At 65.6% G+C, this 114,342-nt stretch carries 104 protein-coding genes and 1 tRNA gene (2 of these 105 only partly in view); 55 read left to right on the top strand and 50 right to left on the bottom strand.

The features are described from left to right. Positions 1–3,794 carry the 5' portion of a sister chromatid cohesion protein PDS5 gene (locus FEJ81_RS13220; RefSeq protein WP_138245730.1) on the bottom strand. It extends 415 nt beyond the left edge of the window, so only the first 3,794 of its 4,209 coding nucleotides appear in the window; its start codon is at positions 3,792–3,794; its stop codon lies beyond the left edge, outside the window. 291 nt (positions 3,795–4,085) lie between these two features. Between FEJ81_RS13220 and FEJ81_RS13215 the strand changes: the two genes are divergently transcribed. Beyond that, positions 4,086–5,366 carry an RNA-guided endonuclease InsQ/TnpB family protein gene (locus tag FEJ81_RS13215; RefSeq protein ID WP_138245729.1) on the top strand — a complete coding sequence of 427 codons (1,281 nt, stop codon included), beginning with the start codon at positions 4,086–4,088 and terminating at the stop codon, positions 5,364–5,366. Between the two features lie 55 nt (positions 5,367–5,421). Here FEJ81_RS13215 and FEJ81_RS13210 read toward each other — a convergent pair whose 3' ends face one another. Then, positions 5,422–7,953 (bottom strand): DNA topoisomerase I, encoded by a 2,532-nt coding sequence (locus tag FEJ81_RS13210; protein ID WP_138245728.1) that lies wholly within the window; start codon positions 7,951–7,953, stop codon positions 5,422–5,424. Positions 7,954–8,323: 370 nt separating this feature from the next. Between FEJ81_RS13210 and FEJ81_RS13205 the strand changes: the two genes are divergently transcribed. The 3 genes from FEJ81_RS13205 to FEJ81_RS13195 are packed head-to-tail and all read left to right on the top strand — an operon-like array spanning position 8,324 to position 10,498. Further along, on the top strand, positions 8,324–9,253 hold the full coding sequence (locus tag FEJ81_RS13205) for a sulfide-dependent adenosine diphosphate thiazole synthase (protein WP_138245727.1): 930 nt from the start codon (positions 8,324–8,326) through the stop codon (positions 9,251–9,253). Between the two features lie 18 nt (positions 9,254–9,271). Beyond that, complete coding sequence (locus tag FEJ81_RS13200; protein WP_138245726.1) at positions 9,272–10,036, top strand: DUF7001 family protein; 765 nt, start codon at positions 9,272–9,274, stop codon at positions 10,034–10,036. Between the two features lie 51 nt (positions 10,037–10,087). Continuing rightward, positions 10,088–10,498 carry an acyl-CoA thioesterase gene (locus FEJ81_RS13195; protein WP_138245725.1) on the top strand — a complete coding sequence of 137 codons (411 nt, stop codon included), beginning with the start codon at positions 10,088–10,090 and terminating at the stop codon, positions 10,496–10,498. Between the two features lie 39 nt (positions 10,499–10,537). Here FEJ81_RS13195 and FEJ81_RS13190 read toward each other — a convergent pair whose 3' ends face one another. The 6 genes from FEJ81_RS13190 to leuS all read right to left on the bottom strand — a co-directional run bounded on the left by FEJ81_RS13190 (position 10,538) and on the right by leuS (position 17,127). Beyond that, positions 10,538–11,242 (bottom strand): class I SAM-dependent methyltransferase, encoded by a 705-nt coding sequence (locus FEJ81_RS13190; RefSeq protein ID WP_138245724.1) that lies wholly within the window; start codon positions 11,240–11,242, stop codon positions 10,538–10,540. 20 nt (positions 11,243–11,262) lie between these two features. Next, positions 11,263–12,162 carry a thiamine-phosphate synthase family protein gene (locus FEJ81_RS13185; protein WP_138245723.1) on the bottom strand — a complete coding sequence of 300 codons (900 nt, stop codon included), beginning with the start codon at positions 12,160–12,162 and terminating at the stop codon, positions 11,263–11,265. A gap of 103 nt (positions 12,163–12,265) precedes the next feature. Further along, on the bottom strand, positions 12,266–12,871 hold the full coding sequence (locus FEJ81_RS13180; protein WP_138245722.1) for a DUF420 domain-containing protein: 606 nt from the start codon (positions 12,869–12,871) through the stop codon (positions 12,266–12,268). Positions 12,872–12,955: 84 nt separating this feature from the next. Next, positions 12,956–13,726 (bottom strand): J domain-containing protein, encoded by a 771-nt coding sequence (locus tag FEJ81_RS13175; RefSeq protein ID WP_138245721.1) that lies wholly within the window; start codon positions 13,724–13,726, stop codon positions 12,956–12,958. Positions 13,727–13,848: 122 nt separating this feature from the next. Beyond that, positions 13,849–14,142, bottom strand: coding sequence for a HalOD1 output domain-containing protein (locus FEJ81_RS13170; protein WP_138245720.1), 294 nt, complete (start codon positions 14,140–14,142; stop codon positions 13,849–13,851). A gap of 222 nt (positions 14,143–14,364) precedes the next feature. Then, positions 14,365–17,127, bottom strand: a complete 2,763-nt coding sequence (gene leuS / locus FEJ81_RS13165; protein ID WP_138245719.1) for a leucine--tRNA ligase — start codon at positions 17,125–17,127, stop codon at positions 14,365–14,367. Between the two features lie 215 nt (positions 17,128–17,342). Here leuS and FEJ81_RS13160 point away from each other — a divergent pair, with 215 nt between their 5' ends. The 3 genes from FEJ81_RS13160 to FEJ81_RS13150 all read left to right on the top strand — a co-directional run bounded on the left by FEJ81_RS13160 (position 17,343) and on the right by FEJ81_RS13150 (position 20,390). After that, complete coding sequence (locus tag FEJ81_RS13160; RefSeq protein ID WP_138245718.1) at positions 17,343–17,963, top strand: cell surface protein; 621 nt, start codon at positions 17,343–17,345, stop codon at positions 17,961–17,963. Between the two features lie 99 nt (positions 17,964–18,062). Beyond that, complete coding sequence (locus tag FEJ81_RS13155; protein WP_138245717.1) at positions 18,063–19,046, top strand: SDR family oxidoreductase; 984 nt, start codon at positions 18,063–18,065, stop codon at positions 19,044–19,046. Positions 19,047–19,439: 393 nt separating this feature from the next. Beyond that, positions 19,440–20,390, top strand: a complete 951-nt coding sequence (locus FEJ81_RS13150; protein ID WP_138245716.1) for a peptidase associated/transthyretin-like domain-containing protein — start codon at positions 19,440–19,442, stop codon at positions 20,388–20,390. Positions 20,391–21,302: 912 nt separating this feature from the next. On the opposite strand, the gene glmS is transcribed toward FEJ81_RS13150, so the two are convergent. From glmS to FEJ81_RS13140, 3 genes are all read right to left on the bottom strand, one after another. Then, positions 21,303–23,111 carry a glutamine--fructose-6-phosphate transaminase (isomerizing) gene (gene glmS, locus FEJ81_RS13145; protein ID WP_138245715.1) on the bottom strand — a complete coding sequence of 603 codons (1,809 nt, stop codon included), beginning with the start codon at positions 23,109–23,111 and terminating at the stop codon, positions 21,303–21,305. After that, the gene (locus FEJ81_RS23230) at positions 23,111–23,266 is read right to left on the bottom strand and encodes a hypothetical protein (protein ID WP_175416418.1); all 156 of its coding nucleotides are present in this window, start codon (positions 23,264–23,266) and stop codon (positions 23,111–23,113) included. Before FEJ81_RS23230 ends, glmS begins: the two co-directional genes overlap by 1 nt. A 529-nt stretch (positions 23,267–23,795) precedes the next feature. Further along, positions 23,796–24,443 carry a helix-turn-helix transcriptional regulator gene (locus tag FEJ81_RS13140; protein ID WP_138245714.1) on the bottom strand — a complete coding sequence of 216 codons (648 nt, stop codon included), beginning with the start codon at positions 24,441–24,443 and terminating at the stop codon, positions 23,796–23,798. A gap of 347 nt (positions 24,444–24,790) precedes the next feature. Here FEJ81_RS13140 and FEJ81_RS13135 point away from each other — a divergent pair, with 347 nt between their 5' ends. From FEJ81_RS13135 to FEJ81_RS13120, 4 genes are all read left to right on the top strand, one after another. Then, complete coding sequence (locus FEJ81_RS13135; RefSeq protein ID WP_138245713.1) at positions 24,791–26,188, top strand: nucleotide sugar dehydrogenase; 1,398 nt, start codon at positions 24,791–24,793, stop codon at positions 26,186–26,188. Between the two features lie 177 nt (positions 26,189–26,365). Next, positions 26,366–27,433, top strand: a complete 1,068-nt coding sequence (locus FEJ81_RS13130; RefSeq protein ID WP_138245712.1) for a DUF354 domain-containing protein — start codon at positions 26,366–26,368, stop codon at positions 27,431–27,433. Positions 27,434–27,435: 2 nt separating this feature from the next. Continuing rightward, positions 27,436–28,398, top strand: a complete 963-nt coding sequence (locus FEJ81_RS13125) for a glycosyltransferase (RefSeq protein ID WP_138245711.1) — start codon at positions 27,436–27,438, stop codon at positions 28,396–28,398. Further along, the gene (locus FEJ81_RS13120) at positions 28,388–30,364 is read left to right on the top strand and encodes a glycosyltransferase family 39 protein (RefSeq protein WP_138245710.1); all 1,977 of its coding nucleotides are present in this window, start codon (positions 28,388–28,390) and stop codon (positions 30,362–30,364) included. Before FEJ81_RS13125 ends, FEJ81_RS13120 begins: the two co-directional genes overlap by 11 nt. Before the next feature lie 369 nt (positions 30,365–30,733). Here the strand turns inward: FEJ81_RS13120 and FEJ81_RS13115 are convergent, their stop codons facing one another. Together FEJ81_RS13115 and FEJ81_RS13110 are read right to left on the bottom strand one after the other, a co-directional pair. Continuing rightward, positions 30,734–31,312, bottom strand: coding sequence for a metal-dependent hydrolase (locus FEJ81_RS13115; protein ID WP_138245709.1), 579 nt, complete (start codon positions 31,310–31,312; stop codon positions 30,734–30,736). Beyond that, on the bottom strand, positions 31,313–32,302 hold the full coding sequence (locus FEJ81_RS13110) for a DUF1616 domain-containing protein (protein WP_138245708.1): 990 nt from the start codon (positions 32,300–32,302) through the stop codon (positions 31,313–31,315). It abuts the gene before it with no gap. Between the two features lie 389 nt (positions 32,303–32,691). On the opposite strand from FEJ81_RS13110, the gene FEJ81_RS13105 reads away from it, so the two are divergent. Continuing rightward, complete coding sequence (locus tag FEJ81_RS13105) at positions 32,692–33,303, top strand: DUF7344 domain-containing protein (protein WP_138245707.1); 612 nt, start codon at positions 32,692–32,694, stop codon at positions 33,301–33,303. Positions 33,304–33,365: 62 nt separating this feature from the next. Here FEJ81_RS13105 and FEJ81_RS13100 read toward each other — a convergent pair whose 3' ends face one another. Further along, positions 33,366–33,761, bottom strand: coding sequence for a hypothetical protein (locus FEJ81_RS13100; RefSeq protein ID WP_175416417.1), 396 nt, complete (start codon positions 33,759–33,761; stop codon positions 33,366–33,368). Between the two features lie 240 nt (positions 33,762–34,001). Then, positions 34,002–35,705: an asparagine synthetase B family protein gene (locus tag FEJ81_RS13095; RefSeq protein ID WP_138245705.1), complete on the bottom strand. Its 1,704-nt coding sequence runs from the start codon at positions 35,703–35,705 to the stop codon at positions 34,002–34,004. Between the two features lie 220 nt (positions 35,706–35,925). On the opposite strand from FEJ81_RS13095, the gene FEJ81_RS13090 reads away from it, so the two are divergent. Then, positions 35,926–37,257 carry a polysaccharide deacetylase family protein gene (locus FEJ81_RS13090; protein ID WP_138245704.1) on the top strand — a complete coding sequence of 444 codons (1,332 nt, stop codon included), beginning with the start codon at positions 35,926–35,928 and terminating at the stop codon, positions 37,255–37,257. 158 nt (positions 37,258–37,415) lie between these two features. Here the strand turns inward: FEJ81_RS13090 and FEJ81_RS13085 are convergent, their stop codons facing one another. Further along, entirely contained in the window at positions 37,416–38,636 is a 1,221-nt protein-coding gene (locus FEJ81_RS13085) for a PKD domain-containing protein (RefSeq protein ID WP_175416416.1), read from the bottom strand. 149 nt (positions 38,637–38,785) lie between these two features. Continuing rightward, the gene (locus FEJ81_RS13080; RefSeq protein ID WP_138245702.1) at positions 38,786–39,760 is read right to left on the bottom strand and encodes a glycosyltransferase family 2 protein; all 975 of its coding nucleotides are present in this window, start codon (positions 39,758–39,760) and stop codon (positions 38,786–38,788) included. A gap of 182 nt (positions 39,761–39,942) precedes the next feature. On the opposite strand from FEJ81_RS13080, the gene FEJ81_RS13075 reads away from it, so the two are divergent. Next, positions 39,943–41,220: a polysaccharide deacetylase family protein gene (locus FEJ81_RS13075; protein WP_138245701.1), complete on the top strand. Its 1,278-nt coding sequence runs from the start codon at positions 39,943–39,945 to the stop codon at positions 41,218–41,220. A 106-nt stretch (positions 41,221–41,326) separates the two neighbouring features. Then, positions 41,327–42,388, top strand: a complete 1,062-nt coding sequence (locus FEJ81_RS13070) for a glycosyltransferase family 2 protein (RefSeq protein WP_138245700.1) — start codon at positions 41,327–41,329, stop codon at positions 42,386–42,388. A 9-nt stretch (positions 42,389–42,397) separates the two neighbouring features. On the opposite strand, the gene FEJ81_RS24215 is transcribed toward FEJ81_RS13070, so the two are convergent. The 13 genes from FEJ81_RS24215 to ribH all read right to left on the bottom strand — a co-directional run bounded on the left by FEJ81_RS24215 (position 42,398) and on the right by ribH (position 55,198). Beyond that, positions 42,398–42,790 (bottom strand): methyltransferase domain-containing protein, encoded by a 393-nt coding sequence (locus FEJ81_RS24215; protein WP_267877911.1) that lies wholly within the window; start codon positions 42,788–42,790, stop codon positions 42,398–42,400. Continuing rightward, complete coding sequence (locus FEJ81_RS24210) at positions 42,732–43,286, bottom strand: methyltransferase domain-containing protein (RefSeq protein WP_267877910.1); 555 nt, start codon at positions 43,284–43,286, stop codon at positions 42,732–42,734. The genes FEJ81_RS24215 and FEJ81_RS24210 overlap by 59 nt, the downstream gene beginning before the upstream one ends. Positions 43,287–43,397: 111 nt before the next feature. After that, positions 43,398–44,354, bottom strand: a complete 957-nt coding sequence (locus FEJ81_RS13060) for a permease (protein WP_138245699.1) — start codon at positions 44,352–44,354, stop codon at positions 43,398–43,400. Positions 44,355–44,369: 15 nt separating this feature from the next. After that, a complete protein-coding gene (locus tag FEJ81_RS13055; protein ID WP_138245698.1) occupies positions 44,370–44,753 on the bottom strand; it encodes an ArsR/SmtB family transcription factor in 384 nt (127 codons plus the stop codon). Positions 44,754–45,185: 432 nt separating this feature from the next. Beyond that, a complete protein-coding gene (locus tag FEJ81_RS13050; protein WP_138245697.1) occupies positions 45,186–46,814 on the bottom strand; it encodes an oligosaccharide flippase family protein in 1,629 nt (542 codons plus the stop codon). A 237-nt stretch (positions 46,815–47,051) separates the two neighbouring features. Continuing rightward, positions 47,052–48,683 carry a right-handed parallel beta-helix repeat-containing protein gene (locus FEJ81_RS13045; protein ID WP_229504708.1) on the bottom strand — a complete coding sequence of 544 codons (1,632 nt, stop codon included), beginning with the start codon at positions 48,681–48,683 and terminating at the stop codon, positions 47,052–47,054. 190 nt (positions 48,684–48,873) lie between these two features. Further along, positions 48,874–49,551 carry a helix-turn-helix domain-containing protein gene (locus FEJ81_RS13040; protein ID WP_138245696.1) on the bottom strand — a complete coding sequence of 226 codons (678 nt, stop codon included), beginning with the start codon at positions 49,549–49,551 and terminating at the stop codon, positions 48,874–48,876. A 97-nt stretch (positions 49,552–49,648) separates the two neighbouring features. Further along, on the bottom strand, positions 49,649–51,334 hold the full coding sequence (locus tag FEJ81_RS13035) for an alkaline phosphatase family protein (protein ID WP_138245695.1): 1,686 nt from the start codon (positions 51,332–51,334) through the stop codon (positions 49,649–49,651). Between the two features lie 487 nt (positions 51,335–51,821). After that, complete coding sequence (locus tag FEJ81_RS13030; RefSeq protein ID WP_138245694.1) at positions 51,822–52,322, bottom strand: GNAT family N-acetyltransferase; 501 nt, start codon at positions 52,320–52,322, stop codon at positions 51,822–51,824. Positions 52,323–52,571: 249 nt separating this feature from the next. Next, positions 52,572–52,644, bottom strand: a tRNA-Gln gene (locus FEJ81_RS13025). Between the two features lie 43 nt (positions 52,645–52,687). Then, positions 52,688–53,425: an HNH endonuclease gene (locus FEJ81_RS13020; protein WP_138245693.1), complete on the bottom strand. Its 738-nt coding sequence runs from the start codon at positions 53,423–53,425 to the stop codon at positions 52,688–52,690. A 137-nt stretch (positions 53,426–53,562) separates the two neighbouring features. Next, complete coding sequence (locus tag FEJ81_RS13015; protein WP_138245692.1) at positions 53,563–54,759, bottom strand: pyridoxal phosphate-dependent aminotransferase; 1,197 nt, start codon at positions 54,757–54,759, stop codon at positions 53,563–53,565. Positions 54,760–54,766: 7 nt separating this feature from the next. Next, positions 54,767–55,198, bottom strand: a complete 432-nt coding sequence (gene ribH / locus FEJ81_RS13010; protein ID WP_138245691.1) for a 6,7-dimethyl-8-ribityllumazine synthase — start codon at positions 55,196–55,198, stop codon at positions 54,767–54,769. Between the two features lie 122 nt (positions 55,199–55,320). Here ribH and FEJ81_RS13005 point away from each other — a divergent pair, with 122 nt between their 5' ends. The 17 genes from FEJ81_RS13005 to FEJ81_RS12925 all read left to right on the top strand — a co-directional run bounded on the left by FEJ81_RS13005 (position 55,321) and on the right by FEJ81_RS12925 (position 73,245). Beyond that, on the top strand, positions 55,321–56,547 hold the full coding sequence (locus FEJ81_RS13005; RefSeq protein WP_138245690.1) for a 5-(carboxyamino)imidazole ribonucleotide synthase: 1,227 nt from the start codon (positions 55,321–55,323) through the stop codon (positions 56,545–56,547). 62 nt (positions 56,548–56,609) lie between these two features. Continuing rightward, positions 56,610–57,248, top strand: coding sequence for an AIR carboxylase family protein (locus FEJ81_RS13000; RefSeq protein WP_138245689.1), 639 nt, complete (start codon positions 56,610–56,612; stop codon positions 57,246–57,248). Between the two features lie 304 nt (positions 57,249–57,552). After that, a complete protein-coding gene (locus tag FEJ81_RS12995; RefSeq protein WP_138245688.1) occupies positions 57,553–57,960 on the top strand; it encodes an NADH-quinone oxidoreductase subunit A in 408 nt (135 codons plus the stop codon). Further along, positions 57,957–58,664: an NADH-quinone oxidoreductase subunit B gene (locus FEJ81_RS12990; protein WP_006429625.1), complete on the top strand. Its 708-nt coding sequence runs from the start codon at positions 57,957–57,959 to the stop codon at positions 58,662–58,664. Before FEJ81_RS12995 ends, FEJ81_RS12990 begins: the two co-directional genes overlap by 4 nt. After that, the gene (locus tag FEJ81_RS12985; RefSeq protein WP_138245687.1) at positions 58,661–60,322 is read left to right on the top strand and encodes an NADH-quinone oxidoreductase subunit D; all 1,662 of its coding nucleotides are present in this window, start codon (positions 58,661–58,663) and stop codon (positions 60,320–60,322) included. Before FEJ81_RS12990 ends, FEJ81_RS12985 begins: the two co-directional genes overlap by 4 nt. Before the next feature lies 1 nt (position 60,323). Next, entirely contained in the window at positions 60,324–61,439 is a 1,116-nt protein-coding gene (locus FEJ81_RS12980) for a complex I subunit 1/NuoH family protein (protein ID WP_138245686.1), read from the top strand. Beyond that, on the top strand, positions 61,436–61,897 hold the full coding sequence (locus FEJ81_RS12975) for a NuoI/complex I 23 kDa subunit family protein (protein ID WP_006429628.1): 462 nt from the start codon (positions 61,436–61,438) through the stop codon (positions 61,895–61,897). Before FEJ81_RS12980 ends, FEJ81_RS12975 begins: the two co-directional genes overlap by 4 nt. 40 nt (positions 61,898–61,937) lie before the next feature. Next, entirely contained in the window at positions 61,938–62,216 is a 279-nt protein-coding gene (locus tag FEJ81_RS12970) for an NADH-quinone oxidoreductase subunit J (RefSeq protein ID WP_138245685.1), read from the top strand. Continuing rightward, positions 62,213–62,653, top strand: coding sequence for a hypothetical protein (locus FEJ81_RS12965; RefSeq protein ID WP_138245684.1), 441 nt, complete (start codon positions 62,213–62,215; stop codon positions 62,651–62,653). Before FEJ81_RS12970 ends, FEJ81_RS12965 begins: the two co-directional genes overlap by 4 nt. Further along, on the top strand, positions 62,650–62,955 hold the full coding sequence (nuoK, locus tag FEJ81_RS12960; RefSeq protein ID WP_006181260.1) for an NADH-quinone oxidoreductase subunit NuoK: 306 nt from the start codon (positions 62,650–62,652) through the stop codon (positions 62,953–62,955). The genes FEJ81_RS12965 and nuoK overlap by 4 nt, the downstream gene beginning before the upstream one ends. Before the next feature lie 3 nt (positions 62,956–62,958). Further along, complete coding sequence (gene nuoL, locus FEJ81_RS12955) at positions 62,959–65,007, top strand: NADH-quinone oxidoreductase subunit L (protein ID WP_138245683.1); 2,049 nt, start codon at positions 62,959–62,961, stop codon at positions 65,005–65,007. Continuing rightward, on the top strand, positions 65,004–66,533 hold the full coding sequence (locus FEJ81_RS12950; protein WP_138245682.1) for a complex I subunit 4 family protein: 1,530 nt from the start codon (positions 65,004–65,006) through the stop codon (positions 66,531–66,533). Before nuoL ends, FEJ81_RS12950 begins: the two co-directional genes overlap by 4 nt. Beyond that, complete coding sequence (locus FEJ81_RS12945) at positions 66,533–68,071, top strand: NADH-quinone oxidoreductase subunit N (RefSeq protein ID WP_138245681.1); 1,539 nt, start codon at positions 66,533–66,535, stop codon at positions 68,069–68,071. The genes FEJ81_RS12950 and FEJ81_RS12945 overlap by 1 nt, the downstream gene beginning before the upstream one ends. 135 nt (positions 68,072–68,206) lie before the next feature. After that, positions 68,207–69,706 (top strand): DHH family phosphoesterase, encoded by a 1,500-nt coding sequence (locus FEJ81_RS12940; RefSeq protein WP_138245680.1) that lies wholly within the window; start codon positions 68,207–68,209, stop codon positions 69,704–69,706. Positions 69,707–69,781: 75 nt separating this feature from the next. Continuing rightward, a complete protein-coding gene (locus FEJ81_RS12935; protein WP_138245679.1) occupies positions 69,782–70,615 on the top strand; it encodes a CBS domain-containing protein in 834 nt (277 codons plus the stop codon). 103 nt (positions 70,616–70,718) lie between these two features. After that, entirely contained in the window at positions 70,719–71,459 is a 741-nt protein-coding gene (locus tag FEJ81_RS12930; protein WP_138245678.1) for an NAD(P)-binding oxidoreductase, read from the top strand. Positions 71,460–71,544: 85 nt separating this feature from the next. After that, the gene (locus FEJ81_RS12925) at positions 71,545–73,245 is read left to right on the top strand and encodes an acyl-CoA mutase large subunit family protein (protein WP_138245677.1); all 1,701 of its coding nucleotides are present in this window, start codon (positions 71,545–71,547) and stop codon (positions 73,243–73,245) included. 177 nt (positions 73,246–73,422) lie between these two features. Here FEJ81_RS12925 and FEJ81_RS12920 read toward each other — a convergent pair whose 3' ends face one another. The 3 genes from FEJ81_RS12920 to rpl12p form a co-directional block, all read right to left on the bottom strand. After that, positions 73,423–73,890: a hypothetical protein gene (locus FEJ81_RS12920; protein ID WP_229504707.1), complete on the bottom strand. Its 468-nt coding sequence runs from the start codon at positions 73,888–73,890 to the stop codon at positions 73,423–73,425. Between the two features lie 160 nt (positions 73,891–74,050). After that, complete coding sequence (locus FEJ81_RS12915) at positions 74,051–74,314, bottom strand: DUF7520 family protein (RefSeq protein ID WP_138245676.1); 264 nt, start codon at positions 74,312–74,314, stop codon at positions 74,051–74,053. Positions 74,315–74,452: 138 nt separating this feature from the next. Beyond that, entirely contained in the window at positions 74,453–74,797 is a 345-nt protein-coding gene (gene rpl12p, locus FEJ81_RS12910; protein WP_138245675.1) for a 50S ribosomal protein P1, read from the bottom strand. 262 nt (positions 74,798–75,059) lie between these two features. Between rpl12p and FEJ81_RS24205 the strand changes: the two genes are divergently transcribed. Continuing rightward, a complete protein-coding gene (locus tag FEJ81_RS24205; protein WP_267877909.1) occupies positions 75,060–75,194 on the top strand; it encodes a hypothetical protein in 135 nt (44 codons plus the stop codon). A gap of 25 nt (positions 75,195–75,219) precedes the next feature. Here the strand turns inward: FEJ81_RS24205 and FEJ81_RS12905 are convergent, their stop codons facing one another. From FEJ81_RS12905 to FEJ81_RS12895, 3 genes are all read right to left on the bottom strand, one after another. Then, positions 75,220–75,468, bottom strand: coding sequence for a DUF6684 family protein (locus tag FEJ81_RS12905; protein ID WP_138245674.1), 249 nt, complete (start codon positions 75,466–75,468; stop codon positions 75,220–75,222). Between the two features lie 113 nt (positions 75,469–75,581). Then, positions 75,582–75,977, bottom strand: coding sequence for a DUF7541 family protein (locus FEJ81_RS12900; protein WP_138245673.1), 396 nt, complete (start codon positions 75,975–75,977; stop codon positions 75,582–75,584). Between the two features lie 104 nt (positions 75,978–76,081). Next, the gene (locus FEJ81_RS12895; protein ID WP_138245672.1) at positions 76,082–77,146 is read right to left on the bottom strand and encodes a polyprenyl synthetase family protein; all 1,065 of its coding nucleotides are present in this window, start codon (positions 77,144–77,146) and stop codon (positions 76,082–76,084) included. Positions 77,147–77,284: 138 nt separating this feature from the next. Between FEJ81_RS12895 and FEJ81_RS12890 the strand changes: the two genes are divergently transcribed. Then, positions 77,285–78,595: a M28 family peptidase gene (locus FEJ81_RS12890; RefSeq protein ID WP_138245671.1), complete on the top strand. Its 1,311-nt coding sequence runs from the start codon at positions 77,285–77,287 to the stop codon at positions 78,593–78,595. A 108-nt stretch (positions 78,596–78,703) separates the two neighbouring features. Next, positions 78,704–79,501, top strand: coding sequence for an NAD(+)/NADH kinase (locus FEJ81_RS12885; protein WP_138245670.1), 798 nt, complete (start codon positions 78,704–78,706; stop codon positions 79,499–79,501). A gap of 108 nt (positions 79,502–79,609) precedes the next feature. Here FEJ81_RS12885 and FEJ81_RS12880 read toward each other — a convergent pair whose 3' ends face one another. Both FEJ81_RS12880 and nth read right to left on the bottom strand, forming a co-directional pair. Continuing rightward, on the bottom strand, positions 79,610–79,870 hold the full coding sequence (locus FEJ81_RS12880; protein ID WP_138245669.1) for a hypothetical protein: 261 nt from the start codon (positions 79,868–79,870) through the stop codon (positions 79,610–79,612). 101 nt (positions 79,871–79,971) lie between these two features. Next, a complete protein-coding gene (nth, locus tag FEJ81_RS12875; RefSeq protein ID WP_138245668.1) occupies positions 79,972–80,655 on the bottom strand; it encodes an endonuclease III in 684 nt (227 codons plus the stop codon). Between the two features lie 203 nt (positions 80,656–80,858). On the opposite strand from nth, the gene FEJ81_RS12870 reads away from it, so the two are divergent. The 3 genes from FEJ81_RS12870 (at position 80,859) to FEJ81_RS12860 (ending at position 83,380) form a co-directional block, all read left to right on the top strand. Further along, positions 80,859–81,482, top strand: coding sequence for a hypothetical protein (locus FEJ81_RS12870; protein ID WP_138245667.1), 624 nt, complete (start codon positions 80,859–80,861; stop codon positions 81,480–81,482). Positions 81,483–81,671: 189 nt separating this feature from the next. Further along, entirely contained in the window at positions 81,672–82,655 is a 984-nt protein-coding gene (gene mvaD, locus FEJ81_RS12865) for a phosphomevalonate decarboxylase MvaD (protein WP_138245666.1), read from the top strand. Between the two features lie 323 nt (positions 82,656–82,978). Then, positions 82,979–83,380 carry a DUF5684 domain-containing protein gene (locus FEJ81_RS12860; protein WP_138245665.1) on the top strand — a complete coding sequence of 134 codons (402 nt, stop codon included), beginning with the start codon at positions 82,979–82,981 and terminating at the stop codon, positions 83,378–83,380. Between the two features lie 144 nt (positions 83,381–83,524). Here FEJ81_RS12860 and pan1 read toward each other — a convergent pair whose 3' ends face one another. Then, positions 83,525–84,742 (bottom strand): proteasome-activating nucleotidase Pan1, encoded by a 1,218-nt coding sequence (gene pan1, locus FEJ81_RS12855; protein WP_138245664.1) that lies wholly within the window; start codon positions 84,740–84,742, stop codon positions 83,525–83,527. A 126-nt stretch (positions 84,743–84,868) separates the two neighbouring features. Here pan1 and FEJ81_RS12850 point away from each other — a divergent pair, with 126 nt between their 5' ends. From FEJ81_RS12850 to rad50, 3 genes are all read left to right on the top strand, one after another. Then, positions 84,869–85,138 carry a MarR family transcriptional regulator gene (locus FEJ81_RS12850; protein ID WP_138245663.1) on the top strand — a complete coding sequence of 90 codons (270 nt, stop codon included), beginning with the start codon at positions 84,869–84,871 and terminating at the stop codon, positions 85,136–85,138. 156 nt (positions 85,139–85,294) lie between these two features. Continuing rightward, the gene (gene mre11, locus FEJ81_RS12845) at positions 85,295–86,719 is read left to right on the top strand and encodes a DNA double-strand break repair protein Mre11 (RefSeq protein WP_138245662.1); all 1,425 of its coding nucleotides are present in this window, start codon (positions 85,295–85,297) and stop codon (positions 86,717–86,719) included. Beyond that, positions 86,716–89,400, top strand: a complete 2,685-nt coding sequence (gene rad50 / locus FEJ81_RS12840; RefSeq protein WP_138245661.1) for a DNA double-strand break repair ATPase Rad50 — start codon at positions 86,716–86,718, stop codon at positions 89,398–89,400. Before mre11 ends, rad50 begins: the two co-directional genes overlap by 4 nt. Before the next feature lie 38 nt (positions 89,401–89,438). Here rad50 and FEJ81_RS12835 read toward each other — a convergent pair whose 3' ends face one another. From FEJ81_RS12835 to FEJ81_RS12825, 3 genes are read right to left on the bottom strand one after another with little or no spacing between them, the layout of a single operon-like run. Continuing rightward, positions 89,439–89,903 (bottom strand): DUF7346 family protein, encoded by a 465-nt coding sequence (locus tag FEJ81_RS12835; RefSeq protein WP_138245660.1) that lies wholly within the window; start codon positions 89,901–89,903, stop codon positions 89,439–89,441. Then, on the bottom strand, positions 89,900–90,406 hold the full coding sequence (locus FEJ81_RS12830) for a DUF7322 domain-containing protein (protein WP_138245659.1): 507 nt from the start codon (positions 90,404–90,406) through the stop codon (positions 89,900–89,902). Before FEJ81_RS12830 ends, FEJ81_RS12835 begins: the two co-directional genes overlap by 4 nt. 51 nt (positions 90,407–90,457) lie before the next feature. Beyond that, positions 90,458–90,643, bottom strand: a complete 186-nt coding sequence (locus FEJ81_RS12825) for a DUF7331 family protein (RefSeq protein WP_175416415.1) — start codon at positions 90,641–90,643, stop codon at positions 90,458–90,460. A gap of 205 nt (positions 90,644–90,848) precedes the next feature. On the opposite strand from FEJ81_RS12825, the gene FEJ81_RS12820 reads away from it, so the two are divergent. From FEJ81_RS12820 to FEJ81_RS12795, 7 genes are all read left to right on the top strand, one after another. Beyond that, positions 90,849–94,823: a DNA polymerase domain-containing protein gene (locus FEJ81_RS12820; RefSeq protein WP_138245658.1), complete on the top strand. Its 3,975-nt coding sequence runs from the start codon at positions 90,849–90,851 to the stop codon at positions 94,821–94,823. Between the two features lie 271 nt (positions 94,824–95,094). Further along, positions 95,095–96,000 (top strand): ABC transporter ATP-binding protein, encoded by a 906-nt coding sequence (locus tag FEJ81_RS12815; protein ID WP_138245657.1) that lies wholly within the window; start codon positions 95,095–95,097, stop codon positions 95,998–96,000. Between the two features lie 59 nt (positions 96,001–96,059). Continuing rightward, entirely contained in the window at positions 96,060–97,490 is a 1,431-nt protein-coding gene (gene sufB, locus FEJ81_RS12810) for a Fe-S cluster assembly protein SufB (protein ID WP_138245656.1), read from the top strand. Between the two features lies 1 nt (position 97,491). Further along, complete coding sequence (gene sufD, locus FEJ81_RS12805) at positions 97,492–98,712, top strand: Fe-S cluster assembly protein SufD (protein WP_138245655.1); 1,221 nt, start codon at positions 97,492–97,494, stop codon at positions 98,710–98,712. A gap of 108 nt (positions 98,713–98,820) precedes the next feature. Beyond that, entirely contained in the window at positions 98,821–99,315 is a 495-nt protein-coding gene (locus tag FEJ81_RS12800; RefSeq protein WP_138245654.1) for an enoyl-CoA hydratase/isomerase family protein, read from the top strand. Continuing rightward, positions 99,312–99,449, top strand: a complete 138-nt coding sequence (locus FEJ81_RS23225) for a hypothetical protein (RefSeq protein ID WP_175416414.1) — start codon at positions 99,312–99,314, stop codon at positions 99,447–99,449. Before FEJ81_RS12800 ends, FEJ81_RS23225 begins: the two co-directional genes overlap by 4 nt. Next, positions 99,446–99,880, top strand: a complete 435-nt coding sequence (locus tag FEJ81_RS12795; protein WP_138245653.1) for a metal-dependent transcriptional regulator — start codon at positions 99,446–99,448, stop codon at positions 99,878–99,880. Before FEJ81_RS23225 ends, FEJ81_RS12795 begins: the two co-directional genes overlap by 4 nt. 3 nt (positions 99,881–99,883) lie before the next feature. On the opposite strand, the gene FEJ81_RS12790 is transcribed toward FEJ81_RS12795, so the two are convergent. From FEJ81_RS12790 to FEJ81_RS12780, 3 genes are all read right to left on the bottom strand, one after another. Continuing rightward, a complete protein-coding gene (locus FEJ81_RS12790) occupies positions 99,884–101,710 on the bottom strand; it encodes a phospholipase D-like domain-containing protein (RefSeq protein WP_138245652.1) in 1,827 nt (608 codons plus the stop codon). A gap of 90 nt (positions 101,711–101,800) precedes the next feature. Next, entirely contained in the window at positions 101,801–103,156 is a 1,356-nt protein-coding gene (locus FEJ81_RS12785; RefSeq protein ID WP_138245651.1) for a HEAT repeat domain-containing protein, read from the bottom strand. Positions 103,157–103,222: 66 nt separating this feature from the next. Continuing rightward, a complete protein-coding gene (locus FEJ81_RS12780) occupies positions 103,223–103,948 on the bottom strand; it encodes a protein sorting system archaetidylserine synthase (RefSeq protein WP_138245650.1) in 726 nt (241 codons plus the stop codon). 109 nt (positions 103,949–104,057) lie between these two features. Here FEJ81_RS12780 and FEJ81_RS12775 point away from each other — a divergent pair, with 109 nt between their 5' ends. Continuing rightward, a complete protein-coding gene (locus FEJ81_RS12775) occupies positions 104,058–104,495 on the top strand; it encodes a cupredoxin domain-containing protein (RefSeq protein ID WP_138245649.1) in 438 nt (145 codons plus the stop codon). Positions 104,496–104,609: 114 nt separating this feature from the next. After that, a complete protein-coding gene (locus tag FEJ81_RS12770; RefSeq protein WP_138245648.1) occupies positions 104,610–104,915 on the top strand; it encodes a putative quinol monooxygenase in 306 nt (101 codons plus the stop codon). Positions 104,916–105,061: 146 nt separating this feature from the next. On the opposite strand, the gene FEJ81_RS12765 is transcribed toward FEJ81_RS12770, so the two are convergent. From FEJ81_RS12765 to FEJ81_RS12750, 4 genes are read right to left on the bottom strand one after another with little or no spacing between them, the layout of a single operon-like run. Then, on the bottom strand, positions 105,062–105,703 hold the full coding sequence (locus FEJ81_RS12765) for a 30S ribosomal protein S3ae (protein WP_138245647.1): 642 nt from the start codon (positions 105,701–105,703) through the stop codon (positions 105,062–105,064). Then, positions 105,700–106,041 (bottom strand): KEOPS complex subunit Pcc1, encoded by a 342-nt coding sequence (locus FEJ81_RS12760; protein ID WP_138245646.1) that lies wholly within the window; start codon positions 106,039–106,041, stop codon positions 105,700–105,702. Before FEJ81_RS12760 ends, FEJ81_RS12765 begins: the two co-directional genes overlap by 4 nt. Next, on the bottom strand, positions 106,038–107,270 hold the full coding sequence (locus FEJ81_RS12755) for an exonuclease (RefSeq protein ID WP_138245645.1): 1,233 nt from the start codon (positions 107,268–107,270) through the stop codon (positions 106,038–106,040). The genes FEJ81_RS12760 and FEJ81_RS12755 overlap by 4 nt, the downstream gene beginning before the upstream one ends. A 4-nt stretch (positions 107,271–107,274) precedes the next feature. Then, positions 107,275–107,748 carry a 30S ribosomal protein S15 gene (locus FEJ81_RS12750; protein ID WP_138245644.1) on the bottom strand — a complete coding sequence of 158 codons (474 nt, stop codon included), beginning with the start codon at positions 107,746–107,748 and terminating at the stop codon, positions 107,275–107,277. Positions 107,749–108,117: 369 nt separating this feature from the next. Here FEJ81_RS12750 and FEJ81_RS12745 point away from each other — a divergent pair, with 369 nt between their 5' ends. From FEJ81_RS12745 to FEJ81_RS12725, 5 genes are all read left to right on the top strand, one after another. Beyond that, positions 108,118–108,585, top strand: a complete 468-nt coding sequence (locus FEJ81_RS12745; RefSeq protein ID WP_138245643.1) for a DUF5793 family protein — start codon at positions 108,118–108,120, stop codon at positions 108,583–108,585. Positions 108,586–108,680: 95 nt separating this feature from the next. Continuing rightward, complete coding sequence (locus FEJ81_RS12740) at positions 108,681–109,868, top strand: ABC transporter ATP-binding protein (protein ID WP_138245642.1); 1,188 nt, start codon at positions 108,681–108,683, stop codon at positions 109,866–109,868. 128 nt (positions 109,869–109,996) lie between these two features. Continuing rightward, a complete protein-coding gene (locus tag FEJ81_RS12735; RefSeq protein ID WP_138245641.1) occupies positions 109,997–110,638 on the top strand; it encodes a DUF998 domain-containing protein in 642 nt (213 codons plus the stop codon). Between the two features lie 69 nt (positions 110,639–110,707). Further along, a complete protein-coding gene (locus FEJ81_RS12730) occupies positions 110,708–110,986 on the top strand; it encodes a UPF0058 family protein (RefSeq protein ID WP_006181940.1) in 279 nt (92 codons plus the stop codon). Between the two features lie 48 nt (positions 110,987–111,034). Next, complete coding sequence (locus tag FEJ81_RS12725) at positions 111,035–113,791, top strand: DUF7527 domain-containing protein (RefSeq protein WP_138245640.1); 2,757 nt, start codon at positions 111,035–111,037, stop codon at positions 113,789–113,791. Positions 113,792–114,044: 253 nt separating this feature from the next. Here FEJ81_RS12725 and FEJ81_RS12720 read toward each other — a convergent pair whose 3' ends face one another. After that, positions 114,045–114,342: the 3' portion of a hypothetical protein gene (locus tag FEJ81_RS12720; protein WP_006181938.1), read on the bottom strand. Its footprint extends 8 nt past the window's final position; only the last 298 of its 306 coding nucleotides appear in the window; its start codon lies beyond the right edge, outside the window; it ends in the stop codon at positions 114,045–114,047.

Here is a 114,342-nt window from a genome sequence, read left to right as displayed (position 1 = left end):
CCGTCGGCGGCCGACAGCGCGCACAGCGTCCCCCCGCAGCCGACGTAGACGCTCCCGTCCGCGACCGCCGGTGGCGTCCGTACCGTTCCCGCGACCTCGAGGTCCGTCTCCCAGCGCCGGCTCCCGTCGGCGGCCGCGAGCGCGATCACGCGCTCGGCACAGGTGGCGTAGGCGACGCCATCGTCGACGGCGACGCCGACGAGCGAATCCGTGAGCGGGGCCGTCCAGCGCGGGTGGCCAGTGTCGGCGTCGATCGCGTGGAGGGTGTCGCTGCCGACGTAGACCGTTCCGTTTGCGACGACCGGGGACGTGCGGACCGTGGCGTCCATCCGATACCGCCACCGCCGCTCGCCGGTCTCGATATCGAGCGCGTAGACCGCGGCGTCGCCGCCGACGTAGACGGTGTCGCCGACCACGGCGGGCGTCGTCCCGATCGGCGCGTCGGTCTCGAACCGCCAGCGCTCGTCGCCGTCTCCGAGGGCCAGTGCGATGACGGAGCCGGCGTCGCTCGTGGCGAAGACGGTGTCGCCGACCAGCGCCGGCGGGGCGTCGACGGTCCCGGCGGTCTCGACGCGCCACTGCTTGGTCGGCCGCCCGCCGAGCGCGTCGCCGCGGCCGACGAAGCCGGTGCTCGCCGGCCCCGCACGGGCCATCGGCCAGTCGAACTCGTCGTTCCCGTCGTCGCCGTCCTCGAGACGGTCCGTCGCGGTCGACGCCGCGCTCGAGACCGCCGGGACCGGGTCGTCGACCAGTGGCCGAATCGCGGAAAGCGAGTCGACGGCTTCGAGGGCAGTCAGCGCCCGGATCGCACGGGCTCGAACGCGCCCGTCGGGATCGGCGAGGCGCGGTCGGAGTTCGGCCGCGAGACTATCCGCCTCGGCCTCGAGTTCGTCGGTCGACTCGGCGACGTCGGCGAGCGTGCCGGCAGCGGCGGCCCGAACGTCGGCGTCCGGATCCGAGAGCGCCGCAGACAGCTCGTCGGTCGCCGCCTCGAGCCCCTGCGGATCGTCCGCGGCCATCGTCGCGAGCGTGCGCCCGGCGGTGGCCCGAACGATCGGATTCTCGACGGCGATCCCGGCCGCGACCTTCGAGACGCCGGTCGGCCGCAGGCTGTCCGACTCGTCGGCGAGCACCCCGAGCGCGAGCACGGCGAGCCCGGCCGCCCACGGGTCGTCCTCGAGCCGGTTCCCGAGCCCGGAGAGCTGGTTGTTGATCCCGTCGGTGTGACTCGGCGTCTCGCCTCCGCTGACGAGCGAGGCGGCGTCGAGCAGCCGATCGTCGACGCTGTCGAGATTGTCCCCCAACGCGGAGCCGTCGTCGGCGTCTGCAAGCGCGAGCGTTCCGAGCGCCAGCGCCGCGTATCCGCGGACCGCCTCGGTATCGTCGTCGAGCACGGCGACCAGTCGCTCCCGGCTCTCCGCGGCGTCGTCCGGAGACGCGGCCGCCAGTCGGGCGATCTCGCCCGCGATCGACGCCCGATCGGTCTCGGCCTCGGCCGACTCGAGGTCGTCGAGCAACAGCGCCGTGACCGGTCTGCGGTCGGTTTTCGCGACGACCGCGGTCAGGACGCGGCCGAGCGCCCGCCGCCGGTCGCCCGTCGCCGCCCGAAACCGCTCGACCAGCGGAGTCGCCGCCTCGGCGAGCAGGTCCGCGTCCGTCCGTGCGATGTCGGCCAGCGCTGTCGCCGCCGCGGTCGCGCGCTCGTCGCCGGCCGAGATGATCTCGGTGAGGGCCTCCATCGCCGTCGGCTCGGTCTCGCTCTCCGCAGCGAGGAGCGACTCGAGCGTCTCCAGCGCCGCCGTGTGCACCCTCGGCGTCGGCTCGACGAGCAGGTCGCAGACGGCCCCGACGGCGGCCTCCGTTTCGGCCCCCGTCTCGAGGCCGAGGGCGGCAAGCGCCTCGCAGGCGGCGATGCGGATCGGTTCCTCGTCGGCGTCGGTCTCCGCGACGGCGAGCGCGACCGGTGGCCGGCGGTCGCTGCGAGAGACGGGCGCGACCGCGGCGAGGGTCTCGCGGACCGTGGCGCGAACGCTGCGGTCGGGATCGTCGACCGCGCCGAAGAGCCCGATCAGCGCCGGCCGGACCTCGTCCGGGTCGGTTCCGGCGAGTCGGGAGAGCGCGAGCGCGGCGTTGTTCCGAACGCTCGCGTCGTTGTCCGCGAGCCGGTCGCCGAGCGGTGCGACGGCCTCACGGGCTTCCCGCGGCCGTTCGGCGGTGATCGGCACGAGGTCTCTGGCAGCCGACCGCCGGACCGCCGCGTCGTCGTGCTCGAGCCGCCGGCACAGCGATCGGACCGCCGGATGCGCGTCGGCGACCCGCGACTCGGCGATCTCCGCCAGCCGGCGGGCGGCGTGGCCGCGGACCCACTCGTCGTCGTCCTCGAGTCGGTCGACCAGCACCGAGACGTCGTCCTCGTCGTCGGCGTCCGCGAGCGCGAGTTCGCCCAGCGCGTCGGCCGCGCGGCGGCGGACGGGTTCGTGTGGATCGTCGAGTCGGTCGGCGAGCCGGGAGACGATCGGTCGGATCGCGTCGGGCCGAACCGCCGCGACCGCCGCGACGGCGCGGGCGGCTTCGAACCGTACGTCGTCGTCCTCGTCCGCGAGCACGCCGGCGAGTTCGGCGACGACGGGGGCGACGGCCTCGGGTGTCGCGTCCCCGACGGCGGCGATCGCCGCGACGCCGTGGCTTCGGATCGCCGGCTCGTCCCCCTCGAGGCGCTCCGCGAGCGGTTCGACGGCCGACTCGACCGCGTCGGGCCGCTCCGCCGCCAGCGTCGCCAGCGCGGCGGCCGCATCGATACGAACGGACTCGAGGTCGTCCGCGAGCCGTTCGACGAGTGAGTCGACGGCCGGTGCGACCGCGTCGGGGGTGCTCCCGGTAACGGCCCGGAGCGCGCCGACCGTCTCCCGGCGGACGGCGGCCTCGCGGTCGAGGCTGGCGGCCAGCGAGTCGACGACCTCGCCGACGGGCTCCGGCCGCTCCGCCGCGACGGCCGCGAGCGTTGCCGCGGCGTCGGCGCGAACGGCGTCGCGTTCGTCGGTTAGTCCCGCCGCGACGGGTTCGACCGCCGTTGTCGCTTCCGAGGGCCGCTCGGCCGCGATCGACCGGATCGCTCGAGCGGCGTGTTCCCTGATGACGGGCTCGTCCTCGAGTCGGTCGACGAGCCGATCGACGGCGTCGAGGACGGCGTCGGGCTCTCGCTCCGCGGCGGCCGCGAGGATCGCCGTCGCGTTCTCCCGGACCGTCGCGGTCTCGTCGTCGGTCGCGGCCGCGACCTCATCGGCGATCGACACGACCCGCTCGGGATCGGCGTCGGCGATGGCCGCGAGCGCGTCCGTCGTCCGAACTCGGACGCGCTCCTGATCGTCGGTGACGTAGGCCGCGAGTTCCGCCGCCGAGTCGGCGACGCCGGTCGCGTAGTCGTCGGCGATCGACGCGAGCGCGTCCGCCGCGTCCCCTCGGACCGCCGTCGATCCCTCGAGGCGATCGGTCAGCGCCGGCACGGCGTCCCGCGCGTCTCGCGGGTAGGCGGCCGCGACGGCCGACAGCGCCGCCGCCGCGTGCGATCTGATCGCCGGATCGTCCTCGAGGCAGTCTGTGAGCGACTCCACCGCGGACCGAACGTCCGCCGGTCGATCCGACGCCTCGTTGGCCAGCGTCTTGGCCGCGTACTCCCTGACTTCGGGGTCGTCAGCTGTGAGAAACTCCTCTAATTGATCGATACCGACGGTGACTTCGACTCCGTCCCCCTCTCCCTCGCCCGCTCTGTCCGCTATATTGTTCAATTCTGACATAGTGGTCCCTGTCTCACGGCGTGCGTGATTCCGCTACACGCAATCGCGTTGATAGTTGTACATGCAGACACACTCAGTTAATTCTACCTCCAGCAAAACGAGATTCAATGTCGCGGTCCGCGCGACCGGCCGAGAGCCAGCGCCGGTTTACGGAGAATCGAGGAGAAAGCCCCGTCCTTTAGGGCGGGGATGAATCCGACAACTCCTACACATTCAACCGTTCGATAGCACGGCAGGATATTCTACGTCCGAATCCGCACCTTCAAGTAGTTTTGACTACATAGGTTACGTATGGCGAAACAGGTCGTCACCCGCACCTACACTGCTTCCATACGGAACCAGCAACAGGTGTCTGATGACCTTGATTCGCTCGGGTTCGCCGCCAGTAAACTCTGGAACGTCGGACGGTGGGTCTGCGACCGCGTGTGGGGCGAAATCGGCCACATTCCCGGTCACAATGAACTCACCACGTACCTGAACTCACACGAACGCTACGATGACCTGCATTCTCAGTCAAGTCAGCGAGTCCTTCAAGAACTCGCTGAGGCGTTCAATGGCTGGTACGGCAAACGACGCAACGGAGATGCACGAGCGAACCCCCCGGAGTACCGCAAACACGGCGACGACCACCCGCGAAGCACGGTCACGTTCAAAGCCGCTGGCTTCAAACTCGACACAGAGGACGAGAGAGTCCGACTCAGCAAAGGCTCGAACCGCAAGGAGTATTGGTCGGACTTCATTCTCTGCGAGTATCATACCCGGCCTGACGTTGACCTCTCCACCGTGGAGAACGTCCAACAAGTGAGAGCCGTGTGGACAGGTGCTGAATGGGAACTGCACTTCGTGTGCAAGGTCGAAATCGAGGTTTCTGACGCACCCGGTGAGAAAACCGTGGGTGTTGACCTCGGTATCAACAACTTCGCCGCGCTCGCCTACGAAGACGGCCACAGCGAACTGTACCCGCTGAACTGCCTGAAGCAGGACGACTACTACTTCAGCAAACGCATCGCTCGCTGTGACGACTCCGACTCAGAGCAAGCCACGCGGTTGAACCAGAAGAAGTCGGCTCGCCGCACCCACTACTTCCACACCCTCTCCAAGCACATCGTCCAGCGGTGTGTTGATGAGGGCGTTGGAACGATTGTGGTGGGCGACCTCTCCGGCATCCGCGAGGACGAAGAAGACGAGGAGTCGAAGAACTGGGGTAAGCACGGCAACCTTGACTTGCATTCCTGGGCGTTCGACCGCTTCACCGGCCTTCTCACGTACAAGGCAGAGATGGAGGGTATCACGGTTGAAAAGGTGTCAGAGCGTGACACCTCGAAGTCGTGTTCGTGTTGTGGTCGGAAGCGGAAGAAGAACCGTGTTGAACGCGGGTTGTACGTCTGCGATAGTTGTGACACGGTAGCGAACGCGGACGTGAACGGCGCTGAGAACATTCGACAGAAAGTATCTCCGAGTTCACCGAGTCTTTCGGTGAATAGGAGTAACGGCTGGTTGGCACAGCCATCGACGTACCTGTTTGACAAGGAAACTGGTGCGTTCGCACCTCAAGAACAGGTCACGTCGTAAACCACAATATCCCAAACGCGGTCGGGAATCCTCGCCCTTCAGGGCGGGGAGGATGTCAAGCCTTCGCCTGCCAGCTCCGAACGCGGTCGGCGCTGACGCCCTCGACGTCGTCCGCGATCGCGTCCGGATCGGCGTCGGTCAGGTCCTCGAGGTCCTCGATCCCCGCGTCGGCGAGTTTCTCGACAGTCTTCGCGCCGACGCCGTCGAGCGCCTCGAGGTCCGAGCCGGATTCGCTCTCGCGGGCCTGGAACTCCTGATAGTTACAGATCGGACAGCCGAGCTCCCACGGCTCGTCGCCGCTGTGGACGACGAGTTCCGGCAGGTCGTGTTCCTCGCAGCGCTCGTCGGTGACCTCGATGTCGCCCCGGCGGGGTAGCGGCAGCGAGTACTCGCAGTCGGGATAGCGCGTACAGCCGACGAGCCGCGAGCCGCTCTGGAGCGTTTTGACCGCCAATTCGCCGCCGTGCTCGTCTCCACACTCGGGACACGCGCCCAGTACCGGCCCCTCGCCGGCGTCCTCGGCCTTACAGAGCGGGCAGCCGTGGACGAAGGTCTGCCGGCCCGCGAGCATCTTGACCTCGTTCAGGCCGTGTTCCTCGCACTCGTCCTCGAGGATGAGCGGCTTGCCGGTCGAGGGCAGGGGCAGCGTGTTCTCGCAGTCGGGATAGCCGTCACAGCCGATGAAATAGGAGCCGTGGCGGCTGCGACGGACGAGCAGGTCCTCGCCGCACTCGGGACACGGCCCCAGCCGCTTGTCGTCTTTGAGCGACTTGCGGAGGTGATCGCCGATCTCGTCTCTGGACTCCGCGAGGTTCTCGAAGATCTCCTCGAGCATCTCCCGGGACTCGTCGGTCACGTCGTCGAGGGTCGCCTCGCCGTTCGCGATGGCGTCCATGTCGGCCTCGAGCTGGGCCGTCATCTCCTCGCTGACGATCCGGTCGGCGTAGTTCTCGGCCGCGTCCACGACGGCCATCGCGAGCTTCGTCGGCCGCGGCGGATCGCTCTCGATGTAGCCACGATCATATAATTTTTCCAGAGTATTATGTCTCGTACTTTTCGTTCCGATCCCCATTCCCTCCATGGTCTCGATGAGCCGCGACTGGCCGTACCGGCGCGGCGGCTGGGTCTGTTTCTCCTCGAGTTCGACGTCGGAGAGCCCCAACTCCTCGCCCTCGTCGACATCGGGGACGAAGTTCTCCGTGGTGGAGAAGTAGGGATAGACATCGTGATAGCCGGGTTCGACCAGCCGCTTGCCGTTCGATTTGAGCCGGTGGTCCTCGACTTCCGCGACGACCTTGAGGTGCTCCCACTCCGCGGCGTCGGCGACGGTCGCGTAGAAGCGACGCACGACGAGTTCGAAGACCTCCCACTCGTCGTCGCTCACGTCGCCGCGGGTCGGAATCTCGCCCGTGGGATGAATGGGCGGGTGGTCGGTCGTCTCCTCGTCGCCTTCCGTTGGCAGGATCTCGTCGGCCTCGAGCAGCGACTCGGCGCTCTCGCCGAGCGACGGATGGCCGACGAACTCGTCTAAGAGTTCCTCGGGGTCGAGATCGTCGGGATAGACGGTGTTATCGGTCCGCGGGTAGGTGATGTAGCCGGCGGTGTAGAGGTCCTCGGCGATCGACATCGCCCGCTTGGCCGAGTAGCCGATGGCACCCGCCGCGCGGATGAACTGGGTGGTGTTGAACGGCTCCGGCGGCGTGTCGGTGCGGGTCCGCCGGTTGACGTCGACGACCGTTGCGGCGTCGCGGTCGGCGAGCGTCTCGTAGACCTCGTCCGCGGTGGCCTCCTCCCAGACGCGTTCGGCCTCGTTGTCGTCCTCGTCGCGGTAGAAGTACTGCGCTTCGAAGGCCGTCTCGTCATCTCGCGGTTCCTCACCGCTCGACGTCTCCGAGGCGTGTTGCGCCTCTCTCTTCGTCAGATCCGCGAAGAGCTCCCAGTAGTCCTCGGGATCGAAGGCCTCGATCTCGCGCTCGCGGTCGACGATCAGCTTCAGCGTCGGCGACTGGACCCGGCCGACGGAGATGAAGTCGTTGCCCAGTTGCCCCGCGGAGAGGGAGAGATAGCGGGTGAGCGCGGCTCCCCAGACGAGGTCGATGATCTGGCGGGCCTCACCGGCCGCCGCGAGGTCGAAGTCGAGTTCGTCGGGTTCGTTGAACGCGCTCTGGACCTCGTTCTCCGTGATCGAGGAGAACCGCACCCGGCGAATCGGCACGTCCTCGTCGACGTTCCGGACGATGTCGTAGGCCTCCTTGCCGATCAGTTCGCCCTCGCGGTCGTAGTCAGTCGCGATCGTCACCCGCTGGGCGCGACGAGAGAGCAGTCGCAGCGTCGCGACGATGTTCTCCTTCGTCGCCGTCTTCTCGACGCTCGCGTCGATCAACTCCACCGGCTCGACATCCCGCCAGTCGGAGTACTCCGAGGGGAAGTCGACGCCGACGACGTGGCCCGACAGCCCCACGCAGCGCTTGCCGCCCCACTCGTAGACGTTGACGCCGTTCTCGCGACTCGAGTCGTAGGTCCCGCCGCTCAGAATGTCGGCGATCCGGCGGGCAGCGTTGTCTTTCTCCGTGATTATCAGCTCCACCGGGGATCACCTCCCGCTCCTCGAGTCCGTCGCCGTCGTCGCGGACGAGTGTCGGTCATTGTGGCCCGGTACGAGTGAGTATCTGATAACGCTTTCGCCGAAACCGACCGACAGCGCGGGTGTGCGTGCGGTCGCGTTGCGTGCGGGTCGCGTCGCGTGCGCGTGGACCGTGTACGACCGCTGGCTGATCGCTGACTGGTCACGACTCGTCTGCTTGCACTGGCTGCGAGCCGATAGCTGCTGGCAAACAGCCATGACGACCGCACGTCTCGCGACGATTCTCCTGTCTCGAGAGACCTCTACAACGTGTATCAACGGCTGATCGAAGCGGCGACAGACTTAACACTACTTGGTGTTACCACTAGGTTGTATGAGCGAATTCGAGCAGTTCAGTCAGGTGGGCGAAGCCGATGTCACCCGTGCGATTGGACAGGAATGGACCGAGGAGTTCATGGACTTCTCGGACTCGGATGTCATCATCGTCGGCGGCGGCCCCTCGGGGCTCACCGCGGCGAAGGAGCTCTCCGAGCGCGGTGTCAAGGTAATGGTCGTCGAGAAGAACAACTACCTTGGCGGGGGCTTCTGGCTCGGCGGGTTCCTGATGAACAAGGTCACGGTCCGGGACCCGGCCCAGAAGGTCCTCGACGAACTCGAGGTCGACTACAAGCAGTCCCAGGACAGCGAGGGGCTCTACGTCGCGAACGGCCCCGAGGCCTGTTCCGGGCTGATCAAGGCCGCCTGCGACGCGGGGGCGAAGATGCAGAACATGACCGAGTTCACCGACATCGTCATCCGCGAGGACCACCGCGTCGGCGGCATCGTCATGAACTGGACGCCGGTCCACGCGCTGCCCCGCGAGATCACCTGCGTCGACCCGATCGCGGTCGAGGCCGATCTGGTCATCGACGCGACCGGCCACGACGCGATGGCGGTCAAGAAACTCGACGAGCGCGGCGTCCTCGACGCGCCCGGCATCGCCGACGCCGAGGAGAACGCGACCGGCATGGACAGCACCGGCGACGACACCTACGGCGCGCCCGGCCACGACTCGCCCGGCCACGACTCGATGTGGGTCGGCGAGAGCGAGGACGCCGTCGTCGAGCACACCGGGCTCGTCCACGACGGCCTCATCGCGACCGGGATGGCGACCGCGACGACCTACGGCCTCCCGCGGATGGGGCCGACCTTCGGTGCCATGCTCGTCTCAGGCAAGCGCGCCGCACAGGTCGCGCTTGACGAACTCGAGGTCGACGCCGACCCCGTCGAACTGACCTCGCGTGCGGCCCCGGCCGACGACTGATCGCGGATCTCCCGCTGTATGGTCGATCGACTCATCTGCTACCGCGCGCCGTCGACGGTCGCCTCAGTCGAGGAGATCGCCGACTGGCTGCGAGCGCGGATCGACGCCGACGTGACCGTCCGGGACCGATTCCTCGAGGTCCACCGTACCGACGATCTCGCGGAGCGGTTCGCCGAGGCGCGGGTCCCCTCGCCGTACGACCGCGAGACGGGCAACACGATGCTCGGGACGATCCGGTACGAGGAACGCGCCCTCGAGAACCCCGAACTCGAGGGCGGCGTACTCTACGACGGCGCGACGGTTCAGCGCGCGCTCAACGCCGCGCTTCCGGCGGCCGAACGGGGCCTCGAGACGCTTCACGTCCCGATCCTCGATCGGGCGATCGGAACGTGGGGAGAACACGACGGCCGCTGGCACAAGCGCGTGACCGTCCTCGGACAACCGGCGCTCGTCTCGGTACCCGGCCTCTACGAGGCTCCCGCAAAGCCCGAGGCCTATTATAAGGAACAGCAGCGCCACGCCCTCTTATCCGGCGGGACACCGCCGCGAGAGGTCCTCGAGAATCAGGTCGAGGGCGACTTCCTGATCGCGGACGACCCGCGAACGACCGACGCACTGAAGGGGTACGTCCTGCAGTGCTATCACTACCTCGAGACGGGCGAGGCGTTCTGCGATCGGGAGGGCTGTCGGCTGTCCAACGCCCACTACCACGAGGACCTGATCGACGCGCAACTGCGGGAGCCGGCGTTCTGTCGCGACCACGCGCAGCGCTACGAACCCTGAACGCTCCGAACCGGTTCGTATTTTTGTCCCGGTAGCCTCCGACAACACACAATGAGTGCTGAGTTTACCGTCGACGTTCCCGTTCGCTATCGCGATCTCGATCCGCTGGACCACGTCAACCACGCCGTCTACGCGAGCTACCTCGAGGTCGCCCGAACCGCCTATCTCGAGGAGGTCGTCGGACTCGACCCCGAGGGCATCTCCTTCGTCCTCGCGAACCTCGAGATTTCCTACGAGCGGCCGATCACGATGGGCGACGACCCCACAGTTGCGCTCTCGGTCTCGCGGCTCGGCGACTCGAGTTGTACCATGGCCTACGAGATCCGCGTCGACGGCGATGTCGTGGCGACCGCCGAGACGACGATGGTCCACGTCGATCCCGAGACGAGGCGACCGAGTTCGATCCCCGAGGCGATGACCCGACGCATCCGGGAGTACGAAGGCCTCGAGGCGGCGGCGTGATCGGCCACCGGCGGTCGACGGCCGTTCGCTTCGCTCGACTCACTCGAGTCGGCCGGCGGTGAGCCGAACGACGCCGAAGACGTGCGTTTCGTCCGCGACGGCGACCGCGCGCTCGCGGAGCCGGGCGTGTGCGGCGTCGATCTTCTCATCGAGCCGAAGGTGGGGCTCGTTCTCGTAGCGGAGCTGTGTCGTCGGCGGCGTCGAGAGGACGACGATCGCCCGGAAGACGGCGTTGACCGGCGGCGCGTACCACTCTCGGCTCCGGGCGGCGTTGGCGAGGACGACGGTGCCGTCGGGGCCGACGAGATCGCACCAGTCGTCGACCGCACCGGCCGGGTCCGCGAGCATGCCGACGACAAATGTCGCGAGAACGGCGTCGATCGCGTTGCCGTCCGCGACCGCGTCTAGCGCCCCGTTCCCGTCGCGCCCGATCGGTGGTTGCGTCGCATCACCCCGCAGAACGTGGACGTTGTCGGACGCCGCGGTGGCCGCACGCGCCCGCTCGAGGACGGGTCGCGTGAAGTCGATCCCGACGACGGTGCCCTCGGGGCCGACTCGCTCGCGGAGATACGGTAGGTTCGCACCAGTGCCACAGCCCATCTCGACGACGGTGTCGCCGGGCTCGAGCCGGCAGGCGGCGGCCGCGCGGCTCCGGAGACCGGCGATCCCGGGCGTTCGGCGCGCGACGAAGTCGTAGAGCCGCGCCCAGCGGCCGTAGAACTCCTGTGCTGATTCGGTCGTCATGAAGAGCAGTCCGATTCCGGTCAGATGAGCGACCGGATCGTGTCCGCGATCGACTCCGCATCGGTGTCGAGGACGTAGATCAGCGGTTCGATCCCCATGCCGCCGGTCTGGTAGAGCACCGTCGCCTCGGGCTCGTCCTCGATCGCCGCGCCGACGCTCGAGGCGACATCGCCGGACTCGTCGAACTCGGCGGCGACGCGGCCCCGCTCGGTCAGTTCGTCGATCAGTTCGGGATCGTACGTGATGTTGATCGCCGCCGAGGCGTCCGCGCCGTGGCGGCGCGCGGCGAGCAGCACCTGCGCGACGTGCTCGGAGACGCCGAACTCGGGGTCTGCGGGGACCGTCGCCTGTCCTTTCACGTCGAAGATCCGGCCGGGAACGCCCGCGACGTCGTCGACGGTCTCCGCGTCCGGCGTACAGGCCACCAGATTCGAGCCGACCGCGGGGATCAGGCCCGTGAATCCGCTCGCGGTCTCGAGCATGCCGAGTCCGCGCCGGAGCGAAGAGAGGACCCGCTCGCTGGTCCGGAGGTCGCTCTCGGGGTCGTGCACCCGGAAGCCAGAGCCGTGATCGGCGAGTTCCGGCACGGCCTCCTCGTGGAGTTGAGCGAGCAGGTCCCCGCCGGACTCCAGTTCGCGAATCAGGACCTCGATCTCGATCAGCACCTGTACGGGCGAGATATCGCCGGCCGCCAGTCCGCTTCCGAGTTCGTCGACGAGGTCCCGAACCCGGTCGTCCTCGGCGATGCGATCGTTGACGGTCACGTCGCCGTGGGCGTACTTCGAGACGGCGCTCTGGCTGATCCCGAGCACGTCGGCGACCTCGCTCTGCGTGAGCCCCCGGTCCCGGAGGTCGCCGGCGAGCAGCGACCGGATAGTCGGGAGGAACTCGTCCACGACGATTTCTTCGGCGAATTGCATTCGTTGCTCGAGCCTACGGGCGGCCGACGGGATAACTTGTCGGTCGGACCGGCGGAACCGACTCGAGCGGGGGTCGACGAGGATCGAACCCGACGCGCTCGGTCTAGAAGACGACCGGCGCGATGATTGACGCGAACTCGTAGGTGAAGACGTGGTTGAGCAGGACGTAGGTGACGACCCCGAGGAAGAGACTCAGGATCCACGCGCCGGCAGCGATCCGGCCGACCCGGGCGTGTGCCGTCTGCCGGAGTTCGGCGGGCGTGTGGCTCAGGCCGAGGACCAGCGCGTAGAGGACGACCGGGACCGAGACGATCGAGAGGATGATGTGGATCGCCAGCATCACGAGGTAGGCGTAGTAGACTCCCTGGGGTCCGACGAACTCCTTCGTCCCGCCGCCGCCGACCTTGAGCAGGTAGACGACCAGAAAGCCGAGGATCAACACGAACCCGCCGATCATCGCGAGTCGGTGTTTCTCGACCTCGCCGGCGCGGATCCAGTACCAGCCAAGCGTCAGCACGACGGTCGCGGTCGTGTTGATGACCGCGATCACGTGCGACAGCAGGTCGACCTGCGCGTTCGTCAGATCGGGATAGATCGGGATGTCGAGGAGGAACGTCCCGAGGACCAGCGCGTACCCGACGATCGTCAGGAGGAGCGTTACGCCCATCGGCTGCTCGCGGAGCCGCCGTCTCGCGTCAGCGGTTGCCATTAGTGGTCCTTTGGAGCACCGCCGTATCACGCTTGCTGTTCCGATATCGGCCGCGGCGACGCCAGCGCGTTCCGGCTGTCTGACTCAGTCCCGTTCGAACGGAAACCGGTTGAGCCGCTCGCGGACGAGCGGTTTCAACTCGAAGAGGTAGCGTTCGGTGTCGGCGAGGCCGTCGCCCTCGCTCTCCTCGTCGGGGACGTGCTGGGCGTACATGACCTGCTCGACGCTCACGTCGTCCGGCATCTCCTGTGCGATGACGACCGCGTCCAGCGCCCGACCCGGCTCGAGGGTCACGTCGGTCCCGACCCACCGTTCCGGCAGATCGGTCGCGTGGGGGGCGACGATGCTCGAGCCCTCGTAGAGGAAGCCGTCGTCACCGATGAAGCTCGTGTCCGTCTTCCCCCGCCACGGGAGCGGCTGGAAACTCGTGTTGTGAACGCGGAAGAACGCGACCGTCCGCGTCGTCGCCGCCGTGACGGGGCCGTCGACCAGCGACGCGAGGTCGACATCGTGGACCAGCCCGGCGAGCGCGAGCGTGAGATACTCGCTGTTGACGGTCAACTCGTGGGTCCGGTCGCGGTCGGCGTGCCCGTCGCGCTCGTCCGGGTCGTAGGTAGGTTGACGCCGGCGTCGCGACCCGTCGTCGCCTCGCGTAATGGCACCGCCGTCGGTTTCGCGGTCTCTCGGCACCCGTTCGCCGAGGATCGCCTCGTAGGCCTCCTTGATCCGCAGAAACTGCTCGCGAGAGCCACCCTGATCCGGGTGGTGGTCCTTCAGGAGGGACCTGTAGGCCCGCCGAACCGTCCGCTCGTCGGCGTCCGGCGAAAGTCCGAGGGCGTCGTAGTGGCGCTCCACGATGAACCCATTCGTCCCTTGGCCGAAAAGAGTCTTTCCGTCCCTGCGTCGCTCGAGTCAGTCGGGCCGCTCGCTCGATTCCGGCGGGAGTACTAGCACTGGATCGATCCGCCGGCGCGGACTCACTCGGCCGATTCGGCCCGGTCCTCGAGCAAGACGGTCCCGTCCTGAGCGACGGTGACATCGTAGCCACAGAACGGGAACGAGACGGTTCCGAGCGATCTGCTCGCGCCGTTGTGTCGATCCGCAAAGAGCGCGTCGAGCGCCGCCGGATCGACGACCGCGTGGAGCGGTTCGTACGCCGGCGGGGAGATTTCCGTCGGCGAAACGCCTTCCGCCTCGGCGACCGCTTCGATAACCGCTTGGCTCAGTGCCTTCCGAGACGATGCACCGACGCTACCGCCACCCTCAACCATCGTATCTCTCCTTCTGAATCCCGGTGAATAAAACTGTCCTTCCCAGTTCCGCACGAACCGCTCGCGGCGAAGCGAGTGACGGAACGGGAGCCGTACGCGGGAGCGATATCCGACGCCGAAACGAGAGTTATCGACGGAATACAGCGGTTAGCGACGGTCAACAGGCAGCGCGCACACCCGACGGACGACCGCGTAACGTCGTCGGGAAAACCGGGGCGGCCGTTAGCTGATGTGGATCGCGGGTTTGCCGGGTCGAGCTTTGGCCGCCTGCTCGTCGTCGGCGGACGCCCGCCTGACGGTGACCGCCGCATCGAACTCGTCGGTGACGAGCCAGGACGCGCGCTCGAGGATCGCCTGCTCGCGGTCGGCCGCGAGCAACTGATCGCGTTCCGTTCCGCCGTCGCGGTCGACGAGTTCGCCCACGAAGGCCGCGACGCGCTCGCGATCGTCGGGACCGTCGAGCGTCTCGTCCTCGAGGACGCGGTCGACGATCGAATCGATGCCGCCGATCTCGCCGTCGTCCGCCGCTGTCGTCCGACCGATCAGTTCGGCGGCCCGGTACTTCCACTCGCGGGCGACGACCAGTTCGATCCGTTCCGGTTCGTCGATCGCGGCGACGTCGACGATGTCTCGAACGTCCTCGAGCGTGCGGTCGACGAGTTGCCGTTCGGATTGGACGGCCGAGACCTCGCGTTCGGGCTCGGGCCAGTCGGCCTCGACGGCCAGCCCCTCGCCGCGGAGTTTGTTCCAGCACTCCTCGCCGAGATGGGGGGCCATCGGCGCGATCAGCGCGGCCAGTGTCAACAGCCCGCGCCGGTAGACGTCGCCGTGTGGCCCGTCGTACTCGCGGTAACGCCGGAGCAGGCGCGCGAGCTCTTGAATCTCGGTCGCGGCCCGGTGGAACCGGAACCGCTCGTACTCCTCGGTGACCGCGGCGATCGTCCGATCGATCTCCCGGGCCACGTAGTCGTCGTGATCGCGGCGCTCGACGCGGGCGTCACCCTCCTCGACGAAGGCGGCCGCCATTCGGTAGAGCGTCTGCTGGAGGTCGTAGGCCCCGCGGACGTTGTTGGCGGTCCACTCGAAGTCCTGTTCGGGGTGGGCCGCAGAGAGCACGAACAGCCGGGTCGTCTCCGCGCCGTACTCCTCGGGCGCGACGACGTTCCCCTTCGAACTGGACATCTTCTCGCCGTCGTAGAGCACCGTCCCCTGACTCAGCAGTTCCCGGATCGGCTCTCGCCGCTCGAGCAGCCCGATATCGGCCAGCGCCTTCGTGAAAAAGCGGGTGTAGAGCAGGTGCAGGATGGCGTGTTCGTCGCCGCCGACGTAGACGTCGATCGGCATCCAGTCGTCCGCGAGGTCGGTGTCGAAGGGGGCGTCCGCCAGATCGGGCGAGAGGAAGCGCAGGTAGTACCACGAGGAGTCGACGAAGGTGTCCATCGTGTCCGTCTCGCGGCGGGCGGGGCCGCCACAGTCCGGACAGGTCGTCTCGTTCCACTCCTCGGCGGCATCGAGCGGATTGCCCGTGGTCCGGACGAACTCCGGGAGTTCGACGGGGAGGTCCTCGTCGGGTACCGGAACGCGGCCGCAGTCGTCGCAGTGGACCATCGGGATCGGCGTTCCCCAGTAGCGCTGCCGGGAGATGAGCCAGTCCCGAAGCCGGTATGTGACGTCTTCCTCGAGCGCGTCGTGATCGGCCACGAGTCGGTCGCCGGCCGTCTCGCTCTCGAGGCCGTCGTACTCGCCGCTTCCCTCGAGGACGCCGTCGCCGGTGTATGCCTCGGTTTCGACGTCGGTCCCTTCGGAGCCGTCGTCGGGATCAATCACGCACTCGATCGGCAGGCCGTGCTCGCGCGCGAAGGAGTGATCGCGCTCGTTGTGGCCGGGAACGCCCATCACGGCCCCGGTGCCGACGTCCTCGAGGACGTAGCCGGCGACGTAGACGGGGAGTTCCGCGCCGGTCAGCGGGTGAATCGCGGTCGCGTCGGTCTCGACGCCGGAGAAACCGACTTCGTCGGGACCTCGCTCGCGGACGGTGTCGACGTAGTCGGCGACCTCGTCGTCCGACTCGGCGAGCGCGCGGGCGAGTTCGTGGCCCGGGGACACCGCGAGGTACGTCGCGCCGTAGATGGTCTCCGGCCGGGTGCTGAACACGTCGACGGTTCCGGCTCCGTCGCCGTCTCCGGTGGCACCGCGGTCGCCGCTGTAGTCTCCCGTTTCGAACGTTATCCGCGCCCCTTCTTGCCGGCCGATCCAGTTGCGCTGGATCTCCCGGACGCCGTCGGGCCACCCCTCGAGATCGTCGAGGTCATCGTGGAGTTCCTCGGCGTAGTCGGTGATCGTGAAGAACCACTGGTCGAGTTCGCGCCGACCGACGGGGGTTTCACAGCGCCAGCAGACCCGATCGTGGGCGCTGCTCGCCGCTTCGTCGCTCCCTTGATCCGAGGGCTCACCGTGTTCGTCCTCGCGTTCGACGACCTGCGCGTCGGCGAGTACCGTCTCGCAGTCCGGACACCAGTTGACCGTCGCCGCCTCGTACTCGACGAGTCCGGCCTCGTAGAGCCGCTTGAACAGCCACTGATTCCACTGGTAGTAGTCGGGGTCGCAGGTGGTGATCTCGCGAGACCAGTCGTACCCGAAGCCCATGGTCTCGAGTTCCTCGCGCATGCGCCGGATACAGGCCTGCGTCCAGGATTCCGGATCGGTCTTGCGCTCGAAGGCCGCGTTTTCGGCGGGCAACCCGAACGCGTCCCACCCCATCGGGTGGAGGACGTCGTCGCCCTGCATGCGACGATAGCGCGAGTAGGCGTCGGTGATCGCGTAGTTGCGGACGTGCCCCATGTGGAGCGTGCCCGACGTGTAGGGAAACATGCCGAGGACGTAGGTCGGATCGGCGGCGTCGGCATCGAGCGCGTAGATGTCGTCGCGCTCCCAGACGTACTGCCAAAACTCCTGTACCTGCGCGTGATCGTAATGACTCGTCATTGTCGGCGAGGTCCGTTGTCACCCACTCGGTGGGCCGGCTATATCATTGTTCGGCCGCACGCAGGGGATTCGTCCCCTGTCGTGACGAATCCCCCGCCTCGAGCCCAGCCGCTCGAGTCGGTGACGACCGACCCCGGATCGATCGGTGGGTCGGCGTCGGTCGCTGTGGGCTGAGATTAACAAAGCGGGTGGGTCGTCTACGAACGACGCGTCGAATGTCCCGCTTTCGCGACGATCTCCCATCGGCGGTCACGTTACTCGTCACGATCGCGGCCGTCTTGCTCGCGTTCGGGCTGCTCGCCTCGGTCTTCGGCCCGGACCTGACGGCCGGCGAGACGAACCCGACGGACACTGCACTCGAGCGCGACGCCGCGTCGACGAACGAATCGAACCCGACGACCGATGCGAACGCGACGGCTGACGCGAACGAGAGCGTCGCCGAACGGAACGACTCGGCCGACGACTCCCCGTCAGCAACGGATTCCTCGGCCGAGGACGATCCGCCGACCGACTCGGCGGACGATGACTCCATCGACGACTCGGCGACCGAACCCGCGGTCGACCCGTCGGACGACGAACCCGCGGCCGACGATTCGGCGACCGAATCCGACCGATCGGCCACCGACGACGCCGACGATTCGTCCGATCCCACCGGCCTCGAGTGGGCGCTCGAGCGAGCCGGATTGATCGACGACGAGGACGACTCGGCCGATGACGAAGACGACGCGGCCGACGACGAGCGCGGCCCACCGGACGATGCCGGGCCACCGGATGACGCCGGGCCATCGGACGACGAGCGCGGCCCGCCGGATGACGCCGGGCCGTTCGGAGAGTAACTCCCGAATCGCCACCTCACCTGACTAGTCGGGAGCCGTGACGGTCACCGAACCCGACCGATGAACATCACCTTCTCCGGTGCCGTCGTAACACGTTCCATGCCTTCGACCGCACTCGTCACCGGCTGTTCTTCCGGGATCGGCTACGAAACCGCCCGCCGGCTGCTGGCCGACGACTGGCGCGTCTACGCGACTGCTCGAGACCGCGACCGGGTCGGCCTCGAGAAGCTGGCCGACCGCGGGGCCGATATCGCGGCGCTGGACCTGACCGAACCCGAGGATATCGACCGCGTCGTCGATCGCATCCGCGAGGAGGCCGGCGGCGTCGATTGCCTCGTCAACAACGCCGGCTACGGGCAGTTCGGCCCGGTCGAAGACGTGCCGACGGAGCTGCTCGAGCGACAGTTCGCCGTCCACTGCTTCGGCCCGCACCGACTGATGCGGGCGGTGTTGCCCGGCATGCGCGAGCGCGGCCGCGGGCGGATCGTCACTGTCACCAGCGCCGCAGACCGCCTCGCGCTCGCCGGGATCGGCGGCTACACCGCGTCGAAGTGGGCGATGGCGAGTCTCAGCGACGCGCTCCGACAGGAACTGTCCGGCTCCGGCGTCGATGTCGTCGTCGTACAGCCCGGAATCGTTCGGACGCCGTTCTACGACCGCGCCGTGGCGGCGGTCGACGACGCGGCCGCGAGCGCGCAGTCTCGGTCGCGAGCCGTCGGCGGCGGTTCGGACGCCGGCGCGGCGGGTGTCTCGGAGACGCGTTCGACCGTCGTCAGGCCGACGGACTACACCGACCTCTACCGCGTCCTCCGGCGACTCCGCGCCATCGACGGCGGCGGCCCCTTCATCAACGACCCCGACCGAGTCGCCGCGACGATTCGCGAGGCAGCGACCGCCCGGAATCCCGACACGCACTACCGCGTCGGTCCGGTGCCCCTGCTCGGCTCCCTGTACGGCACGCTCGTCCCCGCCGCGATCCGGGACCGGCTCACGCGACTCGGGATTCGACTGGCCGCGAGCGAACCCGTCCTCGAGTTACTCGAGCGACGGACACCCGAGTCGGGGTCCGAGCTGTATCCGTGACTGTGACGGTGACGGCACCGAGCGAAAACGCCTCGGTGGACGGACTATCGCAATCCAGATTCCACCGATCCCGGGACTGTTCCCTGCCCACTTCACGGCCGGTACAGTCGGCGGAGCGAGCGGGCTCGAATCGAGTCACACGCCGGTAATCCATCGCTGTTGCGATCGGTTTTCCCCCGCTGAAACGGTTTTATCGTCCGTATAGTGAACCGCCGAACAGCGAAACGATGGTGTAATGAAATCACTCGTACCCGCACGCTACAGGCCAGACAGTGAGACGCACAGCCCGAGACCGGTCACGACAGTCGTGTCCGAAGCCGAGTGCGGAGAGACCGCCCTCGAGGCGGCGAGCGCGTAACGACTGACTATCGATTTCAATCCCCTATACTACCAATGCGCAGCAATGCCAAACGGAAGCGGACGGAGACTCGATCGATTCAGAGCAGCGTCCAGATTTTACTCACCGTCAGCGGCATCGTGTTCCTGTTGGCCGGGTTGGTACTCGCTGCGAGCGGGGCGTCGATCAGCGGCGCGGTCGGGTCGGTCACCGACAGATGGGACGGGTCCGCACAGCCGGCCGGCGACGACGCCGATCAGGTGACCGACGACACCGGGGGTGCTGACAGTGGTGATGGAGCCAACGGAACGAGCGGCGGCGACGAACCGGCCGAGACCGACGGTGGTGACGGCGGGACGGATGCCGGAAACGAGAGCGACGGAAGCGCCGATGACGGCGATACCGGCGACGAAACGCACGTCCTGACGGCGGTCGTGGAAACGCAAGACGGCGATACGCTCGACAACGCCACGGTCACGGTCTCCGGAGCGGGGACGACGACGGAGAGCGGAGTCGGGCAGAACGGCGAGGCCGACTTCGAGCGCGCGAACGGCGACTACACGGTCACCGCGGACGCGGACGGATACCGGACCGCGGAGACCACCGTCGGGATCGACGGCGACGACGCGACGGTCCCGTTGACGCTCGAGGAACGGAGTGATAGTGATGGAAGCGGCGGCGACAGCGATGAGAGCGACGATAGCAATAGCACCGATGACGACGACAGTGACGATAGCGACGGCCCGTACACGCTGGCGGTGACCGTGGAAGACCAGAACGGCAGCGCGGTCGATACCGCCACCGTCGAACTCGAGGACGACTCCGGTATCATCGCCTCGAGCGAGGAGAAGGCGGTCGACGACGACGGCGAGGTCGAGTTCGAACGCGAGAGCGAGGAGTACACGGTAATCGCGACCGCAGACGGCTATTCCGAGACGGAGCGAACGGTCGAGATCGACGGCTCGGATCGGGAAACTACGCTGACGATCGCGGAAGACGACGGCTGATCGAATCACCGTTCGGCGCGTGTCTCGGTCGGTCGGCTGTTTTTCCGAAGGGTCGTCTCGGTGATCTCGAGTCTCGAGGGCAGCGCATACCCAGAGATCGATCCGCCCGTTCGACGCGGTCTCGCCACTGGTCGACGCGGTGGCCGGTGCCGTCGGCAGACTCGAGTCACCGCTGAAACAGTGCACCGTCGATCACACGACTGCTGTGTCTGTGTGAGCGTTGGTGCTCGCGTCGAGTATCGATCGGCGGTGTGGACGGCTACCAACGGCGTTTCCAGCGTGGTATCGAGCACCGCCATCACGGATCCGTCGGCGGTTTCGCGTCGTCTCGAGTCCGCTATTCGCTGCCCGTCGCCATCAGTTGCGGGCGGAGTACAGTAGTTGGTACCACGGTTTCGTTATTCAGAGTGAGAGGCGAAATTCGAGTTCAGTATAGGCGGAGGCGTTACCGCTGCGGTCGAAACGCAAGCGCTGCACCCGCGAGCGACCGAAGGGAGTGAGCGGCCTTTTTAGCGTAGATTTTTGCGCCGAGAGGTGAGTGAGCACAGCGAACGAACCCGAGGCGGAAAAAGGTACTTGCGCACACGTAGTTACCGAACTGCCCGATTCCGTCTCAGTCATACTTCTGAATAACGAAATCACACTACAATCTACTCTAACCTCTCCTCGAGTCGCCGACAGCGCGCCGAGCCGCGTCGGAGAGACGACTCGCTACCGCGACAGCGACTGCACGGAACGAGAGACCGCCCGCTGTGATCTCGCACAGCGCTCGAGAGACGAGACACTGCTATCCGGAACCCGTCGCTATCGAGCCGCTGTGACGTGGCGTCGGCGCAGGTCGACTGAGACGGGACTCTCGGTTTCGGTGTCGAACGAACGCGTCGAAAAGGCGTTATCTGGAAGCGGAGACGATCATTCGACCGTGACGCTCTTCGCGAGGTTACGCGGTTTGTCGATCGGCCGGTCGAGTTGGTCCGCGGCGTGATAGGAGAGCAGCTGTAACTGGACGTTCGCGAGCAGCCCGGTCCAGACCGGATGCGTCTCGGGGACCGACAGGTGTTCGTCGGCGACATCGACGAGCGGGTGGTCCTCCGGTCCGACGGCGACGATCGGCGCGCCGCGGGCCTGCGCCTCGATCGCATTCGTCTTCGTCTTGTCGTCGGCACCGCCGGTCGCGACCGCGAACACCGGCGTCTCCTCGGTGACGAGCGCGAGCGGGCCGTGTTTGAGTTCGCCGGCGGCGAATCCTTCGGCGTGCTCGTAGGTGATCTCCTTGAACTTCAGCGCGCCCTCGAGCGCGACCGAGCGGCCGAGCCCGTTCCCGATGAAGAAGAACGACTCGCTGTCGACGGTGTCCCGGGCGAGCGCGTCGGCTTCGCTCGCCTCCAGGACGGTTTCGACGTGCCGGGGCAGATCCTCGAGGGCCTCGAGCATCGCCGCTCGATCCTCGACGGGGGTCGCTTCCGGCACGTCACCGGCGATGCGCTGGCTGAGCAGGGCGAGCGTGACCGCCTGCGAGGAGTAGGTCTTCGTCGCCGCGACGCCGACTTCCGGCCCGGCGCGGATGTAGACCGCGTCGTCGGCTTCGCGCGCGGCCGTCGAGCCGACGACGTTGGTGACCGCGAGCGATCGAGCGCCGCGGTCGGTCGCTTTCCGGACCGCGTCGAGCGTGTCGGCGGTCTCGCCGCTCTGGGTGACCGCGACGACGAGCGTGTTCTCGTCGACCGGCCCGGAGGTCGACTCGTACTCGCTCGCGCGGAGGACCTCGGTCGGGAGGCCGGCTTCGCGTACCAGCTGCCCGCCGTACATCGCGGCGTGGTAGGAGGTGCCGCAGGCGACGAACTGGACGGTGTCGATGCCCTCGAACGAGCCGGGCGACAGTCGCTCGAAGGCGACGTCGCCGTTCTCGATCCGGCCCTCGATCGTGTTCGCGAGGGCCGTCGGCTGCGTGTTGATCTCCTTTCGCATGTAGTGGTCGTACTCGCCTTTCCCCGCGTCCTCGGGGTCCCAGTCGACGGTGTCGACCGGGCGCTCGATCGGCTCGCCAGCGAGGTCGGTGATCCGGTAGGAATCGGGCTCGAGAACGACGATATCGCCGTCCTCGAGGTAGATCACGTCGTCGGTGTGATCGAGGAACGCCGGGACATCGCTGGCGAGGAACCACTCCTCCTCGTCGAGGCCGAGCACGAGCGGCGAGCCCTTCCGCGCGGCGTAGACCGCTTCCTCGCCGTCGACGATCGCGGCGATCGCGTAGCTCCCCTCGAGGGTGTCGATGGCCCGGCGGACGGCCAGTTCGGTGTCGCCAGTCTCCGACCGGAACTCGTCGATGAGGTGCGGGATGACCTCTGTGTCGGTGTCGCTCTCGAACTCGTGGCCCTTCTCCCGGAGGTCCGCCTTGAGCTCGGTGTAGTTGTCGATGACGCCGTTGTGGACGACCGCGACATCGCCCGCGGTGTCCGTGTGCGGGTGGGCGTTCTCGTCGGTCGGAGGACCGTGGGTACTCCAGCGGGTGTGGCCGATCCCCATGTTCCCGCTCGGGCGTCCGTCCAGGGTCGATTTGAGACTCGAGACCTCGCCCGAACACTTGTGGACCTTGACGCCGGAGCCGTTCTGGACGGCGATTCCCGCCGAGTCGTACCCGCGGTACTCGAGGTTTTCGAGCCCCGAGAGGAGCGTCTCCGTCGCGTTGCCGTGGCCGATCCGTGCGATGATTCCGCACATCAGCCCATCACCCCCGCTCGAGCGGCGACCGTCGACCACGGCGGGGCACCGAGCTGGCGGCAGGGAGCGCGGTCGGCGACGGTTGCGGCGGTCGCGGCGGTCGTTTCGGGGCGGTTCGATCTCGCTGCCGGCAGTGCGGAACTGTTCCGTGTCATTGGTATCTCCGACCCCGTCCGCCGTCGCTGCCGACGGCCGGGGCTTCACTTCCACCACGTGCGACAGCGGCCATTACTATACCACGATTAAGACGGTACCGTGAATACGACGGTCGCTATCGGCTGTATAATCCACCATTCGTTTTCACAATCCGTGATTTCTTCCGCTCGATCCGATATCCCGGCGCGGCGTGACGCTCGTTTCGTTTCGCCCCGTCGAACGGTGCTCAGTTCGGTCTCCCAATATCGAACGTCCCAGACAGTCGTCTGCCTCGACGGTCTCAGTCCGTTCTTCGTCTCTGACTGTCTCAATCCAGTCCGTCCGTCTCGAACGGTTCTACCCGGTTCGGCAACGGATCGGGACATTCGACCCGCCGAAACCGACGGACGCGGCCTCCCGTCTCGCGGTGTGGATCGCCGACTCGAGGACTCGAACTCGAGACGCGACGGCAGAAAGGGTCGGCAGCGGCGGTAGCGGTTTCGACCGCCCGTACGCGGCGGGACTGCTGTGCGATGACAGGGGTACGCGTTACGGTAACGGGTTCTCGACTTCGTCCGACCGCGTCGCATCGTCCGGCGTTCGATCGGAGAGGGTGATGACGTTCTCCCGACCGACCGACTGCTTCTCGATCGTGCCGTCGGCGTGCATCCGCGAGCAGATGCGACTCACCTTCGACTTCGACCAGCCGGTCTCGTCGGCGATTCGATGCTGCCGGATGCGACCGTGATTCGCGATCAGGAGCCGAACCACTCGTCCCTCGTCGCTCAGGAGTCGCGGCGGCGTGTCGGGCGAGAGATACGACTCGTACGCCCGGTGATCGGCGGCGCGTGTGCGATCCGGGTCGTCGCCGTCACCTGCCGCGTTCGTCACCAGCGGGAGCGACGACAGGTCGACATCGCGATCCGATGCCACGTCGGCGATTCGGAGCCCGACGAGGCCGCTGATCAACAGGAAGAGCGCCGCGATCAGCGCGGATTCCCAGAACGACGCCACGCGTAGCAGTTGTCCCCAGGACAACGGTCCACCCGACAGGTCACCGACCTGCGGACCGATCGCTTCCGATGCGATCGCGTGGCCCTCGGACTGCCGTATCGAAGCCGGAACCGCGTCGATCGAGACGGTGTCGTGAATCGATTCGAGCCGGCCGCGGACTCCGATCTGGGACGTAATCACCATGGTTCGCGTGTCTGCTGCAGTCGGTGCGTGACCGAGCCACGATCGCGTGGACTCGCCGACCGCATCGGTGATCCGACCCGCGCCCCCTTCATTATAGAGCAGTACAGGTGTGTTTAACAACGTTCTAAGCGATCGCGGCGGTGGCCGGCCCCCGGTCCGCCAGAGCCGCCGGTAGCGTTCCCGACCGGCGGGTTCCGCTCGTTGTCGCTCTCGCATCCGTTTATCCGAGCTATAGTAAACCCCCGACGACGACTTGCTGCGTTCACGGAATGCCCCCGCCGATCGCGGGTGCACCAACGTCACCGTCGCACGCGGTCGTGTGACGGGAACACGACAACGTCTCACCCATGACCACGATAATCAGCGACACGGAGAAGCGAACGGACGATCGAGAGAGCGACCAGCACGCACGGGACGCGGGCGGCGGAACCGCCCTCGAGCACACGGAGACCCAATCGACGCGTGCGGCGACGATTTGTGTCGTCGGATTGGGATACGTCGGGCTCCCGCTCGCGGTCGGGTTCGCACAGTCGAACTACCGCGTGATCGGCTACGACGTCGACGACGTGACGGTCGGTCGACTCCAGGACGGGGTCGACACGACCGGTGACCTCTCCGACGAGGCGATCCAGGACGGTGACATCTCGTATACGACCGACGCGGCCGAGATCGGTGAGGCCGATTACGTCATCGTCGCCGTGCCGACGCCGATCGACGACGACGATCGACCGGACCTCGGCTACGTCGAGAGCGCGGCGACCACCGTCGGCTCGAAGATGGACCCCGGAACGACCGTCGTCCTCGAGTCGACGGTCTACCCGGGGTCGACCCGCGAGGTCCTCGTTCCGGCGCTCGAGGACGCGTCCGGGCTGACCGCGGGCGAGGACTTCTTCGTCGGCTACTCCCCGGAGCGCGCCACGCCGGGCGACGAGGAACACGGCCTCGAGGACGTCGTCAAGGTCGTCAGCGCACAGAACGAGACCGTCCTCGAGGACGTGGCGACGCTGTACGAGTCGGTCGTCGACGCGGGCGTCCATCGCGCCCCCTCGATCGAGGTCGCCGAGGCTTGCAAGGTCGTCGAGAACGCCCAGCGCGATCTCAACATCGCGTTCGTCAACGAACTCTCGATGGCCCTCGACCACATGGATGTCGACGGACAGGCAGTCCTCGAGGCCGCGGGCACGAAGTGGAACTTCCACGACTACCGGCCGGGACTGGTCGGCGGTCACTGCATCCCGGTCGACCCGTACTTCTTCGCGTACCGGTCGGCCCAGGAGGGGTTCGACCCCGAACTCATGCAGACGAGCCGGCAGGTCAACGAGTCGGTGCCCGACCACGTCGCCGAGCTGACGATCAAGGCGCTCAACCAGTGTCACAAGACGCTCCGCGACAGTCGCGTGCTGGTGTTGGGACTGTCGTACAAACCGGGCGTCGGTGATATCCGTAGCTCGAAGATCGGCACCGTCATCGACGAACTCCGGGAGTACGACATCGACATCGAGGGATTCGACCCGTTCGCCGACGACGACGCGGCCCGCGAGTCGTTCGATATCGACGTTCAGGAACGGCTCTCGTTCGAGGGGTTCGACGCGGTCCTGCTCGCGACGCCCCACGCGGAGTTCGAGCAACTGGATCTCGAGGCCGTGGCGGGCGAACTCGCGGACGACCCCGCACTGATCGACGTGACGGGCGCGGTCGAGGCGGACGCGGCCGCCGATGCGGGACTCGTCTACCGGAGGTTGTGAAGCGATGCGAGACCAGCGCCAGTCCTCCGACGAGACACCGGTGCCGACCCGAGCGGGGACTCGAGCGCCGTCTGGTTCGGGTTCAGAGCCGGGATCGGGTTCGGAGTCGAAGCCGGACGCAGAAGCAGAGACGAGCAGTGCCTCGGCCGACCGGTCGGTCACGGAGGCGGATCGACGATGCGCGTGATGATCACGATCCAGCACCCCGGCCACGTCCACTTCTTCCGCCATCCGATCGCGGAACTGGAAGCCGCGGGCCACGAGGTCCACGTCTTCGCTCGCGAGAGTGGCGTCGCCGTCCAGTTGCTCGAGGCCTACGACATCGACCACGAGGTACTGGCCGGCGAGTCGGACTCGCTGGTCTCGTTGGCGGCGGTGCAGGCGACCTACGAGATGCGACTGCTGCGGCGGGCGCGGCGGATCGATCCGGACGTGATCACGGCCATCGGCGGCGTCGCCGCCGCCCACGTCGCGTCGGTGCTGCGCACGAAGAGCCTCGTCTTCTACGACACCGAACACGCGACGCTCATCACGCGACTCGGCTACCCCTTCGCGGACGTGATCTGCACGCCCGCGTGTTACCGCGACGAAATCGGCTCGAAACACGTGACGTATCCGGGCTATCACGAACTCGCCTATCTCCACCCCGATCGGTTCGAGCCCGATCCGTCGGTGCTCGAGGCGGTCGGCGTGGCTCCCGAGGACTCGTTCACCGTCGTCCGACTCAGCAGCTGGGACGCCTCCCACGACGTGGGTCACGGCGGGTTCGACGACCCCCGCGAGGTCGTCGACCGACTCGAGGACGCGGGGCTGCGGGTCCTGCTCACGGCAGAGGGGGAGCCGCCGGACGACCTCGAATCCTATCAGTTCGAGACCGCGCCGGACCGAATGCACGATCTGCTCGCCCACGCGGACGTCGTCCTGAGCGAAGGGGCGACGACCGCGGCGGAGGCCGCCGTGCTCGGCACGCCGGCGGTCTACGTCAACCCGCTCTCGCTGGGCTACACGACGGAACTCGAGGAGGAGTACGGCCTGCTCTTCGAGTACGCCGGCGAGACGAGACATACCCGCGGGCTCGAGCAGGCGGTCTCGATCGTCGAGGAGCCGGCCGACACGTGGGAGCGCCGTCGCGAGCGCCTGCTCGCCGACCGGATCGACGTCACGGATCTCGTCGTTCGACAGATCGAGACGCTCGCGCAGGCGCGCACGTCGGAGCGCTCCGCTCCCGCAGCGAATCCGGGCTAATCATGAAGGTACTGCAACTGGTCACCTCGTCGCGACCGTTTTTCGAACAGCAGGTCTCGGCTCTCGAGGACCGCGGCGTCGACTGTACGGTCCTCGAGGTCCCCGGCGAACACGAGGGCGATTCGGGCCGGACGCCGACGAATTACGCGCGGTTTTACCCCGACATCGTCTCGGAGGTCCGCTCGGGGTCGTACGACCTCGTCCACGCGAACTACGGCCTCGTCGCGCCCTTCGCGCTCGCCCAACCGACCCGTCCGGTAGTGTTGACTCTGTGGGGGACGGACCTCATGAGCGACCGGTCGTGGCTGCGGTCGTGCAGTCGGTACGGCGCCCGCCGAGCGGACGCCGCGATCGTTCCGAGCCGGACGATGTCCCGCGACCTCGAGACCGAGCACGAACTGATTCCCTTCGGCGTCGACACCGACCTGTTCCGACCGATGTCGCGGGCGCAAGCGCGCGAGCAGGTCGGCTGGGAGACCGACCGACCGATCGCGCTCTTTCCCTACGACAGGACCCGATCGGTCAAGGACTATCCGCGGGCGCAACGGCTCGTCGAGCGGGCCGACGCCGACATCGAACTGCGAACGGTCTCCGGCGTCGATCACGCCCAGATGCCCTACTACATGAACGCGAGCGATGCCCTACTCGTCACGTCACGGCGCGAGAGCGGCCCGATGGTGGTCAAGGAGGCCGCCGCGTGTAACCTACCGGTCGTCTCGACCGACGTCGGCTTCGTCGGCGAGACGATCCGCGGCGTGAGCAACTGCGTCGTCAGCGACAACGACGGTGCCCTCCTCGGCGGCCTCGAGCGGGCCGTCGAAAACGGCGGTCGATCCGATGGCCGCGAGTCGATCGACGGACTCTCCGTCGACTCGCTCGGCGACCGCCTGCACGGACTCTACCGCCGCGTACTGGACCGGGACGACGGAACGGGTTACCCGACGGGGGTCAGCCATGACGTATAGATCGCTGTCGGAGCTGCGGCCGCTGCGACTCGACACCGTCGCTGCGATCGGCGGGTTCCTGCTCGCAGCGGTGTTGCTCCCGTTGCGACTGCTCTCGTCGCAGATCTACCTCGAGACCGTGCCGGTCGTCCTCGGCACCGCCTGTGCGCTGTATCTGCTCTCCCTGTATCAGGGCGACGACGCGGGGGCGTTCCCGACGCTTCCGTCTGCGGTATCGATGGCGCTGCCGAGCGTCGTGCTGGCCGGACTCGCCGGGCTCGTGGCCCTGACGGTCGTACAGGGGGCGCGAACGCCCCTCTTTTTCGGGCTGGCGAGCGTTGTCGGGACCCTTGTTATCGGGCAGATCATCTTCGCGAGCGACCACGATCTTCACCCCGGGCTGTTGCTCCTCCAGATCGTCTGTTTCGCCTTCGTCTTCCGGTTTACCGCGCTGTACGCGACGCCGGGGTACATCGGGATCGACATCTGGACCCACCACTCCTTCGTCGAGTCGATCCTCTCGGACGGGTCGCTGAGCGCGATCTCGCACGACAAACACTACGGCTCGCCGTTCTATCACCTGCTGGTCGCCGCCTCGTCGCTGCTGTACGACGTCCCGATCCGCACCGCGCTGTATCTCTCCGTCGGACTCGTGATGCCGCTGTCGGTCCTGCTGATCTACGCGACCACGAACCTGCTCGTCTCGACGCGCTGGGCGGTGCTGGCGACCGCGTTCTACGCCTTCGGGAGCCACGTCGCGCGGTGGGGGGTGCATCTCATCCCCACGAGTTTGGGGCTCGTCTTCTTCCTCGCGATGCTGTACGCCCTGATCCGGGTGATGCGAATCGAGTACACCATCCGGGACTTCTCGCTACTCCTCCTGTTGAGCGTCGCCGTGATCCTCACCCATCAGGTGTCGACGTTCATTATGCTCGTCCTGTTGCTCGCGGCGTTCGTCGCGCAGGTCCTGTTCGTGATCGGGCCGTTCGGGCTCACGCGACTCGACACGAGCGTCTTCCGGACGAAAAAGCCGGTCAACCTCGTCGGCCTCGTCGTCTTCAACGCCGGGCTGACGATATTCGTCTGGTCACTGACGCCGTACGGCGAGGGCTCGTTCCTCGAGACGGTCCTGTTGTATCTCGGCGAGACGATCGAGGAGAGCGCCGGATTCCTCAACACGGCGGGCGGCTCCGCCGAGGCGGCCGAAGCGGGAGCGGAGACCACACCGACGCTGGTCGAGCAGATCGTCCCCTACGTCGATACCCTCGGCTTCCTGTTTCTGCTCGGGGTCACGTTCGTCGGCTGTCTGTACGTCGTCCACAGGCGACGCGCCGAGCAGTCGGTGTTCACCCTCCTGCTGGCGGCGGCCTTCATGCTCGTGTTCGTCCTCGGGTTGCCGATGTTCGGCATCCGGAACTTCATCCCGACGCGCTGGTTCGCGTTCCTCTACGCGCCGATGGCCGTCCTCGGTGCGATCGGGGTACGGACGCTACGGGGCAGCCTGACGCCGGCGCTCGTCGTCTCCGTCCTGTTGCTGGTCGTGCTCGTCTATCCGGGCGCGATGATCCTCGCCGTCGAGAGCAACGCCGATAATCCGGTCTTTTCGGATCAACACGAGCGACTCGCCTACGACGAGTCGGAACTCGCCGCGGCCGAGTCGATCGCCGCGCTGACCGGCTCGCCGGACGGCGACGAGATCCGTCCCGACCAGCAACTCCACACCGACCACCCGTATCAGACGCTGTTCAGCCGGACCGGCGCGTATCCGTCCACGACGACCGCGACGGTTCCCGAGGGCGGTGTCGCAGACCACGGGTACACGGTCTATCGATCCGAGCAATCGACCGACGCGACGTACGTCACGGACGCCGACGGGAACGCGCGGGTCGAACAGCTCTCTCGGACGCAACTCTGCCGACCGGAGCAGGGCACGGTCTACACGAACGGAGACGTGACGATGTGTACGCCCTCTCCGGCAGGGAACTGACGGAACTCCCCTCTCGCCATCCTCTGCGACGCCGCTCGAGTTTCGTTTCGATTCACTGTGGCCCATCCGTCTACGACGAGTGACCTCGAGGGTCCCAGTCCCCGACCCGCTGTCGGGAACGATGGTTTAGCCAGTCGATGCGACCGATCATCCGTAGTCGCCTCTGCCGTGATCGTCGTCCTCCCGGTCGGCTGGTCCTCCCGATCGGATGATCTCTCGAGGCCGAGAACGGAGCGATCACTGTCGTTCGTTCGATGCGATGACTACTACTCAACGGCTCGAGCGTCGAAACGTCGATGCGCTGTGATTCGCGTTACGGCTCGTCGCCTCGAGCCGCCGTGCCGTCTCCGACTACTGGCTACTCGCCGGTCACTGCCGGCTTCGGTCGCGCCACGCTCGCCAGAGATCGGCCGCGACCGGCGCACCGTCGAACAGCCAGATCGCGACGACGGACAGTCCCAGCAGGGACTGGAACGCGACCTGTGGCGTCAGCCCGTCGGTGAGGAGGTGGTGGACGTACCGAAAGAAGTACCGCCTGAAATGGTCGATGAAACCGCTTTGAGAGCCCACAGGCGGCGACGCAATCGGCCAGAGGACGATCCGAGGGTCGACCACTTCACCCCTGAGAACTCGGTTGAGAATGTCGGCAATCGGGTGTGAGACCAACGCGACCGAGAAGGCGCTCGCGAGCGTTCGGTTGCCCAGCCGAGCGGCCACTGCGTACGCCGCGAGACAGATGAACGGCGCGACGAAGATCGAGTGGCCGACCGAGTAGCCGGTCTCCGTGATCCCGATCGTCCAGGCGAGTGGCTTGTCGAGGAGGTCCGGGAACTGCGAGCCGACGGCGATGGCGATCGTCTCGCCGGCCGACGGCGACCGCCGGAACACCACGTTCGTCGTCAGCGAGTACAGGACGTACGCGAACGCGAGGTGCTCCCACGGCCACATCTATTCCACCTCGATCGGCAGGTGCATCGTGCGATAGGCGGACTCTGTCGTCGGCTCTGCCGGCGCCTCGCCGTTGTAGAGCAACAGCGTCAGCCGGAGATCGTCCCCTCGCATCGACGGCGTGATCTCGAGGGTCTGTTGTCGCGACTCCCCGTCGGCAACCGTCGCCGTCCGTCTGTCCATCTCAGTCGACTCGTGGACGGTTAGGTCGTCCCCGTCGTCGCTCACCCGCTCGAGCATCACGACGGTCGTGTAGGTCCGTTCCTCGTGTTCCTGATTCGTGATCGTCGCGTTCAGTTCGTGGCGCTCTCCCGCGCTGTATGTCGAGTCGTACATCGTTTGGGTCTCGCCGGAGACGTTCTCCGTTTCGACCGAGACCTCCGTGAACCCGTCGTGCTGTGGCGGGTTCGCGAGGGCGAAGCCACCGCTCATGACCAACAGGAGCAGCCCGGCGGCGATAGCCACGTTGTACGGACGACAACTGACCCGCTGATAGGGGCTGGGCCGCCCGGGAGCGAAGAACGGGGACCCGGACGGGAGCGCGGGAACGAACCGCCGATCGGGCGGACAGCGGTAGCGAGCGCCGATCGCGGCGAGTGCGAGGAGTACGGTGAGCACCGCGAGCGCGGAGAGTACCGGTTCGAGGGCTATGCCCCTAGGGGTCGCGGTCGAAAAAAGGGTAACCGCTGGAACGACCGCGACACTGGATACGACTGACAGGACCGCTCGCTCGATCGACTCGAGTCCGCCACTGACTAGCAACGGATTTCCGAGCCCGGTTTTCTCGTCGTCGAAGGACTGGTACTCGTCGTTCGGTTCGTCCGGAAAGAGGGCCGAGACGAGCGCATACCCGGGAAGAAAGAGGACGAGCGGAACCGTCAGAGCTATTCGTCCGACGCCGCCGATCCCTGAAAGAATCCCGAGCGTGAGCGCGCCAGTGACCGCAATGACGAGTGCTTGATCGACAAACCACCAGTTGGTGTCGCTCATTGCGTCGTCAGTAGGGGGGAAGAGCGGTTTATTATCGCCACGATAAGCCCCGATCCACCCGGTCGGTCCGACGGCCGTCTGACGCGGAACTATAACGAACTCGACACAGAATACGAGTACATAGCTTTCGGTTATTTGTGACTGTCATAGAACCGTGAACGAATCGAAATTCGGGATGATGTTTTGAAATACGTGCAGCGTAATCACTCGAAATAAAGCCCCTGCCCGATATTCCAGATCCTGATATCAGGCCCTATTATCGAGAATATCTGGGTTTTAAAATCGCGAAAAAAGAAATCACATACTATGAAAACACGTAAACTGTGTATGTCTCAGGTATACGGTTTCTACCATTTATTACCCTCTTCTGAATAGGGGGAATTGGCGCAATGAAAGCGAAACATATCAGCTCTGAAGAGCAGGACGAGCAGGGTGTGAACGACGACGCTCAGGGCGCAGATGAGACGGCTGATAGTCCCTCGGAGGAGCCCGCGTTTTCGAAGGACGAAATCTTTCATCTCCTGCAAAACGAACGCCGACGGATGGTCCTCCGGTATCTCCAAGGGACTGACGGAGCCGTACGCATGCGCGATGTCGCAGAGCAGGTCGCGGCGTGGGAGCACGAGACGACTGTCGAAGACCTCACGTCCACGCAACGACAGCGCGTCTACATTCCGCTCTATCAGTCTCATCTCTCGAAGCTCGATGAGGCCGGCCTGATCGAGTACCAGCAGAACCGCGGGATCGTCGAGCGACAGCCCCTCGCCGATCGCGTCGACCAGTACCTCGAGTTTGATTCGACGGACGAATCAGCCGACGAGCAGGGGTCCGACGACGGAGAGTGGGACGACTACTACATCGTTACGACCGTCCTCTGCTACGCGGTCCTCCTCGGTGCAGTGATCGAACTCCCGTTCATCTCGTTCCTCTCGGGCATCGGCCTGAGCGCGCTGATTCTGTTCCTCTTTACGGCTCTCACTATCAGTCGCGTCATCGACTAACCCACGCACGACGCGCTTCTGTTCTGACCGACCGCCTGACTACGCGAGTCCGCTGAGTACAGTTACGCGATGAGAACGGAGACCGAGACGAGACCGATAGAGACGAGTAGGAATCCGATCGAGATCGCCGTCAACACGGTCGCAGCGAAGCGACCGGCCTCACTCGGGTGGGGCGGTGTCCGTTCGACGAGCCCCTGCGCTTCGTCGAACTCGATGGCCCCTGACGCATCGAGTGACGGCAGTCGATCGCCGTGTAGTCGCTCGTGGACGACGGCCCACGTTTCGATCGACGGCTGTGCCGGTTCCACCAGCGTATCGGCGACCTCGTCGACGGTCACGGGCGTACTCATCCCCTCGAGGACGGCGAGGAGCGCGCCGTCGGACTCCGGAAGGAATTCCCCCGCTGGATAATCGTCGTCCTCGCCCGTCGAGGGGTCCTCACCCGGGGCGTGAACCATCGTCAGCCCAGATATCCCATGCGGATCCCCAGCGTCCGCTTCGTCGGACTCGTCGGACGAAGAGCGAAACCAGGACGGCGTCAGACGCATATTCCACGCTAAAACCCCTTGGTATATAAGTATTCTCACGGTTCACCGCCCGTAAACGAAATAAAGACCTGTTAGAGCGATTTCCGCCAGCAATATCCGATCCCAAGCCGATCGACCGATCGGGGGAGTCCCTGAGACGACGTGTTCATCTCAGGCAACTATCGGCTCCGACGGGCGCAACCACGGCTGCAGTTGCGCTCTCGCATCCGACCAGCTCTCGAGCCATCCCCGGAGGTCGGTGAGCCTGAGTTTATGTCTGGCCGGCAGGTCGTGGACGTGCTCGAGGTCGGAAAGCAGGCGGCGGTCGAGGTCGTGTCGGTCGAAGAGCGTCTTCCGGTCCGGCCACGGCGGTTCGAACGACGAGAGAAACGGTGTCTTTCGCCGGACGAACCCTTCGACCTCGTTGAGCAGCGTCGCATCGTACGGTCGATCGGGCGGTCTGTGCCGCAAGATATCGTCGTCGAGTTGCTCACAGGCCCGGAGGAACGTTTCGGTCGTTCGGTGTTCCGGCGGCGCCCGGAGGTGCCAGTCGATCAGTTCGCGGTCCGTCGCCGGAAACGACGTCACGAAGTGATCGGCGAGGTGCGTATGGAACGGCATCGACGGTTGGTTGGCGATGCCACAGCAGGTGAGCGCGTTCTGGATCGTGTCCGCACGTCCCCGTCTCCGGTCGAACTCGTCGCCGATCGCGTCCCTGACGAACGATTCCGGATCCGCGTCGAGGGACGTCAACTCGGCGAGCTCGAGGCTCGCCTCGCGGCTGTAGCCGAACTTCTCGAGGAGCACCTCCACGGGGTCCGGATCGGACTCGAGCCGGCCGGTCGGGACGGGTTTCCCGAGGACGTCGACGGTCTCCGAGGCGGTGAAGTGGCCGCGCAGGAACGTGTCACAGAGGAGGCCGTGATACATCGTGTCGACCCCGATTTCGTCCGCGTAGCCGGCGTGGTGGATGTGCAGGGACTCCTTGATCCCCTGTGAGTACCGCGTCTTCGACTCGTCGGCGCGGAGATAGCGCTCGTCGGGCGGGAACGCGGTATGGCTCGCGCCGTACTGGGCGGCGAGCGCTCTCGCGCCGCGGACCTCCTGTGCGTCTAACGATCCCACCGTGTAACTGCGGTCGATGTCGCCGACCTGCGAGAGGATGATCCGCGAGTCGTAGCCCGCCGAGAGGAGCACGCCCGTTCGACCCGGCAGCGACGACCGTCGACCGAGCGCCCGCTCGAGGCGGTCGGCGAGTTCGTCGACCGGATCGAACTCCCGGGACGGCCGCGGATCGTAGACGAACCGCTCGAGCGAGTCGACCGACGCGGGCGTTAGTAGACTGTCGAGCGGCAGCCGATTCAGTTCCTCGACGGCCGTCTTTTCGCCGAGGGTCACGCCCAGATGCAGGAACTCGAGGACGCCGTCCCGGTGGAGCGTCGGGTCCGAAATCGTGCGGCCGACCGCGGCCGCGTCGGTTCCGAAGACGCGCGTCCCCGGGTCGTCGGTATAGAAACACTCCCGGGACCGGACGGGATCCGTCGCGACGACCGCGTCGCCGTTCGAGCCGGCGTCGAGCACGGCGAGATACGACCCGTTGAGCGTGTCTACCGCGTCGCGTCCGTCAGTCTCGTAGTGCTCGAGGAGCCAGCGAGCCGCGTTCCGTTCGTCGCCGGGAACGTACGCCTCGCCCCAGATGAGACAGCACCCCTCCTCGCTCGCGTAGGTAGCGCTCCAGCCGGGTGCGCCGAGATCGGGGTCCCTGATCCCGACCGTGACGGCCGGTCCGGCGAGCACCTCGTCGAAGTCGTCGCTGGATCTGAACCGCTCGAACGCGTCGATACCGCCGAATACACCGAATAGTTCCCTGTTCATCGTCGAAGACCACCTCGAGACGGCGTACGATCACAGTCCGGTGGAGTCGAGTTGACGACTCGCCGCACGTACGCCTCCGTGGAACAGCATCGGACGGTCGCTCAATTACTATGGGACTGTTAAGCGCCGAGCCGGCGCGTACAGGACAAATTGAACCGATCTCGATGTCGCCTATCAAATCTATAATAATGGGATCACCGTCAGTAGCTTCGGCCCGCCAATGACACGAAACCGCGCGACACGACGTCGGTTCCTCGCACTGTCGGGTGCCGCCGGACTCACCGGAATGGCCGGCTGTGCGGACCGATTCAAGTCGGCGTCCGACGAACTTAGCGGTAACTCATCGGACGACTCTTCGGGCGATCCCGACGACTCGGCCGTGCCGGGACTCACCGACGGGGTTCCGCCGCTCGAGACCGAGTTCGACAGCCGAGAACGGTATCGCCAGCCGGGAGAGTCGTTCGACGACTTCAGCGACCTCGATGCGTGGACCGTCGGTCGGGGATCGGGCGAAGCGGACACGGACGTCGTTTTCGACGGCGAACAGAGCTTCAAGCTCCAGTCGAACGGCAGCGAGAACATCATTGCTCAGCGGAGCCTCGAGGGCGAGGACCTGACCGAAACCGACCTCTCGTTTGCGGTCCGGACGACGACGCCCCAGAGCCTGGCGGTCAACCTGCGCCTCGTCGACCAGTTCGGGAGCGAGAAGGTGTACTCGCTCCGCGAGATCACGTACCGATCGCCCGACGTGGGCTGGTTCCGCTCGAGCCCCGGCGTCTTCCAGCAGAGCGAGTACGAACCCGCGCTGGATCACCTCGATCGACTCGAGATTCAGGTGCTTCACTCCATGTCGGAGGCGGAGATCTGGATCGACGACCTGCGGACCCACGAGACGCCCGATCAGGGGTACGTCATGCTGAGCTGGGACGACGGCACGCGGGACTACTACGAGACGGCCGCGCCGCTGCACGACGAGTACGGGTTCCCGGCGGTGCAGGCGGCGGTGCCGCGCTGGGTCGAACGGAATCAGGACGGGACCATGTCGGTCTCGGAACTGCAGGAGCGCCAGGAAGCGGGCGATCAGATCGTCGTCCACGGGACACACAACCCCATTCACGAACTCGACGACGAATCGGCCATCGAGGCGCGACTCAGACAGGACAAACGCTGGTTCGTCGACAACGACTTCGAGGGGGCGAACTACATCGTCTACCCGCACAACAGTTACGACAAGACGAGCCTCGAGTACGCGACCGACTACCACTACTGCGGCGGGTTCAATCAGGCCGGCAACGTCAACACCACGAACGTCTACGGCTTCGATCCGCTGGCGCTGCCGCGGACGATCGGCCACGACCTCGAGATCTCGAAGCGATGTGTCGATCTCGCTGCCCAGCACAACCAGTGTACGGTGTTGAACTTCCACACGTTCGACGCGTCGAACACGATGCCCGAGGCCGACTACGAGTCGTTACTCGAGCACATCGACGGCGCCGATGTCGAGGTCATTACCTTCGACGACCTCTGGCGACTGCGGACGAGTAATAGTTGAACGGCGACGGTCGGCGTCACATCGCGACGCTGTTCGGAGGCTGTTTTCGACCGTCATCAGGTCGAGGACCAGCGCCAGCTATGGTTCCGTTTCGGGCTGAGAAGGGCAGTCACGACGGAAGCTCGTCGCGACGGAGACACGGGGAGTTCGACGGCGAGTCAGCAGTTCGTCGAGAGCGTGAGCCGATCGATGTCGGTCGAGCCGTCGTCGTCGACGACGCGCAGCGCGACCGGGTGGTCGCCGTCGGCGCTGACCGTCACCTCGACCGTCTCGCCGGTCTCGTCGAACGAGCCGTGGTCGCCGATACACCACTCGTAGCGGACGAGTTCGCCGTCCGGATCATCCGAGTTCGAGGCGTCGAGCGTGACCGTCTCCCCCGGCTCGAGGGCCGATTCGGAGCGCCACGTCGGGAGAAGGTCGATCCGAGCGACCGGGGACTCGTTCGACGCCGCTTCCTCACCGTCCGAGTCGTCAGTATCGTCGCCCGACTCGTCGTCCGCCGGTTCCTCGTCGGGTTCGGATTCCGACGGCTCCTCGCCGGTCGGGTCGTCGGAAGCGCTCCCGGTGTCGGACTCGTCGAGCAGGAGTTCCCCCTCGAGCAGTCGCTCGACGATCGCCGTGTGCCACTGGACGCGGGTCTCGAGTTCGACATCGGTCGATAGCGTCTCCGCGAGGAACCCGTCGGCGTTCAGGTCTCGAGCGGTCTTGTGCGCGAGCAGGCCGGACGGGTCGGTTTCGGGTTCGGAGAACGGGCCGATCTCGAAGGCGAACTCGGGGTCGTCCACGGCGGTCTGCGTGACGTAGTCGGCGGCATCGGCGGCGGCATCGGTGGCCGCCTCGCCCGCGGAGTGGAAGATCGCCTGTCCGACGCCGTCCATCGGATCGCCCGCGTAGATGCCCGTCGACTCGTGCAGATCGACGATCACGTCGGGGTCGTACTCGCTGACGACGTCCCAGATGGCGCGTGCGAGTTCCGTGTCCGGCGTCTCCGACTCGGGGAACTGCCGGTTGAGGTTGTTCCCCTCGGCGTCGTTTCTGGTCCCGCGATCGATCGCGGCGGCGTTGGCCTCGGGGATCGCGACGAGCGTGCCCGCGTCGATCGTCCACTCCGCGATCCGGCCCGCGGCCGTGTAGCCCGCGACCTCGTTTCCGTGCATCCCGCCGACGACGACCGCCGTCGGCCCCTCGGCGTCCGCGGTCGTCACGTACGCCGTCGTCTCCTCCTCGGTCCCCTCGCGAATGACGATGGACTCTCGAGAAACGGTTCCCTCGTCGTTCTGTGCCGAATTGCCGACGACGCTTGCGACGCCGGCGCTCGCGAGTGCGAAACCGCTAGTGAGAGTCAATACCGATCGCCGTGAGAGTGTATCGCGTCTCATCCGTCCGTCCCGTGGATGTGGGCCGGGTTTACTACAGGTGTAATAACCGCTGGAAACGATACCGTTGCGCTCGTGCAACGGTCTGTGCCGATAGAACCGACCGACGAAGCCGTTTCAGATCGGCAACGGTAGCCGGGAACCCGGTCGGTTCACCGAGAGAGCGTCCGCCGACCGAGCGTAACCGCGACCAGGAGGGCGACGAGCGTCGCGGCGATCGGCAGCGGCCGCCGCCGAACGCCGGAACCGGCGACCCAACAGATGCCGGGATACGTCCGCGGCGACACCGCGGCGGTCCTGAGATACCACGCACCCCGCAGGAACCGTCCCTCCGCGACGTACCGCTTCGCGAGAACGAGCGCGTGACTCGAGCGGATCTCGTACCCCTCGTCCTCGAAGCGCTCGACCTCGTCTTCGTACGTCGAGAGGTACTGCTCGCTCGCGTTCGCGATGACGTCCGCCGACGGGTAACCGGTCTCCTCGCGGCGCACGAGTGCCTCGTCGACGTAGGCGAGTTTCCCGTGCTCGAGCACGCGCAGGCAGAACTCCGGGTCCTGGAACCGGTCGAGGTCCTCGTCGAAGCCGCCGGCCGCGCTGGCGACGTCGGTGCGGACGAGCAGCGTCGACCCGGCCCCCGGCTGGACGTTGTCGGCGAGGATCTCGCCGACCAGTTCCTCGTTGCCCTCCCGCGTCGGCTCGTCGTCCGAACGGGCGAGCACGGACGCGGCGACCGACCGAAGCCGGCCGCCCGTGCCGGAGAGGTCGTACGTCGAATCGCAGTAGACGCCGACCCAGTCGTCCGAGCGCCCCTCCAGGGCCGCGAACTGGCGCTCGAGTTTCTCGGGGTGCCACTCGTCGTCCGAGTCGAGGAAGGCGACGTACTCCCCGCGCGCGTGCTCGAGGCCCGTGTTCCGGGCGACGTTCGCACCCCGGTTGGTCGCGTGGACGACCGGCCGAACGCGGGGATCGTCGTACGCGGCCAGCACCGAGTCGGTGTCGTCGGTCGAGCCGTCGTCGACGACGACCACCTCGAGGTCGTCGATCGTCTGCTCGAGCGCGCTGTCGATCGCGCGCGGAAGCGTCGCCGCTCTGTTGTACGTCGGGATGATGACGCTGACGCGAGTCATTTCCCCGACCTTCCCGGTCGCAGTGGATTATTATCGCGTGGATAAACGCCGCGGCCCGACGGTATCGGCTGCGGTGGGCCGCCCGGACGATCGCGCAGCGTTCCCGAGCCGAACGGCTTCAATCGGCGACGAACGCACTAACGACTGTATAAGGAAGAGCGGACGGTTCGTCGACGCGGTCAATGACGAATCGAAACCGCCGATCGTTCGTAACCGCGGTTGCAGCGGCCGGAACGCTCGGACTCGCCGGCTGTCTCTCACGGGTGCGCGAGTGGCGCGGTGAGGATGGCGAGCCGACATCGACGCAGTCGAACGACGAGACCGACGGCTCCAGTGCCGGTGCTGGTTCCGGAGACCGTCCGGATCTCCCGGGGAACTCGATCGACGGCTTCGAGGCTCTCGACGAGTGGACGGCGATGATCGACGCCGGGGAACTCGAGGCCGAGACGAAATCGCCGTACGCCGGCTCCCAGTCGGCTCGCCTCACGGCCACAGAGGATACCGAGTACGCAGCCGTCTACCGGACGGTCCCCGACGGGCTGGATCTGCGCGGGACGACGCTCTCGCTCGCGACGAAATTCACCGGCCGCGATCAGCTCCGGCTCACGCTCGAGCTGTTCGCGCCGAACTCGCGTGACGCCTACGCGGTGCAGCGAACGCTCACCGGTCCGTCCGATCGGTGGGTCCGCGTCGACTTCGGCACCGATCGAGTCGACGGCCAGCCCGACCTCTCGAACGTGCGCGAGATCCGACTGACGGCTCGCCGACGCGGCGATCTCTCCGGCTCGATCGACTGTCTGGTCGACGACCTCCGGACGGTCGACCGGCCCGAGACGGGCAACGTCATGCTTCTGTTCGACGGGACCCTCGAGAGTCACGCGACGCGTGCCGCCGACCTGATGGAGTCCTACGGGTTCGCGGGCGTCGAAGCGGTCATCCCCGAGGCCATCGGCGAGGGCGACCGGCTTACGCTCGACCAACTCCACGACCTGAACGATGCGGGCTGGGACATGGCGGCCCGCCCGCGGACCGGGTCTCGGTACCTCCACGAGTACACCCCCGAGAAGCAGGAGGGAATGATCCGGCGGACGAAGGCCTTCCTCGAGAACCGTGGCTTCGAGGACGGCGCGAACCACTTCGTCACGCCCCGGAACGTACTCGGCCCGAACGGCCTCGATCTCGTCCGGGAACATCACGAGCAGGCGTTCCGGTTCGGCGGCGGCCCGAACGGCCTGCCGCTCACGGATCCCCACAACGTCGGCTTCTTCTCCGGTGCCGCCGGCGAGGAGACGAAATCGTACGTCGACTTTGCGGCCGACTACGGCCAACTTGCCGTCTTGCACTTCGAACACATCGGTGCGGACGGGCTGAGCGAGGGCGCGTTCGCGGACCTCCTCGCATACGTCGACAGGCAGGACGTCGACGTCGTCACCGCAACCGACCTGCTGGAGGGAGCATGACCGCACGCGGCGAAGGCAGTCCGGATCGGTTCGGTGGCAGCGACGAGTACGAACACGAGCGCACGACCGAGGCGACGCGCCGCGTCGCGTCCGGGGGTGTCCGCTGATGTACCGGGGCGCGAGCGTCGGCGTCGTGCTCCCCGCCTACAACGAGGAGGGGTTCGTCGGCGACGTGATCCGCGAGATGCCCGCCTATATCGACCGGATCTACGCGATCGACGATCGATCGACCGACGGGACCCTCGACGAGATCCTCGAGGCCGCACGGGACGACGCGGACGACCTCGAGCGCCGTGACAGTGACGGCGAGCCGGTCGAACAACTCGTGACCGACGGCGGCGCGTCCGCGCTCTCGAGTCGCGCGACGGTCCGCGACGCCATCGGCCGCGTCGTGCCGATCGAGCACCGGGAGAACCGCGGTGCCGGCGGCGCGATCAAGACCGGCTACCTCGCCGCGCTCGCGGACGGCGTGGACGCGACGGTCACCGTCGACGCGGACGGCCAGATGGACCTCTCGCAGCTGCCGCGGCTCCTCGACCCGATCGTCGAGGGTGAGGCCGACTACGCGAAGGGCAACCGGCTCCTCTCCCGGGAGTACCGAGCGGCGATGCCGCGCTTCCGCTTTATCGGGAACGCGATCCTGACCTTCCTGACGAAGATCGCGTCGGGCTACTGGAAGACGATGGACCCCCAGAACGGGTACACGGCCATCTCCCACGACGCGCTCGCGGCGATCGATGTCGAGAACCTCTACGAGTACTACGGCTACTGCAACGACCTGCTGGTCAAACTGAACGTCCGCGAGATGCGCGTCGCCGACGTGGCGATGCCGGCCGTCTACGGCGAGGAGGACTCGAGTATCACCTACTCGCAGTACATCCCGAACGTGTCGAGCATGCTGCTTCACGACTTCCTGTGGCGGCTGAAGACGAAGTACCTCGTGTTGGACTTCCACCCGCTCGCGTTCTTCTACCTCGCCGGCGCGGGGCTGGCAGCGACCGGCGTCCTCGCCGCCGGCGTGACGCTGTTCGCGACGCTCTCGACGGTCGGCCCGACGGTACAGGGATCGACGATCCTGCTCCTGCTCGTCGCCGGTGTCGCCTTCCTCCTGTTCGCGATGGTGTTCGACATGGGAGAAAGCGAACACCTCGAGCGACAGGTGCAGTAGTCGCGACCGTTACTCCGCCGGTTTGCGTCCGGTGATCGACGCGGATACGATGTACTCGTCCAGATCGCGGTCGCCGCCCCACTCGCGAAGGAACTCTTGTGTCTCGTCTTCGGGTTCGATTCGAACGTCCCTGAATCCCGCTTCGGTGAGCAGCGACTCCAGTTCCCCGACCGGTGCTGCTCCGCCGATACACTCGGCGACGGAGTCGAGGTCCGCACGCAGGTCGGCGGGAAGCGGCGCGCTCAAGACGACATCAGAAATCGCGAGTCGTCCTCCGGAACGAAGCACTCGATAGGCCTCGTTGAAGACTCGGTGTTTGTCGGGTGAGAGGTTGAGGACGCAATTAGATATGATGACATCGACGGTACCGTCTCCCGCGGGAAGGTGTTCTATTTCCCCCAAGCCGAAACTCTCCGTTCTCGGTATCGCTTTCCGCGAGATTCTCTCGAGTCGTTTCGATCATCGCCGGCGTCATGTCGACGCCGATTACGGCGCCGTCCTCGCCGACTTCGGTCGCGGCGAGGAAGCAATCGAACCCACCGCCAGAACCGAGATCTAGGACGGTCTGTCCCGGGTCCAGATTCGCAATCGCGGTCGGATTCCCGTATCCGAGGCCGAGATTTGCTTCCGTTGGTGCCGCCGCTATCTCATCGGCGTCATATCCCACCTCTGCTGCCCACTCTTCCGAAGGTTTGTCGTTCGTACAACAACCGGTCAGTGACGCTTCGTTCTCCTCGGTGCCCGACCGGTTCTCCGTCTCGCTACAGCACTCGGTCGCCGTATTCGACCCGCAACTCTCCTCGTCGCTCGCCACTTCGGTGTATCGGTCACGGACCGTCTCGCGTTGTTCGTTAGCGGTGAATGTCGACTCGTCTTCTGATGCGGTGTTTTCGGACATTGGTAGTCTCGTAAGTCGTTTTAAATCCGGTCTGCACGCAGTGCTCGTTTAGAGGGCCGATTCGTCCTCGATCTCTCCGATCGTGTTGTATTATCCTCCTTTTCTGGTTTCTCAGGCGATAACGAGGTTGAACGTCAATCCGACGGCGATACCGATGGTGATGACGGTGCCGGCATAGACGAGCAACAGTCGTCGTTTGAACAGTTTATTCAGGAGTATCAGGTTCGGAATACTCACGCCGGCGCCGCCGATGACGAACGCGAGAACGGTGCCGACAGCGATCCCGTGTTCGCTTAAGGAGGCCGCGATGGGTAACATTCCGCTGAGGCTGACGTAGACGGGCGCGCCGGCGAGTGCGGCCAGCGGAACGGCCAGTGGATTCCCGGACCCGAGTACGGTCTGAAGCAGGTCCGCGGGGACGGCCCCGTGAATCAGTGCTCCGATCGCCATCCCGACGATGAGGTAGGGGAGCGTGTCGACGAAGAACGACCACGCTTCACGTGAAGCGGTCTTGAAGTGTTCCGCGTGGGTGGGTTCGGCGTTCGCCGTCCGTCCGGCACAGCACTCGACGGAGCCACCGTCCGCCGCGACGGTCTCGTCGGCATCCGCGAGACGGACCTCCTTCACCTGATCGGCCAACCCCAGCTGTCCGATGACGACTCCGCCGACGACGGCCGCACTGAACGTCATGACGATGTACCAGACGGTCACTTCGACGCCGAACAGGCCGACGAGCAGTACCACGGCGATCCAGTTGACGAGCGGCGACGCGAGCAGGAACGAAAAGGCGAGTCCGAGCGGCGCACCCGCCTGCAGCAGTCCGGCCAGGATAGGGACGGTCGAACACGAACAGAACGGCGTCACTGATCCCAGTCCGGCCGCAGCGATATTTCCGGCGCCGTCGTCGTGGCCGCGCAGCGTTCGTTCGACTCGTTCCGGCGGCAGGTACTCCTGGGCCAGACCGACGAGGAACGATGCTCCGACGAACAGGGGTACGAGGACCACCGCGAGGTGGACGAAGTACTCCCCCGAGTCGATGGCCGCGTCGGTGATAGTCGGTGGAATCATCGTGTCTCGTCTCAGTTACTCGTTAATCTGAACAGCGTCCGCGAGGTCGAGCAGTTCGAACACCGCGGTGTCGGCGATCCGGTAGTAGTTCCACTTTCCCTTCTTCCGGGACTTCACTAGGCCCGCTTCTCGCAGCGTACGGAGGTGCGTCGCGACCGTCGACTGCGGCGCGTCAAGGACGACCTGTAACTCACAACCACAGCATTCGGACTCGCGCAGTGCCTCGAGTATCCGGAGTCGCTTCTCGTTTCCGAGCGCCTTGAAGACGGTTTCACGATCAGTCTGGTCCCGTTCGGACGGTCGGATCTCCTGCAGGTCGGCGATTCGTTCCTCCGGATCGTCGTACAGTCGGTCGAGCGCGTCGTAGGCGCCCTCAGGTGGTGAATTCGAATTGGACATCAGTTTTCGTATCGGTCGCCGGTCATTCGCAGCACTCCTCCGAGTCGGTCTCCGTCGAACCAGATTGTGATTCGACGATATTAGTGCCGCAACAATCCGATTCGGAATCCGGAGTATATCGGCTTGCTATTCGATTCCAGAGCCGGTTAAGGGTATTTCCAGCCATCTACCTCATATTGTGTTTTCCCGATGTACTTTAAGATTGGGAGGGTCGATTTCGGTCTCGTCGTCACAGCGAATCACCGGCGGCCACATCGGTCGACCGTCGCTCAACGGACGGAGCGGGTTCGCGTTTCGGACGATCGAGAAACGTCAGCGACCGGGATTGCTCGAGTGCATGAAGATGTCGGAGAGCGACAGCTATCGGATCGTCCGCGAGTCGATCCCGACCGAACGACGTCGCTGCGCGCCGTCGGCCGATGGTCGTCAGGACTAGAAGAACCGGATGTCCGTGCCAACCACTCCCAGCGCGAGCCCGGAGACGAGCAGCGACAGCCCGGCGACGAACAGCAGGCTCTGGAACCAGCTCCGCGTCTCGCCGTCATTGTCGTCCTCGAGCGAGACCTGTATCGCGGCCGCCCGCGAGCCGATCGGATCGGGGGCCATCGACAGCACCTCGAACGGCTCGGCCGGGTCCAGCGCGCCGACGAGCAGCGCGAATCCGACGAAGATCCCGAACCCGACGGGCGGGACGACGACGAGCGCGAGCCACGGTTTCGCGATCGCCGCCGAGAGAGTGAAAATCGGAACGGCCGCGAGGACGGTCGTCAGCGCCGCGCGGCCGAGTCGCGCGTCCGCGAGCGGATCGAAGCCGACGAGTCGAGCGCTCCAGCAGTGGAAGACGAACATCGACCCGTACCCGATGCTGGTCGCGACGGCCGCACCTCCCATCCCGAACCGCGGGATGAGCGCGAGGTTGAGGACGAGGTTGATCGCGGCCGCAGCGCCGGTCGCCGCGACCGGATACCGGAGCGTTCCTTTCCCCTGCGAAATCGCGAGGATCGGCCGCGCGAGCGCGAAGCCGAGCGCACCGGGAAGCAACAGCAACAGCGGCGTGATCGCCGGCACGGCCTCTTCGCCGAAGTAAATCGGGACGGCCACGTCGGCCAGCGCCGCGAGGCCGACCGCCATGACGGCCGTCAGCAGGAACGTGTACCGCATCGTCCGGGACGCGAGGTCGGATATCTCCCGCAGCCGGTTCTGCGACCACAGCTCCGACGTCGAGTGGACGAACACCGTCTGGAGCGCCATCGGGATGAACCAGAGGAACTCCGCAAGGGTCAGCGCCGCCTTGTAGTTGCCCACCGCCGCGCTCTCCCGGAACCGCTGGAGCATCACGATGTCGATGTGATAGAGCGACATCAGCAGGAAGACCAGCGCGATGCTCATCGAGTTGAAGGTGAGCATCTGCTTCCGCGGGAACCGTTCGGTCGGTCGGCTGAAGAGACACGACAGCGACACCCGTCGGTGCACGAGGACCAATCCGATGACGGCGACGAGCGTGCTCGCGACCAGATGGCCCGCGAGCGCGCCGATCACGCCGGCACCGAGGGAAACCAACGGCACGGCGACCGCGACGAAGGCGATCTTATCGAGGATCTTGAGCGGCTCCGAGTACCGCTCGAGGCCGAAGCCCATGAGCGTCTTCCGCGTGTAGTCGCGGAACTGCGCCGTCACCACGAGCGCGGCGAGGACGTAGAAGTAGAGCTTCAGCCCCGATCCGAACGCGAGGTCGACGATTCCGAGCCCGGTCGAAAGGACCAGTAGCACCGCACCGAGACCGGCCAGCAGGATCGCCAGCCGGAAGTAGAAGCCGACGACGTGTTCGCTCCAGTTCGCCGCGGCGCGGTCCTCGGCAAGGAACTTGCGAACGCCGTCGGTGACGCCGGAACTGACGAAGATCATGTAGATGGCGAAGACCGAGAGCAGGAACGAGTATTCGCCGAACGCCGACGCGCCGAGAAGCCGGTACAGCAGCGGCGTCGAGAGCGCAGTGACGACGAGCACGACGACTTTCGCGCTGACGACCGACACGACGCCGCTCGCGATACTCCTGTTCACGGTTTCACCCTGTAGCGTTCGAGCCGACCGTCGACGGCCCCGCTCGCCGACGACCGGTCACGATACGACGGACTCACTGTAGTCACACGGTGGGCGAAACGAGGCGTTATTATACTGGGGTTAAACGGGCTCGAGACGCGGATCGGCGATGACCGAAAACGGAGGATAGCCGCCGACGGTGACCGCGTGAGACGGGTTTCCAGCAACGAAGACGACTCCTCGGTAGCGCAGGATCGCCTACTCGAGCGTGTTCTCCCAGGTCGTCACGCCGCTCGCACCGAGGTCGCGGATGCCGCCGACCAGCCGGTTCTTCTTGAAGGTTGGATTCGTCGACGACGAGTAGAGACAGACGGCCTCGCGGCCAGCCGAGGACTCGAGCGTCGAGTCGCGAACGAGCGCCTCGGTCCCGAGGTCGACGAACGGGTACTGACTGGCGCGCAGGTCGCTCCGGTAGATCGTCAGATCCTCGCCCGTGTTGACGACGGCGTTTCGGTCGGCTCCGTCGCGTCCGTGCTGCGTAACATCGATGTTACTGAACCGACAGCTATCCCGTTCGCAGCGGATTCCGTCGCGGAACCCGCTGGCGTCGCCCGCTCGCCCCGAGATCGTCAGGGTCTCCGCGAGCACCTGCTCGCCCTCGTCGTTGTCCCGAATCCAGAGCGGATAGCCGCCGGCGGTCTCGTGGGTGATCTCCGTGTCCACGATCGTCGCCTCCCCGCAGTCGGGCGAGAGGACGATCCCGTGGTTCACCTCCGAGCCGCGGATTTCGATCCGCGTGTTGTCGATTCGCGCGCTGTTGCAGGTGTTCATCACCGAAATCGCGTGGCTGGTCGGCTTCGGCGAGGAGATCTCGACGGCGGCCCCGTAGATCTCGAGGTCGCGGCCGTTTTCGATCCGGATGCCGCGCTGGGACTCGTCCGCCGACCGCGTCGAGTCGACTTCGACGGTCGGCCACCGAATTTCGCTGCCTTGACCACCGACACGTACGTTCGCGCCGTTGCTGTTCCGGTAGAGCCCGCCGTGGACGACGATCGTCCCGTTCCCGCCCGCCGCGTAGAGACCGTTGTTCGGGAACCCGCCGAGCCAGCAGCGTCTGAACTCGAGCGTTCCCTCGGTTTCGTTCGCCTCGATCCCGATCGGGCCGCGCCAGCGGTTGCCCGCGTTCGGCGTCTCACTGACCCACGCGCCCCCGTCGGGCGCTCGGAACCGTTCGACGATCCCCCGGCCGTCGGGGTCGGTGACGTTGAACAGGCCCGGCCCCCACGTGCCGCTGTCGTGCTGGCCGCGGACCGTCACGTCGCGGACCTCGAGGCGGTCGGCGGCGTAGGCTTCGATGACCCGAATCCCCGTGTCGGGGGCGGTCTGATCGACATCGAACCCCTCGAATCGGAGGCGATCCCCGGGATTGTACGAGACGCCGAGACGGAACAGTCGATACTGCGGCCCGTCGAACTCGTGGTAGGTCGCCGGGATCAGCGTCGCGTTCTCGCCGACGACGCCGAAGTTCTCGAAGCCGGTGAATCTGAACTGCTCGTCCATGAAGTACTCCCCCTCGGGAAAGACGAGCAGGGTATCGTCGTCTCGGAGGTCCTCGAGAACGGGCGTGATCGATTCGGTCCCGGTATCGTCCGCGCCCGCGTCGGTCACGTCCACGACGGTCGCGTAGTCGTCGTAGTAGTGGCCGTACGGCTCCGAGGCCGCACCGGCGGTCGCCGTCAGTCCGATTCCGGCGGCACACGCCGCAACGGTACCTCCCAGAAACCGCCGGCGAGACCGCGTCCGCGAATCCGATCCGTCGAGAGATGGTCGACCGTCCTCCCCCTCGGTCGACCGAGAACGACGAGAAACGTCACGATTCGAGCGCTGCATATCACTTCGATCCGACATTGAAAGTCACTTCTTTCTGAGTGATGTCGGGGTCCAGTATCTATGGATTCGGATAGCAAGCTTTTAAGAGCGAATGCGGGCTGTTGTCACTCAGTCACTCGCGCGGATTCGTCCCACCTGTGTGCATTCCAATGTTCATTGGACAGTATGCAGATATATGTTTTTGGCCGATTCATCCGCGCTCGACGGGCGTGCGATCGTTCTCGAGCGTGGCCGCGATCAGTTCGGAGATGGCCCGCCGCAGTCGCTGGGAAACCGCCGAATCCGAGACCTCGAGGCGGTCGGCGAGGTCGTCTTGGGTAGTCTTGCGGGGCACCGCGAAGTAGTCGGCGTAGTACGCCATCGTGAGGATTTCGTACTGTCGCTCGGTCAGGAAGTAGGCCTGCTCGTCCGAGACCGCGGAGTCGTACAACTGGGTGACGCGAAACGAAATCCCGCGCTCGCGGGAACGTTCCCGGAACGCGGACAGCGCGTCCCGGTCGGGGAGGTGGATCCGAGCGACCCAGCCGCCGGCGTCGCTCGTCACCGAGAAGACGAACATCCCGTACTCCACACAGTGGTCGGGAACGATCTCCAGTTCGGTCTCGACGACGACGCGATAGACATCCCGGTTCTCGAAGGCGGCGACGCGGGTCGGGTCCGAGACGGTCGGGTCGGCGGCCAACGCGTCCTCGAGTTCCGCCCCCGTCTCGTCTCCGTCTCCGTCGCCGAAGACCGAGACGAACTGCAGGCGTCGCCCGTCGATCGTCGTCCCGTACTCGAGTCTGAGCGTCACGCCGGGACACCGTTCGATCGTCGGTACCAGTGGCAGGTCGTCGTGGACGAGGCGGATTGCTGCGGTAAATCCCATTTCGATCTCGCTGTCTACGCCATTGTCGGGACCGTCGACCCATACTTATACCGCGTTTAAGCGGCTTGCAATGGATCAAACCGTCCGGTTTGGCCATTCAGTTCATGTACCCGAGATCGGCCAGCCGGTCCGTTACCTCCTCGTCGGTCGCCGGCCGCGACTCGTCGGCCCCTTCCTCGTAGTCGGGATAGGAAATCGGGTCGACCGGGTCGACGACGGGCACGACGCTGCCGTCCATGCGGTCGCTGTAGGGGACCCCCATCGCGGCCATGATCGTCGGCGCGACGTCGAAGAGGTGGGCCCGCTCGAGCGAGGCGTCCGCGTCGATACCCTCGCCCGCCGCGACGAAGACGCCGTCGAGCTTGTGGTTCCACGGCTCGGCCGGGCCGAAGTAGTCTCCGTCGCCGAGTTGCTCGGAGAGCATGTGTTCGAAGTCGGCCGGGATCGTGACGATATCGACCGTTTCCTCGATCTCGTCGCCGTGGAAGTACTGCTCGCGCGGCGCGACTGTTTCGAAGAACGGCTCGCCGTCGGGCGTCTCGACGGCCTGTAGCGCCCGGATGAGGTTCTCGCGGAGTTCCTCGTACTCCTCGGGCGGCACGACGCCCGTCGGATCCCGGCCCTCGAGGTTGATCCGGACGCCGAGTTCGGTTCGCGCGCGGACGTACGCCTCCGACTCGGCGAAATCGACCTGTTCGTTTGCCGTCCGGGAGACACCGCCCGGCGCGTACTCGATGGCGACGTCGGCCAGTCCGACGCGCTCGAGGGCCGCCCTGATTCGACTTGCGGTCACGCCGAATCGCGCGGCGATCGACGCTGCACGTGCGACCGCTCCCGGCTCCCACGTGTCACACTCCTCGCCCTCGCGAAGGCGTCTCCGCATCGGCGTCCACGACGGCATTCCCTTGCCCCCGGTCGTCGTCTCGAGGAAGCCCATGTCGCGGAGGTACTCGTTGACCCGGAACTCGTAGCCGTCGTACCGCCCCATCCCGTGATCGCTCACGAGGAAGACCCGGTCCGGATCGCAGGTCTCGAGGATCTCCGCGATCTGTTCGTCGGCCGCCTCGTAGACGGGCCCGATGTGGCGTTGCTCGCCGCTGAACTCGTGAAAGACCGTATCCGTCTTCTGGAACTGCACGAAACCGAAATCCGGATCGAACTCGTCGGCGAGATAGCGAAACGCCTCGCCGCGCATCCGGACGAGGTTTCGATACTCCGTGAGTTTCTCGTCGTCGTCGAGCGAGTCGTCGTCCCGCGTGTAGTTCGGATAGACGCGATACTCCCCGATCGCGTCGCGGACGTCGTCGAGCAGCCCCTCGGGCTGACACGCCGGATCCTCGGGCCCGAGGAAGCCGGGGATCACCGCGCCGTCGAACTCGTCTGGCGGATGAGTTACCGGCGCGTTGACGACGACGCTCGAGCGGTCGTGTCGATCCAGCAGCGTCCACAGCGGGTGCTCGTGGACGTCGTCGTTGCTCGTCACGTGCCAGTCGTAGCCGTCGTAGCCGACGAACCCGACCACGCCGTGTTTTCCGGGGTTGACCCCGGTGTAGATCGACGGCCACGCGCTCGGCGTCCACGGCGGGATCTGTGACTCGAGCGGTGCGGTCACGCCGTCCGAACAGAGCCGCTCGATGGTCGGAATCCGATCGGCTTCGAACAACCGCTCGAAGACCGGGAGACAGCCCGCGTCGATCCCGATCAGTAACGTCTCCAGTCCGTTCGATTCGCTCGCGGTACTCCCAGTCGCTGTCGCGTCGTCCCGGCGAAACGTCCGAGTCATCGTTCAGTTGACCTCGTTTGTCGCAGTACTCCCGTTCGCCCGCCGCCGAGAGACCTCGGCAGCGGTGTCGTTCGTTGCACCACGTCTCTATTCCCGATAACTGAGACGAAACACTTCATTATCTATCCGTTAAATCCGTCACTGAGCCCTGAATACCGCGAATCTGACAGACGCGGTGGCCGGCGAAAGGACGGACTCGAGACGATAGTACGGACCGATTGACCGATGGCGTTCGATTCGACGCGGACCGGACTGACTGACTCCCCACCCGACGTTCGGCAGTCGGATCTCATCCGATCCTCTGAGCGGACTCGGACTGGCGGACCCCGCCGCTTGCGCGAGACGAGGGCCACGATAGCACGCGAGGTCGGCGGCGAAGAGCGACGGCGCCCTCGAGAAAGTCACACTCGTCAGGACACCGGCCATTTCGATTCCGAATCGCGGCGAGCCGACTGACCGGATATTCCGAACCCAGGCGACGCGAGGCTCACAACTGGCGGTCCATCTCGTGTTCGCCGCGCTCGCGGGCCGTCGTTTCGAACCCGGCCGATCGATAGAGATTCATCGCGATGCGGTTGGTTCGAGCGACGGTCAGCCAGACGTGGTCGACCCCGTTCGCCTGCCCGTGTCCGAGCAAGCACCGGATGAGTGCCGTCCCGATACCCGCCAACTGATACGCCGGCCGGACGAAAATCGCCAACTCCGCTGTGTCGTCGTAGGGAATCAACACCGCGTGCCCGACCGCGTCGTCTCGATGCCAGACGACGACGTTCAGCCCGTCCTCGAGGAGGCCGTCTAACCACTGGCGTTGCCGGGCCTCCCCGCGCGGCGGGAGCCCCTGCGACCGCGATTCGTCGTCGAAGTGGGCGTACATCTCCACCAGCGGGTCGGCATCGCCCGCGTAGGTACTGACCGTCACCGTTCGCCCCTCGCGATCGGTGACCGTCGACGGCGGACGCTGTGACTGCCGGTCGGAGGAGAGCGCCATATGACCGCTTGCTCGAGCGCGCTCCTAAGACTGCCCCGCATTCCCGGCGACTGGGAGCCGTGGTCGATACTGTGGGTGGGATGGGGCTCGAGTCTGCGGGGCTGGATGTTTCGTCCGATCCGCCGGTGAGAGATCGAACTCGGTACGCGAGTTGCGGTAGATTCGAATCGAAAAGGATCGAATTATCTTGACCTCTACGCTCGACTTAACGACGATATTTCCGGCTCACAGGCATGTGAGGCCCAAAAATAGTCCCGGGCAGATTCGAACTGCCGTCATGGGCTCCAAAGGCCCATATGATTGGCCACTACACCACGGGACTGAGGCGTCAACTCGAAGTTATCGACAGAACGGCTTATGAGTTATTATTCGCCCTGGCTCGAGGAAGGAGAGAATGCCTCGATTGGTTCAATTTCAGCGTACCGGTGGCAACTTCGGCAGAGGCAAATAACGTTATCGAGGGTGTGTGCAAGCTGTGGATCGGTGAACGTTCGTACCGGGACGATATGGTGAACGTCGGGTTCGTGGCCGATCTCTTCGCGAGTGATGCCACAGCGCTGGCACGTGTGATCGTCTCGTTCGAGGGCTTTCCGTCGAACGCTTCTCCAGCGGCCATTGTATGCGTTTTCGGTATTTTCCCACTGTGCCGATAGCCAATGGCTGAGGCAGTTCTGGCTGCAGAACCGGACTGGTTCGCGCTCCGCTTTCGATTTCAGTACGGTCGAAATCCGGCCACACCATTCACAGACCGTCTTTACTCGCTCTATATCGTGGTATTCGTAATAGGGCGTCCCGAGGAATGTATCGGCGTTCGCAACGCATTCTGGACAGTATATGCCCGGTTTGTCTGATGGATAGAAGTCAAACGTTGATCCACAGCGGCTGCATGTCGTCGTTTCTTTCCCGCCCTTCCAGTTCCCGTTGTTCGTTCCGCCGTTTGGGTTGCAGTCGTCGCAGAACTCGAGGCGCGCTTTCGGGTCGTAGAACTCGGTCCCGCACCCGCTGCAGGTGCGATTCGGCAGCGGATCGCCGTGGACTTTCGTATGGTGTTGGCGCATGCCCTGCTCCGTCGAGAGCAATTTCCCACACGTCGGGCAGTCCATGCGGGGACTGGCCTCGGTATCGGATATAAACTCGCGGCCGCTGGCACTGGCGACGAGCGGCTTCGCTCAGCAGACAGCGGAGGTATTGAAGAATACGTCGAGACCGGCCGTGGAAGCGGATACCTGCGAAAAGCCGACTACAGGTAGCCTTCCTCGGCCAGTCGCTCGATCCCTTCCTCGAGTCGTTCTTCGCTGGCGGCGTACGAGATTCGGGCGTAGCCGGGCGTGCCGAACGCGCTGCCGGGGACGGTCGCGACGTGGGCGTCTTCGATCGCACCCTCACACCAGGCCTGATCGTCGGCTCGCGGCTCATCGCCGCTCGCATCCGAGGCGCGTAGCGCCTCGCTGTCGTCGACGGGAAGCATCATGTAGAACGCGCCCTCGGGGACGGCGACATCGACGTCGTAGTCGGCGAGCAGGTCGACGACCAGATCGCGGCGCTCTTCGAAGGCCTCGGTCATCTCTTCGACGGCCTCGTCGGTGTTCTCGAGGGCCTCGAGGCCGGCGTGCTGGACGAAGTTGACGGCCGAGGAGACGGAGTGGCTGTGGAGCTTGCCAGCCTGATCGATCAGGTCCTCGGGGCCGGCGAAGTAGCCGAGCCGCCAGCCGGTCATCGAGTAGGCCTTCGAGAAGCCGTTGACCGTGACGGTGCGGTCGGCCATGCCCTCGAGCGTGCCCAGACTCGTCGGCTCGACGCCGTAGGTGATCTCCTTGTAGATCTCGTCGGAGATGACGGTGATGTCGTGTTCGACGGCCAGATCGCGGACGCCCTCGAGGGCCGCGTCGGAGTAGACGGCGCCGGTGGGGTTCGACGGCGAGTTGACGATCAGCAGTTCGGTGTCGTCCGACACCGCTTCGGCGAGGTCGTCGAGCGCGGGCTCGAGCTGGAAGTCGGACTCCGAGAGGTCGACGCGGGTCAGATCGCCGCCGGCCATCTTGACCATGGCTTCGTAGGAGACCCACGCGGGGTCGAGGAGGGCGACTTCGTCACCGTCCTGAACGAGCGCCTGGACGATCTCGTACAGCGCCTGCTTCGCGCCGGGCGTGACGATGATCTCGTCCGTGCTGTGATCGAGGCCGTCGTCGGCGAGCTTGTCGGCGATGGCCTCGCGGAGTTCGAGGATGCCCGCGGAGGTGGTGTAGCCGGTGTGACCGGCGTCCATCGCGTCTTGGCCCGCCTCGATGATGTTCTCGGGCGTGGGGAAGTCGGGTTCGCCGACGGAGAGGTCGACGACGTCTGCGCCCTCGGCCTCGAGTTCGGTGGCGAGTGCAGAGATGGCGAGCGTTGCGGACGGTTCGACTCGGCTGACGCGGTCGGTGAATTCCATCGTCATTGTGGATCTAGTCGGAATCGGCGGCGGGACTGGGGTCGGGTAGTTCGTCGACGAGATCGAGCGCACCGTCGACGGCTTTCGCCGCGTTTTCGACGCGCTCGCGCGCCTCGGCGGCGGACATGCCGGGGCCGGTGACGCCGAGTGTCACGGGCGTGTCGCGCTCGAGACTCACGTCGGAGAGCCGCTGGGCGGTGGCGTCGGTGATCACCTGATCGTGGTCCGTGTCACCGGTGATAACGGTCCCGATGACGGCCACGGCATCGACATCGTCGCGGCGTGCGAGCCGGTCGGCGGCCAGCGGCGCGTCGTACGCCCCCGGGACGCGGACCGTCTCGGACACCTCGGCACCCGCGGCGGTGGCCGCCTCGAGCGCTTCCTGCTCCATCTGCTCGGTGATCGGACGGTTGAATTCCGCGACCACCAGTCCGAGCGTGGTCATACGCGAGCGGTCGGGAGGGCAGGTAAAAGAGGTACCGTTCTCCGGTGACCGAAACCGACTCGCGCCCCGAGCGACGGCCCATTTGCGAATTCTTAAGCGCGGGCGACGAGAACCGGCGCGTAATGACGACGCTACGGACGCCGGGACCGACGATCGGTGTAGTCGGCGGGGGACAGCTCGGGCGGATGCTCGCGGAGGCGGCCGCGCCGCTTGGCGTCGAAGTGGTCGTGCTCGACCCGACGCCGGACTGTCCGGCGGCGCTCGTGGCCCGCGACCAGATCGTCGCCGAGTTCGACGACGAGGCGGGGATCCGCGAACTCGCCGCGTGCGCCGACGTGCTCACGTTCGAAATCGAACTCGCGGATCAGGACGTGATGGAGCGCGTGAGCGAGGAGACGGGCACGCCCGTTCACCCGAAGCCGTCGACGCTCGAGACGATTCACGATAAACTCGTCCAGAAACGGGACCTCGAGGACGCGGGGGTTCCGGTGCCGCCGTTCCGCGCGGTCGAAGACGCCGACGACATCCGCGCGGCGATCGACGACTACGGCGCGCCGGTGATGCTCAAGGCCCGCACGGGCGGCTACGACGGCCGCGGGAACGTTCCCGTCGAGTCGAAGGATGAAGCTGCGGACGCCCTCGAGTCCGTCGCCGGTCCCGCGATGGTCGAGTCGTTCGTCGATTTCGAGCGCGAGGTTTCGGTTATCGCCGTCAAAGGCGAGGACGAGGTCGCGACCTTCCCCATCGGCGAGAACGTCCACGTCGACGAGATCCTCCGGGAAACCATCGTTCCCGCGCGCTCGAGCGACGCGGCCGCGGAACGCGCCTACGACGTCGCGCGCGACGTGCTCGAAGTAATGGACGGACGGGGCGTCTATGGGATCGAATTATTTGAAACGCGCGAGGGAGAGATCCTGCTCAACGAGATCGCGCCGCGTCCGCACAACTCCGGCCACTGGACGATCGAGGGCGCTCAGAGCTCGCAGTTCGAACAGCACGCGCGCGCGGTACTGGGCTGGCCGCTCGGCTCGACCGAACTGCGCTCGCCGACTGTGCTGACGAACCTGCTCGGCGACGTTCGAAAGAGCTTCGCTCTTTCGAGCCAATCAGAATCGCAAAGCGATTCTGATGATGTCGACGAGGAACAGCGCGTGGAGTTCGGTGATATCGACCGGGTCCTCGAGACGCCGGGCGCGCACCTCCACTGGTACGGCAAGCGGCAGGTCCGGCCGCTGCGCAAGATGGGCCACGTCACCGTCTCGGGCGAGACCGAGGACGCCGACATCGAGGACCTGCTCGAGCGTGCGCGCGACCTCGAGAATTCTGTGACGTTCCGAACGGACGAGTAGACGGCCGCCGGTTCCGGCCCGTTTGCCACCGTTTCAAGTCACCCGCCCGACCACAGTCACGCATGAGCGACAGCGTCACCGATCTGATCGACCGCCTGCACGACGAGGCCGCACAGGACCGCCCGGCCGTGGAGACGCCCGACGTGGGGATCGTCATGGGCAGCGACTCCGACCTCGAGACGATGATGACCGGCGGCACGCGCCGCGGCGCGTACGACGCCTTCGTGGACGAACTCGGCTTCGCCGAACAGACCGACTACGAGAGCGCGCCCGACGCGCAGTTTACGTTCGAGACCTACGTCACCTCGGCCCATCGCACGCCCGACTTAATGACGGCTTACGCCGAAACCGCCGAGGAGCGCGGCCTCGAGGTCATTATCGCCGGCGCAGGTGGGAAGTCCGCCGACCTCCCGAACATGACCGCGTCGATCGCGTACCCGCTACCGGTCATCGGCGTGCCGGTCCAAGAGAAGTCCGTCGACAGCGTCATCGGCATGCCGACGGGCGCACCGCTGGTCGCAGTCGACGCCGGCAAGTCGTTCAACGCCGCGCTGTCGGCCGCCCAAATCCTTGCACGCCAGCACGACGAGGTTCGCAACCGGTTGGTCGCGTACCACGAGGCCCTGCGCGACGGCGTCGGGAACGTCTCTCGCGAACTGCACGACAGCGGCACGCCGGCGTTCCGGGACCGCGATCGGTAACGGCGTCTCGGATTAGCCACGCGCTCGCGGTGGTCCCGCCGTCGCGTCCATCTCAGTCACAGTGACTGAACGACTGATGAACCTGTGACCACTCTCGTCTGCTTACTGGCCGCGTATCGGCGTATTTCGCCGGCTACCAATCCCGTTTTACCGATCCGTTCGCGTTCCCGACGACCGGCTATCATCTCTCGTGATTATTCACGAGAGTCGTTTTCACAGAAGTCGCTCCTTGGCCCGTGCTTCCCCGAAAAACGAAGAATCAACCCTTATGTGCGTGCGGTTTGAAGCCTCGGACGTTACCGAGATGAATGATTGGATCGCCATCGGGGCGCTGGCGCTCGTCGGGGTACTGATACCGTTCGGGATGATGGCGGTATCGTATCTCCTGCGACCCACCGTGCCCGAAACGAGCAAACGAGCCACCTACGAGAGTGGCGAGATTCCGACCGGCGGGACGCGCATCCGGTTCAATATTCAGTATTACATGGTTGCGCTGCTGTTCGTCGTCTTCGATATCGAGACCGTCCTGTTGTTCCCGTGGACGGTCGCCTATCAGGATGCGCTCGCGGCGGAGGAAATCTCGCTTGTCAGCGCGCTCGGGCCAATGCTACTGTTCGTCGCCATCCTACTCGTCGGACTCGCGTGGGCGTGGCGCACAGGTGCAGTACAGTGGGCACAGACACCGCGTCAGCTGGAAACTGACAGATCATGAGTAGCGAACAACCACGCCAGCAAATCTACGATAGCACCGCACCGTCGACGGACACCCGCGACTCGCGAATCGGTGAGGGTGCCGACGACCGCTTCAACTCCAAGCTTCGGGAGGCGTTCGGATCGACGCCGTTTATCCTCACGAAGTTCGATAAGTTCATGAACTGGGTCCGGGGCAACTCCATGTTCATGCTCCAGTTCGGGATCGCGTGTTGCAGCATCGAGATGATGCACACGTACGCGATCAAACACGACCTCGACCGCTTCGGCGCCGGAGTCCCGCGGGCCTCGCCGCGGCAGGCCGACGTGATGATCGTCCCGGGGACGATCGTCTCGAAGTTCGGGCCCCGCATGAAGCGAGTCTACGACCAGATGCCCGAACCCAAGTTCGTCGTCGGTATGGGGTCGTGTACGATTTCCGGCGGCCCCTTCCAAGAGGGCTACAACGTCGTCAAGGGCGCCGAGGAGATCATCCCGATCGACATCCACGTCCCCGGCTGTCCGCCCCGACCGGAGGCGCTCGTCTACGGCATCGCCAAACTCCAAGAGCGGATCCGCAACGGGGAGTCGACGCCCGTCGTCGTCAAACCGTACGAACTCGAGGAGTTCGGCGACCTGCCACAGGACGAACTCGTCCAGAAGCTCGCGGACGACATCGACGAGGAGGACCTCGTCATGCGCTACAACTGGGCTGATTCGCCATGAGCACGGGACTCGAGCGCGGCGGCCAGCCGCCGATCGAAGTCACGGAAGACGACCTCGAGGCGCTGCTCGGTGATCGCGCGCTCGCACGCGACGACCACATGAACGCGCCCGGATTCGTCATCCGACCGGACGACGTCCAATCGGTCCTCACGGACCTCCGGGACGAGGCAGGATTCGATCACCTCGCAAACCTCACCGCACAGGAGTACGCCGATCGGTACGAATCGATCTACCACCTCCGGAAGTACGACGATCCGACCCAAGAGGTGTCGATTGTCGTCCCGACGACCACCGACGACCCGGTCAGTCAGAGCGCCGAACCGGTCTTCCGAACCGCCGACTGGCACGAGCGGGAGGCCTTCGACCTCGTCGGCATCGACTACGAGGGCCACCCCGATCCGCGGCGGATCCTCCTGCCCGAAACGTGGCAGGGCCACCCGCTCTCGCGGGGCTACGATCAGGAGAAACCCCAGCTGGTGACCCTGACCGAACACGCCAACCCGGTCCAGCCGGACCACCACGACGACGAGTCGGACACGATGTTCCTGAACATCGGTCCCCACCACCCGGCGACCCACGGCGTGCTCCACATCGAGACGGTCTTGGACGGCGAGACGGTCGTCGACGTCGATCCCGACGTCGGCTACCTGCACCGCTGCGAGGAGCAGATGTGCCAGCAGGGGACCTACCGTCACCAGATCATGCCCTATCCCGACCGCTGGGACTACGTCTCGGCCGGCCTGCTCAACGAGTGGGCCTACGCGCGCACGGCCGAGGACCTCGCGGACATCGAGGTCCCCGAGTACGCGCAGGTCATCCGGACGATGGGCGCAGAACTGTGCCGGATCGCTTCCCACATGCTCGCGCTGGCGACGTTCGCGCTGGACGTCTACGGCGACTTCACCGCCATCTTCCAATATGGCATGCGCGACCGCGAGGTCGTCCAAGACATCCTGGAGGATCTGACCGGCCAGCGGCTCATGTTCAACTACTTCCGGCTGGGCGGCGTCGCGTGGGACCTGCCCGAACCCCGCGAGGAGTTCATCGAGAAGACGCGGGACTTCCTCGACGAACTCCCCGCGAAGGTCGACGAGTACAACGACCTGCTGACCGGCAACGAGATCTTCCAGATCCGGTGTCACGACACCGGGGTCTTAGAGCCCGAGGTCGCCAAACAGTACGGCTGTACCGGGCCCGTCGCACGCGGATCCGGCATCGACTACGACCTCCGGCGCGACGACCCCTATGGCTACTACGATAACCTCGAGTGGGACGTCGTCACCGAGGACGGCTGTGACAACTACAGCCGCGTCCTCGTGCGCATGCAAGAGGTCGAGGAGTCCGCGAAGATCATCGAGCAGTGTCTCGACCTGCTCGAGGACTGGCCCGAGGACGAACGCACGGTCCAGAGCAACGTCCCGCGGACGCTCAAGCCGGACGCGGATACGGAGATCTACCGCAGCGTCGAGGGTGCGAAGGGCGAACTCGGCATTTACATCCGCTCGGACGGCACCGACAAGCCGGGTCGGTTCAAGATCCGGAGTCCGTGCTTCCACAACCTCTCGGCGCTGCCCGAGATGTCCGAAGGGGAGTACGTACCGGACCTGATCGCGTCGTTGGGCAGCCTCGATATCGTGCTCGGAGAGGTGGACCGGTAGTATGTCCGGCGGCCAGATCGCAGGTGCGGCCGGCGAACTGTCCGAACTGCCGGCGGTGCCGCTACAGGACACGGTCTTGCTCCCCGAGCGGATCGGCGAGCTGACCGGTCTCGACGGGTTCGGGTTGGGTGGCGAGTTGCTCGCGACCTTCCTCGCGGCCTTCCTCATCGGCAACCTGATGCTCGCGATGACCGGCGTCGCGGGGCCGTGGGCGAAGCGGAAGATAACCGCGGCCTTCACGGACCGGATCGCGGTCAACCGGCTCGGACCGGCCGGGCTGTTCATCATCATCGCCGACGCGGTGCGGCTCCTGTCGAAGGAACTGGTCGTGCCCGAGAACGCGGACCGACCGGCTTACGACCTCGCGCCGATTGTCGTCGCGTCGTCGGCGCTGCTCGGCTTCGCCGTCATCCCGATGGGTAACGGGATTCACCTCGCGGATCCCGAAGTCGGGCTGGCCTATGTCTTCGCCGTCTCGGGGATCGCGAGCCTCGGACTGGTGATGGCCGGCTACGCGTCGGCGAACAAGTACTCGATGCTCGGCGGCCTGCGCGCGGTGGCACAGAACGTCGCCTACGAGATCCCGCTGGTCGTCACCGGGATGTCGGTCGTGATCTTCGCCGGCACCCTCCAGATGGGTGAGATCGTCTCGGCGCAGGCGGAGCCGCTTATCACGATCGCGGGAATTTCGATTCCGTCGTGGTACGCGCTGGTCAACCCCTTCGCGTTCGTCCTCTTTCTGGTGGCGAACTTCGCGGAGGTCGGCCGTAACCCATTCGACACGCCGGAGGCACCGACCGAAATCGTCGCGGGCTACCAGACCGAGTACTCCTCGGTCTACTTCGTCCTGATCTACCTCGGGGAGTTCCTCCACATCTTCCTCGGCGGTGCGATCATCGCGACGATCTTCCTCGGCGGACCCGCCGGGCCGATCCTGCCGGGCATCGTCTGGTTCATCATCAAGATCTGGGCGGTGTTCCTCGCGACGCAGTGGCTGCGCTCGGCGGTTCCCCGGGTTCGTATCGACCAACTCATCGAGATCGGCTGGAAGGGACTGCTCGTGCTGGCCTTCGCCAATCTCATCTTGACCGCGGTAATCGTGGGGCTGATAGCATGATCGGGATACTCAAATCGATGGCAACGACGATGAAACACGCACTGGACGGCTCTACCTTCACGGTGGAGTACCCGGAGACCGCACCCGACGTGTCGCCGCGATTCCGCGGCGTCCACAAGTTCAGTCAGGAGCGGTGTATCTGGTGTCGCCAGTGTGAGAACGTCTGTCCGAACGACACGATCCAGATCGTCACGAACGATCAGCGACAGGGCGAACAGTACAACCTCCACATCGGGCAGTGTATCTACTGCCGGCTCTGCGAGGAGGTCTGCCCCGTCGACGCCATCCTGCTTACGGAGAACTTCGAGTTCACCGCGGACACGAAACACGATTTCGTCTACAACAAAGAGCAGCTGAAAGCGGTACCGTGGTACAAGGACATCGACCCGCTTGCCGCCCGCGAACCCGACCGGGGCGCGTGGGTCGGTGAGGGTGACGGGGAGGTCGACTACCAGTAACGGGTCCGCCCGTCCCGCAAACGGGCACTATCAACAAAACATGAACTACGAGCTGATCGCGTTCGCGCTGTTCGCCGTCGTGACGCTTTCCAGCGCGGTGGGTGTCGTGCTCATGCAGGACCCGTGGCATTCGGCGCTCCTGCTTGGTGTGGCGCTGCTCAGCGTCGCGGCCCATTACGTGATGTTAGCGGCTGAATTCGTCGCCATGATGCAGGTCCTCGTCTACGTCGGCGGGGTCCTCGTCCTCATCACGTTCGCCGTCATGCTGACCCAGCGCGACGATTCCGACGCCGACGCAGACGAGGTGGTACAGGCATGACGACCGGTCCGAAACTCCGACTCGGCAAGACGCTGGTTCCGGGACTACTCGCCGTCGGACTGTTCGCCGTGATGGCGCTCATCACGCTGAACGCGTCCTTCGATCCGATGACCGCGGCCGCCGGAGCCGGCTTCCCCGACGACGTCTCGATCACGGCCGAACTCGGCTACGCGCTCTTCGGCTACGACTCGCTCCAGCAGATCGGCGGCACCGAACCGTTCCTCGCCGCCGTCTTGCTCGTCGCGATCGCACTCGACGCCGCACTCGACGCCGCGCTCGTCCTCGCGAAACGCGAGGAGGGCGGCGAACCCGTCGCCGCGCTCTCGAGCACCGGCGAGTCCTCGAGTAGCGGTGAGGGTGCGGCGCCGGCAGTCGCCGACGGTGGAAGCGCCGAATCGACCGGCCGATCCGCAGACACCGGTGGTGAGAACCGATGACCGTCGACGTACAGTACTACGTGCTGCTGTCGATGGCGGTGTTCTGTATCGGGCTCTTCGGCGTGTTGACGCGTCGTAACGCACTGTTGTTCCTGATGTCCGTCGAGCTAATGCTGAACGCGGCGAATATCAACTTGATCGCGTTCGCGTTCTATCACGGCAACCTCACGGGGCAGTTGTTCGCGCTGTTTACGATGGCGCTGGCTGCCGCGGAGGTTGCGGTCGGACTCGGGATCATTCTGGTGCTGTACCGCAACTTCCGTGACGTCGACGTCACGGTACCGACGACGATGAGGTGGTAGAAGATGGCAGCAACAGCAACAGGACCGTTCGGATTCGCACCGGCGATCGCAGTGCTCCCGCTCGTGGCGTTCGTGATCACGCTGCTGTTCGGGAGGTACCTGCCGAAGAAAGGCGCGCTCCCGGGTATCATCGCGACGGGTGGCTCGCTTCTCATCTCGCTCGTGATGTTCGCGGCGGTCGCGGGCGGCAACGCACATCACACGGAACTGTACGAGTGGACGGCCGGCGCAGCGATGAGCGAGACGGGAGCGGAGACGATTTCGTTCTCGTTCGGGATCCTGATCGATCCCCTCTCGGCGCTCATGCTGGTAATCGTCTCGCTCGTCGCCTTGCTCGTCCACATATTCAGTCTCGGCTACATGAACGCCGAGGGCGAAACGGGACTGCCGCGGTACTACGCCGAACTCGGCCTCTTTACGTTCAGCATGCTCGCCTTCGTCTTCGCGGACAACCTGCTGATGGCGTTCATGTTCTTCGAACTCGTCGGGCTGTGTTCGTATCTCCTGATCGGGTTCTGGTTCCGCACGAAATCGGCACCCTCGGCCGCGAAGAAGGCCTTCTTGGTCACCCGCTTCGGTGACTACTTCTTCCTGATCGGGGTCGTCGCTATCGCGGCGACGTTCGGCACCGTCGGCTTCGCCGGCGAGGAGTCGTTCGTCACCGCCGCCGAGACGGCGATCGACGACGGCACGACCCTGTTCGGCTTCGACGCCGAGACGTGGGTGACGATCACCGGACTGCTCGTCCTCGGCGGCGTGCTCGGTAAGTCCGCGCAGTTCCCCTTCCACACGTGGCTGCCCGACGCCATGGAAGGGCCGACCACCGTCTCCGCGCTGATTCACGCCGCGACGATGGTCGCGGCCGGCGTCTACCTGGTCGCGCGGATGTTCGGCTACTACGCACTGAGCCCGACCGCGCTGGCGATCATCGCCTTCGTGGGCGGCTTCACCGCGCTCTTCGCCGCGACGATGGCCGTCGTCAAAGACGACATCAAACAGGTGCTGGCGTACTCGACGATCAGCCAGTACGGCTACATGATGCTCGGCCTCGGCGTCGGCGGCTACGTCGCCGGCGTCTTCCACCTGATGAACCACGCCTTCTTCAAGGCCCTCCTGTTCCTCGGTGCCGGGGCCGTCATCATCCTGATGCACCACGAACAGGACATGTGGAAGATGGGCGGGCTCAAAGCCAAAGCGCCCGTCACCTACTACACGTTCCTCGCCGGCGCGCTCGCGCTCGCGGGAATCGTTCCGTTCTCCGGCTTCTGGTCGAAAGACGAGGTGCTGTTCGACGCGCTCGCCGTCGGCCTCGAGCAACCGATCTTCCTCGCGGCCTACGCGATGGGGTTGATCGCCGTCTTCTTCACCGGGTTCTACACCTTCCGGATGGTCTTCCTGACCTTCCACGGCGAGCCCCGCTCCGAGACGGCCGAGGACCCCCACGCGGTCGGCTGGGCGGTTAAGGTCCCGCTGATCGCGCTCGGGACGCTCGCGACCGTCGCGGGTCTCGCGAACCTCGCGCCCGTCGCGGAGGTGCTCCACGCCGACATCACCTTCCTCGAGTTCTGGCTCGACGGCGAATACGGCTACCTCGAGGGGCTGACCTACCACGACTACCACGAGACGGTCGCCTTCGAGGAGGGCGTGATCGGCTCCGAGACGACGACGATGCTGCTGGCCGCGGGCCTGTCGCTCGGACTGGCACTGGCCGGCGCGTTCGCAGCACACGTGCTGTACAACGTCCCCGAGCCGAAGCGTCACACGACGAAACTCGGCGGCGCGTACGGCGTTCTGAAGCGCAACTACTACCAGGACGAGTATCAGGTCTGGCTCGCGGAGGGGCTGACGCTGCCGCTGGCTCGAGCCGCCGATCGGTTCGACCAGACGGTGATCGACGGGGTCGTCAACGGCACCTCGCGGATCAGCCTGTCCGGTAGTAACGTGGTCAAGCGGCTGCAGACGGGTATCGTAACTAACTACGCGGCGCTGTTGGTGGGCGGGTTCATCGGCTTGCTACTCGTCCTCGGCTATATCGGAGGGTGGTTCGCATGATGATAGAAGCGCTTATCGCGGTCGCACTGCTCGGCGCGCTGGTGACGTTCGTCGCGCCGAATCGAATTGCCGGCAAACTCGCCTTCGCCATCAGCCTCGTGCCGGCGGCGCTGTCGCTGTGGCTGTTCACCGCCTTCGACGGCAGCGGCAACGCCTTGCGCGGCGGCGAACTGGCGTTCGAATCGCAGGCCGCATGGATCGAACTCGGCGAACACTCGATCTCGTGGTTCGTCGGCGTCGACGGGATCAGCCTGCCGCTGGTGGTCCTGACGACGATCCTCTGTACGCTGGCGATCGTGAGCTCGTGGACGCCGATCGACGAGCGCGAATCCCAGTTCTACGGCCTGATCCTCTTTATCGAGGCGAACCTGATCGGCGTCTTCACGGCGCTCGATTTCTTCCTCTGGTTCGTCTTCTGGGAGGCGGTCCTGATCCCGATGTACCTGCTGATCGGCATCTGGGGCGGCCCGCGCCGCAAGTACGCCGCGATCAAGTTCTTCGTCTACACGAACGTGGCGTCGCTGGTGATGTTCGGTGCCTTCATCGCGCTCGTCTTCGGGCTCGGTGACTCGGTCACCTCCTTTGCGCTGCCCGAAATCGCGGGGGCGATGCTCGACGGCGGCCCCGAGGGCTTCTTCGGCCTCGAGGGGACGACGCTCGCGTCGGTCGTCTTCGTGGCGATGTTCCTCGGGTTCGCGGTGAAGGTGCCCATCGTCCCGTTCCATACGTGGCTACCGGACGCCCACGTCGAAGCGCCGACGCCGGCGTCGGTGCTGCTGGCGGGGGTCCTGCTGAAGATGGGGACCTACGCGCTGCTCCGGTTCAACTTCACGATGTTCCCGGAACAGGTCGAAATGTATGCGGTCCCGATCGCGGCGATCGCCGTTATCAGCGTCATCTACGGCGCGATGCTGGCGCTCGCCCAGACGGATCTCAAACGGATTGTCGCCTACTCATCCGTTTCGTCGATGGGCTATGTCATCCTCGGACTGGTCGCCTACACCCAGTTCGGTGTCGGCGGTGCGACCTTCCAGATGGTCTCTCACGGCCTGATCTCCGGGCTGATGTTCATGGCCGTCGGCGTCATCTACAACGCCACCCACACCCGGATGGTCACCGATATGTCCGGGCTAGCCGATCGAATGCCGATCGCGGTCGGCATCCTCATCGCCGGTGCCTTCGGCTACATGGGACTGCCCCTGATGAGCGGGTTCTACGGCGAGTTCACGATCTTCTTCGGGGCCTTCGGCTCTGAACTGCTCGACTACTCGCCGCTGTTTACCGCGGCGGCGATGTTCGGCATCGTGATCGTCGCTGGCTACCTGCTCTTTGCGCTCCAGCGGACGGTGTTCGGACCGTATCGACTCGAAACCGACTACGAGGTGGGCCGTGCACCCCTCCACGACATCGCGCCGATGGTCGTGTTGCTGGGACTTATCATCCTGCTGGGCGTGGCCCCCAGCCTGATCTTCGACATGATAACCGACGCAATCGATCCGATCATCCAGCACGGAGGTGATCTCTGATGGCAGTCCTCGAGCTTCCGCAGTGGGCGGCACTCGCGCCGGCACTGATCCTCGCGGGGACGGCGCTCGTGCTGTTCCTGCTCGATAGCATCAACCCGCACTCGACGAACCGCACCCTGCTCGCCGGCGTCGCCGTCGTCGGCTCGCTGTCGTCGCTGGCCGTCGCCGTCTGGTTTACCGCCGCCGGCGTCGGTGCGACGGGGATCGAGAACTACGGCGTCATCGATCTGATGGGCGGCCAGTTCGTCGTCGATCAGCTCGCGCTGTACTTCATGATCATCGTCGCGATCGTCACCGCCCTCGTCACGGTCGCGAGCCACGACTACCTGCGGGATCACACCTATCAGGCCGAGTACTACTCGCTGGTCATCCTCGCGGCGACCGGGATGTCGATGATGGCCGCCTCGAACAGCCTCGTGACGATCTTCATCGCACTCGAGTTGACGAGCCTGCCGTCGTACGCGCTGGTCGCGATCCTCAAGGACAACCGCGGCAGCGTCGAGGCCGGGCTGAAGTACTTCCTGATTGGGGCGCTGTCCTCGGCGATCTTCGTCTACGGCGTCTCGCTGGTCTACGGTGCGACCGGCTCCTTGCAACTCACGGATATCGCCGCAGTTCTCGAGAGCGGCGATGGAGCCGTCGGCGAAATGGGCGGCCTACTCGGGCTCGGGATCCTGATGCTGATCGGTGGCATCGCGTTCAAGACCGCGAGCGTTCCGTTCCACTTCTGGGCCCCCGAGGCCTACGAGGGTGCGCCCGCGCCGATCTCGGCGTTCCTCTCCTCGGCCTCGAAGGCCGCCGGCTTCGTGCTCGCGTTCCGCGTGTTCACGACGGCGTTCCCGGTCGCCGCGACGACGGAGGCCATCGGCGTCGACTGGACGCTGGCCTTCGTCATCCTCGCGATCGTCACGATGACGGTCGGGAACTTCGCGGCGGCGACTCAGGAGAACGTCAAACGGATGCTCGCCTACTCCTCGATCGGCCACGCAGGCTACGTGCTGATCGGGCTCGCGGCCCTCTCAGCCGAGGGCGGCGAACTCGTCATGGGCGCGGCCATGATGCACCTGCTGGTCTACGGCTTCATGAACACGGGCGCGTTCCTGTTCGTCGCCCTCGCGGAGTACTGGGGCGTCGGCCGGACCTTCGAGGACTACAACGGTCTCTCGCAGCAGGCGCCGTTCGCCTGCGCCGCGATGGCCGTGTTCATGTTCAGCCTCGCGGGGGTGCCGCCCTTCGGCGGCTTCTGGAGCAAGTATCTGCTCTACACCGAGACGATCAACGCGGCCGCGGACAACACGATCCTCTTAGTCCTCGCCGCCGCGCTCGTGGTCAACAGCGCGCTCTCGCTGTACTACTACTCGCGGCTGGTCAAGGCGCTCTGGATCGAGGAGCCGATCCTCGACCGGGACCGCCTCGCCCAGCCGACCGGGCTCTACGCGGCGATCATCGCTGCGGCCGTCCTCACGGTCGTCGCCCTGCCCGCGTTCGGGCCGATCGCCGATGCCGCGCTCGAGGCGGCCGCGGCGGTCGTCGCCTGATACGGTTTACTGTAAGTCATTTCCGGCGCAACCGCGACCTGGGCGGCGGTTGCGCCGGTAAATCGTTACAGCAATCCGTATGAGCCGAGCGGAGACCCGGTAGCTTTTACCCGTCGGGGTTGCAAGCCGCGACAAATGGTTTTCCGGCTCGTGCTCGGCTGTGGGACCGTCTGCCGACAGGTCACGGAGCGACTGTCCGAGCGCGACGGCGACCGACTGCTCGCGATCACCGACGACGAGAGCGTCGTCGAAACGTTGCGCGACGAGAGCGTGCCGGCCCGCGGCGCCGACCCGGCCGACCCCGACGTGATCTCGAACGTCGACCCCCCGGACGTAATCTTCGTCGGGAGCGACCGCACCGACATCAATCGGGCCGCACTCGAGGCGGCGCGGGATCGGTTCCCCGAGGCCTCGATCGTGGCGTATCTGGGCGGGAATGCGACGGCGGCGGACCGCGACCGGTTCGAGGAGTTGGCCGACGCCGTCGTCGATCCCTCGAGCGTCATGGCCGATCGGGTCCTCGACGGCGCGGCGAGCCCGTCGGCCGAAGCGGCGATCGAACTCCGGGAGCAACTCGCGGGGATCGACGGCCGGCTGGCGGTCCTCGCACACGACAATCCGGACCCGGACGCGCTCGCGAGCGCGGTCGCGCTGGTCGCCGTCGCCGAGTCCGTCGGCGTCGACGCCGACGCCTGTTACTTCGGCGAGATCTCCCATCAGGAGAACCGGGCGATGGTCAACCTGCTCGGACTGAATCTGCGGAACTTAGACCGCGACCAGCCGATCTCGGAGTACTCGGCGTTCGCGCTGGTCGATCACTCCCGGCCCGGCGTCAACGATCAGCTCCCGTCCGACCTCCACGTCGATATCGTCATCGACCACCATCCGCCCCGCGGGCCGGTCCCCGGCGAGTTCGTGGACCTGCGCCAGCAGGCGGGCGCGACCAGCACCGTCCTGACCGAGTACCTCGAGCGATTCGACCTCGACTTCGATCCGGCGACGGCGACGGCGCTGCTGTACGGCATCCGGGTCGACACGAACGACTTCACGCGGGAGGTGTCGCCCGCCGACTTCCGGGCGGCGTCGCGGCTGTGGCCCCACGTCGACACGTCGCTCCTGCGCCAGATCGAACAACCCTCCCTCGAGGGCGAGACCCTCGAGACGATCGCGCGAGCGATCAAGAACCGGGTGCAACGCGAGTCGGTCGCCGTCGCCAGCGTCGGGCGGATCAGCGATCGGGACGCGCTGCCCCAAGCGGCCGATCAGTTGCTCGCGATGGAGGGCGTCGAGACGACGCTCGTCTTCGGCTTCAACGACGAGATGGTCTACCTCTCGGCCCGGTCGCGGGCCGCCGATGTCGACCTCGGGGAGACCCTGCGGGACGCGTTCGACCGGATCGGGAGCGCCGGCGGCCACGCCGACATGGCCGGCGCGCAACTCGAGATCGGCATTCTGGGCAGCGCCGACGACGAGGCGGAGATCGAGTCGATCGTCAGCGTCGTCGAGGAGGTCATCACGAACCGGTTCTTCGAGGCGATCGAGACGCGGCCAGGGGTCCCGGTCGGAGCCTACACCCAGACTAGCGAGTGGCTGTTCACCCAGCGGGGCGAGCCCGAAGACGGCGAGTCCGCGTGAGGACTCGAGGGTCGAGAGGAGGAAGAGGCAGCGTCAGTAACAGTACTTTTGCGCGCGGCTCCCGTGTGTCCGGGTATGGAGGTCGTGTCGGGCCGGACGAAGCCCAAGGTCAAGGATTACATGACGCGGGACGTAGCGACGGTGTCGCCCGACGAAACCGTCGGCGAGGTCGCGACGCGGATCGCCGAGAGCGAGGAACACAGCGGGTTTCCCGTCACGGATCGACGGCGCGTCGAGGGCTTCATCAGCGCTCGCGACCTGCTGCTCGCCGAGGACGACGACCCGATTTTCAAGGTCATGGCGACCGATCTGCTGGTCGCCCACCCCGACATGAAGGTAAACGACGCCGCGCGCGTCATCCTCCGCTCGGGCATCCAGAAGCTCCCTGTCGTCGACGACGCGGGCAACCTCGTTGGGATCATCTCGAACGCCGACGTCATCCGCAGCCAGATCGAGCGCGCGACCCCCGAGAAGGTGGGCAAACTGATGCGGACCTTAGAGCAGATCCACGAGATCGAGCTGACGGAGGAGCGCCGGACCGTCCCGCTCTCGGAACTCACCCCGACGCAGGGCCGGGTGTACGCCGACGAACTCGAGGGGCGGCGATACGAACTCGAGCGCGGGCTCGCCGAGCCGCTGGTCGTCATCGACAACGGCGGCACACTGTTGCTGGCCGACGGCCACCACCGCGTGCTCGCGGCCGATCAGCTATCGATCGACGAGATGGACGCCTACGTCATCGTCATCTCCCACGAGATCGATCTGGGGATGGCACGCACCGCCGAAAAGGAGGACCTCGAGCGGATCGACGACATCGACGTCGTCGACTACGCGAGACATCCGCTGGTCCAGACGACCAAGCGACTCCAGTCCGACGGCGGGGGCGGAGACAGGGACGAAGACCAGTAGGGCGTCGGCGAACCGCGGGACGATTTCTCATACTCAGCAGGGAGACAGTCAGCCGGACCGACCGCTGGTGAGCGTTTTCCGTGTCGGCGCGGTACCTCGCTCGATGGCTGGATCACACACGCCCGATCGCGTTCTCATCGCCGGTGCCAGCGGCGACACCGGACACGAACTGCTGTCTGTCCTGCGGCCGACCGAACTGACCGTTCGCGCGATCACGCGGTCGTATGCGGCCGCGGACACGCTCGAGCGACACGGGGCGGACGAGGTGATCGTCGCCGATTTCTTCGAGTCGGCCGACGCTGTGCAGGCGGTCGAGGGCTGTGACATCGTCTACTGTGCGCTCGGTACGCCGCCGAGCCTGCGGCACGCGATCGGCGGCAAGCTGGTCGATCGGACGGGCGTCATCAACCTCATCACCGCCGCCGTGGCGGAGGGAATCTCCTATTTCGTCTTCGAGAGCGCGATCGGCGTCGGAAACTCGAGGGCGGGGCTGTCGCTGCCGTCGCGGCTCGCGATCCGGGGCTCGCTGCGTGCCAAACGGGACGCCGAGACCTCGCTGCGCCGATCGGGGCTGGGATACACGATCGTTCGTCCCGGCAGCCTCACGAACAGACCGCCGAGCGGCGAAGTCCTCGTGGGCGAGGGCGGCGATTCCGTCTCGGGGTCGATTCCGCGAGCCGACGTGGCCCGGATCATGGCCGCGTCGCCGTTCACGCCCGACGCGCGCAATCGAACGATCGAAATCGTCAGCCGCGAGGGGCTGTCGGGGACGCCGAAACGCCTCGTCGACATCGACTGGGGCGACGACGCCCTCACGGTCCCCCGCGAACGCAGCCGGGCCTGAGCCGTTCTCCGGGGCATTCCGGGCCCGTTTGCAGTCGGGAAAACACCCCCGAACCTTCATTGCGCTGTCGGCAAATATTACGACCATGTACGACGACGAGGAACTCGAGGAGATCCGCGAGGCCGGCGACCAGTGGGCGGCGGAGCGCCTCGAGCCGGCCCTCGAGCGTCACGGCGAGCGCCGGGACCGGTTCGCGACCGTGTCGAACCACGAGGTCGACCGCCTCTACACCCCCGACGACGTTTCGGACCTCGACTACCTCGAGGATCTCGGCTTCCCGGGCGAGGAGCCGTACACCCGCGGGCCGTACCCGACGATGTACCGCGGGCGGACGTGGACGATGCGGCAGTTCGCCGGCTTCGGCACCGCAGAGGAGACCAACGAGCGCTTTCACTACCTGATCGACGAGGGCCAGACCGGGCTCTCGGTGGCGTTCGACATGCCGTCGCTGATGGGACTCGATTCGGACGACCCCATGAGCGAGGGCGAGATCGGCAAGGAGGGCGTCGCGGTCGACACGCTCCGGGACATGGAGATCCTCTTCGACGGGATCGATCTCGAGGAAATTTCGACCTCGTTTACGATCAACCCCTCCGCGCCGGTGATCTACGCGATGTACGTCGCGCTGGCCGACCGGCGGGGAGTTCCTCGAGAAAACCTGCGCGGGACCCTCCAGAACGACATGTTCAAGGAGTTCATCGCCCAGAAGGAGTGGGTCATCCCGCCCGAGCCCTCGCTCGATCTCGTGACGGACGTCCTCGAGTTCAGCACGGCCGAGACGCCGAAGTTCCACCCGATTTCGGTCTCGGGCTATCACATCCGCGAGGCGGGCTCGACGGCGGTCCAGGAACTTGCCTTCACCCTCGCGGACGGCTTCGGCTACGTCGAAGACGCCGTCGAGCGGGGGCTCGACGTCGACGAGTTCGCGCCGCGGCTCTCCTTTTTCTTCAACTGCCACAACTCCTTCTTCGAGGAGATCGCGAAGTTTCGGGCGGCCCGCCGGATCTACGCGCGGGTAATGGACGACTGGTACGGTGCCGAGGCCGACGAATCGAAACGGCTCAAGTTCCACACCCAGACGGCGGGCCAGTCGCTGACGGCCCAACAGCCCCTGAACAACGTCGCTCGAGTGACGATACAGGCGCTCGCCGGCGTCCTCGGCGGGACCCAGTCGCTGCACACCAACAGCTTCGACGAGGCGCTGGCGCTGCCGGGCGAGAAGGCGGTCAGGGTCGCCCTGCGGACCCAGCAGATCATCGCCGAGGAGTCCGGCGCGGCCGACATCGTCGATCCCATGGGCGGCTCCTTCGCCGTCGAGACGCTCACGAACGAGATCGAGGAACGCGCGATGCGCTACATCGAGGAGATCCGGGAGATGGGCGACGGCTCGGTCCGCGACGGCATCCTCATCGGCATCGAGGACGGCTACTTCCTCCGGGAGATTCAGGACGCCTCCTACGAGTACCAGGAACGGGTCGAACGCGGCGAGGAGGTCGTCGTCGGCGTCAACGAGTACACGCTCGAGGAGGACACCAGTCCTGACATCCTCCAAATTGACGAGACCACGGCCGAGCGCCAACTCGGGCGACTCGCGGACGTGAAAGCCGACCGGGACGACGCGGCCGTCGAGGAGTCACTCGAGGCGCTGCGCGAGGCCAGCGAGCGCGGCGAGAATACGATGCCGTACATCGTCGACGCCGTGAAGGCCTACGCGACGATGGGCGAGATCATGGGCGTCTTCGAGGACCAGCACGGCGCGTACAGCGAGAGCATCGGGTTAGCCTGATACTGTCGGGCGAAACAACGTACAGCCCGATCGCACTCGAGACGCCGTCGCGGAACGCGATCGGGAGGCTACTGACTGTTGTCCGATCGTATCGTAGCCACTGATCCGATTTGCACACTGATCGCAATGCCGTCCAGCGATCAGGTATGCAGTTACGTTCAGTAGCTACTATCTGAGTCACGCGGCGTCGGTCGTCCGCCACCGGTGAACCGCGTCCGATAGCACCGTCGCGAGCACCGCCATCCACACGACGCTTCCGACGAGGCCGAGGACCACGGCCCAGTGAAACCGGATCGCGAGCGGACTGAGAAGGACGAGCGGCAGTCCCAGCAGCGCGAGCGGCACGGAGAGGAGGCCGCCGAGCCACGCGGGCCCGATTCCGGCGAGCGCGACGACGGCCCACAGGAACGCGAGCGAGACGAATCCGGGAACGCGACGAGAGAGGCGTCGTCGAGTTGCAACACGCGTCGATACCGGGACGACGCCTGCTCGTCCGCGGTGACTCGCCGCCCAACGAACGCCGATACGAACGCGACGGCGGCCGATCCGGCGATCGAAACGCCGATTCCGACGGCGAGCAGTTCGAGCGAGGGCTCCGTCGACGGTGGGAGACTGGCCGTCGTGAGGTTGCGATTGACGTACCACACCGCCGGAAACAGGGCAGCGAAAAAGGGGACGACCATCGCTCGGAGAGTGGCGGCCATTTCATGCGATGTTCGAAGATCAGTACTGTAGTTCTTTTCACAGGAGTGTGATCGGATGGGCGGACAGCTATCTATGAGTAGCGAGCGGCGGTGCGTGACCCTCACGTCTCGGCATCGAATTGGGAGAGTGTTCGGACGACGAGCAGGAGCGACAGGAGGACGACCCCGACCGAAACGGCCCCGTAAACGCCGAGCGTGAGCGGTGTAACGGGAACTGCGACCGCGAGGACGGTGATCTCCTCGAGCCCGGTCCGGCCGGGCAGCGTCGCGCCGAGCACCGCCCCGAAGGCGGCGGTCGCGGCGACCAGCGCGAGGCCGAGCCCGGCGATGGCGTTCCGGCCCGTAATCCGGCGATCACTGGACACGGTCCCGCGTACGACGGCCTGATTTGAGGGTCTTGTGTCGGATCTCTGGCGGTGATACGGCGACGGTCCTCTCGATTCGAGACCGGTCGCTCACTCGAGCGGCTCCGATCGACCCGATCGAAAAGAAAGCGAGGCGGATCAGCCGAACAGTTCGCCGAGCCCTTCGCCCGACGCGTCTCCCTCGTCTTCGTCCTCCTCCTCGTCTTCCGGTTCTTCCTCGGCTTCCGGCTCTTCGTCCGCTGGCTCTTCCTCCGCTGCCGACGCGTCCGCACCGCCGGCCGCCGGCTGGGCGGGCGCGGCCGCGCCGAACGCCGTCTCCTCGATGGCTTCCTCGATATCGACGTCCTCGAGCGCGGCGACGAGCGCTCTCACGCGGGACTCCTCGACGTCGACCCCTGCGGCCTCGACGACGTCGCGCACGTTCTCTTCGGAAATCTCTCGGTCCGATTCGTGGAGCATGAGGGCTGCGTAGACGTATTCCATCGGTCTCACCCGTTCGACCGGAATCGAGTCTCCCGGCCACGCCGAGCGCGGCGTCGCTTCGATTCCGGCACTCGAATCAGACGGGAGTAAACCACATAGGCGCTCCGTCGGTCAGTGAACGTGACTCCCGCGCAGCCGAGAACGAACGACGAACGGAAAGCCGACACCGGTGTCTCTCTCGGTGGGCGAACGTGTGGTGTCACGGCCGGCTGCTGGGAAACGTTCTTCCCCGATTACGGTGTAGCCCCGACAGTGATCCCCCGTGAGTTCCGATAAGGCCGACGCCGACGGAACAGTCATCCAGCACCGGCTATCCGAGAAGGAACTGTTCCTGGTACTGCTCGTCGGCATCGTGATACTGATGTCGATTACCGGATTCGTCCTGATCATCAACTGAATCCGAAACCGGTGGCGTGCCACACTCAGGTCTCGGACGTGTCGTGTCGCGTGCGGTCGTCGGTCTCGATCACTCGAGCCGCGACGTAGGTGGCGACCGCGAGCGTGCCCATCGTCACGATCAGGATGGCGAACTGGATCGTCGACTGGAGCGGGTCGAACCCCCATGGGTTGAACACCGCGAAGACCGCGACGAAGAACGCCATGATCGCGAACGGGATCAGGTTGACCGTGAGATCGAGCCCGATTTCGGCGTCGAATGCGCGTCGACTCATTGATTCTGTATGCTCTCGAGTGGACGTCTGCGATGGGTTTCGACTCGATTCAGTCGCGTTGCGACCGTGGTGGCCGTCGTGGCGATCACGGCCGTCACGGCGCTGCTATCGTTCTATCTCCGTCGGGACCGCACGACCCCCGCACCGGCGATTGTCACGACGCCGGCGATGACGAGCGCGACGCCACGACTCGCCAGCCCGGAGAGCGGTTCGAGGAGTTCGATCGGCACCGTCCCGGTCCCGTGGGCGGTCAGTACCCCGCCGCCGACGACGAAGGCCACGCCGAATTTCGCCGCGAACGCGAGCGGCCGCTCGATGTAGTCGGCGTCCGCCAGAATTCCCGCGACGCTCGCGGCGAACGCGACGAGTCCGATGACGGCGACGGGGAGGAAACCGACGACGATGCCGACTTCCGATCCGACGAGTCCGAGGGCAACGAGGATCGGCCACGGCCGCCCGCCGTCGGCCCGTGTCGGTTCGGTCGCCGCTCTCTGCGAGTGGTCGGCCATACTCGGCGTTCCACGTCGAGGGTGTAGTATCTGGCCCTACTCGTCGGATCCAGTGATAGTCTCGAGACAGTGAAAAACGGAGACTCGGCGGGCGCGTCGGTTCGCTACTCGTCGCGCTCGATGACGAATTCGGTGAACTCCTCGAGCTTTTGGGTCGTCTCCGCGTCGAAGTCTACGTCGTCGATCGCCGCCCGCGCGTCGGCGGCCAACTCGAGGGCGCGCTCGCGGGCGTACTCGATGCTGCCCGCGTCCTCGAGGATCGAAAGGGCCTCGAGGATTTCGTCGTCGGTGTTGTCCTCGGCCTCGAGGATCGACTGCAGCCGACGGACGCGGTCGGGGTCGCTCGTTTGCATGGCGTGGATGACCATGAGCGTCTTCTTGCCCTCGCGGATGTCGTTGCCGAACTCCTTGCCGAACTCGCCGGCTCGGCCGAGCGAGTGCTCGATGTCCAAGATGTCGTCGCCGATCTGGAAGGCGACCGCGGTCAGTTCGGCGTATTCGGCGACGGCTGCCTCGACCTCGGGCGGTTGGTCGGTGATGATCGCGGCGAGGCGAGCGACGATTCGGCCGAGACAGCCGGTCTTGCACGCACACATCTCGAGGTACTGGTCAGTACTGATCCGAACCTCGCGTTCGTTGTGCCAGCAGATGTCCATCCCCTGGCCGAGATGGGTGCGGTTCAGTTCGTGCATGAGCATCTCGTAGGCGGCCAGCCGCCGGTCCGCCGGGAGGTCGGCGGGATCCTGCGTGAGGACCTTCAGCGGCAGGAAGTACATCGCGTTGCCGGCGTTGAGTGCGATGTCGCGCCCGTAGACGCGGTGGAGCGCGGGCTCGCCGCGCCGAATCGTCGCCCCGTCTTCGACGTCGTCGACGATGATCGTCCCGTTGTGCAGTATCTCCGGAATACAGGCGTAGGGCAGGTACTCGGCCGGGTCCTCGCCGAATCCCTCGACGAAGACGAGAAAGAGTACCGCACGCCACCGCTTCCCGCCTCGGTCGAGGAGATCCCACAGCGGCGTCGCCAGCGCGCGCTGGATGCCGGTGGGGTCGTACTCGTAGGTCGGGGGGCCGAAGAAGGACTCGAGGTAGTCGGCGTCGATCTCGCGTGGGACCAGATCGGCGATCGCCTCATCGATGGCCGGCCGCCAGTCGGCAAGCGTCTCCCGCATACCGACCCCGAGAGGGAGCGGCGTAAAAAAGATTCGTAGTTTGTCGTGTCAACGAGTGGTGTCAATCCACATACCACAGTCGGCGGTCAGAATCCAGCGAGCGATACAGTTACCCGGCCGCCGTGTGTCACTCCAGCCATGAGCGCTTGGATCGGATCCGTTTTCGAGAGCGACATCGGCTGGACCCACCTCGAGGACCTCGTCGATGTCGGGAACCGGATGGCCGGCAGCGACGGCGAACGCGAGGCCGCCGAACTGACCCGGGACGCGCTGGCCGACGCCGGCGCGCGAAACGCCCGCCTCGAGCCCTTCGAGATACAGGGCTGGACCCGTGGCGACAGCGCGATTACGGCCGGCGACACCACACAGGAGTGTATCGCCCTGCCGCGCAGTCCCGACGAGCGCGTCGTCGCGCCGCTGATCGATCTCGGCTACGGCATGCCCGAGGACTTCGCGGAGACCGATGTCGAGGACGCGATCGTCATGGTCCGCAGCGACAGCCCCGACTACTACGATCGGTACGTCCACCGGCGGGAGAAGTACTACCACGCCGTCGAGAACGGCGCCGTCGGGTTCGTGTACCGAAACCACGTCGAGGGCTGTCTGCCGCCGACCGGTAGCGTGGGGACCGACGCGGACCCGGTCGGCGCGATTCCGGCACTCGGCGTCTCGAACGAGGTCGGCGCGCGGCTGGCCCGGCGGTTCGACGGGGAATCGATCACAGTCTCCGTCGAGGCCGACATCCACCCTGCGGAGAGCCAGAACGTGCGCGCCGAACTCGGCCCCGACACCGACGAGCGCGTGCTCGTGACGAGCCACGTCGACGCCCACGATATCGCCGAGGGTGCGATGGACAACGGCGCCGGAACCGCGATGATCGTCGAACTCGCGAACGCCCTCGCGGCGCGCGAGGACGACCTCGAGACCCGCATCGAGTTCGTCGGCTTCGGCGCGGAAGAGGTCGGCCTCGTCGGCTCCGCGCGATACGCCGAGCAGACGGACCGCGAGACGATCAAGGCGGTCGTCAACAACGACGGCGTCGTCCGCGATCGGACGCTCTCGATCGTCACGCAGGGCTTTGACGCGCTGCAGGAGGTCGCGAACGACGTGGCCGACCGGTACGATCACCCGATCGGGACGGTCCCGAAGGTCGGCCCCCACAGCGACCACTGGTCGTTCGTCGAACGGGGCGTTCCGGGCTGTCACGTCAAATCGATCTCGGACGGGCCGGGACGGGGCTGGGGCCACACCGCCGCCGACACCATCGAGAAACTCGAGCCCCGAACCCTGCGCGAACAGGCGATCCTCCTGACTGAATACGTCGTCGCACTCGCCGAGAGCGAGGTGACGGTCGATCACAGGGACACCGCCGATATCGCGGCCGACCTCGAGTCCCAAGATCTCGCCGAAGGGATGCGGATCACCGGCGATTGGCCCTACGACGAGTGATCGCGCCCGTGGGGCCCGGGGCGACCGCGGTGACTGCAGCCGACCGCCGGCGTGCAGTCTGCGACCGACAACCGTACGCTTTTGAGCGGCCCGTGTGAACTGACGGCCATGGATGCCGCGTGGAGCGCGGGCGATTCGCCCGTGGTCGGCGTCGTCGGCGAGGCAGACGGGAGCGGCGCCATCGAAATCGACGACGACCTCGAGTCGGTGCTCGCCGCTGCCGACGCCGACGTGACGATCGTCGACGGCGGGCTCGAGGACGTGCTCGCGGCGGAGCCGTCGGTGGTGGTGACGGCCGGCGAACCGGCCCTGTCGGCGGTCGCTCGCGCCGATGTCGACGGTCCCGTTCTGCCGGTCGGTTCCGTTTCCGGGATCGAGTCGGTCGACCGCGATCGCCTTTCGGATGCGCTCGAGGCCGTCCTCGACGGCCGTGCTCGCAGTCGCGAGCGGACCGTTCTCGGCGTTGCCCTCGAGTCGACACGTGACGAGACAGCGGCGACCGCGACTCGAGTGCGTGCGCTGTTCGACGTGACGCTCATCACAGACGAACCCGCTCGGATCTCGGAGTACGGCGTCCGGGACCGGGGCGGGTCCGTGGCGACCTTTCGCGCCGACGGCGTCGTCGCGGCGACGCCGGCGGGGAGTCACGGCTACGCGAGCGCGGTCGACGCGCCCCAGCTCTCGCGGGCCGTCGACGCGGTGGCGGTCGCGCCGATCGGTCCCTTCGTCACCCAGACCCGACAGTGGGTGCTGCCGACCGACGAACTGACGTTCACCGTCGAACGCGAGGCGTGCGACGTGACGCTCGTCGTCGACGGGCGATCGATCAATCCGGTCACCGTCGACTCCGCGGTGACCGTCTCCGCTGCCGGGACGCTCTCGACGCTGGTCGTTCCGAACAAGTGACTCACGGAGTCGGCAGAAGAGAGCGCGAAAACGGCGGTATCGGCCGCTGGTCGGCGAGCGGGACTGGGACCGGGTCTGGTCCAGCCGGCCCGGTTCGACTGTGCCCGCCTATCCGTTGTATGGCTCCTCGTCGCGGTGGTGGTCCGGATTCTCGTTCTCGAGGGCGTCGTCTTCCCGGTCGACCGATTGCTGTTCGATGTCCTGCCGGCGCTGTTCCTCGTCTTGGCGCTCGCGAGCTTCCTTCTCTTCCTCGGTGAGCCCCTCCTCGTCCTGGGCCTCCTCGGGATCGGTCTCCTCTTTCGCGAGCTGGACGTCCCGCCCGTGTTCGTCCTTGCCGGTGGTGTCGCGCTCGTCAGTGTTGTCAGACATAGTGATCCCGATTGTGGCTACCCGCGGTCGCTGAAAAGGCGTTGGGCTTGCGAGAGTCGGCGTGGCAGCTGTATTGCAGCAACTGGCCGTTTAGCCGCGTCTTACCAGGGTTCGTCGGAAGCGAGATCGATCTCGCTGTCGCCCTTTGCCGACGGGCAGATATCCGCCAGCACGCAGTCGGCACAGTCGGGGTTCTGGGCCGTACAGGTCGCTCGACCGTGATCGATACAGAGATGGGTGAACTGCTGCCAGTCGTCCTCGGGGACGATCTCGATCAGGTCCTGCTCGATCCGTTCGGGATACTCCTCCTCGGTCAGCCCCAGCCGCTGTGAGAGCCGCTGGACGTGCGTGTCGACGACGATTCCCTCGACGATGTCGTGGCCGTGCTGGAGGACGACGTTCGCCGTCTTCCGGCCGACGCCCGAGAGGTCGGTCAACTCGTCCATCGTGTCCGGCACCTCGCCGTCGTGGTCCTCGAGGATCGTCTTACAGGAACTCTTGATGTAGCCCGCCTTGCTGTTGTAGTAGGTGATCGAATTCAGATCCTCCGCGAGTTCCTCCTCTGGCGCGTTGGCGTAGTCCTCGGCGCCGTCGTACTTCTCGAAGAGGTGCTTGGTCTCCTTGTTCACCCGTTCGTCCGTACATTGCGCCGAGAGGATCACCGCGATCAGGAGTTCGAGCCGGTTCGAGTACCGCAGCGAAATCGTCGAGTCCGGATACGCTTCCTCGAGTCGGTCGATAACCTCCGTCGCCTGTTCAGCGCGGGTCTCGAGCGGGGTTCCCATGCAGGAGTCGTTGCGAGAGCGCGCATTTGAGCCGTTCGGTTCGAGGTGGGGAGTTCGAATCACCAGAACACCGGACCTCACTTCCGAACGCCGGCGACACGGATCACACGACACATCTCCCTGTCAGAATTCACGGAAGGAGTACTATTATCATCTCCGACTCGAGTAGTATGAAAGACGGATCCGCCGGGAGAGGAGCGATAATGACAGAGGAGACTCATCGGACAGAGGCCGATCGTGCGGAGGGACAGTCGAGAATCGGCGTGCTCGACGTGCTGATAGCCGAACTCGAGGCCGACGACGGCCCGAACGGGGAAGCGCTCCGTCGGGCGCTCGACCTCGAGCGGACGGCCACGCCGGAGCGGGTCGCGGAGACCGAGGCCGCCATCGAGTCCCTGCGGGCGGCTCTCGACGACCAGACGGCGGCCCACGCCGAACTGCGGGCCGAGATCGAGAACGACCTCGAGCCGCGGCTCGATACCGTCGACCGCCGCCTGCGGGATCTCGAGACCCGACTGTCGAGTCTCGAGTCCGAGACGCGGGAGTTCTGCTCGGAGCTCACCGCCGTCCGCGATTCCCTCGCTGACGTTCGCGACGATGATCCCGACCGCGTTGATGACACCGACATCGACGCGCTCGCGGACGATCTCGCGGCCCTCGAGCGAACGGTCGCGACCGCCTTCGACGCGGTCACGTCGGACCTCGAGAGCGATCTCGAACGGGTGCGAGCGTCCCTGACGGAGGATATCGGCGCGCTCGAGCAGCGGCTGTCCGCGCTCGAGGAGGTAATGGGGACCGACCCGGATGCCGAGACCGAGCGAAAATAGGTCGCGCGGCGTCGGAAGTGAGAACGCCGATCCGGGAGTTCGCCGCGGACGATCGATCAGACCGTTTATGAAATCGACGAGAAGTGCGATATACTGCGGATATAGGACCGGAGCGTCGCTGAGACGTTCGAACCGTCGGACTGATAGGATGCCGTGAGGTTTAAGCGGTCTTCAGCCACGTATCCGGGTATGAAAGCCACGGCCATGGCCCACCCCATTCAGGGACTGGTCAAGTATCACGGGATGCGCGACGAGATCGAGCGGCTTCCGTACCACGACAGTATCAGCGTCTGTACGGCCCCCAGCCACACGCGGACGACCGTCGAGTTCTCGATGGATTACGACGAGGACACCTTCATCGTCGACGGCGAGGAACTCGAGGGACGGGCCCACGAACGGGTCGAGGCCGTCGTCGAGAAGGCCCGCTCGAAGTCCGACGCCGCCCACACCGTCTACCCGGTCCGCCTCGAGAGCGAGAACAGCTTCCCGACGAACGTCGGACTGGGGTCGTCTTCCTCTGGCTTTGCGGCCGCGGCGATGGCGCTGGCCGAGGCGGCCGAACTCGACGCCTCGAAAGGGGAAATTTCGACGATTGCGCGCGTCGGGTCGGCCTCGGCCGCGCGGGCGGTCACCGGCGCGTTCTCGCATCTCCGCACCGGGATGAACGACGAGGACTGTCGCTCCGAGCGGATCCCCTCGAACCTCCACGAGGACCTGAAGATCATCGTCGGCCTCGTCCCCTACCACAAGGACACCGACGACGCCCACCGCGAGGCCGCCGACAGCCACATGTTCCAGGCCCGCAACGCCCACATCCACGAGCAGATCGCGAAGATGCGTGACTCCCTGCGCAACGACGACTTCGAGGGCGTGTTCGAACGCGCCGAACACGACTCGCTGTCGCTGGCCGCGACGACCATGACCGGCCCCTCCGGGTGGGTCTACTGGCAGCCGGCCACGCTTGCGGTCTTCAACAAGGTCCGCGAACTCCGCGAGGAAGAGGACATCCCCGTCTACTTCTCGACGGACACCGGTGCCAGCGTCTACGTCAACACCACCGAAGAACACGCCGATGAAGTCGAGGAAGCCGTCTCCGACTGCGGCGTCTCGACGACCACGTGGGACGTCGGCGGCCCCGCCCGCCTGCTCGAGGAAGACGACCACCTGTTTTAACGACGGCTCGCGACGTCGACCCTCCGACGGGCGCTTCGCGCTGTGCTCCGGTCGATCGTCGGCACGTTCTCACACCGTTTGCTATCGTAGCCACTGACCCGATTTGCACACTGATCGCAACGCTGTCCGGCGATCAGGTGCGCAGTGACTTTCAGTGGCTACTACCGTTTTCTCAGACCTGTCCGAGTTCCGAACGGTTACGACTACGCAGTAGTACAGCCTCTCGTGATCGACCGATCCTCCCGACAAGTCGACGGCGACCCGGTACCGCCGGTTCGGATATAGTCGGAATGACTATTAGTCACGTGTTCGAAAGCGGTGTGATGTCATATTTGGATATTACAACCGCCGTGCTGCAACAAGGTGGCGGCGAAGCCGGCGGCGGCCTCACGATGATCATCGGATTGCTGTTTGTCGTGTCCTACATCGCAGGCGCATGGAAGACCTTCAGTAAAGCCAATCAACCCGGCTGGGCGGCGATCATCCCCATCTACAACTGGTACATCATGTTCAAAATCGGGAACAACGAGTGGTGGTGGGTCCTCGTCATGTTCGTTCCCATCGTGAATATTTACGCTACCTACAAACTGTTCGCCGGCGTTTCGAACGCGTTCGGCTACGGGATCGGGTTCACTCTCGGGCTGTGGTTCCTGGGATTCCTCTTCTTCCCGCTGCTCGGCTTCGGCGACGCGACGTATCGTGGCTCTCCCACGCTGGGCGCGTAGCGCGGTCGTCTGCGCTGTGACCATCGTTCAAGCCTGCTAGAACTCGCGGTGGTCGGTTCGAACTGCGACTCACAACCAGCGATGCCGTCGCTCGAGCGAACGAAAGACGAAATAACGAACTGACGTCGACCTCGAGCCGGGGTGTTAGGCGAAGGTTTTCGAGACGTCTTCCGTCTCGTCGGATTCGGCTTGGACCTTGTCCCACGCGTTGCGGAAGTCCTCCATCCGGATCTCGGTGCGGTCGTCGCGGATGGCGAACATGCCGGCCTCGGTACAGACCGCTTTGATGTCGGCACCGGAGGCGTTGTCGGCCTCTTCGGCCAGTTCAGCGAATTCGACGTCGTCGGCGACGTTCATCCCGCGGGTGTGGATCTCGAAGATGATCTCGCGGCCCTCGGCGTTGGGCTTTGGCACTTCGATCAGGCGGTCGAACCGGCCGGGTCGAAGGATGGCGCGGTCGAGCATGTCGAAGCGGTTGGTGGCGGCGATGATGCGGATCTCGCCGCGCTCCTCGAAGCCGTCCATCTCCGAGAGGAGTTGCATCATGGTCCGCTGGACCTCGGCGTCGCCGGAGGTCTTGGACTCGGTCCGCTTGGCCGCGATGGCGTCGATCTCGTCGATGAAGATCACTGCGGGTTCGTGCTCGCGGGCGACATCGAAGAGGTCGCGGACGAGCTTTGCCCCCTCGCCGATGAACTTGTGGACCAGTTCCGAGCCGGCCATCTTGATGAAGGTGGCGTCGGTCTGGTTGGCGACGGCCTTGGCGAGCATCGTTTTGCCGGTGCCCGGCGGCCCGTAGAGCAGGACGCCGCTGGGCGGGTCGATGCCCACGTCGTCGAACATCTCGGGCTTCTCGAGGGGCATCTCGACGGTCTCGCGGACCTCTTGCATCTGCTCTTCGAGCCCGCCGATGTCCTCGTAGCTGACCTCCGGGCTCTCGGTGACTTCCATCACGCGAGCGCGGACGTCGGTTTCGTTCGAGAGGGGCTTGACGATAGACAGCGAGTTGTTGACCGCGACCCGCGCGTCGGGTTCGATGTCCTCGCGCATCTCGTCGGTGACTTCGGTCAGCGCCTCCTGATTGTTCCCGTGCTGTTTGATAATGACGCCCTCGTCCGTGACCTCTTGGACGGTGGCGACGAACAGCGGCGACTGCTTGAGTTTCTTGTTCTCGTGTGTGAGTCGCTCGAGTTTCTGCTGGTACTTGTTGTTCTCGGCGTTGGCGTCGAGGAGCTTGTCGCGCATCTCCTCGTTTTGCGCCTCGAGGATCTCCAGCCGTTCCTCGAGCGCCTGGATTTTCTCCTGTTGGGACGCCTCGTCCTCATCATATGGGAGGTCGACGTCGTCCACGGTGTCGCTCATCACCCGTCCTTTAGGTACTGGTTCATAAGAGACTTCGGGTAGGTATATTCAGGCCCGTAATATAACCATGGGGCATTAAAACGAATAGAAAATATTATCACCCCGTATTCGGAATGGGAAGGTAGGATGAGTGCTTCAGAGTCGCTTCGACAGGAGACCAGCGAGCGGGGAACGTGGGACGACGTGCGCGAGCTGCCGCCGAGCGCGAAACTCGTCGCGAAGGTCCTCGAGTACAACGACACGATGACCCAACAACAGATCGCCGACGAGACGCTCCTCCCCTCTCGGACCGTGCGGTACGCGCTCAACCGACTCGACGAGGAGAACGTCATCGATTCGCGCTTTTCGTTCTCCGACGCCCGCAAGCGCCTGTACAGTCTCGATATCGAATCGTAACTGGCGTTCGTCGTGTCGATTGCAGCCGTTCTCGCTTCTGTTTCTCTCGTCTGCGAGCGCGACACGGTCGGCCGTCTCGAGGGTCTCCGAACTGTCCGTACTACTTTCACTTCGGTCACGGAACCCCTTTAGGGCGGGCTCGCCAACGACTGGCCAATGACGCGGGTACTACACACGGGCGATACCCACCTTGGGTACCAGCAGTACAATTCGCCCGAGCGACGACAGGACTTCCTCGAGGCGTTCCGGACCGTCGTCGAGGACGCGGTCGCGGACGACGTCGACGCGGTGGTCCACGCCGGCGACCTCTTTCACGACCGCCGGCCGGGACTGGTCGACCTGCAGGGAACCGTCGACATCCTCCGGGTGCTCGCCGACGCCGACATCCCCTTTCTCGCCGTCGTCGGCAACCACGAGTCGAAACGCGACGCCCAGTGGCTCGATCTCTTCGCGGATCTCGGACTGGCGACCCGGCTCGGTGCCGAGCCGGTCGTCGTCGACGACATCGCCGTCTACGGGCTGGACTTCGTCCCCCGCTCACGGCGGGACGATCTGACCTACGATTTCGACGCCGTCCCGGACGATGCGGCGTACGCGACGCTGGTGAGCCACGGCCTCTTCGAACCCTTCGCGCACGCGGACTGGGATACCGAGACGGTCCTCGAGGAGTCGACGGTCGATTTCGACGCTGTCCTGCTGGGGGACAACCACAAACCGGACACCGCGGAGGTACGCGATACGTGGGTCACCTACTGCGGGTCGACCGAGCGCGCGAGCGCCAGCGAGCGCGAGGACCGGGGCTACAACCTCGTCGATTTCGCGGACGACGAAGTCGCGATCAGCCGCCGGGGGCTCTCCTCGACCCGGGAGTTCGTCTTCGTCGACGCCGACCTCGCGGAGGGGGAAGGCGTCGACCGCGTGCAGGAACGCGTCCGCCAGCACGACCTCGAGGACGCGGTCGTCATCGTCACTGTCGAGGGCGAGGGCCGCCCCATCGCACCGGCCGCGATCGAGGAACTCGCCATCGACCGCGGCGCGCTCGTCGCCCGCGTCAACGATCGCCGCGAACTGCCCGACGAGGACGAGGACGTATCGGTGAGCTTCGCGAACCCGGACGACGCCGTCCGCGAACGGGTGCGCGAGATGGGGCTCAGCAACGCCGCGCTCGAGATCGACGAGACCGTCCGGAGCGGCGACCTCGCCGATTCGAACGTCCGCGAGTCGGTCGAACGGCGGGTTCGCGACCTGCTCGAGGACGACGAGTCGGCGTTCGAGCCCGCGCCGGAACGGGAACCGGGCGACGAGGACGTGACGACGGTCGCCGATCAGTTCGCGGACGAAAGCGGGACGGCGACAGACACGGCAGCGGCCGAGTCGACCGGCTCGGCGGACGCCGACGGCGACGCCGACAGGGCGGCCGCGACGAACGGAGGCGAGATCGAGGCCGAGGCGACCCCCGATGCCAGCGACGGCACGACTGCTGACATCGACGATGACGGCGACACTGACCCCGCCGAGACGGACGAAACTACTGATGCCGATGCCGACGCGGATACCGCGTCGCTGGGTGATTTCGCGTGAGAGTCGACCGCGTCCGCCTGTTGAACTTCAAGTGCTACGGCGACGCCGACCTTACACTCGAGCACGGGGTCACCGTCGTCCACGGCGTCAACGGCAGCGGGAAGTCGACGCTGCTCGAGGCGGTCTTCTTCGCGCTCTACGGCTCGAAGGCCTTGGACGATCGCACGCTAGACGACGTGATCACGACCGGCGAGGAAGAGGCCGAGGTCGAACTCTGGTTCACCCACGACGGCCGCGAGTATCACGTCGACCGCCGGCTCAAACTGCGCGGCGACCGCGCGACCACGACGAAGTGCGTCCTCGAGACGCCGACCGAGACGATCGAGGGGGCACGCGACGTGCGCCGGGAGGTGACCGAACTCCTGCGGATGGACGCCGAGGCGTTCGTCAACTGCGCGTACGTCCGGCAGGGCGAGGTCAACAAGCTCATTCACGCCTCGCCGAGCGACCGGCAGGACATGATCGACGACCTGCTCCAACTCGGCGCGCTCGAGGACTACCGCGAGCGGGCCAGCGAGGCCCGGCTCGGCGTCAAAACGGTGCTCGACGGCCAGCGCGAAGTCCTCGAGGACATCCGCAATCAGGTCGAGCAGAAAGAAGCGAAGGACCTCCACGAGCGGCTGAATAGCCTCGAGTCCCGCCGCGCCGACGTCGCGGAAGAGATCGAGCACTACGAAACGCAACGCGAGCAGGCTCAGGAAACCCTCGAGACGGCCGAAGACGTCCTCGATCGCCACGCGGAGACCCGCGACGAGATCGAGACGCTCGAGGAAGAGATCGAGGGGCTGCGGTCGAAGATCTCCGAGACCGAACGCAAGCGCGAGGACGCGAAAGACGAGATCGGCGAGGTCCGCGACCGACGCGAGGAACTCGCGGACGAGCGCGACGACCTGCTCGCGGAGACCGACCTCGAGGCCACGGACCCCGACGAGGAAGCGGTCGAGGAGCGAATCGCGGATCTCGAGGCCCGCGACGAGGAACTCCGGGACGACCTCGAGGACGTTCGCGTGACGATCACCGAAGGGAACAACGAGATCGAACGACTTCGGTCCGAGGCCGACGACCTCGAGACGCGGGCCGACGAGGCCCGCGAGGAGGCCGACGACCTCGAGGATCGGATCGACGCCGACGAGGAGGCGATCGCGGACCGCGAGGAGAAACTCGAGGACCTCGACGAGCAGATCGAGACCGCGCGAGCGACTTTCGAGGACGCGCCCGTCGAGTTCGGCGAGGCCGAGTCACAGCTCGAGGAACTCGAGGCCGAGCGCGAGGAACTGGTCTCGGAGAGCAACGATCTCACCGCCGATATCCGGACCGCCGAGAACGCGATCGAGGAGGGCGAGCGGTTACTCGAGGAGGGGAAGTGTCCCGAGTGCGGCCAACCGGTCGAGGACTCGCCCCACGTCGACGTACTGGATGAGCGCCGGGAGGAACTCGCCGACCTCGAGGCCGAGCGCGAGGAACTCGAGGCCCAGCGCGACGAGATCGACGATCGGATCGACCGCGCCGAGGACCTGCGGGAGGCCGAGCGGAACGTCGATCGGCTCGAGGAGAACCGCGACAACATCGAGCAACTGCTCGCGGAGAAACGCGAGACGCTGGCGGACCGCCGTGAACAGCGCGAGCGGCTCCACGAGGACGCCGACGAGTACGAAACCGAGGCCGAGGAAAAGCGTGCGGCGGCAGCGGAACGCGAAGCGGACATCGACGACGCGCGGGCCGAACTCGGCGCGATCAACACCGAACGCGGCGCGATCAAGGAGACCCTCGAGACGCTCGAACGAATCTCGGCGATCGCCGACGAGCGGGCGGCCCTCGAGAGCGAGATCGAAACCCTGCGGGAGCGACGCCAGGACTGGGAGACGATGAACGACGAGCGCCGCGAGGGGCTCTCCGAGAAGCGCGACCGCAAGCGCGACCTCGAGTCCGAGTTCGACGAGGAACGGGTCGAGACCGCCCGCGAGGACAAGCAAAACGCGGAGCAGTATATCGAGCAGGTCGACGACAAACTCGACGAACTCGAGGAGCAACGCAACGGCGTCCAGAACGCGATCGGCGCCGTCGAGAACGAGCTCGAGGAACTCGAGCGCCTCCGCGAGCGCCTCGAGAGCCTCGAGGATCGGTGTGAGCAACTCGAGTCGCTGTACGACGAGGCCGAGACGCTACAGACGACCTACGGGGAACTGCGGGCGGAACTGCGCCAGCGCAACGTCGAGACCTTGGAGCGGCTGCTCAACGAGACGTTCGATCTCGTCTATCAGAACGACTCCTACGCGGCGATCGATCTCGACGGCGACTACCGGCTGACGGTCTACCAGAAGGACGGCGAAGCGCTCGAGCCCGAGCAGCTATCCGGCGGCGAGCGGGCGCTGTTCAACCTCAGCCTGCGGTGTGCGATCTATCGGTTGCTCGCCGAGGGCGTAGAGGGAACCGCGCCGATGCCGCCGCTGATCTTGGACGAGCCGACGGTCTTCCTCGATTCGGGCCACGTCACGCAGCTCGTCTCGCTGGTCGAGTCCATGCGTGATCTGGGCGTCGAACAGATCGTCGTCGTCAGCCACGACGAGGAACTCGTCGGCGCGGCCGATTCGCTCGTCCGGGTCGAAAAGGACGCCACGTCGAACCGCTCGCGACTCGAGCGCGGCGAGCCGCCGGAAGCGGAACTGCTCGCGTCGGAGTAACACGACGCTTCGTCTCCGTTCGGTTCAGTTCGGCCGGCTCACTCGGGGTCGGTCATGGCCGTCTCGTCCGTCGCCTCGAGACTCGGGCGAATCGTCTCGAGTGCGGTCTCGCAGTCCTCGGTGAGCCGGTAGCCGCGCTCGCCGGCGACCTCCGTCTCCTCGAGCAGTCCGGCGGCGGTGAGGACCGTCAGCCGGCCGTGGAGGTCGCTCTCGCAGAAGTCGTAGCCGTCGAGCAGGGTCCGCACCCCGAGCGGGCCGCGCTCCGCGAGTTCGACCAACAGGCCGAGCGTCTCCTCGTCGTGGACGTTCGTCAGCAGCGTTAGCACCGGGTCGCCCACGCTTCGGGCGGCCGTCTCGAGGGACGATTCCTCGTCGACGACCTCGAGGCGGTCGTTCTGAATGTAACACTCGTTGCCGTTTTCGGGATCGCGGACGAGGCTCGCGCTGTCCGATCGCTTGAGAAGGAGGTAGCGTTTGCCGGTGTCGTCCTGAACGGATTTCATGAATGAGTCGGGTCGTCGGGTGTGTTCGATTCGTCCGTCGGGTCCGGTTCGGTCGTGGCGTCGGCATCGTCGGTCGGCTCCGATCCGTTCGGCGGGTCCGTCTCGAACGCGGTGTCCTGGTACTGCCAATACCGCCGCGCCGCGAACCCGCTCAGCACGAGTCCGATGACGAGCAGCCACCCGCCCGTCGTCGTGTCGCCCTCGAAGAGCAGAAACAGGACGCCGAGCGAGAGAGCAAGCAACGCGCCGTTGATCACGATGATAAGGACCCAGAACGCCTCGAGGAGGTCGTTCGGGGCGTCGGTCTCGTCGGTGGTTACGGTCGGAACGTCGACCGAGTTCGTGTACGGCTCCTCGTCGGCCTCGGCGGCGAGATCGTCCGTTTCGACGCTCGGAATCGTCAGCGAATCGTCGTCCGGGTCTTCGAAGGCGTCCTCGGGGTCGTCGTAGGGATCGTCGGGCTCCCAGTCCTCGGACTCGTCTTCGAACGGGTCGAACACCACGTTCGGCGGAAGGGCGACCGACAGGAAAAGTGTTCGCGTTTCGACGGCAGTTCAGGCCAACTCAGCGAGGGTGAGCGTCCGGGAGGTCTCCACCCACGCGAGCGGGTTCTCGGCGTCGTAGAAGACGACGCCGTCCTCGGTCTCGTAGGACTCGATCGTTGCGGTCCCCGCGGGTTCGCTACTCGGTTCGCTCGGATCCGTCGCGTCGTCGTTCACATGGGTGGACACATCGATCACCTGATCCTGTGCTATGTGTTACCAAGTTATATGTCTTGTTGCTCCCGCAAGCCGTCGGGCCTGAACCTCATATTATATTAATTATGAAAATCAGCGGCGCTCCTGCGCCGGCACCGCCGATCGGGGTGAGTGACGGCGGCGCGGGATCGATCACGCAGACGGGGATTGCAGGGGTTTTTATCCGCCGACTGCGAATCTCGGTATCATGACTGAGGCGGGCCAGACCGGACTCGCGGCGTTCGGCGGCGACTCCGACGAGAGCGACGACCGGCCGGCGGAAGAGGCGGCTGCCGTCGCCGGTAACGGCGGGTCGAACGCCGCGGAAGTGATCGACGTCGTCGAGGAGACGCTGCCCGAGCCCGAGGGCGAACTCGAGCTCGCGGTGATGCAGGTCGACTACACGATCGCCGGCTACGGGGACGAGGAGCGACCGATCATGCACGTCTTCGGGCGCACGCCCGAGCGCAAACTCGAGCACGTACAGGTGGTCGGGTTCAAACCGTATTTCTACGCGCCGACAGACTCACTCGAGCGACCGCCGGAGGAGCAGTACGACCGGCTGACGGGGAGCAGAGAGGTCGGCGAAGACGGCGAGCCCTACGAGAGCATTCGCGGCGAGAAACTCACCAAGATCTTCGGCCAAACGCCCCGCGACGTCGGGCAGGTGCGCGACGACTTCGAGCACTACGAGGCCGACATTCTGTTCCCGAACCGGTTCCTGATCGACAAGGACATCCGCAGCGGGCTTCGCGTGCCGGAGCGACGCGCCGAGGACGACTCGCTGGTCGTCCCCCACGACGAGGTCGAATCGGCCGCCGTCGACGCCGATCCCCGCGTCAACACGTTCGACATCGAGGTCGACGACCGCCACGGCTTCCCCGAGGACGGCGAGGAACCGATCGTCTGTCTCACCAGCCACGACTCCTACCGCGACGAGTACATCATGTGGCTCTACGAGGCCCCGATCGGCGACGGCGAGATCCCGACCGAGATCGAGGAGTACGACCCGATCGAGGGTGCTATCGACCACGAGGTTCGAGCCTTCGAGGAGGAGGAAGCCATGCTCGAGGCCTTCATCGAGTACATCGACACCACCGATCCCGACATCCTCACGGGCTGGAACTTCGAGGACTTCGACGCGCCGTACTTCCTCGACCGCCTCGAGGAACTCGCGGGCCCCCACCACGAGTACGACCTCTCGATCGATCAGCTCTCCCGGGTCGACGAGGTCTGGCGGAGCAACTGGGGCGGTCCTGACATCAAAGGCCGTATCGTCTTCGACCTGCTGTATGCCTACCAGCGGATGGTCTTCTCCGAACTGGACTCCTACCGGCTCGACGCCGTCGGCGAGGCGGAGTTAGGCGTCGGCAAGGAACGCTACGCCGGGGACATCGGTGACCTCTGGGAGGGCGATCCGACGCAGTTGCTCGCGTACAACCTCCGGGACGTGGAGCTGTGTGTCGAACTCGATCGGCAACAGGAGATCGTTCCCTTCTGGGACGAGGTGCGCTCGTTCGTCGGCTGTAAGTTAGAGGACGCGCCGACGCCGGGCGATGCGGTCGACATGTACGTCCTCCACGAGGCCCACGGCCGTTTCGCGCTCCCCTCGAAGGGCCAACAGGAGGCCGGCGAGGAGTACGAGGGCGGCGCGGTGTTCGAGCCGATCACGGGCGTCAAGGAGAACGTCACCGTGCTGGACCTGAAGTCGCTGTACCCGATGTGTATGACGACGGTCAACGCCTCGCCCGAGACGAAGGTCGATCCCGACGAGTACGACGGGGAGACGTATATCGCGCCGACCGAACCCGATCCGATCCACTTCCGCAAGGAACCCGACGGCGTCATGCGGGAGATGATTACCGAACTCCTCGCCGAGCGCGAGGAGAAGAAGGAACTGCGAAACGAACACGAGCCCGGAAGCCTCGAGTACGAGCAGTACGACCGCCAGCAGGGCGCGGTGAAGGTCATCATGAACTGCTTCACGCCGGATACGGAGGTTTTGACTCCTAGTGGCGTGCGCGAGATCACCGATCTCGAGATCGGCGACGAAGTGTATTCGCTCGATCCGGAGACGGAAGAACTGGAGATCAAGCCGGTCGTCGAAACCCACGACTATCCCGACTACGACGGCGGTCTGATCGATATCGAGACGAGCAAGATAGACTTCCGCGTCACGCCGAATCACCGCATGCTCGTCCGAAAGAACGAGAGAAACGGGATCACGGAAGACGAGTACAGCTTTGTCGAGGCCGGAAACCTCGACCGAGCGACGAACTATGAGCTCCCTCACGGGTGGGCGGGCCCCGACGGAGACAAGCTCGAGGAGGTCGATCTCACGGAACTGATCGACGGCGAATACGAAGTGTGGGTCAGACCGTCCGTTCACGGCCGCACGTTCACGGCGGAATTGGGCTGGACGCCGCGTCGCGTACCGAAAGCTGATGTCGGCAAAACGGGGTACGTCTTCACGGACGAGGAGTTCGAGGAACACCGTGAGTACATCGAAGAGGTCTGTGAGATGAGTTTCATTCACCGGGAATCCGGACGGAAATGGATTCCTCGGACCTACGATGGAGACGATTTCCTCGACCTGCTTGCATGGTTCGTAACGGAAGGAAACGTCTATACGTCCGAAGACAAGCAGTTCGGCGAGAATTTCCGCGGTTCGGCGACGACGGTAAACCTGGCGCAGGACAAACTGCCGGTTGCCGACGGCGGCGTCGACCACCACGCGACGATCGGCGAATTGCTCGATGACATGGATTTTGACTACTACGTCGATGATCGATGTTACACGGTCACATCGAAACTCCTCGGTGATCTATTGACGTCGCACTGTGGCGACGGCAGTTTCGAGAAGCGAATCCCCGAGTTTGTCTTCGAGTGCAGCAGCCAACAGAAACGACGGTTCCTCGAGGTACTCATCGACGGCGATGGCGATCGGCAGGTCAACTCCTGGCGGTATACTACCTCAAGCGATCGGCTCCGGGACGATGTCCTCCGTCTCTGTGCACATCTCGGCGTAACGGCAAACTACAATCGTGATAGCGGCTCGTGGCGCATCTACGTCACTGAGGGCTCGAAAAACACGCTTCGAATGCACCGAAGTGCGTCTCGAAGTACTGCTGACGACGGTGTTTACTGCGTTACCGTCGAGGACAACCACACGCTGCTCGCCGGCCGAAACGGGAAGTTCCAGTTCGTCGGTCAATCGCTATACGGCGTCTCGGGTTGGGAACAGTTCCGCCTGTACGACAAGGAAGCAGCATCTGCCATCACTGCCACTGGTCGCGAAGTCATCGAGTTTACCGAGACCGCTGCCAACGAGGAAGGCTATGAGGTTACCTACGGCGACACCGACAGCGTCATGCTCGAACTCGGTACCGACGTATCGAAAGCGGAAGCTATCGAAAAGTCGTTCGACCTCGAAGACCACATCAACGGTCGATACGACGATTTTGCGCACGAAGAACTAGGTGCCGAGTTCCACCGCTTCCAGATCGAGTTCGAGAAACTCTACCGGCGGTTCTTCCAGGCGGGCAAGAAGAAACGCTACGCGGGCCACATCACCTGGAAGGAGGGAAAGGACGTCGACGACATCGACATCGTCGGCTTCGAGTACCAGCGCTCGGACATCGCCCCGATCACCAAGGAGGTCCAGCACCGAGTCATCGAGATGATCGTCCGCGAGGGCGACGTCGAAGGTGCAAAGGAGTACGTCAACGGCGTCATCGAAGACGTCCGCGAGGGAGATATCTCGCTCGAGGACATCGCGATCCCGGGCGGGATCGGCAAGCGACTGGACAATTACGACACCGACACGGCACAGGTCAGGGGCGCGAAGTACGCCAACCTCCTGTTGGGCACCAACTTCCAGCGGGGCAGCAAGCCGAAGCGGCTCTACCTCGACCGGGTCGATCCGTCGTTCTTCGAGCGCCTCGAGGCGGAGGACGGGTTCGACGCCCGCACCGATCCGCTCTACGGCGCGTTCAAGCGCGATCCCGACGTCATCTGCTTCGAGTACGAGGATCAGATTCCCGAGGCGTTCGACGTCGACTACGACAAGATGCTCGAGAAGACGCTACAGGGCCCGATCGAGCGGATCCTCGAGGCGTTGGGGATTTCGTGGGAGGAGGTGAAAAGCGGGCAAGAGCAGACAGGGTTGGACTCCTATATGTAACGCGCGGAGCCGCCGAGTCCCGCCCGTCGCCTTCTATCGCTGACGCTCCGACGAGTTACATCGCCGTCTTCGGAGGCCAGACCGGCCTCTCGATCCGTTCCCATAGCCCGCCGATTTCACCGGCAAACGAGGGTCCGTATGGCGGTATTCCTCTTCCTACCCAAAGGCTAGTTTCCGAATGGGAAAATTATTTTGCGAATGTGTGACTGTATCCAATTGGATACGAAACCGTTATCAGTCATACGACCCACCATTCGGGTGAGCGAATACTATGGCACGTCTCGAACTAAACAACCTGCACGCGGAAGTAGCGGAGGGCGACGAGAAGATCCTCGAGGGCGTCAATCTCGAGGTCCAATCGGGGGAGATCCACGCCCTGATGGGACCGAACGGCTCCGGAAAGTCGACGACCGCGAAGGTCATCGCCGGCCACCCGGCCTACGAGGTCACCGACGGTGAGGTCCTCCTTCACTTAGAGGAGGGCGAGTTCGGTGAGGACATCGAGATCGACGAGGACCAGCGAACCTGGAGCCTGCTCGACCTCGAGCCCAACGAGCGCGCCGCGCTCGGTATCTTCCTCGGCTTCCAGTATCCCGCCGAGATCGAGGGCGTCACGATGACGAACTTCCTCCGCACGGCGCTGAACGCCAAGATCGAGGAGCGCGAGGAGCTCTTCGAGGACGAGGACGGCGACGAAGAAGAGGAGGAAGAAGGCTTCGAAACCTCGCCGATGGAGGGAGACGTCGACGAGGGTGAAGTCGGCGTCGCCGAGTTCCAGCAGATCCTCCAAGAGAAGATGGAGCAACTGGACATGGACGAGAAGTTCGCCCAGCGCTACCTCAACGCCGGCTTCTCCGGCGGGGAGAAGAAGCAAAACGAAGTGCTGCAGGCCGCCATCCTCGAGCCCTCGGTCGCCGTTCTCGACGAGATCGACTCCGGGCTCGACATCGACCGACTGCAGGACGTCTCCGAGGGCATCAACGCGCTGCGCGACGAGCAGGGCACCGGGATCCTCCAGATCACCCACTACCAGCGAATCCTCGACTACGTCGAGCCCGATCACGTCCACGTGATGCTCGACGGTCAGATCGCCAAGAGCGGCGGGCCGGAGCTCGCCGAGAAGCTCGAGGACAAGGGTTACGACTGGGTCCGCGAAGACGTCTACGGCACTGCGTAACGGAATTCGACTAGAACAACCGTAATAACGCTACAGCCGTAAACACAACTACATCAATCATGAGTTCAGATCAAGACCACCTACAAGAGACAGACACCGAGGCCCGATTCGAGTTCAAGAAGGAGGAGAACTCCGCGGTCCGATCCGGCAAAGGCCTGACCGAAGAGGTCATCCGCATGATCTCCGACGACAAGGACGAGCCCGACTGGATGCTCGAGCGGCGTCTCCGCGCGCTCGAGCAGTATCACAACATGCCGATGCCGTCCGACTGGCCCGGCATGCCCGACCTCTCCGAACTGGACGTCGAGGAGATCATTCCGTACATCCGACCGGACGTCGACAAGCGCGAAGGCGTCGACGACTGGACGGAACTGCCCGACGAGATTCAGGACACGTTCGACAAGCTCGGCATCCCGGAAGCGGAGAAGAACGCCCTCTCGGGCGTCGGTGCCCAGTACGAGTCCGAGGTCGTCTACCAGAACATGCAAGAGCAGTGGGAGGAGAAGGGCGTCATCTTCTGTAACATGGATGAGGCCGTTCGAGAGCACCCCGAGCTCGTCAAAGAGCACTTCATGACGACCTGCGTGCCGCCGAGCGACAACAAGTTCGCCGCGCTGCACGGGGCCGTCTGGTCCGGCGGATCGTTCGTCTACGTTCCGGAAGACGTCACCGTCGAGATGCCGGTCCAGGCCTACTTCCGGATGAATTCGGAGGGGATGGGCCAGTTCGAGCACACGCTCATCATCGCCGAGGAAGGGTCGGAAGTCCACTACATCGAGGGCTGTTCGGCCCCGAAGTACGGCACCCACAACCTCCACTCCGGCGGCGTCGAGGTCTTCGTCGGCGAAGACGCTCACGTTCAGTACTCGACCGTCCAGAACTGGTCGAAGAACACGTTCAACCTGAACACCAAGCGCGCCATCTGCGAGGAGAACGGCACGATGGAGTGGGTCTCGGGCAGCATGGGCTCGAAAGTGACCATGCTCTACCCGTGTACGATCCTCAAGGGTCGCGGCGCGACGGACACCCACATCACCATCGCCCTGGCGGGCGAGGGGCAGGACATCGACACCGGAGCGAAGGTCTACCACAACGCGCCGGAAACCAGCTCGACCATCGAGTCCAAGTCGATCTCCAAGGACGGCGGCCGAACCAACTACCGCGGCCTCGTCCACATCGCCGACGGTGCCGAGGGTTCGAGCACCGCCGTCGAGTGTGACGCCCTGATGTTCGACAACGAGTCCACGTCGGACACCATGCCGTACATGGAGATCGAGGAGTCGAAGGTCGATGTCGCACACGAGGCGACCGTCGGCAAGATCGGCGACGAGGACATCTTCTACCTCCAGAGCCGCGGACTGGACGACGACGACGCCAAGAAGATGATCGTCGCCGGCTTCATCGAGCCGATCACGGAGGAACTGCCGATCGAGTACGCGGTCGAACTCAACCGTCTCATCGAACTCGAGATGGAGGGGAGCCTCGGATAATATGAGCGCAGGAACACAGGTACACGCCAATCTGACCGAAGAACAGGTACGCGAAATCAGCGGGGATCTCGACGAGCCCGACTGGCTCACGGAGACCCGACTCGAGGCCCTCGCGGCCCTCGAGGAGCTCGACATGCCGGACGTCATCCGAACGCCGGGTCGGGACTGGACGAACCTCCACGACCTGGACTTCGAGTCCCTCGTGGACCCGCTGAACGCGGCCGAGGACAAGGATCAGGTCGGTCCCGAAGAAGCCGAGGTCCTGTCCTGGAGTGACGCCGTCCAGGAACACGAGGACCTCCTCAAGGAGCACTTCGGTAGCATCGTCGACCCGCAGGAGAACTACCTGACGGCGCTCTCGACGGCGCTGTTCAGCACCGGGACGGTCATCTACGTCCCCGAAGGCGTCGACGCCGAGGATGTCGCCATCCGGACCGAGCAGAACTCCCGATCGCTGTTCAACTACACGCTCGTCGTCACCGAGGAGTCGTCCTCGGTCACGATCCTCGAGCGCCAGTCGACCGGCGCAGAACAGGACGAGCAGTACTACAGCGGCATCGTCGAGGTCGCCGCCGGCGAGAACAGCTACGTGCAGTACGGCAGCCTCCAGAACCTCTCGGAGGAGGCCTACAACTTCACCGTCAAGCGCGGCGTCACCGACACCTACGCCACGATCGACTGGATTGAAGGCAACCTCGGGACGCAACTGACCAAGACCGAGGTCTCGACGGAGCTTCGCGGGGAGTCCTCTGAGACGCAGATCGTCGGGGCCTTCTACGGCCACAACGATCAGCACTTCGACCTCGACGCGAAGGTCTGGCACCGCGCCGAGCACACGACCGCAGATCTCGTCACCCGCGGCGTCACCGACGACATCGCCCGCTCGGTCTACGAGGGCGTCCAGGACGTCGGCTCCGACGCGTGGGACACCAGCTCCTACCAGCGCGAGAACACGCTGATGCTCTCCGACGAGAGCGAGGCCGACGCCTCGCCGAAGCTGATCATCAACAACCACGACACCGAGGCCAGCCACTCCGCGACGGTCGGCCAGATCGATCAGGAGGACCTGTTCTACATGACCTCCCGCGGTGTCGACCCGCGGGCCGCGCGGAACATGCTCGTCGAGGGCTTCTTCGTGCCCGTCCTCGAGGAAGTCGACGTCGACGAACTCCGCGACGATCTCACGGAATTGATCGGCGCTCGGCTCCGCCAGCGCGACTAACCGCCGTCGCCCTGTCGTCGCTGTCGCACCCGATTTGACCGCCGTTTCTCGCGTTTTCGCTGTCCGTGCTCCGAGACGACTAAGTAACAGCGGCTCTCTTGTGATGATATGAGTCTGGGACAGCGTGTCTCGAGCGACCACCAGCTGACCCGATTGCTGCAGATCGGGGTCGTGCTGGAGGAACTCGTCGAGTCACGCGCCGCCCACCACATCGACTCGCTCCCGCCGGCGGAGCGGGCGGAATTCGACGAGGAGGTGGAAGAGTTGCTCGCGGAGGCCGCCGCGGAGTCGGCCGAGCACCGCGAGCGACTCGAGGCGCTGATCGACGATCTCGAGGCCGAAACGGTCGGATACGAGGAAATCAACGCACTGGTCGACGCCCAATATGGGCCGCCGGAGGACACCGACGGCGTCCTCTACGATCAGTTAGCAAACGAGGAGACGGCCTACAAGTTCTACGACGACCTGATCGAGGCGATCGAGGCCTCCGAGTCCGAGTTCGCCGTCGATCGCGACCGGCTGCTCGAGACGCTGTCTACCATCCGCGAGGAGGAAAAGGAGGGCGTCGAGGAAGTGACCGAGATCATGGAGCACAGAGCATGAACGGGGTAACGGCGAACGCGGCGGCCGCGACCGTCGACGACGGAGCGGTCGAGACGCGAACCGATTCCCGGGTTCGGGTATACCGGCGAGGGACCGACGCGGCACGCAACGTGACCGACGGAGGGACGCTATGAACACCGCAGATCAATATCTCAAGGCGATCTATCTGGCGCAACGAATCGAGGACGGTCCCGCATCGACCGGCACGCTCGCGGACTTGCTCGAGGTGAGCCCGGCGAGCGTCAACGAGATGATCGGGAAACTCGAGGACCGCGAACTCGTCGACCACGAGAAGTACAAGGGTGCCAGCCTGACCGACGAGGGGCTCGAGCGCGCCCACAACGCACTGCAGACCTACTGTATCATCGAGCGGTTCCTCGCGAACGTCCTCGAAGTCGAGGAGTTCCGCGACGAGGCTCGCGCGCTCGAGAGCGTCATCGACGACACGGTCGCCGAACGGCTGGACACGATCATCGACCGGCCCGAGCAGTGCCCCGACTGTTTCGACGCCGAGCAGGACTGCTGTGAACTGCTGGAACTCGAGGCCAGCGGTCGCGCGGACTGAGGCTCACTTTTCGGTTTCGGAACCCGGTTCAATCGGGTCGATGTCCCCGTCTTCGGAGTTACCGAATCGAATGTAGCGACGCCCGACGAGCGCGGCGGCCGCGAGGGCGACGGCGACTGCCACGGCCAGCCCGACCGGGAACGACCACGAGTCGCCCGACCAGTCGGCGTCGAACACGTCGGCGTAGTAGCTCGCGACCTCGTCTCCGTGCAGCGCGACGAGCACCTCGCGGTTGTTCTCGAGCGAATTTGCGTTCCAATTCGCACTGCCGACGACGGCGGTCTCCCGGTCGATCACGACGCCCTTAGCGTGGACCTTTTCGAACCGATCGGTACCCTCGACGAGGCGGACCTCGAGCGGGAGGTCCTCTTGCTCGGCGACCCGCTCGAGGTCGGCCGCGAGCGCCTCGTTCTCGTCGGCGTTGTACCACGCCGACCCGAGCAGGATTCGAACGTCGACGCCGCGGCGCGCCGCCGCGAGCGTCTCCTTGAGCACCGAGACGTCAGCGGCGATAGTGGGCTGGATGACGAGGATTTCGTCGTCGGCGTCGGCCAGCAATTCCTGCAACCGTCGGTCGGCGTTGTCCGGCGCGAGCAGGAGCTCGGCCGACTCGACGGGGATCGTCGCTGCCTCGTGGTTCGTCGGGAACACGGACCCGGAGTCGGTGGCCACAAAGTCTTGACCGTCTTCCTCGACGAACGAGGTGGTCCTGCGATAGGTCTCGCCGGACACCGTGTCTCGACCCGCGAAGTCGGCGCGAAAGACGGTCGCGAGGTCGGCTGCCAGACCCTCGTCCGCGAGTCGGACGCCCCAGCCGCGGCTGCTCTCGCCGCCGACGCCCGACGGCTTCCAGTTCTCGCTGGTGACCAGCACGCGGTCGTCGGCGACGGCGTATTTGGGATGGTGATACCGATACCGCGCGCCCTCGCCGCCGGTGGCTCGCACCTCGACGCCGCCCGACTCGAGCGTCTCGATGACGCCGTCGGTCGGTGCTGGCGTCCCGCCGACGGGGCTCGCCTCGAGGAGGACCTTGACGTCGACGCCGCGCTCGGCCGCGGCGGCGAGGTCGGCGGCGATCGTTTCGGAGGTGACGGTGTAGCCGGCCAGCAGGAGCCGATCGTCGGCGTTTCGGATCGTTTCTCGTGGAATTTCGGGCCCATCGGGGAGGACGAACGCCGTGGCGTCGTCGACCTCGCTGCTCGAGACGGGGAGACAGGTCGCGTCTCGCGGCCACCACTCCCCCTGCGTCGGCCGCTCATCGCCGTTGCCAGCGGTTCGATACCACCGTTCCGCAGTCGGCGCGCGCTCGTAGGCAACCGAATCGATCGTGGCCGTCGCGTTTCGCAGTCGGAGGTCGTCGCCGTCGGCCGCGAGTTGGAGGTGACCCTCGAGTTCGAGGACCGGCGCGTCGGTCAGCGTTCGCGTGACGTTCGGAGCCGTGCTCACGGCGACACGTTCGGAAACCGTCTCGTTCGGGAGTCTCGCCGTCGTGTGGCCGTCGGTGAGCGTGACGTTCTCGAGTCGGGTTTCGGGCGGCGTCTCGAGGACGACGAACTCGCCGACGTTTCCGTCGGTCGTCGGATTCGGGTAGAGGCCGACGATTCGCGGTTGCGTCGGGGTGTCGCTGCTAGTTGCGTATCCGTCAGCGGCCCGAGCGGGACAGGCGAGGGGACCAGCAGCCGGGTTCGAGTTCGAGTCCGCAATCGCTCGAGCGGCGGGTCGATCGCCCACCGCGGTCCCGTAGGCGACCGCAAAGCTCGCGAGGACCGCGGTACTACAGAGGAGACTGCAGACGAATACGGTGACGAGGGCGGCCCGCCGGGCGTGCATCGATCCCTCTGGCCGCGTATCCGTACTTAAAATGTCGGAGCGACGAGATCGGTTCGGTTCGATCGTCGACAGGGTTCGACGGTCCGTTCGTCAGGCCGCGGGCTCGAGGTCGGCGTTCTCGGCTTCGGCCTGGACGAGATACGCGCGGTCGTCGTCGTAGTCGGCGACGATCTCGAGGGCCTCCTGCGTGCCGATGCGGTTGAGCGCCCACGCGGCGCTGGCGCGGACGCGGTCGGAATCGTCGTCTTCGAGGACGTCCGCGAGCGGCTCGATGGCACGGGTGTCGCCGATCAGGCCGAGCGCGCGAGCGGCCCAGCTACGGACATCGGCCTCGTCGGCGACGAGCTGTTGGGCGACCGGCTCGACCGCGTCCGCGGCACCGATTTCGCCGAGCGCGCGGAACGCGGGCTGTTGGAGGTTCGGGTTGGAGTCGACGTAATCGACTAGTGTCTCGACGATCTCCTCGTTCTCGACGCCGATCTTCCCGAGGATACGCATGGCGGCCTGATCGCGCCGGTTCGCCTTCTGTAGCATCGCGTCGATGGCCGGCTCCGCGCTGGAACCCATGCGCTCGAGCGATTCCATGCAGTGTTCCTCCATGAAGTCGGAGTCGAAGGTATCGAGCGCGAGCAGGATCTGATCGACGTTGCCCTGCTTCTCGTGGACCTTGAGCGCGTGCCACTCCGGCGGGAAGTCCTTGACGTGGTCGAGCACGTCGTAGTAGCCCTCGCGGCGGAGCTGTTCGCGGATCTCGAGGTCGGTCCACTCGGTCGCGTCGTCGATATCGCTCTGGAGGTCGTCGGTCGCCTCGAGCAGGCCGGCGATCGTCTCGGCGTCGTCGTCCGCGTCGAGGGCGGCGTCCTCGACGGCTGTAGCCGCGTTGTCGAGGGTCGCGTCCAACTGATCGGGGACCGTCTCGCCCTCGTTGACCAGCGTGACCGAGCTTCCGAGCAGGTCGTTCAGGTCGTCGAGGAAGTCGTCGACCGCCTCGATCAGTTCGGCGTTGCCCTCCTCGGTCCAGCGGGTGCCCGTGATCGTCCCGCTCGCGTCGTCGATCTCGTCCACGACGTCTTCCCCGTAGGGACCGCGCTGGTCCTCGAGATCGGACTCGAGGTCCGAGAGGTCGCTCTCGATCTCGTCGTACTCGTCCTGTAGCTCCTCTTCGGGCGCAGGTTCCTCGTCTTCTTCCTCGTCCTCGTCGTCGGTCTCGGGCGGTTCCGGCACCTCGACGCTCTCGAGTTCGGTCCGGAAGGAGTCGAGATCGGCCTCGACGACATCGAGGTCGTCTTCGGTCTCGGCCGCCTCGAGGTTCGACTCGAGCCCCTCGATATCGGCGGCGAGGGCCTCGAGCCGTTCGCGGATGGCCTCGAGGTCGACCGACTGCTCCGCCTCGTCCGCTTCCCCTTCGGCGGCCGCGTCGTCACCGGTCGTCTCGTCCTCGCTCATAGTCCCACCTCGGGACGACGCCGACGCGTGACAGTGTACATACTCTACGGTCGTGTCAGCACGGCCCTAAGCGTTTCCATGCACGTCGACCTCGCCGGTCCGCTCGGCGTCGCCCCAGTAGAGCCACGGACTGAGTGCCATGTAGGCGAGTCCGAGCGTCAGGAGGGCGTAGGGAAACGTCCGACCGACGAAATTCGGCACGAGAATCGCGAGCGCGTGGACGACGCCCATGATCGCGGCGTCTCGAGCCAGCAGATCGGGGTACTGAATCCGCGAGACCATCAGGTAACAGAACGCGCCGGTGACCGCGAGCACGAGCCACGGTTGGGTCTCGCCCGCGAGGATGGCCGCGCCCAGAACGGTCGCGGCCAGCGTCGTCTGGACGCCCTCGGTGTAACTACCCGAGATGTCGTAGGCGGTGTACATCCCGAGTCGGGTGACGGCCATCGCGACGAACAGCGCACAGACCGCGGTTACGACCAGCAGTTCGGGGGTGATCGCGTCGAACCCGACCTCGAGGCCGTCGGTGACGACGACGAAGGAGAGCACTGCGGGGGCGACGGCGAAGGAGGCGACGTCGGCGAGCGAATCGAGGTAGGGACCGGCGTCGGTGCCACCGTAGCGGCGCGCGAGGATGCCGTCGAGGCCGTCCGCGATCGCCGCCAGCAGGATGAGTCGGGCGGCGAGATCGATATCGACGACGGCGACGACGACCGCGACGAACCCCAGCGCGGCGTTTGCGATCGTCACCGCGTCGGCGATCCCGAGCCGACCGGCGAACCGGGGGAGCATATGCCCGGATTCGACGGGGAGCTACCTTACGTGTTTTCGTTTCCACGGGGCCGCCGTTTTCGAGAACTGAACCGGGGCGGTTATACCGCGACTCTCCTAACGGTCACATATGCAACGGCGCGTCTATCTCGCCGCCGTCGGAACCGCCGTGTCGGCCACTCTGGCGGGTTGTTCGTCCGTCCGCAGCGCGTTCGATGACGACGAATCCTGCAGCGGAGCGGACTGTTACATCGGGATGACTCGCACCGAGTTCACCCCCGAGAGCCACGAGGTCTCGGTCGGAGACACCGTCGTCTGGAAGAACACCAGCGAGGCCTATCACACCGTCACGGCCTACGAGAGCAAGATTCCGGACGAGGCCGAGTACTTCGCGTCGGGCGGCTACGAGAGTCAGGCGGCCGCCTACGACGCGTGGGACGACCACGGTGGCGAGCTCGGGACGCGCGATACGTACGAACACACCTTCGAGGTCCCGGGCACCTACGACTACTTCTGTATCCCCCACGAGCGAGCCCAGATGGTCGGCGAAATCGTCGTCACCGAGTAACGGACCTGACGCGCCACTGTCTACGGCGTACCGACACCGCTACACCATACCGCGCTGTGACTCGAGTCCGGCAGGGCCACGTTTATCCCTCGAGGAACGCATGTCACTGCCGTAATGATCGTTATTCGCGCGAGCTTTCCGCTCGACCCCGACCGTCGCGACGACGCGCTCGAGTTGATCGAGGATCTCGTCGCCGAGTCCCGGACGGAAGACGGCGTGATCGACTACCGGGCCGCGACGGACGTCTCCGATCCGAACCTCGTCCGGTTCTTCGAGCAGTACGAAGACGAGGCCGCGTTCGCCGAACACGGCCAGAGTGAGCACTTCCGGGAGTTCGCGGCGGCGCTCCCCGACCTCCTCGCCGGCGAACCCGACGTTACCAGATTCGACATCGAGTCGGCAGAAGACGTCGAGCTCTGAACGCAGGGCTAACTTCACTGCCGAGGGATCGGTTTTCGGACTGTGACTGCGTTCGGAGCCGCGACGCTCTCCGATCGCCACGCCAGCGAACCGTCGCAAAATATCGAAACGAGTCTCGAGAAAATTCGAACGAATTCGCCGTCGAATCAGTCGCTCGTCGCGACGTCTTCGTCGTCGACGTCGACCGCGGTCGCTTCCTCTTCGGCGACTTCTTCGGGGTGGGCCTCGAGGGTGGCCTTCTGGATCTCGACGCGGCGCAGCGGGTAGATCGTCTTGGCCTCGCCGTAGATACCCGAGGAGAGACGACCTTCGACGACGCTGTCGATGAGTTCCTCGAAGGAGCGCTCCTCGGCGGCCGCTTCGATCATCTGGACCATCTGTTCGCGGATGGCCTTCTCCTGACTCGCGTCGGCCTTCTTGGTCGTGAAGGCGACGGGCTGGATCTGGACGCGGTAGTCGTCCGTCGTGAGGACGGTGACGTAGGCCTCGATCTTGGAGGCACCGCGTCGAACGAGCGAGCGCAGGTAGTCCCGCGTCAGCGAGTGTTCGACGAATTCGGTGTAGGCGCTGTCGCTGCCCACGTCCGTGATCTTGAACGTGAGCTTCGTGTTGTTCTCGCTTGCGTTGTTGTTGAGTTCGCCGAGCGTCGTCTCGAGCGTTCGGCCGTAGACTTTCTCCGGTTCGTCAGCGGGGGTTTCGCCGAGTTCCTGGCGGTCGAACTGCTCGGGTGCCAGAACGGTGTACCACCGCTTTTCCTGTTTCGCACGTGAAACTGATCGTTCACTCATTGTGTTGTATCGTGTTCTGAGTCGCTGTCGGTGTCGGACACAGGTCCCGTGTCCGTCGGTTCGTCGCGCTGTACAGTCCGTGCCTGCTCGACGATGTCGATCGCGACCTCGAGGTTGACGACGTAGTCGTCGACCGTCGACTGGAGTCCACTCGTCGTCTCGCGGTCGATCCGCGTGACGATCGCGGCTGCGTGATCGTCGTCTGCCGTCGCTTCGCTTCCGTCGCGCTCGACGGTCTCGACGGTCGTCGACATCTCGTCGGTGTTGTCCGGGCTGAGCGCCCGCGCGACGAGTGCCGCATCGTCGTGGGCCGTCCTGATCGTCGCTCGCCGGCTCATAGCAGGTCCCTCACTGCCGCGATGATCGTCGATTCGTCCACGTCGGGATCGTACCGAAGGTAGCCGCGCCGGTGGCCGACATCGTACTCGACGCCGGTATCGGTCTCGGATTCATCGTCCGCCTCCGGATCCGTCTCCGTCGCCGCGCCCGCGAGTTCGCGAGCGACGCCCTCGACGGTCGCGCCGAGGGAGCCGGTCTCGCGGGTCGCGATTGCCGCCTCGCCATCCGAAACGACGAGGACGGTCGGTTCCGGTGATCGGGCGGCCGCCGCGACCTGTGCCACCGCTTCGACGGGGCCGTCGTCGATTCCGACGACGAACAGCCCGTCGTAGCGACCGGTCGACGCCGCCTCGAGGGCCGCGTGAGCGCGGCGTCCGCGCTCGCGCCACGCCTCGAGTGCGGGTTCGCGGACGTCGTGGCCCAGCACGAGCGCCGTGCCCGTTCCGGGGTCGGTCCGTGCCAGCGCCTCGAGCACGTCGGCGAAGCCGCCGAGCGTCGCGAAGGGGGCGTCGGGCGTGGCGTCAGGTCGCAGCGCCCGGCCGATCGTCTCCGCGGCAGCGTCGGTGGCGTCGTCGGCACCGACGGCGTCGAGTGCGACCAGCGAGCCGATCGTGCGATGATCGTCCGCGTCGAGCGCGTCGGGATCGCCAACGTCGGCGTCCGAAAACGCCTCGCGGGCCGCGTCGGGATCGCCCGACCACGGCGCGCGAAGGCGCGTCGAGTACGCGAGCCCGTCGATCGGATCCGCGGTCGGCACCGCGACGCCCGGTCGCCGTTCGAGGCGGTCGCGTTCGCGTGCGGTCTCGAGAAGCCACTCGCTCTCGCCCGCACCGGGGTCGCCGCCGCTGGCGACGAGGCCGGCGAGTGCGAGCACCGGGTCCGGCGTCGCACCGAGTTCGCGGACGAGATCGACGGCCTCGAGGGCTGCGGGTCGGTCCGTCGCCTCGAGTTCGAGGACGCGGGACTCGGCGGCGGCCGCGTCCGCGGCCCCGACGACGACCGTCACGTCGCCGTCGTTGGTCGGCCCTCGAGCGCGCTCGGATCGCTCCGCGATCGTCCGTCCGACGGTCACCTGAAACGGCGTCTCGCGCTCGTCGAGGGCGCTCGCGAGGAGGCCGCTCGCGGCGAGCGCGTCGCCGTCCGCGCGGGTGACCAGCCGAACGAAGCCGGCGCTCTCGAGTGCGCTCGTGGCGGACACCGGCTCGGCGGATCGACCCTCGGTGGACATCTACTTACTCGGCGTCTTCGATGAGCTCTTGGGCGAGCTCGGGCGTGTACGTGAAGTCCGGCTCGAGTTCGTCGCCGCGGTAGTAGTCGGCGAGGCGGCGAACCTTCGCTTCGGTGTTCTGCAGGGCGCGCTTGTTCTGGTGGTCCTGCTGGTTCTGCTGGACGTGCTCGCGCAGGCGCACGGCGCGTTCCATCAGGTTCCAGAGGTCCTCGGGGATGTCCGCTCGCGCGTCGTTCTCCTCGAGGATCTCGGTGATCTTCTTCCCGGTCGCCAGCTTGACGTCCGGAACGGGCGTGCCGGTGACGCCTTCGTCACGCAGCTTCATCCCGATCTGACTCGGGTCGTGACCCTGCTCTGCCAGTTCGACGACCCGGTCTTCGATGTCTGCTGGGTCGACGTCGCTCCACTCCGGTGGTTCGTCTGCCGACGGCTTGTCCGAACCGGACGAGCCGCGACGGCGGGTGTGCATTCGTGCCATTGTTGAGGATAGGAATCGCACTGACCGCTCGGGATGCTGTCGAACGACAGCATCCGGCTCTCGCCGTGCACTTCCGCAATCCCAAGCCATCCCAAAGAGCGGATGGCGCAGTCGGATTTGCGGCCGTGCGCTTCCCACCCACTCTTCCCTCGTCGGGGACTAAAGGGTTTCTACATCGCCGGCACCACCGGTTCGCGTTCGGATACCGATCGCACGACACGTCCACATGCGAGCGGCCGACCCGGGAGACGCGAATCGATGTCCTGCTGGCTGATCGTCCGCCGAGATGACGGCTTGCGAGATTGTTCTGATATCTTACTTATCGTGCGTTACGTTCATACCGCGGGAGTCCGAAGCTACGGGTACGGAATGAGGCGCGAGCACTTCACGTTAGACGTCACCAATATCGACTGGGTCGAAACCGACGGCGAACCCGAAAAGCCCGCAGTATCGATCGATTTCACCGGCCCGGCGACGATGCTTCGCGAGCGCCTCACTGGTCCCGACGGCGACGTTCTCGAGGCGAACGAAACCGACACGGCCCTTCGATTGCAGGGGCCGCTCGGGGACGACACCACGGGGGTAGTGAGCGTGACCAACCGCGTCACCGGCGAGTTCATCCTCGAACTCAACGAGGACGCCGACGACGTCCTCCAGTTCATTCGAGCGGCGCGGGGCTACGGCGAGGACGCCGACGACGAGGGCCGGTACGAGGTTGCAATCACGCTCGACGGCGACCCCTTCGTCACGTACGACAAACAGACGTTTCTCGTCTACGACGACGAGGGGAGTTTGCTCCGTCAGCACAGCCTGATCCCCAGCGGCGTCGAACTGTAGACCCTCACGTTCCCACCGGTCGGGACCGACCGGCAATTATATGGATTTTACGCCCCCGTTCGAGAGTATACGCCGGCAGACGCCGGCGTCGATTCATGGCGAACGGACACCTGCCCTCGACGGTCGAGCACAGCGGACGGGAACCGCCGGCCGGGGCGACGGTTCTCGAACTCGAGGACGTCACGAAACGGTTCGGCAGCGACGCCGTTATCCGCGACCTCTCGCTGACCGTCCGCGAGGGCGAACTCCTGACGCTGCTCGGGCCGTCGGGCTGTGGCAAGACCACGACGCTCCGGCTGATCGCGGGCCTCGAGAACCCCGATTCCGGTCGAATCAGGTTACGGGGCGACCCCGTCGCGGGCGACGGTCGTTTCGTCCCGCCGGAGGAACGCGGCGTCGGCATCGTCTTTCAGGACTTCGCGCTGTTCCCGCATCTGACCGCGCGCGAGAACGTCGGTTTCGGCTTACGGAACTGGGACGACGAGCGCGAGGCCCGCGTCGACGACCTGCTCGAGCTCGTCGGGCTCGCGGACCACGGCGGGGACTACCCGGACGAACTCTCCGGCGGCCAGCAACAGCGGATCGCGCTCGCGCGGTCGCTGGCTCCGGAACCGGAGATGCTGCTCCTCGACGAACCGTTCTCGAACTTGGACGTCGACCTGCGCGTCGAAATGCGCGAGGAGGTTCGCCGGATCATCACGGACACCGGCGTCACCGCGATTTCCGTGACCCACGATCAGGAGGAGGCGCTGTCGATCTCCGATCGGGTCGCCGTCATGAACGACGGCGACATCGAACAGACCGATCCCCCTCAGCAGGTCTTCCAGCGGCCCGAATCGCGATTCGTGGCCGGATTCCTCGGCCACGCCACCTTCCTCTCGGGCGAGGTCCGTGGCGATGTCGTCGAGACTGCGCTCGGCGGCGTGCACTGCGACGACGTTCACGGGGCGGTACACCGGTACGATGGGAGCACCGTCGATCTGCTCGTCCGACCGGACGACGTGACGGCCGCTCCCGTCGGTCACAGCGATGGGTCGGCGGTCGACGGCCGCGTCGTCTCCCGGCGCTATCTCGGCCCGACCGTCCGCTACCGCGTCGAACTCGAGGGTGGCGAAACCCTCGAGTGTCTGCACAATCACGCCGATCGGATCGACCCGGACGAGCGCGTCGCCGTCCGACTCACACCCGATCACGACCTCGCGTGGTTCCCTGCGGACCACCGCGAGAAGAACCGGCGAGAAAACGTCGGGACGGACGCGGACGCTTCCGCCGGTACTGACTGATTCTCTTCCCGCCCCGCCACGATGACCGGCCCGTTCGATCGGTAGTCGTCCGTCTCTTGCCTCCCAGTTCACGTGGTGTCAGCGTTCGAAACAGTCACGTTGATACGCCGGCACGCACGAGCGACCGTATGGCTGACAGGCGGACGATCGCCACGTACTGCGGGATCGCCGGACCGATCGTTTCGGTGGGCGCGATCGTGCTCGCGACGATCGTCGCCCCGGCCGAGACGTTCACGTGGCAGGGGCGGGCCCTCTCGGATATGGGTCGCTACGGTGCGCCGACGTTCCCGCTGTTCAACGGCGGGCTGATCGCGGGCGGCCTGCTCGGACTCCCGTTCGGCTGGCGGCTGTGGATCGCGAGCCGGAACGCCCTCGAGCGCGTCGGTACAGCGCTGCTCGCGCTCACGGTCGCCGGGATGATCGGTGTCGGCGTCTTCTTTCTCGACCACACGGCCGTCTACCTCGAGACGAGCCTGCACGGCTTCGCGGCGCTTTCGGTGTTCGGCGTGGCTCCGCTCGCGGCGTGGGTCTACGGCTCCGGGGCGGTGCTTGCCGGCGACGGTCGGCTCGCCGTGGCGTCGTTCTGGCTCGGGAACGTCCACCCGATCGTCTGGCTGGGCTGGGTGCTGTCGATCGGCAGCGTCGACACCGAGACGTGGTTTGCCGTGCCGGAATTCGTCGCCGCCGTTGCCCTCGGTGGCTGGACCCTGCTGCTCGCGGTCACGCTCCGTCGTCGGGACGACGGCAAACTGGCTGCACCGAACCACTGAGAGTCCCCGGCCGGTTTTGCGACTCTCGGCCACACAACGCTTAAATCGAAACCGTCCCTATACGGGGATATGCATAAAGACGAACTCCTCGAGCTCCACGAAGAACTCGTCGTCATCATGGAGTACTTCTCGGAGCGCGAGGAGGTCGACGAAACGCTGTTCGACCCTTACCGTCAGCTCGACGTCGATCCCTCGCACGTCCACAAGTCGAAGAGCGAACACAAACACGCCGTGTTCGTCCTCGGAAACGCGCTGGCGAGTGCGATGAGCGAAGACGAGTTCTCGAGCGCCGGCCGGATCGGCAAGCGTATGAAGGAACTCGCCGAGGACGCAGAGTCAAAAATATAGACGGATTCTAGGCGAAACGTATTTAGTGTGGTTCTCGCTTGTTGAACTATGGACCCGCGCACGCAAGAGCGCGTCGAGGAGTGGGACTCCCGCCAGTTCAGCGGCGGTTTCGATGGCCTCTCCGATCTCGCTGACGCTGATTTCTCGGGTGCCGTCTCGGCGGTCGGCACGTGGCTCTTTATGCTCAACGGCCGAATAATCGGGGTCGTCGACGGCGATATCGAGGACTTCGAGACCGCTTCCGGGACACGCTACGAGGCTCCCCATCCGTCGCTGCCGCTACTCTGTGCAATGGAGGAACGCGGCGGCGAAACACGGGCGAAATACTACACGAACGAGACGCCGCTCCGGGAGGTCGACAACACCCTCCAGAGCGGCTCGTTTACCGGCTATATCGAGCTGAGCGAGAACGTGCTCAGCGGCGATTACTACGCCGTCTACTACGGCGGCCGCCGGATGGCCGCCGCCTACATCGGCAACGCCGGGCGACTGCTCACCGGCGACGAGGCGTTCGACCGCGCGGCCGACGAGGTCGGTATCTACGAAGTGACCGATGTCGAGATCGAGGTCACCGACGTGCCGGGGACGACCGGCCCCGACACCGGTGACGGCTCCACATCCGCGGACGGGAGCCCCAATGGAGTCGACTCGCGGTCGGAACCGGCCCCCGCCGACGATCCGGGTGCGCCCGACCGGGACGGCTCGAGCGCCGACCCGGCCCCCGATTCGACCGGCTCGTCGATCGAACCGATCAACGTCTCGAGCACCGAGTCGGCCGGTGCCGGCGCGGCCGATTCCGATCCAATCGAGGACGTTACCGTCGACGATCCGTCGTCATTGGCGTCGGATATCGATCTGACGGGCGATCCGTCGGGGATTACCGCGACCGACGAAACGCCAACGGAGCCGGAGACGACATCGGCCGGAATCACCGACACGGAGCCGGCTGCGACCGATCTCGATCCGACCACCGATCCCGACCCCAGTCCCGAATCGGACCCGTCCGATGACGGAAGCGAACCCCGAGAACAGGGTTCCACCGAACGGTCGACGGACGACAGTCCGGCCGCAGCCGAACGCGGAGACGCGGCCGACTCGAGGACCGACGAGTCCCCCGTCGACGACTCGCCGGTCGGCGAACCCGCCGGAGCCGATGCCGTCCCGACAACCGGTGACGAAAGCGCCTCGTCGTCCCCCGCCGACGAGGCCCTCGAGGCCGACCCGGACGACGCGGCGGCCGTCTCCGATACCGAACCGACGGCGACCTCGAGTCCCGACCTCGCGGAGGTCGAGGCGGCGGCCGAGGAGCTAGAACGGAACGATATCTCCTGGGTCGACGAGGACGGGGACGAGGAAGACGCGGGCGATGACGGGGATGGCGGAGACGATTCTCCGGACCAGTCGGCTGCCGACGACGCCACCGCGACGGCCGACGATGCGAGGCCGGACGCGGACGAAGACGAGGGCGACCTCGAGGAGCAGTTCGAACGCGAGGAAGCGTGGCGCGAAACGCGGCGCATTCCCTCGATCGATCCGGACAACAGCGAGTCCGACGAATCGACGGCCTCGAGCGGCGGCCGACCCGGCGGACAGGGGAGTCGATCGGCGGCGGCCTCGACAGCGGCGGACGCGGGGACGGAACCCGCAACCGCTGCTCCATCGGACGGAGCACAGTCCGATTCGAAGACCGCGGCGTCGACGACCGCTGCCGGGCAGTCGTCCGAGACGCGCGAGCAGCGATCGCAGACGCGATCGCGCCAACAGGAGTCACAGGAATCGGGACGGGCCCAGACGGCCGAATCGGTGACCGAACGGAGCCGAGACGCGAGCGAGGATCGGGAACGGATCGCGGCGCTCACCGAGAAACTCGAGACCCTGCAGGAACAACGCGACGCGCTCGTGGAGAAAGCCGAAGAACTCGAGGCCGAACGCGACCGGCTGCGGTCGGAGAACGACGAACTGTCCTCGACGGTCGATCGACTCCAGTCCCGGATCGAGGAACTCGAGACGGAACTGGAACGCGAGCGAGCGCGCACGCAAGATACCGGGGACGCGGAGTCCGACGGGGTCGGTGGCGGCACCCAACTCACGGCCCAGCAGGCGCTTTCGGGGACGAATCTCTTCGTCCGATACGCCTCGAAGAGCCAGCCGACGCTCGAGAAAGCCCACGACGGCGCCGCCGACCGCAACGATGTCGCGGCGAACCTGCAACTCGAGCACCACACGCAGTTCGACTCGGCCGACGCCGTCGTCGACGGCGACCCGTTCGCGGACTTCCTCGCGTCGTCGATGGAGTACCGATTCGTCGATTGGCTCACCGAGATGCTCCTCTACGAGATCCGCGACACCGGCAACGCGGACGGACTTGGCGACCTCTACGACGCCATTCCGCGGATCGACCGGGCCGAACTCGACGCCACCATCTCGCTCGAGGACGACGACACCGAGGACGTTCCCGATCAGGTCACGTTCGACGTCGTCGCGTTCGATAAGATGGGGAACCCGTTGGTCCTGGTCACCCTCAACGATTCGCGGGAGCCGGCATCGACGGAACTACTCGAGGGTCTCGAGGAAGCCGCCTCCGCGGTGAAGGCGAACTATCCCGATCTGGCGGCGGCGATCGCCGTCACCTCGAGTTACTTCGAGCCCGGCGCGCTCGAGGTGGCCGAGCAGGCGACCAGCGGCGGCTTCCTCAGCCGCGGCTCGAAACTCAGTTATGTCAACCTCTCCCGGAAGGAGGGGTATCACCTCTGTCTGGTCGAGTCCCGTTCCGAAGGGTTCCACATGAACGTGCCGGAGCTGTAGGCCGTCGCGCTCGCGATTCTATTCCTCACTCTGTGCGACGGTGTGTCGTCGATACGCACCGCGACTGCCGACCCGTTCGGCTAGCACACGTCGCGATCGGAATCGAGGAGCAGTTGCTCGACAGCGAGCGGAACGGTTGCGAGACGCACGAGCGAGGCGCTATCGCGGCGGGAAAACGGCGATGAGAAGTTCGGCATGTTCGCGTCGCGCCGGCTGCCGGTCGCGGGGACGACAATCCGAACTGGGCGAGAGACTACCCTTCGATCTCTGCGACGTCTTCGATCTTCATTCCCTCGAGCTTGTCGACGATGTCGTCGATCTTGCCGTCGAGTTCGTCGACGAACTCGGCGGTGCGCTCGGTCTTGATCGCTCCCTGGCTCGAGGGTTCGATTAGGTTCTCTTCCTCGAGGACCCGAAGCGAGTAGCGGACCTTGTGGTGGGGGTAGCCGGTCTCGTTGGACATTTTGACGATCCCGATCGGTTCGTTCTCGATGACCATCTTCAGGACCTGGAGATGACGTTCCAGCATATCGACTTCCTTCTCAAGTCTA

The sequence above is a fragment of the Natrinema versiforme genome, assembly GCF_005576615.1.
GTDB lineage: Archaea > Halobacteriota > Halobacteria > Halobacteriales > Natrialbaceae > Natrinema > Natrinema versiforme_A.
The sequence above is the reverse complement of the archived record's forward strand: the minus strand, read 5'-3'. Positions and strand labels throughout refer to the sequence as shown.

Excerpts from the sequence above, each read along its gene's own strand:
- FEJ81_RS12770 (WP_138245648.1), top strand. The coding sequence starts at position 104,610 with ATGATCGTTATTCGCGCGAGCTTTCCGCTCGACCCCGACCGTCGCGAC.
- FEJ81_RS13070 (WP_138245700.1), top strand. The coding sequence starts at position 41,327 with ATGTACCGGGGCGCGAGCGTCGGCGTCGTGCTCCCCGCCTACAACGAG.
- FEJ81_RS12795 (WP_138245653.1), top strand. The coding sequence starts at position 99,446 with ATGAACACCGCAGATCAATATCTCAAGGCGATCTATCTGGCGCAACGA.
- FEJ81_RS12935 (WP_138245679.1), top strand. The coding sequence starts at position 69,782 with ATGGAGGTCGTGTCGGGCCGGACGAAGCCCAAGGTCAAGGATTACATG.
- FEJ81_RS13215 (WP_138245729.1), top strand. The coding sequence starts at position 4,086 with ATGGCGAAACAGGTCGTCACCCGCACCTACACTGCTTCCATACGGAAC.
- FEJ81_RS12850 (WP_138245663.1), top strand. The coding sequence starts at position 84,869 with ATGAGTGCTTCAGAGTCGCTTCGACAGGAGACCAGCGAGCGGGGAACG.
- nuoK (WP_006181260.1), top strand. The coding sequence starts at position 62,650 with ATGACCGTCGACGTACAGTACTACGTGCTGCTGTCGATGGCGGTGTTC.
- FEJ81_RS12780 (WP_138245650.1), bottom strand. The coding sequence starts at position 103,948 with ATGCTCCCCCGGTTCGCCGGTCGGCTCGGGATCGCCGACGCGGTGACG.
- FEJ81_RS13115 (WP_138245709.1), bottom strand. The coding sequence starts at position 31,312 with ATGTGGCCGTGGGAGCACCTCGCGTTCGCGTACGTCCTGTACTCGCTG.
- rpl12p (WP_138245675.1), bottom strand. The coding sequence starts at position 74,797 with ATGGAATACGTCTACGCAGCCCTCATGCTCCACGAATCGGACCGAGAG.
- FEJ81_RS12980 (WP_138245686.1), top strand. The coding sequence starts at position 60,324 with ATGTCCGGCGGCCAGATCGCAGGTGCGGCCGGCGAACTGTCCGAACTG.
- FEJ81_RS13135 (WP_138245713.1), top strand. The coding sequence starts at position 24,791 with ATGACCACGATAATCAGCGACACGGAGAAGCGAACGGACGATCGAGAG.
- pan1 (WP_138245664.1), bottom strand. The coding sequence starts at position 84,742 with ATGAGCGACACCGTGGACGACGTCGACCTCCCATATGATGAGGACGAG.
- FEJ81_RS13005 (WP_138245690.1), top strand. The coding sequence starts at position 55,321 with ATGACGACGCTACGGACGCCGGGACCGACGATCGGTGTAGTCGGCGGG.
- FEJ81_RS12940 (WP_138245680.1), top strand. The coding sequence starts at position 68,207 with ATGGTTTTCCGGCTCGTGCTCGGCTGTGGGACCGTCTGCCGACAGGTC.
- FEJ81_RS12820 (WP_138245658.1), top strand. The coding sequence starts at position 90,849 with ATGACTGAGGCGGGCCAGACCGGACTCGCGGCGTTCGGCGGCGACTCC.
- ribH (WP_138245691.1), bottom strand. The coding sequence starts at position 55,198 with ATGACCACGCTCGGACTGGTGGTCGCGGAATTCAACCGTCCGATCACC.
- FEJ81_RS12765 (WP_138245647.1), bottom strand. The coding sequence starts at position 105,703 with ATGAGTGAACGATCAGTTTCACGTGCGAAACAGGAAAAGCGGTGGTAC.
- FEJ81_RS12890 (WP_138245671.1), top strand. The coding sequence starts at position 77,285 with ATGAGCGCTTGGATCGGATCCGTTTTCGAGAGCGACATCGGCTGGACC.
- FEJ81_RS12735 (WP_138245641.1), top strand. The coding sequence starts at position 109,997 with ATGGCTGACAGGCGGACGATCGCCACGTACTGCGGGATCGCCGGACCG.
- FEJ81_RS13080 (WP_138245702.1), bottom strand. The coding sequence starts at position 39,760 with ATGACTCGCGTCAGCGTCATCATCCCGACGTACAACAGAGCGGCGACG.
- FEJ81_RS12750 (WP_138245644.1), bottom strand. The coding sequence starts at position 107,748 with ATGGCACGAATGCACACCCGCCGTCGCGGCTCGTCCGGTTCGGACAAG.
- FEJ81_RS12745 (WP_138245643.1), top strand. The coding sequence starts at position 108,118 with ATGAGGCGCGAGCACTTCACGTTAGACGTCACCAATATCGACTGGGTC.
- FEJ81_RS12725 (WP_138245640.1), top strand. The coding sequence starts at position 111,035 with ATGGACCCGCGCACGCAAGAGCGCGTCGAGGAGTGGGACTCCCGCCAG.
- FEJ81_RS13035 (WP_138245695.1), bottom strand. The coding sequence starts at position 51,334 with ATGACTCGGACGTTTCGCCGGGACGACGCGACAGCGACTGGGAGTACC.
- nth (WP_138245668.1), bottom strand. The coding sequence starts at position 80,655 with ATGGGAACCCCGCTCGAGACCCGCGCTGAACAGGCGACGGAGGTTATC.
- FEJ81_RS13055 (WP_138245698.1), bottom strand. The coding sequence starts at position 44,753 with ATGTCCAATTCGAATTCACCACCTGAGGGCGCCTACGACGCGCTCGAC.
- mvaD (WP_138245666.1), top strand. The coding sequence starts at position 81,672 with ATGAAAGCCACGGCCATGGCCCACCCCATTCAGGGACTGGTCAAGTAT.
- FEJ81_RS12730 (WP_006181940.1), top strand. The coding sequence starts at position 110,708 with ATGCATAAAGACGAACTCCTCGAGCTCCACGAAGAACTCGTCGTCATC.
- FEJ81_RS12995 (WP_138245688.1), top strand. The coding sequence starts at position 57,553 with ATGAATGATTGGATCGCCATCGGGGCGCTGGCGCTCGTCGGGGTACTG.
- FEJ81_RS13060 (WP_138245699.1), bottom strand. The coding sequence starts at position 44,354 with ATGATTCCACCGACTATCACCGACGCGGCCATCGACTCGGGGGAGTAC.
- FEJ81_RS13015 (WP_138245692.1), bottom strand. The coding sequence starts at position 54,759 with ATGACGATGGAATTCACCGACCGCGTCAGCCGAGTCGAACCGTCCGCA.
- FEJ81_RS13150 (WP_138245716.1), top strand. The coding sequence starts at position 19,440 with ATGCGCAGCAATGCCAAACGGAAGCGGACGGAGACTCGATCGATTCAG.
- FEJ81_RS13105 (WP_138245707.1), top strand. The coding sequence starts at position 32,692 with ATGAAAGCGAAACATATCAGCTCTGAAGAGCAGGACGAGCAGGGTGTG.
- FEJ81_RS12835 (WP_138245660.1), bottom strand. The coding sequence starts at position 89,903 with ATGAAATCCGTTCAGGACGACACCGGCAAACGCTACCTCCTTCTCAAG.
- FEJ81_RS12760 (WP_138245646.1), bottom strand. The coding sequence starts at position 106,041 with ATGAGCCGGCGAGCGACGATCAGGACGGCCCACGACGATGCGGCACTC.
- FEJ81_RS12740 (WP_138245642.1), top strand. The coding sequence starts at position 108,681 with ATGGCGAACGGACACCTGCCCTCGACGGTCGAGCACAGCGGACGGGAA.
- FEJ81_RS12985 (WP_138245687.1), top strand. The coding sequence starts at position 58,661 with ATGAGCACGGGACTCGAGCGCGGCGGCCAGCCGCCGATCGAAGTCACG.
- nuoL (WP_138245683.1), top strand. The coding sequence starts at position 62,959 with ATGGCAGCAACAGCAACAGGACCGTTCGGATTCGCACCGGCGATCGCA.
- FEJ81_RS13195 (WP_138245725.1), top strand. The coding sequence starts at position 10,088 with ATGAGTGCTGAGTTTACCGTCGACGTTCCCGTTCGCTATCGCGATCTC.
- leuS (WP_138245719.1), bottom strand. The coding sequence starts at position 17,127 with ATGACGAGTCATTACGATCACGCGCAGGTACAGGAGTTTTGGCAGTAC.
- FEJ81_RS13170 (WP_138245720.1), bottom strand. The coding sequence starts at position 14,142 with ATGGTTGAGGGTGGCGGTAGCGTCGGTGCATCGTCTCGGAAGGCACTG.
- FEJ81_RS13120 (WP_138245710.1), top strand. The coding sequence starts at position 28,388 with ATGACGTATAGATCGCTGTCGGAGCTGCGGCCGCTGCGACTCGACACC.
- FEJ81_RS12950 (WP_138245682.1), top strand. The coding sequence starts at position 65,004 with ATGATGATAGAAGCGCTTATCGCGGTCGCACTGCTCGGCGCGCTGGTG.
- FEJ81_RS12930 (WP_138245678.1), top strand. The coding sequence starts at position 70,719 with ATGGCTGGATCACACACGCCCGATCGCGTTCTCATCGCCGGTGCCAGC.
- FEJ81_RS12965 (WP_138245684.1), top strand. The coding sequence starts at position 62,213 with ATGACGACCGGTCCGAAACTCCGACTCGGCAAGACGCTGGTTCCGGGA.
- FEJ81_RS12870 (WP_138245667.1), top strand. The coding sequence starts at position 80,859 with ATGACAGAGGAGACTCATCGGACAGAGGCCGATCGTGCGGAGGGACAG.
- FEJ81_RS13100 (WP_175416417.1), bottom strand. The coding sequence starts at position 33,761 with ATGGTTCACGCCCCGGGTGAGGACCCCTCGACGGGCGAGGACGACGAT.
- FEJ81_RS13095 (WP_138245705.1), bottom strand. The coding sequence starts at position 35,705 with ATGAACAGGGAACTATTCGGTGTATTCGGCGGTATCGACGCGTTCGAG.
- sufD (WP_138245655.1), top strand. The coding sequence starts at position 97,492 with ATGAGCGCAGGAACACAGGTACACGCCAATCTGACCGAAGAACAGGTA.
- FEJ81_RS12755 (WP_138245645.1), bottom strand. The coding sequence starts at position 107,270 with ATGTCCACCGAGGGTCGATCCGCCGAGCCGGTGTCCGCCACGAGCGCA.
- FEJ81_RS13075 (WP_138245701.1), top strand. The coding sequence starts at position 39,943 with ATGACGAATCGAAACCGCCGATCGTTCGTAACCGCGGTTGCAGCGGCC.
- FEJ81_RS13090 (WP_138245704.1), top strand. The coding sequence starts at position 35,926 with ATGACACGAAACCGCGCGACACGACGTCGGTTCCTCGCACTGTCGGGT.
- FEJ81_RS13110 (WP_138245708.1), bottom strand. The coding sequence starts at position 32,302 with ATGAGCGACACCAACTGGTGGTTTGTCGATCAAGCACTCGTCATTGCG.
- FEJ81_RS12885 (WP_138245670.1), top strand. The coding sequence starts at position 78,704 with ATGGATGCCGCGTGGAGCGCGGGCGATTCGCCCGTGGTCGGCGTCGTC.
- glmS (WP_138245715.1), bottom strand. The coding sequence starts at position 23,111 with ATGTGCGGAATCATCGCACGGATCGGCCACGGCAACGCGACGGAGACG.
- FEJ81_RS12815 (WP_138245657.1), top strand. The coding sequence starts at position 95,095 with ATGGCACGTCTCGAACTAAACAACCTGCACGCGGAAGTAGCGGAGGGC.
- FEJ81_RS12945 (WP_138245681.1), top strand. The coding sequence starts at position 66,533 with ATGGCAGTCCTCGAGCTTCCGCAGTGGGCGGCACTCGCGCCGGCACTG.
- sufB (WP_138245656.1), top strand. The coding sequence starts at position 96,060 with ATGAGTTCAGATCAAGACCACCTACAAGAGACAGACACCGAGGCCCGA.
- FEJ81_RS13185 (WP_138245723.1), bottom strand. The coding sequence starts at position 12,162 with ATGCAATTCGCCGAAGAAATCGTCGTGGACGAGTTCCTCCCGACTATC.
- FEJ81_RS23225 (WP_175416414.1), top strand. The coding sequence starts at position 99,312 with ATGAACGGGGTAACGGCGAACGCGGCGGCCGCGACCGTCGACGACGGA.
- FEJ81_RS13030 (WP_138245694.1), bottom strand. The coding sequence starts at position 52,322 with ATGGCGCTCTCCTCCGACCGGCAGTCACAGCGTCCGCCGTCGACGGTC.
- FEJ81_RS13155 (WP_138245717.1), top strand. The coding sequence starts at position 18,063 with ATGCCTTCGACCGCACTCGTCACCGGCTGTTCTTCCGGGATCGGCTAC.
- FEJ81_RS12925 (WP_138245677.1), top strand. The coding sequence starts at position 71,545 with ATGTACGACGACGAGGAACTCGAGGAGATCCGCGAGGCCGGCGACCAG.
- FEJ81_RS12905 (WP_138245674.1), bottom strand. The coding sequence starts at position 75,468 with ATGAGTCGACGCGCATTCGACGCCGAAATCGGGCTCGATCTCACGGTC.
- FEJ81_RS13045 (WP_229504708.1), bottom strand. The coding sequence starts at position 48,683 with ATGCAGCGCTCGAATCGTGACGTTTCTCGTCGTTCTCGGTCGACCGAG.
- FEJ81_RS13190 (WP_138245724.1), bottom strand. The coding sequence starts at position 11,242 with ATGACGACCGAATCAGCACAGGAGTTCTACGGCCGCTGGGCGCGGCTC.
- FEJ81_RS13020 (WP_138245693.1), bottom strand. The coding sequence starts at position 53,425 with ATGGACTGCCCGACGTGTGGGAAATTGCTCTCGACGGAGCAGGGCATG.
- FEJ81_RS12990 (WP_006429625.1), top strand. The coding sequence starts at position 57,957 with ATGAGTAGCGAACAACCACGCCAGCAAATCTACGATAGCACCGCACCG.
- FEJ81_RS13200 (WP_138245726.1), top strand. The coding sequence starts at position 9,272 with ATGGTCGATCGACTCATCTGCTACCGCGCGCCGTCGACGGTCGCCTCA.
- FEJ81_RS12975 (WP_006429628.1), top strand. The coding sequence starts at position 61,436 with ATGATCGGGATACTCAAATCGATGGCAACGACGATGAAACACGCACTG.
- FEJ81_RS12860 (WP_138245665.1), top strand. The coding sequence starts at position 82,979 with ATGTCATATTTGGATATTACAACCGCCGTGCTGCAACAAGGTGGCGGC.
- FEJ81_RS24210 (WP_267877910.1), bottom strand. The coding sequence starts at position 43,286 with ATGTCCGAAAACACCGCATCAGAAGACGAGTCGACATTCACCGCTAAC.
- FEJ81_RS12790 (WP_138245652.1), bottom strand. The coding sequence starts at position 101,710 with ATGCACGCCCGGCGGGCCGCCCTCGTCACCGTATTCGTCTGCAGTCTC.
- FEJ81_RS13000 (WP_138245689.1), top strand. The coding sequence starts at position 56,610 with ATGAGCGACAGCGTCACCGATCTGATCGACCGCCTGCACGACGAGGCC.
- FEJ81_RS13205 (WP_138245727.1), top strand. The coding sequence starts at position 8,324 with ATGAGCGAATTCGAGCAGTTCAGTCAGGTGGGCGAAGCCGATGTCACC.
- FEJ81_RS12895 (WP_138245672.1), bottom strand. The coding sequence starts at position 77,146 with ATGCGGGAGACGCTTGCCGACTGGCGGCCGGCCATCGATGAGGCGATC.
- FEJ81_RS13140 (WP_138245714.1), bottom strand. The coding sequence starts at position 24,443 with ATGGTGATTACGTCCCAGATCGGAGTCCGCGGCCGGCTCGAATCGATT.
- FEJ81_RS12900 (WP_138245673.1), bottom strand. The coding sequence starts at position 75,977 with ATGGCCGACCACTCGCAGAGAGCGGCGACCGAACCGACACGGGCCGAC.
- mre11 (WP_138245662.1), top strand. The coding sequence starts at position 85,295 with ATGACGCGGGTACTACACACGGGCGATACCCACCTTGGGTACCAGCAG.
- FEJ81_RS12970 (WP_138245685.1), top strand. The coding sequence starts at position 61,938 with ATGAACTACGAGCTGATCGCGTTCGCGCTGTTCGCCGTCGTGACGCTT.
- FEJ81_RS13130 (WP_138245712.1), top strand. The coding sequence starts at position 26,366 with ATGCGCGTGATGATCACGATCCAGCACCCCGGCCACGTCCACTTCTTC.
- FEJ81_RS13040 (WP_138245696.1), bottom strand. The coding sequence starts at position 49,551 with ATGGGATTTACCGCAGCAATCCGCCTCGTCCACGACGACCTGCCACTG.
- FEJ81_RS12800 (WP_138245654.1), top strand. The coding sequence starts at position 98,821 with ATGAGTCTGGGACAGCGTGTCTCGAGCGACCACCAGCTGACCCGATTG.
- FEJ81_RS13180 (WP_138245722.1), bottom strand. The coding sequence starts at position 12,871 with ATGGCAACCGCTGACGCGAGACGGCGGCTCCGCGAGCAGCCGATGGGC.
- FEJ81_RS13085 (WP_175416416.1), bottom strand. The coding sequence starts at position 38,636 with ATGAGACGCGATACACTCTCACGGCGATCGGTATTGACTCTCACTAGC.
- FEJ81_RS13160 (WP_138245718.1), top strand. The coding sequence starts at position 17,343 with ATGTCCCGCTTTCGCGACGATCTCCCATCGGCGGTCACGTTACTCGTC.
- FEJ81_RS12775 (WP_138245649.1), top strand. The coding sequence starts at position 104,058 with ATGCAACGGCGCGTCTATCTCGCCGCCGTCGGAACCGCCGTGTCGGCC.
- FEJ81_RS12880 (WP_138245669.1), bottom strand. The coding sequence starts at position 79,870 with ATGTCTGACAACACTGACGAGCGCGACACCACCGGCAAGGACGAACAC.
- FEJ81_RS23230 (WP_175416418.1), bottom strand. The coding sequence starts at position 23,266 with ATGACACGGAACAGTTCCGCACTGCCGGCAGCGAGATCGAACCGCCCC.
- FEJ81_RS12785 (WP_138245651.1), bottom strand. The coding sequence starts at position 103,156 with ATGAGCGAGGACGAGACGACCGGTGACGACGCGGCCGCCGAAGGGGAA.
- FEJ81_RS13125 (WP_138245711.1), top strand. The coding sequence starts at position 27,436 with ATGAAGGTACTGCAACTGGTCACCTCGTCGCGACCGTTTTTCGAACAG.